Source organism: Allobosea sp. 10N428, assembly GCF_056394545.1.
The window spans coordinates 1-82,504 of record NZ_JBFTIC010000012.1; the positions used below are offsets into that span (position 1 = coordinate 1).

The 82,504-nt window shown below is 63.7% G+C and carries 80 protein-coding genes and 6 pseudogenes; 47 read left to right on the forward strand and 39 right to left on the reverse strand.

Translation table 11 applies throughout. The features are described 5' to 3' along the window. Positions 1-135 precede the first annotated feature (135 nt). The 5 genes and pseudogenes from AC1DDA_RS24500 (at position 136) to paoC (ending at position 5,096) form a co-directional block, all read left to right on the forward strand. Positions 136-225, forward strand: coding sequence for a DUF1236 domain-containing protein (locus AC1DDA_RS24500; RefSeq protein ID WP_441514213.1), 90 nt, complete (start codon positions 136-138; stop codon positions 223-225). A 479-nt stretch (positions 226-704) separates the two neighbouring features. Next, positions 705-968, forward strand: coding sequence for a DUF763 domain-containing protein (locus tag AC1DDA_RS24505; RefSeq protein WP_441514183.1), 264 nt, complete (start codon positions 705-707; stop codon positions 966-968). Positions 969-1,443: 475 nt separating this feature from the next. Then, positions 1,444-1,941: pseudogene (gene paoA / locus AC1DDA_RS24510) on the forward strand (aldehyde dehydrogenase iron-sulfur subunit PaoA); the annotation flags it as partial. Further along, entirely contained in the window at positions 1,938-2,885 is a 948-nt protein-coding gene (locus AC1DDA_RS24515; protein WP_441514181.1) for an FAD binding domain-containing protein, read from the forward strand. The pseudogene paoA and the gene AC1DDA_RS24515, both read left to right, overlap by 4 nt. 3 nt (positions 2,886-2,888) lie before the next feature. Then, positions 2,889-5,096, forward strand: coding sequence for an aldehyde oxidoreductase molybdenum-binding subunit PaoC (gene paoC, locus AC1DDA_RS24520; RefSeq protein WP_476797773.1), 2,208 nt, complete (start codon positions 2,889-2,891; stop codon positions 5,094-5,096). 69 nt (positions 5,097-5,165) lie between these two features. Here the strand turns inward: paoC and AC1DDA_RS24525 are convergent, their stop codons facing one another. The 3 genes and pseudogenes from AC1DDA_RS24525 to AC1DDA_RS24535 form a co-directional block, all read right to left on the reverse strand. Continuing rightward, the gene (locus AC1DDA_RS24525; protein ID WP_441514179.1) at positions 5,166-5,459 is read right to left on the reverse strand and encodes a hypothetical protein; all 294 of its coding nucleotides are present in this window, start codon (positions 5,457-5,459) and stop codon (positions 5,166-5,168) included. Positions 5,460-5,860: 401 nt separating this feature from the next. Beyond that, complete coding sequence (locus AC1DDA_RS24530) at positions 5,861-7,870, reverse strand: glycosyltransferase family 2 protein (protein ID WP_441514178.1); 2,010 nt, start codon at positions 7,868-7,870, stop codon at positions 5,861-5,863. A 1-nt stretch (position 7,871) separates the two neighbouring features. Further along, positions 7,872-8,195, reverse strand: a pseudogene (locus AC1DDA_RS24535) (hypothetical protein); the annotation flags it as partial. A gap of 992 nt (positions 8,196-9,187) precedes the next feature. Between AC1DDA_RS24535 and AC1DDA_RS24540 the strand changes: the two are divergent. Beyond that, positions 9,188-9,439, forward strand: coding sequence for a hypothetical protein (locus tag AC1DDA_RS24540; RefSeq protein WP_441514174.1), 252 nt, complete (start codon positions 9,188-9,190; stop codon positions 9,437-9,439). 86 nt (positions 9,440-9,525) lie between these two features. Then, positions 9,526-9,945, forward strand: a complete 420-nt coding sequence (locus AC1DDA_RS24545) for a DUF1236 domain-containing protein (RefSeq protein WP_441514173.1) — start codon at positions 9,526-9,528, stop codon at positions 9,943-9,945. Positions 9,946-10,050: 105 nt separating this feature from the next. Here AC1DDA_RS24545 and AC1DDA_RS24550 read toward each other — a convergent pair whose 3' ends face one another. Beyond that, complete coding sequence (locus AC1DDA_RS24550) at positions 10,051-10,206, reverse strand: hypothetical protein (protein ID WP_441514172.1); 156 nt, start codon at positions 10,204-10,206, stop codon at positions 10,051-10,053. A 377-nt stretch (positions 10,207-10,583) separates the two neighbouring features. Here AC1DDA_RS24550 and AC1DDA_RS24555 point away from each other — a divergent pair, with 377 nt between their 5' ends. The 4 genes from AC1DDA_RS24555 (at position 10,584) to AC1DDA_RS24570 (ending at position 16,210) form a co-directional block, all read left to right on the forward strand. After that, a complete protein-coding gene (locus AC1DDA_RS24555; protein WP_476797774.1) occupies positions 10,584-12,662 on the forward strand; it encodes a transglycosylase domain-containing protein in 2,079 nt (692 codons plus the stop codon). Between the two features lie 252 nt (positions 12,663-12,914). Beyond that, positions 12,915-14,519, forward strand: coding sequence for an OpgD/OpgG family glucan biosynthesis protein (locus AC1DDA_RS24560; RefSeq protein ID WP_441514170.1), 1,605 nt, complete (start codon positions 12,915-12,917; stop codon positions 14,517-14,519). Between the two features lie 23 nt (positions 14,520-14,542). Further along, on the forward strand, positions 14,543-15,829 hold the full coding sequence (locus AC1DDA_RS24565; RefSeq protein ID WP_476797775.1) for a phospholipase D-like domain-containing protein: 1,287 nt from the start codon (positions 14,543-14,545) through the stop codon (positions 15,827-15,829). Between the two features lie 174 nt (positions 15,830-16,003). Next, complete coding sequence (locus tag AC1DDA_RS24570; protein ID WP_441514168.1) at positions 16,004-16,210, forward strand: hypothetical protein; 207 nt, start codon at positions 16,004-16,006, stop codon at positions 16,208-16,210. 518 nt (positions 16,211-16,728) lie between these two features. Here AC1DDA_RS24570 and AC1DDA_RS24575 read toward each other — a convergent pair. After that, positions 16,729-17,277, reverse strand: coding sequence for a DNA-3-methyladenine glycosylase (locus AC1DDA_RS24575; RefSeq protein ID WP_441514166.1), 549 nt, complete (start codon positions 17,275-17,277; stop codon positions 16,729-16,731). 202 nt (positions 17,278-17,479) lie between these two features. On the opposite strand from AC1DDA_RS24575, the gene AC1DDA_RS24580 reads away from it, so the two are divergent. Next, positions 17,480-17,872 carry a hypothetical protein gene (locus AC1DDA_RS24580; protein WP_441514165.1) on the forward strand — a complete coding sequence of 131 codons (393 nt, stop codon included), beginning with the start codon at positions 17,480-17,482 and terminating at the stop codon, positions 17,870-17,872. A 37-nt stretch (positions 17,873-17,909) separates the two neighbouring features. Here AC1DDA_RS24580 and AC1DDA_RS24585 read toward each other — a convergent pair whose 3' ends face one another. The 3 genes and pseudogenes from AC1DDA_RS24585 to AC1DDA_RS24595 form a co-directional block, all read right to left on the reverse strand. Beyond that, positions 17,910-20,006 (reverse strand): catalase, encoded by a 2,097-nt coding sequence (locus AC1DDA_RS24585; RefSeq protein ID WP_441514164.1) that lies wholly within the window; start codon positions 20,004-20,006, stop codon positions 17,910-17,912. A gap of 256 nt (positions 20,007-20,262) precedes the next feature. Beyond that, on the reverse strand, positions 20,263-20,475 hold the full coding sequence (locus tag AC1DDA_RS24590) for a hypothetical protein (protein ID WP_476797776.1): 213 nt from the start codon (positions 20,473-20,475) through the stop codon (positions 20,263-20,265). A gap of 192 nt (positions 20,476-20,667) precedes the next feature. After that, positions 20,668-21,151, reverse strand: a pseudogene (locus tag AC1DDA_RS24595) (YciE/YciF ferroxidase family protein). 554 nt (positions 21,152-21,705) lie between these two features. Here AC1DDA_RS24595 and AC1DDA_RS24600 point away from each other — a divergent pair. Beyond that, positions 21,706-21,948, forward strand: coding sequence for a cysteine hydrolase family protein (locus AC1DDA_RS24600; RefSeq protein WP_476797793.1), 243 nt, complete (start codon positions 21,706-21,708; stop codon positions 21,946-21,948). Positions 21,949-22,173: 225 nt separating this feature from the next. On the opposite strand, the gene AC1DDA_RS24605 is transcribed toward AC1DDA_RS24600, so the two are convergent. Beyond that, positions 22,174-23,487 carry an Nramp family divalent metal transporter gene (locus AC1DDA_RS24605; protein WP_441514162.1) on the reverse strand — a complete coding sequence of 438 codons (1,314 nt, stop codon included), beginning with the start codon at positions 23,485-23,487 and terminating at the stop codon, positions 22,174-22,176. 144 nt (positions 23,488-23,631) lie between these two features. Here AC1DDA_RS24605 and AC1DDA_RS24610 point away from each other — a divergent pair, with 144 nt between their 5' ends. The 6 genes from AC1DDA_RS24610 (at position 23,632) to AC1DDA_RS24635 (ending at position 28,633) form a co-directional block, all read left to right on the forward strand. Beyond that, positions 23,632-23,934, forward strand: a complete 303-nt coding sequence (locus tag AC1DDA_RS24610) for a PepSY domain-containing protein (protein WP_441514161.1) — start codon at positions 23,632-23,634, stop codon at positions 23,932-23,934. 18 nt (positions 23,935-23,952) lie between these two features. Continuing rightward, positions 23,953-24,489: a hypothetical protein gene (locus tag AC1DDA_RS24615; protein WP_441514160.1), complete on the forward strand. Its 537-nt coding sequence runs from the start codon at positions 23,953-23,955 to the stop codon at positions 24,487-24,489. Between the two features lie 140 nt (positions 24,490-24,629). Further along, on the forward strand, positions 24,630-24,881 hold the full coding sequence (locus tag AC1DDA_RS24620) for a DUF6894 family protein (protein WP_441514159.1): 252 nt from the start codon (positions 24,630-24,632) through the stop codon (positions 24,879-24,881). 162 nt (positions 24,882-25,043) lie between these two features. After that, the gene (locus tag AC1DDA_RS24625; RefSeq protein WP_441514158.1) at positions 25,044-26,114 is read left to right on the forward strand and encodes an ROK family protein; all 1,071 of its coding nucleotides are present in this window, start codon (positions 25,044-25,046) and stop codon (positions 26,112-26,114) included. A 186-nt stretch (positions 26,115-26,300) separates the two neighbouring features. Then, on the forward strand, positions 26,301-27,581 hold the full coding sequence (locus AC1DDA_RS24630; RefSeq protein WP_441514157.1) for a DUF763 domain-containing protein: 1,281 nt from the start codon (positions 26,301-26,303) through the stop codon (positions 27,579-27,581). A gap of 107 nt (positions 27,582-27,688) precedes the next feature. After that, positions 27,689-28,633, forward strand: coding sequence for a cation diffusion facilitator family transporter (locus AC1DDA_RS24635; protein WP_441514156.1), 945 nt, complete (start codon positions 27,689-27,691; stop codon positions 28,631-28,633). A gap of 48 nt (positions 28,634-28,681) precedes the next feature. On the opposite strand, the pseudogene AC1DDA_RS24640 reads toward AC1DDA_RS24635, so the two are convergent. Continuing rightward, positions 28,682-28,969 (reverse strand): annotated as a pseudogene (locus AC1DDA_RS24640) (flavodoxin family protein); the annotation flags it as partial. A 245-nt stretch (positions 28,970-29,214) separates the two neighbouring features. Between AC1DDA_RS24640 and AC1DDA_RS24645 the strand changes: the two are divergent. The 3 genes and pseudogenes from AC1DDA_RS24645 (at position 29,215) to xth (ending at position 30,878) form a co-directional block, all read left to right on the forward strand. After that, positions 29,215-29,454 (forward strand): DUF2171 domain-containing protein, encoded by a 240-nt coding sequence (locus AC1DDA_RS24645; protein ID WP_441514155.1) that lies wholly within the window; start codon positions 29,215-29,217, stop codon positions 29,452-29,454. Between the two features lie 238 nt (positions 29,455-29,692). Continuing rightward, positions 29,693-30,025: pseudogene (locus AC1DDA_RS24650) on the forward strand (dienelactone hydrolase family protein); the annotation flags it as partial. Positions 30,026-30,107: 82 nt separating this feature from the next. Then, positions 30,108-30,878 carry an exodeoxyribonuclease III gene (gene xth / locus AC1DDA_RS24655; protein WP_441514154.1) on the forward strand — a complete coding sequence of 257 codons (771 nt, stop codon included), beginning with the start codon at positions 30,108-30,110 and terminating at the stop codon, positions 30,876-30,878. A gap of 30 nt (positions 30,879-30,908) precedes the next feature. On the opposite strand, the gene AC1DDA_RS24660 is transcribed toward xth, so the two are convergent. The 4 genes from AC1DDA_RS24660 to AC1DDA_RS24675 form a co-directional block, all read right to left on the reverse strand. Continuing rightward, positions 30,909-31,205, reverse strand: a complete 297-nt coding sequence (locus AC1DDA_RS24660; protein ID WP_441514153.1) for a SemiSWEET family sugar transporter — start codon at positions 31,203-31,205, stop codon at positions 30,909-30,911. A 553-nt stretch (positions 31,206-31,758) separates the two neighbouring features. Next, entirely contained in the window at positions 31,759-31,944 is a 186-nt protein-coding gene (locus AC1DDA_RS24665; RefSeq protein WP_476797777.1) for a hypothetical protein, read from the reverse strand. Between the two features lie 269 nt (positions 31,945-32,213). After that, positions 32,214-33,929: a M28 family peptidase gene (locus AC1DDA_RS24670; RefSeq protein ID WP_441514152.1), complete on the reverse strand. Its 1,716-nt coding sequence runs from the start codon at positions 33,927-33,929 to the stop codon at positions 32,214-32,216. A gap of 49 nt (positions 33,930-33,978) precedes the next feature. Then, a complete protein-coding gene (locus tag AC1DDA_RS24675; protein ID WP_441514151.1) occupies positions 33,979-34,767 on the reverse strand; it encodes an IclR family transcriptional regulator in 789 nt (262 codons plus the stop codon). A gap of 215 nt (positions 34,768-34,982) precedes the next feature. On the opposite strand from AC1DDA_RS24675, the gene AC1DDA_RS24680 reads away from it, so the two are divergent. The 7 genes from AC1DDA_RS24680 to AC1DDA_RS24710 all read left to right on the forward strand — a co-directional run bounded on the left by AC1DDA_RS24680 (position 34,983) and on the right by AC1DDA_RS24710 (position 43,430). Further along, positions 34,983-35,807: a polysaccharide deacetylase family protein gene (locus tag AC1DDA_RS24680; protein ID WP_441514150.1), complete on the forward strand. Its 825-nt coding sequence runs from the start codon at positions 34,983-34,985 to the stop codon at positions 35,805-35,807. Then, complete coding sequence (locus AC1DDA_RS24685; protein WP_441514149.1) at positions 35,804-36,601, forward strand: polysaccharide deacetylase family protein; 798 nt, start codon at positions 35,804-35,806, stop codon at positions 36,599-36,601. The genes AC1DDA_RS24680 and AC1DDA_RS24685 overlap by 4 nt, the downstream gene beginning before the upstream one ends. A 1-nt stretch (position 36,602) precedes the next feature. Next, on the forward strand, positions 36,603-38,153 hold the full coding sequence (locus tag AC1DDA_RS24690; protein WP_441514148.1) for an ABC transporter substrate-binding protein: 1,551 nt from the start codon (positions 36,603-36,605) through the stop codon (positions 38,151-38,153). Positions 38,154-38,224: 71 nt separating this feature from the next. Further along, positions 38,225-39,916, forward strand: coding sequence for a M20/M25/M40 family metallo-hydrolase (locus AC1DDA_RS24695; protein WP_441514147.1), 1,692 nt, complete (start codon positions 38,225-38,227; stop codon positions 39,914-39,916). 64 nt (positions 39,917-39,980) lie between these two features. Then, positions 39,981-41,573, forward strand: coding sequence for an ABC transporter substrate-binding protein (locus AC1DDA_RS24700; RefSeq protein WP_441514146.1), 1,593 nt, complete (start codon positions 39,981-39,983; stop codon positions 41,571-41,573). 34 nt (positions 41,574-41,607) lie between these two features. Next, positions 41,608-42,549, forward strand: coding sequence for an ABC transporter permease (locus AC1DDA_RS24705; RefSeq protein ID WP_441514145.1), 942 nt, complete (start codon positions 41,608-41,610; stop codon positions 42,547-42,549). Further along, positions 42,546-43,430 carry an ABC transporter permease gene (locus AC1DDA_RS24710; protein ID WP_441514144.1) on the forward strand — a complete coding sequence of 295 codons (885 nt, stop codon included), beginning with the start codon at positions 42,546-42,548 and terminating at the stop codon, positions 43,428-43,430. Before AC1DDA_RS24705 ends, AC1DDA_RS24710 begins: the two co-directional genes overlap by 4 nt. Positions 43,431-43,488: 58 nt before the next feature. Here the strand turns inward: AC1DDA_RS24710 and AC1DDA_RS24715 are convergent, their stop codons facing one another. After that, a complete protein-coding gene (locus AC1DDA_RS24715) occupies positions 43,489-43,905 on the reverse strand; it encodes a LysR substrate-binding domain-containing protein (RefSeq protein ID WP_476797794.1) in 417 nt (138 codons plus the stop codon). A 131-nt stretch (positions 43,906-44,036) separates the two neighbouring features. On the opposite strand from AC1DDA_RS24715, the gene AC1DDA_RS24720 reads away from it, so the two are divergent. The 3 genes from AC1DDA_RS24720 to AC1DDA_RS24730 all read left to right on the forward strand — a co-directional run bounded on the left by AC1DDA_RS24720 (position 44,037) and on the right by AC1DDA_RS24730 (position 46,317). Beyond that, complete coding sequence (locus AC1DDA_RS24720) at positions 44,037-44,333, forward strand: hypothetical protein (protein WP_476780957.1); 297 nt, start codon at positions 44,037-44,039, stop codon at positions 44,331-44,333. A gap of 32 nt (positions 44,334-44,365) precedes the next feature. Further along, positions 44,366-45,388, forward strand: coding sequence for a PAS domain S-box protein (locus AC1DDA_RS24725; RefSeq protein ID WP_441514143.1), 1,023 nt, complete (start codon positions 44,366-44,368; stop codon positions 45,386-45,388). Between the two features lie 761 nt (positions 45,389-46,149). Further along, positions 46,150-46,317 (forward strand): hypothetical protein, encoded by a 168-nt coding sequence (locus AC1DDA_RS24730; RefSeq protein ID WP_441514142.1) that lies wholly within the window; start codon positions 46,150-46,152, stop codon positions 46,315-46,317. A gap of 48 nt (positions 46,318-46,365) precedes the next feature. Here AC1DDA_RS24730 and solA read toward each other — a convergent pair whose 3' ends face one another. From solA to AC1DDA_RS24775, 9 genes are all read right to left on the reverse strand, one after another. After that, positions 46,366-47,553: an N-methyl-L-tryptophan oxidase gene (solA, locus tag AC1DDA_RS24735; RefSeq protein WP_441514141.1), complete on the reverse strand. Its 1,188-nt coding sequence runs from the start codon at positions 47,551-47,553 to the stop codon at positions 46,366-46,368. A 39-nt stretch (positions 47,554-47,592) separates the two neighbouring features. After that, positions 47,593-48,612: an LLM class flavin-dependent oxidoreductase gene (locus AC1DDA_RS24740; RefSeq protein ID WP_476797778.1), complete on the reverse strand. Its 1,020-nt coding sequence runs from the start codon at positions 48,610-48,612 to the stop codon at positions 47,593-47,595. A gap of 7 nt (positions 48,613-48,619) precedes the next feature. Beyond that, a complete protein-coding gene (locus AC1DDA_RS24745; RefSeq protein WP_441514139.1) occupies positions 48,620-49,540 on the reverse strand; it encodes an ABC transporter substrate-binding protein in 921 nt (306 codons plus the stop codon). Between the two features lie 77 nt (positions 49,541-49,617). Further along, a complete protein-coding gene (locus AC1DDA_RS24750; RefSeq protein WP_441514138.1) occupies positions 49,618-50,559 on the reverse strand; it encodes an ABC transporter substrate-binding protein in 942 nt (313 codons plus the stop codon). A gap of 43 nt (positions 50,560-50,602) precedes the next feature. Next, positions 50,603-52,372 (reverse strand): amino acid ABC transporter permease/ATP-binding protein, encoded by a 1,770-nt coding sequence (locus tag AC1DDA_RS24755; protein WP_441514137.1) that lies wholly within the window; start codon positions 52,370-52,372, stop codon positions 50,603-50,605. A 27-nt stretch (positions 52,373-52,399) separates the two neighbouring features. Next, complete coding sequence (locus AC1DDA_RS24760; RefSeq protein ID WP_441514136.1) at positions 52,400-52,927, reverse strand: GNAT family N-acetyltransferase; 528 nt, start codon at positions 52,925-52,927, stop codon at positions 52,400-52,402. Between the two features lie 14 nt (positions 52,928-52,941). Then, positions 52,942-54,120, reverse strand: coding sequence for a M20 aminoacylase family protein (locus AC1DDA_RS24765; protein WP_441514135.1), 1,179 nt, complete (start codon positions 54,118-54,120; stop codon positions 52,942-52,944). After that, positions 54,117-55,469, reverse strand: a complete 1,353-nt coding sequence (locus tag AC1DDA_RS24770) for an LLM class flavin-dependent oxidoreductase (RefSeq protein ID WP_441514134.1) — start codon at positions 55,467-55,469, stop codon at positions 54,117-54,119. Before AC1DDA_RS24770 ends, AC1DDA_RS24765 begins: the two co-directional genes overlap by 4 nt. A 34-nt stretch (positions 55,470-55,503) precedes the next feature. Beyond that, positions 55,504-56,475, reverse strand: coding sequence for an MsnO8 family LLM class oxidoreductase (locus tag AC1DDA_RS24775; RefSeq protein ID WP_441514133.1), 972 nt, complete (start codon positions 56,473-56,475; stop codon positions 55,504-55,506). Positions 56,476-56,900: 425 nt separating this feature from the next. Here AC1DDA_RS24775 and AC1DDA_RS24780 point away from each other — a divergent pair, with 425 nt between their 5' ends. From AC1DDA_RS24780 to AC1DDA_RS24810, 7 genes are all read left to right on the forward strand, one after another. Further along, a complete protein-coding gene (locus AC1DDA_RS24780; protein WP_441514132.1) occupies positions 56,901-57,827 on the forward strand; it encodes a LysR substrate-binding domain-containing protein in 927 nt (308 codons plus the stop codon). A gap of 102 nt (positions 57,828-57,929) precedes the next feature. After that, positions 57,930-58,280: a DUF3088 domain-containing protein gene (locus AC1DDA_RS24785; RefSeq protein ID WP_441514131.1), complete on the forward strand. Its 351-nt coding sequence runs from the start codon at positions 57,930-57,932 to the stop codon at positions 58,278-58,280. A gap of 387 nt (positions 58,281-58,667) precedes the next feature. Continuing rightward, entirely contained in the window at positions 58,668-59,294 is a 627-nt protein-coding gene (locus tag AC1DDA_RS24790; protein ID WP_441514130.1) for a GNAT family N-acetyltransferase, read from the forward strand. 20 nt (positions 59,295-59,314) lie between these two features. Further along, a complete protein-coding gene (locus tag AC1DDA_RS24795; protein ID WP_476797779.1) occupies positions 59,315-60,286 on the forward strand; it encodes an LLM class flavin-dependent oxidoreductase in 972 nt (323 codons plus the stop codon). Between the two features lie 17 nt (positions 60,287-60,303). Next, positions 60,304-61,566 (forward strand): LLM class flavin-dependent oxidoreductase, encoded by a 1,263-nt coding sequence (locus tag AC1DDA_RS24800; protein ID WP_441514128.1) that lies wholly within the window; start codon positions 60,304-60,306, stop codon positions 61,564-61,566. A gap of 41 nt (positions 61,567-61,607) precedes the next feature. After that, on the forward strand, positions 61,608-62,714 hold the full coding sequence (locus AC1DDA_RS24805) for an LLM class flavin-dependent oxidoreductase (RefSeq protein WP_476797780.1): 1,107 nt from the start codon (positions 61,608-61,610) through the stop codon (positions 62,712-62,714). Further along, positions 62,711-63,253 carry a flavin reductase family protein gene (locus AC1DDA_RS24810; protein ID WP_441514126.1) on the forward strand — a complete coding sequence of 181 codons (543 nt, stop codon included), beginning with the start codon at positions 62,711-62,713 and terminating at the stop codon, positions 63,251-63,253. The genes AC1DDA_RS24805 and AC1DDA_RS24810 overlap by 4 nt, the downstream gene beginning before the upstream one ends. Before the next feature lie 110 nt (positions 63,254-63,363). Here the strand turns inward: AC1DDA_RS24810 and AC1DDA_RS24815 are convergent, their stop codons facing one another. From AC1DDA_RS24815 to AC1DDA_RS24850, 8 genes are all read right to left on the reverse strand, one after another. Continuing rightward, positions 63,364-63,789 (reverse strand): hypothetical protein, encoded by a 426-nt coding sequence (locus AC1DDA_RS24815; RefSeq protein ID WP_476797781.1) that lies wholly within the window; start codon positions 63,787-63,789, stop codon positions 63,364-63,366. A gap of 58 nt (positions 63,790-63,847) precedes the next feature. Continuing rightward, the gene (locus AC1DDA_RS24820; RefSeq protein ID WP_476797795.1) at positions 63,848-64,243 is read right to left on the reverse strand and encodes an ABC transporter substrate-binding protein; all 396 of its coding nucleotides are present in this window, start codon (positions 64,241-64,243) and stop codon (positions 63,848-63,850) included. Beyond that, positions 64,225-64,407 (reverse strand): PhnD/SsuA/transferrin family substrate-binding protein, encoded by a 183-nt coding sequence (locus tag AC1DDA_RS24825; protein ID WP_441514124.1) that lies wholly within the window; start codon positions 64,405-64,407, stop codon positions 64,225-64,227. The genes AC1DDA_RS24820 and AC1DDA_RS24825 overlap by 19 nt, the downstream gene beginning before the upstream one ends. Before the next feature lie 160 nt (positions 64,408-64,567). Next, a complete protein-coding gene (locus AC1DDA_RS24830) occupies positions 64,568-65,917 on the reverse strand; it encodes an LLM class flavin-dependent oxidoreductase (RefSeq protein ID WP_441514123.1) in 1,350 nt (449 codons plus the stop codon). Positions 65,918-65,941: 24 nt separating this feature from the next. Then, on the reverse strand, positions 65,942-66,688 hold the full coding sequence (locus AC1DDA_RS24835; protein WP_441514122.1) for an ABC transporter ATP-binding protein: 747 nt from the start codon (positions 66,686-66,688) through the stop codon (positions 65,942-65,944). Then, positions 66,685-67,542 (reverse strand): ABC transporter permease, encoded by an 858-nt coding sequence (locus tag AC1DDA_RS24840; protein WP_476797782.1) that lies wholly within the window; start codon positions 67,540-67,542, stop codon positions 66,685-66,687. The genes AC1DDA_RS24835 and AC1DDA_RS24840 overlap by 4 nt, the downstream gene beginning before the upstream one ends. Before the next feature lie 26 nt (positions 67,543-67,568). Beyond that, positions 67,569-68,615 (reverse strand): PhnD/SsuA/transferrin family substrate-binding protein, encoded by a 1,047-nt coding sequence (locus tag AC1DDA_RS24845; protein WP_476797783.1) that lies wholly within the window; start codon positions 68,613-68,615, stop codon positions 67,569-67,571. A 330-nt stretch (positions 68,616-68,945) separates the two neighbouring features. Next, on the reverse strand, positions 68,946-69,494 hold the full coding sequence (locus tag AC1DDA_RS24850) for an NUDIX hydrolase (RefSeq protein WP_476797784.1): 549 nt from the start codon (positions 69,492-69,494) through the stop codon (positions 68,946-68,948). 6 nt (positions 69,495-69,500) lie between these two features. Between AC1DDA_RS24850 and AC1DDA_RS24855 the strand changes: the two genes are divergently transcribed. Continuing rightward, positions 69,501-69,914 carry a M15 family metallopeptidase gene (locus AC1DDA_RS24855; RefSeq protein WP_476797785.1) on the forward strand — a complete coding sequence of 138 codons (414 nt, stop codon included), beginning with the start codon at positions 69,501-69,503 and terminating at the stop codon, positions 69,912-69,914. A gap of 276 nt (positions 69,915-70,190) precedes the next feature. Here AC1DDA_RS24855 and AC1DDA_RS24860 read toward each other — a convergent pair whose 3' ends face one another. Continuing rightward, the gene (locus AC1DDA_RS24860; RefSeq protein WP_476797786.1) at positions 70,191-71,087 is read right to left on the reverse strand and encodes a LysR family transcriptional regulator; all 897 of its coding nucleotides are present in this window, start codon (positions 71,085-71,087) and stop codon (positions 70,191-70,193) included. A gap of 195 nt (positions 71,088-71,282) precedes the next feature. Here AC1DDA_RS24860 and AC1DDA_RS24865 point away from each other — a divergent pair, with 195 nt between their 5' ends. Together AC1DDA_RS24865 and AC1DDA_RS24870 are read left to right on the forward strand one after the other, a co-directional pair. Next, the gene (locus tag AC1DDA_RS24865) at positions 71,283-72,017 is read left to right on the forward strand and encodes an SDR family NAD(P)-dependent oxidoreductase (RefSeq protein ID WP_441514116.1); all 735 of its coding nucleotides are present in this window, start codon (positions 71,283-71,285) and stop codon (positions 72,015-72,017) included. Positions 72,018-72,107: 90 nt separating this feature from the next. After that, a complete protein-coding gene (locus AC1DDA_RS24870; RefSeq protein WP_476797787.1) occupies positions 72,108-72,707 on the forward strand; it encodes an NADPH-dependent F420 reductase in 600 nt (199 codons plus the stop codon). A 508-nt stretch (positions 72,708-73,215) separates the two neighbouring features. Here AC1DDA_RS24870 and AC1DDA_RS24875 read toward each other — a convergent pair. The 4 genes and pseudogenes from AC1DDA_RS24875 to AC1DDA_RS24890 all read right to left on the reverse strand — a co-directional run. Then, positions 73,216-74,322: an extracellular catalytic domain type 1 short-chain-length polyhydroxyalkanoate depolymerase gene (locus tag AC1DDA_RS24875; protein WP_441514114.1), complete on the reverse strand. Its 1,107-nt coding sequence runs from the start codon at positions 74,320-74,322 to the stop codon at positions 73,216-73,218. Between the two features lie 13 nt (positions 74,323-74,335). Then, the gene (locus AC1DDA_RS24880) at positions 74,336-74,728 is read right to left on the reverse strand and encodes a CopG family transcriptional regulator (protein WP_441514113.1); all 393 of its coding nucleotides are present in this window, start codon (positions 74,726-74,728) and stop codon (positions 74,336-74,338) included. Between the two features lie 313 nt (positions 74,729-75,041). Beyond that, entirely contained in the window at positions 75,042-75,359 is a 318-nt protein-coding gene (locus AC1DDA_RS24885; RefSeq protein ID WP_476797788.1) for a YciE/YciF ferroxidase family protein, read from the reverse strand. Positions 75,360-75,373: 14 nt separating this feature from the next. Beyond that, positions 75,374-75,463: pseudogene (locus AC1DDA_RS24890) on the reverse strand (cold-shock protein); the annotation flags it as partial. A gap of 432 nt (positions 75,464-75,895) precedes the next feature. On the opposite strand from AC1DDA_RS24890, the gene AC1DDA_RS24895 reads away from it, so the two are divergent. The 4 genes from AC1DDA_RS24895 (at position 75,896) to AC1DDA_RS24910 (ending at position 80,601) form a co-directional block, all read left to right on the forward strand. Further along, a complete protein-coding gene (locus AC1DDA_RS24895; RefSeq protein WP_476797789.1) occupies positions 75,896-76,180 on the forward strand; it encodes a hypothetical protein in 285 nt (94 codons plus the stop codon). Between the two features lie 66 nt (positions 76,181-76,246). Beyond that, complete coding sequence (locus AC1DDA_RS24900; protein WP_441514110.1) at positions 76,247-76,507, forward strand: hypothetical protein; 261 nt, start codon at positions 76,247-76,249, stop codon at positions 76,505-76,507. 336 nt (positions 76,508-76,843) lie between these two features. After that, positions 76,844-77,968: a metallophosphoesterase family protein gene (locus AC1DDA_RS24905; protein ID WP_476797790.1), complete on the forward strand. Its 1,125-nt coding sequence runs from the start codon at positions 76,844-76,846 to the stop codon at positions 77,966-77,968. Then, complete coding sequence (locus tag AC1DDA_RS24910) at positions 77,965-80,601, forward strand: AAA family ATPase (RefSeq protein WP_476797791.1); 2,637 nt, start codon at positions 77,965-77,967, stop codon at positions 80,599-80,601. The genes AC1DDA_RS24905 and AC1DDA_RS24910 overlap by 4 nt, the downstream gene beginning before the upstream one ends. A 111-nt stretch (positions 80,602-80,712) precedes the next feature. Here the strand turns inward: AC1DDA_RS24910 and AC1DDA_RS24915 are convergent, their stop codons facing one another. After that, entirely contained in the window at positions 80,713-81,015 is a 303-nt protein-coding gene (locus tag AC1DDA_RS24915) for a HigA family addiction module antitoxin (RefSeq protein WP_441514107.1), read from the reverse strand. Next, the gene (locus tag AC1DDA_RS24920; RefSeq protein WP_441514106.1) at positions 81,015-81,302 is read right to left on the reverse strand and encodes a type II toxin-antitoxin system RelE/ParE family toxin; all 288 of its coding nucleotides are present in this window, start codon (positions 81,300-81,302) and stop codon (positions 81,015-81,017) included. The genes AC1DDA_RS24915 and AC1DDA_RS24920 overlap by 1 nt, the downstream gene beginning before the upstream one ends. Before the next feature lie 272 nt (positions 81,303-81,574). Here AC1DDA_RS24920 and AC1DDA_RS24925 point away from each other — a divergent pair, with 272 nt between their 5' ends. Beyond that, positions 81,575-82,039 carry a hypothetical protein gene (locus AC1DDA_RS24925; protein ID WP_476797792.1) on the forward strand — a complete coding sequence of 155 codons (465 nt, stop codon included), beginning with the start codon at positions 81,575-81,577 and terminating at the stop codon, positions 82,037-82,039. Positions 82,040-82,504 lie beyond the last annotated feature (465 nt).

Here is an 82,504-nt window from a genome sequence, read left to right on the forward strand (position 1 = left end):
GCCTGGTCGAACGGTCAAACCGAGGGCCAGATCACCCGGCTCAAGCTCGTCAAACGCCAAATGTACGGCCGCGGCAAGATCGATCTTCTCCAAGCCCGTCTGATCGGCGCGCAATGACCCAAAGCGTCAGCAGAACTGCGTCAGACCCACCGCTACACGCGCGTCAACGATCGGACGGTGATTGTCGAGCCGAGAACCCGCAAGATCATCCAGATTATCGAATAGGTCTGCTCTGACCCCGTGCTTACCGGCACGGGGTCAGAGCTCTCAAAAATAGAACGACCGCTAGTGGGCTTATTGCTCGTTTTAATCTACTGCCTCGATGGTGCAGGCGTCGCCTGTGCAATTTAGCCGAAAGGTGGTAACGTCGGCGTTTAAGCCGGACTTTTGGGCGGCTCCTTCGGACGGCTACCCGGAATGGCTAACACCCTCACCCTCTGACTTCGGCAGCACCGCCGCTACAGCAGTCATACATGCATAGCCGTCAACGAAGGCGCGGACATCCCGCCGCCATTCGTCGCTGGACTGCTCCCAAGTACACCGCCGCTTCTCGCCACGCCGGAAAGAAGCCCAAGGACGTTGCGCCGACGGCGACTCCCGAACAATGCCCATCCCAACTGACCCAACGAAAAAGGCCGATGCTGCCACGAAAGTGTTGCGCGAGGGCGTACTTCACCGGGACCAGGGCGCCGACAAGGCTATCGATGCATTACCCGATCGGACGCGCAGCACGGGTAAGTCGCAACGCTAGCGAAGTAACGCCCGGCTCAAGTCCCATTGGTACCGATCATCCCAACGCGATCATTCTGGAACCGGCGCGCGACTTTGCCGAGCTGCTGCTTGTCCTAGGCGTCGAAGCGCGCACCATTCGATCCCTTGCCATTGTGGCCGAGGTGATCCACGGCGCCCCCTGTCGCTTCACCGATCCCGCGCGGTTTTCCCTCGCCCACGGTTGCAAGGATCGTTAGACTTTAGCCGTTCCGATCAAGGTCTACATCAGACAATCTCCGTGCATTGGTCTGCCGTCGAGAAAGCCAAACTTGGACAGGACGACCGCTTGGCAGTGTTTGCGCGGCTGGATCAAGAGAGCCGAAGACTGGAACGGTCAGCCTCAGGGCTCACGCTGGGAGAATTCATCAGCGGGGAGAGACGACATTCGCAGTATGGCGCGCGCAGCGTCATTGGCTGGGGGCTGACACCGCTAACGGCGAGAAAAAACTCGTGAATGACTAATGAGGGCTCCAACAGCGCTCGGCATTTCCGGGTTTTGATGTTCTCAGAGAGGCTCTGACGCTCCGGCGTCCGCCCAGGATCCGCGATTGACGGATTGGGAGGAACCAATGCGCCAGGATTTTTGTTCTCTGCCGAACTGGGGGGTGTTCCAGCCGCTGCCGCGACAGCAAGGGACATCACATGCAAAGCCACAGTGATCACGCGATCAGGTCGATGGTCGTCAACGGCGAGATGCGTAAGCTGAGGCTGGATGTGCGCACCTCGCTGCTCGACGCGCTTCGCGAACATCTCCACCTCACCGGGACCAAGAAGGGCTGCGACCACGGCCAGTGCGGCGCCTGCACGGTGATTGTGGAGGGTCGCCGGATCAATTCCTGCCTGACGCTGGCGGTGATGCACGAGGGTGACCGCGTGACGACCATTGAGGGGCTGGGCACGCCGGAGAAGCTACATCCGATGCAGGCCGCCTTCGTGAAGCATGATGGCTACCAATGCGGTTATTGCACCCCCGGCCAGATCTGCTCGGCCGTGGCGGTGGTCGATGAGATCAATGCCGGAATTCCGAGCCATGTCAGCGCGGATCTGATGGCGCAGCCGCAGCTGACTGCAATGGAGCTCCGGGAGCGCATGAGCGGCAACATCTGCCGCTGCGCTGCCTATCCCAACATCATCGATGCCATCAGCGAGGTGGCGGGGAGGAAGGCATGAGGTCCTTCACCTACGAACGTGCAGATTCGCCAGCCGAAGCTGTGGCCGCGGCCCAAACGGAGGGCGCCAGATTCATAGCTGGCGGCACCAACCTGCTCGATCTCATGAAGCTCGAGATTGAAACGCCCGCGCATCTCATTGACGTGAACCGCCTCGACTTCGACAGGATCGAAGCGACGCCAGACGGCGGCTTGCGGATCGGTGCGCTGGTCAGAAACACCGATCTTGCGGCGGATGAGCGTGTGCGGCGCGACTATCCGCTGCTCTCTCGCGCCCTTCTCGCCGGCGCCTCGGGCCAATTGCGCAACAAGGCGACAACCGCAGGCAACCTGCTCCAGCGCACGCGCTGCCCCTATTTCTACGACACCAACCAGCCCTGCAACAAACGCCAGCCCGGCAGCGGCTGCTCCGCCATGGGCGGCTTCACGCGCAATCACGCGATCCTGGGTGCCAGCGACGCCTGCATCGCGACCCATCCGAGCGACATGGCCGTGGCCATGCGCGCGCTCGACGCGACGGTGGAGACGCTGCGCGGGGACGGCGGGACGCGGAGCATTCCGATCGCAGAGTTCTACCGGTTACCCGGCGACACGCCACAGATCGAGACCGCCCTTTTGCCCGGAGAACTGATCACGGCGGTGACATTGCCGAAGCCAGTCGGCGGCCAGCAGATCTATCGAAAGGTTCGCGATCGCGCCTCCTATGCCTTCGCGCTGGTTTCGGTCGGCGCGATTGTCCAAAGGGACGGAAGTGGGCGCGTGGCCCTTGGCGGCGTGGCGCATAAGCCTTGGCGCGTCGAGGTCGCGGAAGCCGCGTTGCCGCGCGGCGCGAAAGCTGCCGCCGCGCAGCTTCTCGCCGGCGCTAACCCGACCCAGCAGAACGCATTCAAGCTACCGCTGATTGAGCGCACCCTCGGTGCGGTTCTCTCAGAGGCGAGAGGATGAGCCATGAGGTTCGATAGCCCCGCGACCACCAACCCGATCGACCAACTCAAGGTGATTGGCCAGCCGACCAGCCGGATCGACGGCCCGCTCAAGACCACCGGCACGGCGCCCTACGCCTATGAACGCCACGATGTCGTGCCGAACCAAGCCTATGGCTATGTCGTGGGCGCAGCGATCGCGAAAGGGCGGATCGCCGCGATCGACCTCGAGAAGGCGCAGGCCGCGCCCGGCGTGCTCGCGATCGTCACGGCGGAGAATTCGGTCAAGCTCGGCAAGGGCGGTCGGAACACCGCGGCCCTGCTCGGCGGCCCCGCCATCGAACATTACCACCAGGCGGTTGCCCTGGTCGTCGCGGAGACATTCGAACAGGCGCGCGCCGCCGCCGGCCTCGTCCAGGTGGACTATGCGCGGACCGATGGCGCCTTCGATCTCGCGGCGGTCAAGAATTCGGCCGGGACGCCCAAAGCGGGCTTCGGCGGACCGCCTGATACCTGCGTCGGCGATTTTTCCGGTGCGTTTGCCGCGGCGCCCATCCAGCTCGATGAAATCTACACGACGCCCGATCAATCGCACGCGATGATGGAGCCTCATGCATCGATCGCGGCCTGGGACGGGGACAAGCTCACCGTTTGGACGTCCAATCAGATGATCGCTTGGGCGGCCGGCGATCTCGCGAAGACGCTCGGCATTGCCAGAGACAAAGTCCGTGTCATGTCGCCGTTCATCGGCGGTGGCTTCGGCGGCAAGTTGTTCCTGCGCGCCGATGTGTTGCTCGCGGCCCTCGGTGCCCGCGCGGCCGGACGACCGGTTAAGGTCGCCCTGACACGCCCGCTCTTGGCCAACAATACGACGCACCGGCCGGCGACGATCCAGCGCATCCGGATCGGCACGACGCGCGAGGGCAAGATCACCGCGATCAGCCATGAGAGCTGGTCCGGCGACCTGCCGGATGGCGGCCCTGAAGAAGCCGTGAACCAGACGCGCCTGCTGTATGCCGGGGCTAATCGCATAACTTCGACACGGCTGGCCGTGCTCGACCTCCCTGAGGGAAACGCGATGCGTGCGCCGGGCGAGGCTTCGGGCATGATGGCATTGGAAATCGCGATCGACGAAATGGCAGAGAAGCTGGGGTTGGACCCGGTGGAGTTCCGCATCCTCAACGACACGCAGGTCGATCCGGAACACCCGAAGCGCCCGTTCTCGCAGCGCCACTTGGTGGAATGCCTGCGCACCGGCGTCGAGCGCTTCGGCTGGAGCAAGCGTCAGGCGCAGCCCGGACGTCAGCGCGATGGTCGACTTCTGGTCGGAATGGGCGTCGCCGCCGCGTTTCGCAACAACCTGCTGACGAAGTCGGCGGCACGCGTCCGGCTCGACGGTCGCGGTACCGTGACGGTCGAGACCGACATGACGGATATCGGCACCGGCAGCTACACCATCATCGCCCAGACCGCGGCCGAGATGATGGGTTTGCCCATCGAGCAGGTGACAGTCCACCTCGGCGACTCGACCTTCCCGGTCTCCTGCGGCTCGGGCGGTCAATGGGGCGGCAACAATTCGACCGCCGGCGTCTATGCCGCCTGCCTCAAGCTGCGCGAAGCGGTGGCCCAGAAACTCGGCTTCAACTCCGCCGAAGCCGCTTTCATCGACGGTGAGGTCCGCTCCGGCAATCGCAGCGTGTCGCTTGGCGAGGCGGCCGGCGCAGACGGGCTCGTTGCCGAGGACGGCATCGAATATGGTGATCTCGACAAGAAGTACCAGCAATCGACCTTCGGCGCGCATTTCGTCGAGATCGGCGTCGATGCCGCGACCGGGGAGACCCGAGTTCGACGCATGCTCGCGGTCTGTGCCTGCGGCCGCATCCTGAACCCGAAGACCGCGCGCAGTCAGTTGATCGGCGCGATGACCATGGGCGTCGGCGCCGCCCTCACGGAAGAGCTGGTCGTCGACAAGCGCGCCGGCTTTTTCGTCAACCACGACCTAGCAAGCTACGAGGTTCCCGTCCATGCCGACATTCCGCACCAGGAGGTGATCTTCGTCGACGAAGCGGACCCGATCTCGTCACCGATGAAGGCCAAGGGCGTTGCCGAGCTGGGGATCTGTGGAGTCGCGGCGGCGGTCGCAAATGGGATCTACAATGCCACGGGCGTGCGTGTGCGGGACTATCCTATCACGCTGGACAAGCTCATCGATCGGCTACCGGCGATGCCGTGAACGCGTGGATGGGTTGTCGATCGGCTCCCCCGAACCATCTCAGTTCAGCTTCGTTCATGCTGCGTGAGGTCAGTTGGGCGCTATGAAGCGTTTGCGTCTTTCGGCTTTCGGATTTGATCGGCTGATAGCGAAGCTCATTGCCAGGAACAGTTCGCCGCGGGTCCAGCGGCCGTTGCAAATGTCGACCCGCGTTGCGGATGAGAACTTCTTGGTTCCGGCCGTCTCGACGACGATCGACAAATAGTCCGCATCGAAGGAAAGCCTCGGCAGCACGATGCTCCTGGCGAGGGCCAGCCAGTCGACCTTTACGACGAACAGTGTTGCGACATATGCCAAGAGGACCAGCGACAGCCATTTCAGCACCGCAACGCTTGGCCGATGCAAAGCCGATCCCGGTCGCGCCGCCCGTTATGACTGCCGTCTTGCCGTCAAGCCCGCTCATTTGGTCATCCTCTCGTCGAACTGCACCCGCGGCGGCTTCAGTTCGTGACGAACGACAGAATGTCCGGGTTCAGCACTCGGGGCTCAATTGCGCCAGAACCGAACCTTGGCTCTTGCCCGAAAGCGGACTTACCAGCGCAGAGCGACAGCCAACTGCCGCTTTCGTTCAGCGCCAGTAGCGGAAGTTGGCACCCCTCCAGGAAGCAGACATTGCGCGCTGGAGGGGGCCGGTGACTCATAATCCCTAGAAGGAGTCGCATGGCATAAGCTTCCGCCACCACCGCAAGCAGCACGGGTGCTCCCCACTCAGCCATATGATGGAATCACGCTTGAGCGCGCTGCCTGGAACGGAGAGGCGCTCCCATTCCAAAGGACCGCCTGAACAACGCTGTAAAGGCGCCACCGAAGCTTGCCCGATCCGCAATGCGGTGACGGCTTGAGACGGAGAAGAGCTTGATCAGCATTCTTATGCGTTCTGCATCGGGCAATTCGAACGAGATGATTGCGGCTTGATCCGATACAGCCTCGACCTTTGCGCTCACGAAACCGACATCGGCGATCAGGATCGTCATCGCCCTGGACGCGCATATTTTGGCGGCGTTAGCCAGGTCAAACGCCGCTGAATTTAACGACAAGTCGGTCAGACGGCAATTCCAGGGAAGATTGTCGTCGGCGAGAACGACCGCGCTTTCGTTCACGTCGAAACGCTCCTCCCGCCGCGGCCGCTCGAAACAGACGACAAAGGCGACGAATGTCATCGTCATCGCTACGCTGGCCCAGAGCAGATTGAACAGGTCGAGCGAAGAGACTTCCGATGAGGCTTCCGGCGAGATCAGGTACCAAACGATGCCCCCGGCCGAGAGCAGGCTGATCGAGCCGAAGGTCAGCGCCATCTTGAAACGCAGCTGGGACGAGGACCGGTCTCCACCTTTATCCGTAACCTTGAACGGGCGGCCGAAGGGGCGGATGAGCGCCGATAACAGCGTCAGCGTGACCGCTGGCGCCGGCAACAGGTGTGTCACCTCCATGAACAGAGGCAGTGTCCTTCGCGCCGAGATCCAGCCGCCATGGATCCAGAGAGCCAGCAGCGCCGGGAGGCCATAACGCAGAAAGCCCAGATAGTCCGCATAATAGGCCGGTAGGCCGAAAAGCCAGTATAGTGAGGGCGCGATCAGCATCAGGACCAGGAACGGCTTGCAGAGCCAGTTTAGGATGCCGTGGACGTAGTGCAAGCGCTGCACGAACGAATAGCCCCGGCCGCGAAGCGGCCCGTCCGGAAGCAGCGCAACCTGCATCGTGCCAAGGCACCATCGCGTTCGCTGTGTGATATATTCAGGAAGCCCCTCAGCGGAGAGGCCGATGCTCAGCAGCTCGTTGAGCCAATGCGTCTCGTAGCCACGACGCATCAGTGTATATGTGAGATTGATATCCTCGCAGATCGCGCTGTCCGGGAATCCCCCGATTTCGTTCAGGAGGTCCCGGCGAACGACGAAAGAGGTTCCGACGCAGAAGGCGGCGCCCCATGCGTCCTTGGCCGGCTGAAATACATCGAAGAAGATGCGCTGGTCGTCGACCCAACTATCCGCCGCCATGAGGTTATGCTGGATCGGATCGGCATTGTAGAAGAACTGCGGGGTCTGAACGATGCCTGTTCTGGGATTGCCGAAAAGGCCGACCATCCGGCGCAGAATATTGCGTTTCGGCGCGAAATCGGCGTCCAGCACGAGGATTAGCGGAGCGTTGGTCTCTGAGGCCGTGTGACCCAGCGCGTTGTTGAGATTGCCGGCCTTGGCGCCCTTGTTGTCGGCGCGCGTGATGTAGCGGGCGCCGACCTTCTCGCAATACTCCTTCAGCCAGGCGCGCCGGGTGTCGTCGAGAACCCAGACAGCAAAGTTGGGATAGTCGATGGCCAATGCCGGAATGATGGATTTTTCCAGCACGTCGAGCGGCTCGTTGTAGGTGCAGATGAAAACATCGACCTTGGGCCAGCAATTTCGGTCCGCGAGAATGCTCTCGCAGAGATCCGCATCGCCGGAACGGTCGCGCCAGCGCAGGAGAATGATGATCGACAAAAGGGTGTAGGTGATAGCGACAGCCTCGAAGCCGAAGAACACATGTGTCCAGAGGCTGCCGATACTCCACTCGAACGGCGGGAGCGTTTCCTGCCAACGCCAAGCTGCGTAGCAGATGATGATTGCTGCGGCGCAGGCGCCGAAAAGCGCCCGCCCCATTGCGCTCTCGCGTGACAACAGCCGCGACAGCAGGAGCAGGGTCACGAATATCCCCATGTCGAAGGCGAGAACGGTGCTGAGATCCTGAGGTTGCGGAAACATGCTAATCCACCTTCTTCCCGGTGAAGGGATTGAGGCCGGTCCGCGCGAGGATGGCCCAAGCCGTTGCTCCGAGATGCGGGCGATGAAAATAGAAGAAATCGGCTTCCTTACTCGTGTCGCCGATCGCGAGGCCGGTTGAAATCCGCGCTCGATCAGTCGCGTAGAGCAGGCCGGAAGGCGCTCGGAAACGTTCGATCACCGCGAGCAGGCGATCGGCCTCCGGACGATTGCCTGCGCGGCGTTCGACCAGAGCCGCTTGAGCGGTTCCTTCCGTCCACAAGCCGTCCTGATCGCCGTTGAAATCGTAGCCACCCGCCACAGCGAGGACGCCAGCCGCGCCGCGTTCCGATTGGGCGCGTCCTTGAAGATCGCGACCGGGGCGGTGGCGAGCGGCATGCCTTCGCTGGGATAAACCCAGACGATCCCCGCCTTTACCGCATCGGGGTCGAAGGCGCGGAAGTGGTCGACGGTGGCGCCGACCAGCGCCTCACCGCGCACCAACATGTCGATAAGCTGGGCCCGCGGTGGAGACGATGAAGGGCTCCTGCTGGCCCCAGCGCCGCATGAAGTCGGCGCCGAGCCGCTTCTCCAGCAGGTACATCTGGTTGAAGCTCGTGCCTGCCGCCGAATCCTGGATGCGAGCTTGCGGCTTGAGTTCCCGGTTGAGCAGGTCGGCACAGGCCTTGGGCGCCTTCTCCGGGGGAGAATGTTGCGGTTATAGGCCCTGATGACGCCAACGATCCGGCGATCGCCCATTGGTCGCGATCGGAGGCTTCCGGCGGAGCCACCAAGACGAGAGCCATATGGGACGGTCGCCAAGTTCGAGGATCTCTATGGCAACATCTGGGACCTCATCGAACCGGGCGTATCTGACTGATCCGAGACGTCGACATAAAGTGGACCCTCCGTCGGCTTCCAGCCCGCTGCGGACGAGTTGCGCCAATTGCCGTTGGCGTTCGGCAGGAACTGGCGCTCTGATCTTAGGTGCTGCCGGGCGTCGACTCTCGACCCATAGCTGACGCCGGCGTTAGACCAGCTGTAGACCGACGCCTTATCCGCATCTCTCGCAGGCCCTTGAACGAGGCATGCCGCAGCTTGCCGTCCGTCCAGGCACGGAAGGCTACTCCGCTATTAACTCGATCTTGAGCCAAACGGCTTTCTTCATTCGCGCGGTCTCCGTCGCGGCCGGCTCGTCGGTGACGAGCTAAGCCACATGATTATGCAGGCCGCACCACCTGCTGCGGTTCCCTGCTTTTTGGAACCGTTCGAAGAAAAGTTGGTTTTGTGAGCGCTGTCTCATCCAACCTTCGGACGACCATGATCGCGAAATCATTCATCATCAGCCTGACGGCACTAGGAGCCAGCATTGGCGCGGCGCAGGCGACCCACATCGACAACAAAGCGCTCACGCCGGTGGCAGGGCTAGAATTGGGCGAGCGGCTCAGTAAATCCAGAGCACCGGCGGATGTGGTGGTGGCTCCGCAAGCCGAAGCAATGACGGCTGACGCGGATGCCCAACCCGTGCGCGCCGAGCGCAAGGTCCGCGTTGTTTACCCGCTTCCCCGCTGAGTGCTGCCTCGTAAGTACTTATTGGAACTAATAGCGTTCCAACCTGTTGTGAGCGCGGTGACACTCTCTTCTTTATGGAGATTCTAATGTTCAAGCGTCTTGCCATCGTCTCCGTTCTTGCCATCGCTCCGACGCTCGCTCTCGCCCAGTCCAACTCCGGCGCCGCCGGCGGTGCGGTTTCGGGCGGCGCCACCGGCGCCGTTGGCGGAGCCATTGTGGGTGGCCCGGTCGGCGCCGCCGTGGGTGGCGTGGTCGGCGCCACCGCTGGTGCCATCATCGGTGACGCCGCCACGCCGAAGTTCCGCACGTACGTGACCGAACAACGCGTTCCCTCCTACAGCTACAAGGAGGAGGTCGCCGTTGGAGTAGCGCTGCCGGAGGAAGGCGTGGTCTATCGCGAGGTTCCGGCTGAATACGGTGCCCGCGAGTACCGCTACACCGTGGTCAACGGAAAGACCGTCCTGGTCGAGCCGAAAACCCGCAAGATTGTCCAGATTATCAATTGATACGATCGGGGGCCGAATATCTCGGCCTCCTTTTTCGAATCCATTTTCAAGGGGCAATCCTGGCAGATGGATCCGGATCGGGAGCCACCGACCTTCTAGGCATTATCATTGGTTACTTGTTATCGGCATCGGCTTCTTTTTCTTCAGCGGCGGCTTCGGCGGTGGAAAACGCATCGATGTGAATGTGAAGACGCCAGCCGTCGCGACGAAGTGACTCATCATCGTCATCAGCGAAGCCGGCCGTTGGGCCGGCTTCTGCATGTCGGGCGCCTCTTAGCGGCCGCTTCCGAAAGCCGGCGACCGACCCGTTGCAGACATTGACGCTCCGGTGAACGATGGTCCGCGAGACGGGTAATCGCTGGTCGTCATTCCATCAAATGACATAGACATTGCCTGGGCCATGGCGCCTTTATGTGACTGCAGTTATCTCCATGCCGCTTTTGGAAATGACCGCTGGCGGCGCGCATTGACGCCGCGCGGATGAGCCGGCAGCCCCCCTTTCGAGGATGAAGCGCCGTCGCCCTCCGGATCTCCAGCGTGACATGCATGCATGTCCGCCCCTGGTCTTAGTTGTGCCAAGAGCCGATGCCAGAAGCGCCCGATTGCACCGGCTGCACGGAATGGGGGGCTGACCACAGGTGGCGAACGAAGGTGACCGGCGCGAGCCGGCTGTCGACGCGCTGGCGACGTCAGCGCAGGAGCTGGCTTCTCGCCCCGCCACCGAGGATCGCAAGGGCGGTGCCTCGGCTCACGGGCCGGCCTCTGAAACCAGCGATGACGCGTCTCGCCAACCCGGGACGGCCCGGCCTGCGGGTGCCGGCTCGTTCCTGAGGAGGTTGGCATATGCCGGGCTGGCGCTCTGCCCGGCTGGCCTCATCGGCCTTTGCGGCGTCGTCGCCTACTACGCCTTGCAGCTGCCTCCGCTCAGTCAGCTCACGGTGCCGAAAAGGCCCCCGAACATCGCCATCCTGGCGCATGACGGCTCGTTTCTGGCCAATCGCGGCGAGACGGGCGGCCGCGAGGTCTCCCTCGGAGAGCTGCCGCCCTCCCTGCCCAAGGCTTTTGTCGCGATCGAGGACCGGCGCTTCTACGATCATTGGGGCATCGACCTGATGGGCCTCCTCCGTGCAGCCCACCGCAACCTGACCCATGACGGCGGCCTCCAGGGCGGCTCGACGCTGACCCAACAGCTCGCGAAAAACCTGTTCCTGACCCAGGAGCGCACGGTCTCGCGCAAGATCCAGGAAGCGATCCTGTCGCTCTGGCTGGAGCGTAGCTACAGCAAGGACCAGATTCTCGAACTCTATCTCAACCGGGTCTATTTCGGGGCCGGTGCCTATGGTGTCGAGGCCGCGGCCCAGCGCTACTTCGGCAAGTCGGCCCGCAACGTGTCGTTGTCGGAAGCCGTCCTGCTGGCTGGCCTCGTCCAGTCGCCGTCGCGCCTGGCCCCCAGCCGCAACCGCGAGGCCGCTCAGGCCCGCGCCGAACGCGTGATCGCGGCGATGAAGGAGCTCGGCTTCATCACGCCCAACATGGCCCTGACGGCCCTTGGTGCACCGGCCGAGCTCATGCGTCCAAAAGGAGCCGGCTCCGCCAATTATGCAGCTGACTACGTGATGGATGTGATCGACGACGTCGTCGGCACCATCGACACCGACGTCGTGGTCTCGACCACTCTCGAGCCATCCTTGCAGGCGGCGGCCGAGCGGGTGCTGGTCGACGAGCTCAACGCCAAGGGCCAAAAGTTCAATGTGAGCCAGGGCGCCTTCGTGGCGATGCGGCCGGACGGGGCCGTGACAGCGCTCGTGGGTGGCCGCGACTACGAGGCGAGCCAATTCAATCGGGCAACCTCCGCCCGCCGCCAGCCGGGCTCGTCCTTCAAGCCTTTTGTCTATCTGACGGCCCTTGAACGAGGGCTGCGCCCCGACACCGTGCGCTCGGATTCACCGGTCAGCATCAATGGCTGGAAGCCGGAAAATTATGACCGGGGCTATCGGGGGCCAATAACCTTACGCAAGGCTCTCGCGCTTTCCCTCAACACGGTGGCGGTAAAGCTCAATATGGAGGTCGGTCCCAAGGCGGTCGTCCAAACGGCGCAGCGCCTCGGCATCACCTCGCCGCTCCAGGCCGCCCCCTCGATCGCGCTCGGCACCTCCGAAGTCACGCCGCTCGAGCTCGTCGGCGCCTATGCCACCTTCGCCAACGGGGGCTTCGCGGCTGTGCCCTACGTGATCACCGAGGTGAAGACCGCGGATGGCAAACTCGTCTTCAGCCGCCCGGCTTCTGGCGATCTGGAGCAAATCATCGATCCAAGCACTGATGCCATGATGAACGAGATGATGCATAACATTTTCGTCATCGGCACGGCCCAAAGGGCGCGGATGCCGGGCTGGCCGATGGCTGGGAAGACCGGCACCACCAACGACTACAAGGACGCGTGGTTCGTGGGTTATACCGGCAATCTGGTTGCCGGCGTCTGGTTGGGCAACGACGACAGCACGCCCACCAAGGGCGTATCTGGCGGCAACCTGCCGACCGACATCTGGCACAATTTCATGAAGATCGCCCTCAAGGACCAGAAGCCGGTCACCCTGGCGGGCGTGGCCGGTGCCGGACAGGATCCGCGCTACGCCAATGCCGGCGAAAGCGGCCGGGGCCAACCGCGGCAGCGCGCCAAGCGCCAGAAGAACTTCTTCGAGAGGCTGTTCGGGCTCTGAGGCTCAGTCATCCAGCCCAGAGCCAAGCTCATTGTTTTCCCGGGCCGCGTCTAGATCATCCATGAGCCAGCTCTGAGGCCCAGACCGTGTCCCTGGACGTTCACCAAAGCGGCCTCGCTACGCTTGGAGATGGCGGGGCGCGTTTTCCGTGATGAGGCCTCGGCAGCGAGTTGCGCGGGAACCGGCGCAGCTTGGTGGTGTTCTAAGGTCGCTTGCCTATCGCGGCCGGCCGCCATTCCGGGGGATTCAGCCTTGTCCGCACCGTCTCGCCGCGCGCTTCTCGCTCTGCTCTCCAGCGCGGGCCTGCTGGCGCACCGCTCCGTATGGGCGCAGGCGCCGGCGGGGCCTGCAAAGAGCTTCGGCTACGGCGACGTCGTGGAGCGCGCGACGGCGCTGGCTAAACAGCCCTTCGATGCCGAAAGCGCCAAGATCCCGGACGAACTGTCGAGGCTGACCTATGACAGCTATCGGGAAATCCGGTTTCGGCGCGACAAGGCCTTCTGGCGCGACGGCGGATCGGATTTCCGTCTCCTGCCGTTCCATCTCGGCTTTCTGCACAACAAGCCGGTCCAGGTTCACATCATCAACCACGGCAACGCGATCCCGATCCCGTTCACGACCGGCCTGTTCGAATACGGCAAGGTCCCCATTCCCAAGGGGCTCTCGCCGGCGCTGGGTTTCGCGGGTTTCGCCGTGACCACCAACCTGAACGACCCCAAGGTGCAGGACGAGGTCATCTCCTTCCTGGGCGCTAGCTATTTCCGGTTGATCGGGCGGGGCCACCGCTACGGGCTTTCGGCGCGCTCGCTGGCCTTGGATGTCGGAGGCAACGGCCCCGAGGAATTCCCTTTCATGCGCGCGCTCTGGGTGGAGGAGCCATCGCGCGAGACGACCGAGCTCGTCATTTACGCCCTGCTCGATTCCCCGTCCGTCGCGGGAGCCTATCGCTATGTCGTCAGCCCGGGCCGCGAAACCTATATGGACGTCACCGCGACGATCATCCCGCGCCGGGAAATCGAGCGGATCGGCATCGCGCCGCTGACGTCGATGTTCCAGGCCGGCGAAGGCGATCTTGGCCAGCGGACCGATTTCCGCCCCGAAATTCATGATTCCGACGGGCTGATGATGGTGTCCGGCAATGGAGAATGGATCTGGCGCCCGATCCGCAACCCGAAGGCGCTTCGCATATCGAGCTTCGGCGACAAGAACCCGCGCGGCTTCGGCCTTATGCAGCGGGACCGCGACTTCGGCAGCTATCAGGACCTTGAAGCGCGCTACGATGCGCGGCCCGGCTATTGGGTCCAGCCCCAGGGCGATTGGGGCGAAGGCCGGATCGACTTGATCGAGATCCCGACCGTGAACGAAGCATTCGACAACATCGTCGCCTGCTGGACGCCCCACACGCCCCTGCCAAGCGGACAGGCCAGCGAGTTCCGCTACCGCATATCGGCGGTATCGACGACCTGGCACCTGCACCCCTATGCACAGGCACAGCACACCTTCAACGGCTCGGATATCGAGGATGGCGTCGCCGAGGGCAGCGGAACGAAACGCTTCATAGTCGATTTCGCCGGGGGCGACCTCGCCTATTACCAAAGCCAGCCTGACCGCGTGGAGTTGGTCGCCACCACGACGGCCGGTACGATCACGTCCAAGATCCTGGCCTTCCATGCGCCGCTTAAAGGCGTGCGCGCCATCGTCGATGCGACACTACCCGACGGCCAATCGGCCGAGCTTCGCATGTTCCTGAAGTCACGCAATCGCACCTTGAGCGAGACCTGGACGGCAACATGGTCTGTGCCGACCGGCGATTCCGCAAAGCCAGCGCCTTCGAAGGATGAGTCAGCGCGCAAGTGACGCCTCTCTCACTGCAGTCCCGCATGCCCATGAAGCTCCGAAGACATCCTCTCCTGATCGCTCTCCTCTCGGCAACCACGGGAGTCCTGGGGTGCCTCCTGATCGGCAACCTGCTGCCCGAGCCGCACGAACTCAAGCAGCCGATTCCGCATCATCTTGCCTCGTCGGATCGCCAGCTTAGGACGTCGATGGGCGCCCTGTTCGGGTCAAATTTCATTCCCGGGAACAGGATCGAGACGCTCGCCAACGGCAATCAGATCTTTCCGGCGATGCTGCGCGCCATCCGCGGGGCGCGGCAGACGATCAGCTTCGAGACCTATATCTACTGGCGAGGCGCCATAGCCGAGGAGTTCGCCGATGCGCTTTCGGCGAAGGCCCGGGAGGGTCTGAGCGTGAAAGTGCTGCTCGACTGGATCGGCAGTCTGCCGATGGACGAGCAACTTATCGAGCGGATGCAGGCTTCGGGGGTCGAAGTCGTGCGCTTCCGCCCGGTCACCTGGTACACGATCGACCGGGTCAATAACCGCACACATCGGAAGCTGCTGATCGTCGACGGGCGCGTGGGCTTTACCGGCGGCGTCGGCATCGCGGATGAATGGATCGGCGATGCTCGCACGCCTAACGAGTGGCGCGACAACCATTATCGGGTCGAGGGACCGGCCGCGGCGGAATTTCAGTCAGCTTTCGCCGAGCACTGGATCGAGGCGACGGGCGAACTGCTGCTTGGCGACCGCTTCTTCCCGGAGATCGCCCCGGCCGGTGACCATGCCGCGCAGGTGGTCGTCAGCTCGACCCATCAGCGCAATGTTATGCATCTCATGCTGATGACCGCGATCGCCGCTGCGCAGAAGAGCATCCGCATCGCGACGCCCTATTTCGTGCCCGACGAACTGACCCGCCAGCAGCTTCTCGAGGCCCGCAAGCGCGGCGTCGACATACGGATCATCGTGCCCGGGCCGCGGACCGATGCACGCATCGTCCGGAAGGCATCGCGGCACTTGTGGGGCGATTTGCTTCAGGCCGGCGTGAGGATCAGCGAGTACCAGCCGACCTTCTTCCACTGCAAGTTGGTGATCATCGACGACATCTGGACCTCGGTCGGCTCGACGAATATCGACGACCGCGCCTTGCGCCTTAACGACGAAGCCAACATCAATCTCTTCGATCAGCAATTCGCCGGCGCCCAGACAGCCTTGTTCGACAAGGATGCTGCGGTCTCGAAGCCCTACACCTTTGCGGATTGGCAAAGCCGAACGGCCAGCGAAAAGATTTCGGACTGGGTTTCCAGCCTCGCACGATCGCAGATTTGACATCACCCAAGAGAATCTCAGCGATGAAAATTCTCCGGCCCTTCAGGCATCGAGCAAGCTCGACCATGAAGTTGCGCAGGATTTGTCGAGTGATCGGGGCTTGGCGATCGAGGGGTTGATTGATCGCAGCATGTTAAGGCCTAATGCCGCCGGTCCACAGCACAGGAGAACCCGATGCGATTGGCACTCGCCATCCTCACCCTGGCCCTGACCGGCTGCAACAGCACGCCTGAGGCCACCCATCCGACGCGTGATTACACTGTCGGCACCGCTCAATGTTCGAAATTCAAATTCGGCACGTCCGAGATGGCGCAATGCCTCGATCGCGCTGCAGAGAGCCAGGCCGCAACGGTCGCCGGCGGAAGCGGCACCAACGGTTAAGCCGGGAACATAGCGTTGCAAGGCGGCGTTTGCTCCCGATCACCCGGAGTCGCCCATGAAACGTCAATTCATCGCCGCCGCGGCAGCGCTTTTCAGCGCGCCCGAGCCCATGATGCCGATGAGGCGTGGGAGGCGGTCATGATCGGTGGCGTGAAGAATGTACCGGTGACGATCGCGCAGGAAGGGCGGGACGAAGACGCCTCGGCGTTCGGCTACGGGCTCTCGCTCGCGCGTCAAGCGGACGCCCATCTCACGATCCAGGCACCTGCGGGTCGGTTCCACATCCTCTATGCGAGAACCGATCCTTCGGAAACATGGAAGGCAGAGGCCCAGCGTTTGGCCGCGGCGGGCTCATTGTTTCGCCGGGACACTTTAGAGTGGGTAGCCGGTCGCCCTACCGGCTACCCAGACAGGTGCGAATTCCTCCGAATTCGTCACATACGGTGGGATGAAGAACGCGTAGTAGGCCGCAATCCGCATGTCCCATCTCACACTGCGAAACTGCTCCGCGGCGGCGCTTATTTTACCGCCTTGGGAAATGCCCGACTCAGGAAACGTGAACCTGCTAGGCCATATCGCCAGGGCCGCTCGGCAGCTTTCGAAATTCCAACGCGTGTGCTGCAGACGATCTCGGGAGCATATGATCGGTCAACGATCGAGAACGGGTGGCGCTCCAAACTTAGCCCATCATGAGCGCTTGTTATCCCGAGCGCCTGGGCCAACCGTCCCGGTCCATTACATAGGTTGACCGTGGCACCGCGACGCGCCCGCATTTCAACCAGCCCGACTGTTGGCTCGATGGCCCTGATCAAGACCGCGCCCGCGCCTTCAGCGACGATATTCAAACACCAGTGAAGCCCATAGGATCGATAGACATACGCGTGCCAGGAAGGCCCGAACATCGCCGCATTCCGCAGTGTCGGACCGCGGAAGCTGTGCGATGCAGGATCGTCGGCGAGATAGGCCTCTGTTTCGACGATTATCCCTCCTATCCGATCAACAAGGAGCGCGACGCCAATCAGGCGCGGAGCAAGCTCCAGCGCGTTCAAAGCCTTCAGCTCGGTCAAGCTTCTCAGCTTTTCTCGAATTGTGGTAAAGCGAAGCGTCACTGTTCAGCTTCGAAAAACTCGTGCAGCACTGCAGCCAGCTCAGATTGCACTTCTTCAGCCATATGGTGGCCAGTCCGGATTGACGCACCGCGAATGCGCATAGCCTCTTTTCCACTCGTCGACGATCAGGCGCTCGTCAATTTCCGAGCACACAGCAAGGATGGGAGAGGACTCCCGTTTTCATAGCGAACAGGAGCCGAACCGGCGCTTCGTCTTCCTCGGCAAGGCCGCGATCTATTCGGCCGGCGCGACCTTCATGAACTTCTTCGCTCGCTCAAACCGCTATCTGACCCGCGGCACGCGGCTTATGATCCACGAGCGAAAGTTGCAGCCCAATGTAATCATCGACGGGCCGTTGACCGCTTGCATCGCTAACCTCAATGCCAAACTGAACGAGATCAAGCATTCGATCCCGATTCAGAACGAGGGGCTCCAGAATCTCGTCGCGGGATCGTCCGTGACGATGGAGCAAGTTCTCAAGCTCGCTCCTGAAAATTGGTACATTGAAGCCAATGAGGCACAAAATCTCTGGCTTATCGAGGGGGTGATTTAAGCGCCCCTGGCCCCCCGTACCGTTGCGCCGTTTCGTGTCACGCAAGCATGCGAACTTTCGGTTCACGGTCCCACTGCCGCGTGCGGGCGACGGCGACGAAGTCGCCGTCCCGCGCAGCCAGATCGACGACTCCCGCATCCGCCGTAACGCCCGCCTTGTCGAGGAGAGGTTTCGCCGCAGATGTAAAGCCGATTGCCTTGAGGTGAACGAATGCGTTGGTGACAAAATCGACGGCCGCGCTTTCATTCAAGAGGACTTCACAACCTTCCTCCGATAGCACGAGAGCAACCGCATCGAAGATCACAGAAGGGGAACCAGCGAGTTGGCAATCCGCCTTTAACTTCCCGCCACCCTTCACCGTCACGCCACCGATCTTGGGCGCGACGATCTTGATCGTCCCTCCATCAGCCTCCACAGCGCTCCTGATTACTCCGACCATCGCCTCGTCAGCGCCTTCAGAGACCAGAATGCCCACGACGCGTCCCTTGAGGGTCTCGGGGTATTTTCCGACAATACGGAGGGCGGGCGACGGCTCCATATCCTGTGGCATGATGGCAGGCTTCGAGGGCTGTGGCAGCTCGACGTTCAGTCCCACGGCGACTCGCTGGGCCAGTTCCTCGTCCACATTCCCCAGGTTCGCCAGAATGCGGTTGCGAACGTGGTCGAGCGTCACCTTGGAAAGCTCGAACACCAGTGCGCTGGCGAGATGGGCTTGCTCGATTTCGGTTTGCGACCGATAGAAGAGTCGCGCGTGGCTGTAGTGATCAGCGAAGCTCTCTGAGCGCAGGCGAACCTTATCGCCCGCGAGAGGAACTCTCGCGCTTCTGAAGCCGCCCGCGGGGTCTTCGCGCGGACCGCCGGCCTCACCCGCCTCAGCGAGGCTGTTCGGCTCGTAATTCGCCCGTCCGCTAAACACCTGGGTCTGCATCTGACCGTCGCGCTGGAGGTTCTGGAAGGGGCAGCCTTTCGGCCGGTTGATCGGAATCTGGTGGAAGTTCACCGTGCCGAGTCGCGAGAGCTGGGTGTCCTGGTAGGAAAACAACCTGCCCTGGAGCAGTGGGTCGTCCGAGACGTCGATTCCCGGAGGCATGTTCGTCGGAAGGAAGGCTGCCTGTTCGGTTTCAGCGAAGAAGTTGTCCGGGTTCCGATTCAGTACCATCCGGCCGATTACCCGGATCGGAATCATCTCCTCGGGGATAACTTTCGTGGCATCGAGAATGTCGAACGGCAGGGCATCCGCTTCGTCCTGGCTGAGCAATTGCACACCGAATTCCCACTCCGGGAAATCGCCGTTGGTGATGGCCTCGTGCAGATCGCGGCGGTGATAGTCCGGATCCGCACCCGCGATCTTCACCGCCTCGTCCCAGCAGGTCGACTGCGTGCCGAGCTTGGGCCGCCAGTGGAATTTGACGAAGGTCGGCTCGTCGCGGTCATTGAGTAAACGGAACGTATTGACGCCGAAACCCTCGATCATCCTGAGCGAACGCGGGATGGCTCGATCCGACATCACCCACATGATCATGTGGGTGGATTCTGGCATGAGGCCGACGAAATCCCAGAAGGTGTCGTGCGCGCTCGCAGCTTGCGGATAGCCGCGGTCGGCCTCCATTTTCACTGCGTGGATGAGGTCCGGAAACTTGATGGCATCCTGGATGAAGAAGACTGGGATGTTGTTGCCAACGAGATCCCAGTTGCCTTCCTTCGTGTAGAACTTGACTGCGAACCCCCGGACATCCCGTGGCGTATCGACGGACCCCGCGCCGCCCGCAACCGTCGAAAAGCGGGCGAAGACCTCCGTCTTCTCTCCAACCTCCGTGAGCACCTTCGCCCGTGTGAACTCGGCCAGGGAATCCGTGAGCTCGAAGAAGCCGTGCGCCGCCGATCCGCGAGCATGGACGATACGCTCGGGAATGCGCTCGTGATCGAAGTGCTGGATTTTTTCGCGTAGGACGAAGTCCTCCAGCAGGGTCGGGCCGCGTGGACCGCCTCTCAGAGAATTCTGATTGTCGCTGATCGGCACGCCATGGTTGGTAGTGATACGCGTATCCGGAGCGCTTGTGGTTTGGTGGAGCTCTCCGCCCTCACCGTGTCGAATGTTAGCGCCTGCGGTGTGCCGTCCCTTTGAATTCGCCATAACCGTCTCCTGACCGAACACGTCGGCGGTTTGCCAGACTTGTCCGTCGTTCAACTCGACGGCCGTGCCACCGTTCCGAACGTTTCCAATTCAAAAGCAGGCGAATTTCGCGCGGCCGGGCCTTTCGGGTTCGAACAGCGCCAGCATCCCGGCCTCGGTCCTACGTCATCGAGAATGGGGCATACGGCGAAAGGAGTCCGGGTGATCTTGGCGAGCCCAAACTCATCGATTTCCCGGTCCGCAACAAAGCCCAGGATCAACCCTTCGTGCCGGCAACGTCGGCCCGGGTGACGGCAACCGTAATGTGGACAGCCGCGCAGAGGGAGGAAAGCGCCGTCGATCTAGGGGGCAGCGGCCCATAAGCGACGCTGATCGGCATGCTTTCGGCCACCTCGATGTTCAATGTCTTGATCGGCAGCCTGTTCGTCGCGAGCATCATTCCGATGTCGACATCAAGGCACTTACACAATTTAGGGGGTTCGCTCGGATCTTAAGATTTTCCGTCGAGCGATGAAAGTGCTGTGCCTCGGTGACGCCTTCGCTCAGCAACCACTCGGCGCCCAATCTTCGGATCACAAACGTTGCCGCATATTGCTCTCCGAACGCCTCCCGGAACGGCCCGATCGCGCGGGATCTGTTGGATCGGGCTATCCGGGAGGCGTTAATGGACTGACACCGAGATCAGGCGGCTTTCTTGTTCGCCGAGCCGATGCCGATTTTGGACAGGAGCTGGTCCATCTTGGTTCTTCGGCGCCTGGTTGAGCAGCCCCAGTTCCCCGGCCCAGGTCTTCAGCGTGCCGTAGCGGGCAATCTCGTAGTGCTCGACCGCCTGGGCGGCGGCGACCAGGCCAGCATCGATCGCAGGGCTGCCCTCGAACTCCTCGATGATGCCAAGCATGGCGTCGCAGGTCTTGCCACTGGGGGCCTTGCCGAGAATCTCGAAAACCTCGGTGAGCCGCTCGATATGGGTTTCGGTTTCGTCGCGATGGGTTTCGAACGCTTTCTTGACCTCAGGTGAATTCGCTGCGCGCCATCTTGGGCAGTGCCTACAGGATCTGCTTTTCTGCGTAGTAGATGTCCTTGAGCGTATCGAGAAAAAGGTTCAGGACCGGGAAGCGCTGGTTTCTCCACTCGCACAGGGCCATGCTTCAGCGCCGGCGAACTTTCATACGCCTCAGCGGCCTGGCCAGCCGGGAGAGGAGGCTCAGCGGCGGCCGGGGCCCAATCCGCGGTCGAGGAATGCAACGGGACCGCATGCTCCCTTCCAGCTGGATGATGGCGATGGCTTAGCTGCCGAGATGCACCGAACTCGCGATTGCTTTGTCTGAAGGAGACGAGCGATGGCCGCGCACGGCCTGGTCAACGGCCCCTCGGCGAGAACTGCATCCACCTGTGCGTAGATATGCAGCGGCTCTTTGGCCCGGGATATCCATGGGCCTTTCCTTGGCTCGAAAGGGTTCTGCCATCGATCGAGCTGATAACCCGCTCGCACCCCGAACGTACGCCGTTCACTCGCTTCATACCGGCTCCGCGGCCGGGAGACGGTATCGGTTCGTGGCGCCGGCATTAAGAACGTTGGGCGGAGGTAACCCTTGACAATCTCGGTCTCGATGCTGTTCGCCTTCACGCGGTACTTGAGCGCTTCGTCTCGCCCGCCATCGTCCTAGACAAGAGGGTTTATTCTCCCTGGACAGCGGCCCTGGATCGGTTCGTCTCCGAGAAGCACGTATCATCATCCGGCGGCGAGACCGACGTTTGCGTCCTGGCAACCGTCCTGGGTGCCATCGATCGAGGCCTTCGCGTTGTTCTCGTGACCGATGCGCTTTGTAGTTCTGCCGATTCCACCCATGACGCCTTGATGGAACTCTACCTCAACCGCTTCAGCGAGCAGATCGAAGCCAGTACCACGGCGGAGGGTGGTGGCACAGTGGCGGTGAAATGATTCAGCGGGGAAGTGGAGCATCAATGTGCTCGTCGCCCGATACCCCGACCACTTGGCGAACCAGCATGCCGACTTCCAGTGTGTAGGACGTTGTCGAAATGCCCGGGAGTTCCGCCAGACTGACGTAGTGGCTGCCGTCGTCGTCTTGGCACTGTTCCCGGTAGAGTTCGCGCCGGACGGTTGAGCCTTCCGCGCCGGACCTCTGCTTGCGCGGGCTGGCCCCGATCAGTGGAAGACAGCCATCGATGCGGCCGCCGCCGCCATAACGATGGTCGCTCCCCAACCAAAAATGCGGACCGTACCGTTCGTAACGAAGCGGCCCATGTTATCGCGCTGCGAACCAACCCACATCATCGCTGCCATCACGGGGACCGCAACGAAGCCGTTCACGACGGCGCTCCAAAACAACGCCTTCATCGGATCGATCGGCGTAAAGCCGAGACCCACGCCGAGGAGGGTGGCTGCTGCTATGACCGAGTAGAAGCCGACGGCTTCCCAAGGCTTGTTTTCCAGGCCGCATTTCCAGCCCTGCGCTTCACCGAATGCATACGCGACCGAGCCTGCGAGTACCGGCAATGAGAGCAAGCCCGTGCCGATGATGCCGAGGCTGAAGAGCTCGAAGGCGAAATCACCGGCGATCGGCCGAAGCGCTTCTGCCGCGTCGGCCGCGCTTCCGATCTCGGTCTTCCCGCTGGCATGCAGCGTCGCCGCCGTGCTGATGATGATGGCGATCGCGACGAGGTTCGACACCGCCATCCCGACAAATGTGTCCAGACGGATCCGTTGAAACTGACGATCCGCTTGCTCAGGTGCTTTCTTCAGGGGCTTGTCCTCATCCTTGCGGTCGATCTCCTCGACCTCCTGGCTGCTTTGCCAGAACAGGAGGTAGGGGCTGATGGTCGTGCCGAAGATCGCGACCACCATCGTCACGGTGTCTCCGGACAGCGTCAGCTTGGGCATGACGAAGCCTGCCCCGACCGCGGGCCAGTCGATCTTCACGATAAAGATCACGGCGACGTAGGCGAGCAGCACCAGCGTCAGCCATTTGAGGTAATTGGCGTAGGTCTCGTAGGAAATGAAGAGCTGCAATGTGAGCGAAATGCTGGCCAGCACGACGGTGTAAAGCGCGCTCGGGCCGCCAATGGCGAGCGAGCCGGCCGCACCCATGGCGGCCAAGTTCGCGCCGATGTTGATGGTGTTAGCGATGAAAAGCAGGCCGACCAGGCCGAGCACCGCCCATTTCGGCATGACCTTCTTGAGGTTCTGCGCCAGGCCGCAGCCGGTGACGCGACCTATCTGGGCGCTAACGAGCTGCACGGCAGACATCAGGGGATAGGTCAACGCCATCGTCCAGAGCATGTTGTAGCCGAACTGCGCTCCGGCTTGCGAATAGGTCGCGATCCCCGAGGGGTCATCGTCGGCCGCACCGGTTATGAGTCCGGGCCCGAGCTGCTTGAAGACAGCAGCGCCTCGCCATCCTTTCCATGAAATCGACCGCTTCGCGGGAGGCGGGGACGGCATTTCGGAGAGACTGGTCATGGCGTTGTTCCCGGAGAGCGCGGGAACAACAGCCTGCTGCCGGCTTCGTTCCGCCGCACAATGCGCTCGGGAACAGAAACGACGGCCCAGCGGTTCGAGAGGCATCCTGCGGCCTAGGCCGCGTCCAGTTAGGGGGCTTCTCCAATGAGAAAGCAGCTGATCATACTCACCATCCTGGCGGCGACGGCGCCGTTCGGCGCGTATGCCCAGACCTCGACCACCTCGCCCATGCCGGCACCGAAGGCGGATGCCGACAAGAATGCGCCGCTGCCGGGAGCCAACAGCTTCACCGAAGGCCAGGCCAAGAGCCGCCTCGAGGCGAATGGCTACACCAACATCAGCGAACTCAAGAAGGACGACAACGGCGTCTGGAAGGGCAGCGCGACCCATAGCGGCGCCACGGTCAGTGTCTCGGTCGACTATCGCGGCAATATCACCCGCAACTAATCATAGGAGAAACGAATCATGACCCAGACCCTGACCCGTTCCTATGACAGCTACGAGGCCGCTCGCGCCGTCGTCGGCCAGCTCGAAGCCGCCGGTGTGAACTCCTCAGACATCAGCCTCATCGGCCGCCATCAAAAGGCCGACGATAGCAATGCTGGCGAAGGCGCAGGCATCGGTGCCGTGCTGGGTGGCGCCGCAGGCCTGCTTGCAGGTATCGGGCTGCTCGCCATTCCCGGCATCGGGCCGGTGGTCGCGGCTGGYTGGCTGGCGTCTACCGCTGCGGGCGCGGCCGTCGGCGGCGCCGCCGGCGGCATCGTCGGCGCACTGACGAGCGCCGGCCACAGCGAAGAGGAAGCGAACTATTACGCCGAGACCGTCCGCCGCGGCGGATCGGTCGTGTCTGTTCGCGCCGCCGAGGAACAGGTGCCTGCGATTGAGGCGATTCTAGATGGTGCCACGCCGATCAATCGTGATGAGCGCCTAGCCGAGTATCGCGCTGGCGGCTGGAGCCGCTTCGACGAGACCGCAGATCCCTATCAGCGTCCCGTGATCTGAAAACGGTGCACAGTAGAACGTCAGGCAGGTCGGCTATCCGCCGGCCTGCATCGCTTCGGTTCTCTTGTCCAGGTTGTCATTTTGGGGAACCAGGGCCGGGCCGCTGCGATTGGAGGAGTGACTTCCTCAGGATTCTTCCCATGCCTATGTACCGTTTCATCACGAATAGCGGTGGATCGCACTTCGTCGATTTGGATCTTCCGGACGACAAGGCTGCTCGGCAGGAAGCTCGGACGGCGTTCGCTGAAGCTGCCCACGATGCGCTGACCGAAACCGACAATTGCGAAATAACGATGTTGGTCCAGGCGGGTGAGCGCCCCGTCTATCGCGGTCGGATTTCATTCGAATCCGCAGACGTCACAGATTCGGCCCGTACCCGATCAGGAACGTGACGGTGCTTCTCGTGAGCACCCAGCGTACATGTGCCCGATCGGGTTCATGCCGCGGGAAAGGGGCCGACCCTGATCCCGAATGTGTTCACTATGGGGCGGCCGATCTGCGTTGGAACCCCGCTCCTCCTGACGGGTTGAGTTTGTCTCACCGACGAGGCTCTCATGGCAAAAAGTACGAAGTCGACCCCGGCGGACGGTCGCAACGGGGCCGCTCAGCTGCCCTCGGTCATTGTCACAAGCTACAATCTGGAAGCCCGTGACGAGGACGGCTTCGTCGGAGACAAGGCAAGGCGCGGAGCGATCTTTGAGCATCTCGAGGAGTTACGAGCGGCATTCCGGGAGACCGGCGAGGACCCGATCGATAAGCCGAGTGATGAGCTAAAGAAGAAGGATCTCGACGCGATCCTGGCGGGCGACGATGCCGAGGCGGCAGCGCTGGTTCACAGTGCGATCGAGAAGTACGCGGAGGCCCTGGCATCGGTCGTCCGTCGCTTCTGTCGCTTCAAGGCTTGGTCGGCAGTTGAGCGCATCGTCGTAGGGGGAGGCTTTCGCCAGAGCCGCGTCGGCGAGCTGGCCATAGGACGGGCCGGGATCATCCTGCGCACGGAGCAGCATCCGGTTGAGTTGGTGCCGATCCGTCACGACCCGGATGAGGCGGGTCTACTGGGCAATGCTCATATCGCTCCAAAATGGATGTTCGAGGCCTTCGACAGCCTGGTGGCGGTCGACATCGGAGGATCGAACATTCGGGCCGGGATCGTCGAGCTTCGACAGACGAAGGCGATAGATCTCAGCAAAGCGAAGGTTGCGACCTTTGAGTTGTGGCGGCACGCCGACGACACGACCAATCGCGACGAGGCGGTCGAGCGCCTTGGCGAGATGATTAGAAGTCAAATCGAGGCCGCGGAGAAAGCAGCCCTCAAGGTCGCACCCTTTATCGGCATTGGGTGTCCCGGCATCATCCAGCCCGACGGCAGCATCGACCGCGGGGCGCAGAACTTGCCAGGCAACTGGGAAAGCAGTCGTTTCAACCTAATCGACAGCGTTCGCGAAACGGTGCCGACCATTGGCGAGCACGAAACGATGGTCACCATGCATAACGACGCGGTCATTCAAGGCCTGAGCGAAATGCCATTCATGCAGGACGTCAAAAACTGGGGCGTAGTCACGATCGGAACGGGGCTGGGGAACGCCAGCTACGAGAACCGCGCCAAATCCTCAAAACGGAGCTGAAGGCTCGGGGATGTCGCACCCGCGAATCCTAGGAGGATTTCCGAGGGTCGAGCGGCTTTCCGCGCCCTCGGGGTGCTCGCTTGAACGAAGTGAACCGCTCTAAGTTCCAACGCCGTTCGCTCGGTATGGTCAACGATCACGGGTCGATGTACATATCGAAATGTTCTTATTTCGTTCCCGTGAGTTATGACAAAGCGATCTGGCAGTGCCGATCTTCCCCTACATTACGGGCGTGTGCCGCTCTGGCTCGGCGAGCGCATGGCCCGGCTGGGTAGTGTGATCTGTGAAGCCATCATCCAGCAATACGGGCGCGATGAGCTACTGCAGCGACTGGCGCATCCCTTCTGGTTCCAGTCATTCGGCGCGATCATGGGCATGGATTGGCACTCGTCCGGCATTACGACCAGCGTCATCGGGGCGTTGAAACGGGGTCTTAAGCCGCCAGCTGGTGAGTTGGGGCTGCATGTCTGCGGCGGGCGAGGGAATCATTCCCGTCGGACACCCGCCGAGCTCGAACAGATTGGCGCGAAGGTAGGGTTCGACGGGACAGCCTTGGCGCAGGCAAGCCGGCTCGTCGCCAAGGTCGACAGCGCAGCGGTGCAGGACGGCTTCGACCTTTATCTGCACGGATTCTTCGTGGCCGATGACGGCCATTGGACAGTCGTGCAGCAGGGCATGAACGGCGACGGCGGTCTGGCGCGGAGGTATCATTGGCATTCCGAGGGCCTTGGCAGCTTCGTCGAAACACCGCATTCCGCAATAGAGGGGCGCAGCGCCGGCAACATCGTCAACCTGACCGATGCGCGCGCTGACTGCGCCCGCGAAGCGCAGGTCACGATGCTGCGCGATCAGGGACCGGACAGGATCGTCAGGGAATTGGCGGCGCTGCAGCCGGCGCGCGCCATCCCTGATCAAAACGCCCCGCAGCTGTTCCTCCCGCATCTCGTGATGCCCGCCCACCACGATGTCAGGCCCGAGGACATCGTGACACGACGCCTCCATGGGGCATTGGCTGCCGCGGCAGATCGGGGGCCAGAAGACTTTTCCGAGCTGCTGCTTGTACCCGGCATCGGCGCGCGCACGGTGCGGTCCCTGGCGATGGTCGCGGAAGTACTGCATGGCGCGCCCTGCCGTTTCAGTGATCCAGCGCGCTTCTCTCTCGCCCATGGCGGCAAGGACCGGCAGCCCTTCGCTGTGCCGACAAAGGTCTACGACCAGACCATCGCTGTCCTGCGCTCGGCCGTCGATCGGGCGAAGCTCGGCCAGGACGATCGCCTTGCCGCCATTGCGCGGCTGGACGGTGAGAGCCGTCGGCTAGAGCGTAGTACGACCGGGCCGACGCTCGTCGAATATGTCGCTGAGGAGCGCCGCCGATCTGCGGAATACGGCGGCCGGAGTGTCTTTGGCTGGGAAACGCCCGGGACTGCACAAGGCGAAAACGTCAGAGCAATGCGTCGGCAGCTCTAGGCCAAGGGCTCCCCGCCCTTATCATTTGCCTTCGTGGGATACATTTCACGCGTCGGGTCAAGGGAACAGCCACCGCTGCAGCTTGTTGCGCTGAGGCGGGGAGCTAGATGGCGACACATTCGGGATCACGGAAAGTCATCTATGCAGCGCTGGCAGGAAATCTGCTGATCGCGACGACGAAATTCGTCGCGGCAGCCTGGACCGGCAGCTCGGCGATGCTGTCGGAGGGCGTTCACTCCCTGGTCGATACCGGCAATGGCGCACTCTTGCTCTACGGCCTCAACCGGGCCGCGCGGCCGCCCGATCTCACGCATCCCTTCGGCCACGGCCGCGAGCTCTATTTTTGGAGCTTCGTTGTTGCGCTCCTAGTCTTCGCGGTCGGGGCCGGCGTATCGCTCTACGAGGGAGTGGCCCATGTTATCGCCCCGCATCCGGCGACGAACCTGACCGCGAACTATCTCGTGCTCGTTTTCTCGGCCCTGTTCGAAGGCTATTCCTGGCGGGTTGCGTTGAAGGAATTCAAGATCGCCAAGGGCTCGCTGAGCTACTTCGCCGCGGTCCGACAAAGCAAGGATCCGAGCGTCTTCACGGTGCTGTTCGAAGATACCGCAGCCTTGCTCGGCTTGTTCATCGCCTTCATCGGCATCACGGCAGCGGCCTATTTCGAGCGACCCGAGCTCGACGGCGTGGCGTCGATCTTGATCGGCGTCATTCTGGCGATGACGGCAATGCTTCTGGCGCGCGAGAGTAAGGCGCTGCTGATCGGGGAAGCGGCTTTGCCCCACGTCCAGGAAGAGATCAGGGCGGCGGTCGACGGAGATCCAGATGTCGAGCGTGTCAACGGCATGACGACAGTCCATCTGGGCCCAGATCAGATCGTCGTGGCGCTGAGCCTTGAATTCAAGGACGATCGATCGACCGTTGACATCGAGGATTGCGTGGAGCGCATCGAAGCGAGGCTCAGGAAGCGCCGCTCCGACATCGTCTCGGTATTTGTGAAGCCGCAGACTTCCACCACGTGGCGAAAGCGGCGCGCCAAGCTGGTCGAGTAAAAATTTAGATCGCCGACGGCGGTGCTACCATAGGCAGCGCGGGTTGCCTCAATACCCCGGATAGGAATGCCGCTTCAGCAGTCCAGCGAGGTGGGCCGCATTCCGAGCGAGCATCCGGTTTGTCATGGCGGTCGTTTCTGAAATCTCGTCGAGATCGATGAAATTCATGCTGCCCCTGGCTTCGCCGACCCAATATGTCGGCCCGCCGGCCGCGATGGTGAACCCGACATCAAACAATGCCTGAGCGATTTCAGCGGAGACGTGATGGGCTCCATCCTCGTTGCCCACGACGGCGACGGCAGCGACCTTGCCATAGGCACCACGGGATCCCGAATCTGGAATGTTTCACGCAGGTCACGCGACGTTCCCCCTCCGCGATCCGAAAAGCACGATCGATCAGGTGAGGCACTTGGGCATCGCTCGCGGGGCCGCACAACCGAAGGTTCAGTAGCGATAGGAGCGCCGCAATCGACACACCGGAATCCTTCCGCATCCACGATGACGGTTCCGATACGTGTGTTGGAACCTCGGTGCCCAATGCTCCGTTGCCGTTCGGAGAGGTCGAGCCAGGAGACCAAGCGATGCTGTTCGTTGAGCAAATCAAGGAAGGCCAGGGGGTGATTGGATCCGATGGAGAGCATGTCGGAACCGTCGACGCCCTTAGCGGCCAGCTCATCAAGCTGAAGAAGAATGATCCGGGGTCGGGCGGAGCCCACCACTATCTCGACCTGGCGCTCGTCGTTGCCCTCGAGCACGATACGATCAAGCTGATCGTCCCGGCGGCGGAAGCCAAGGAGAGATGGTCTGAGGCGACCGAGTAATGGACCGACGCCATTTTGTTGCTGGAGTCGGCGCGACCATCGTCGCTGGGCCAGCCCAGGTGAGCGTCGCGGTTGACCGCTTTGGCCCAAGTGCCTCTGGAGGCACCGTCATTCTCCTTTATGGCTCAGACGGCCTGACGAATAGCGGCCGATATGAGTTTGCCGCAAACATGATCGCGGGGGCCGGCTACAACGTCCTGCTCCCGCGGTACTTCGAGGCCACCGGCGATCGGCCCGCTACGGTGAAATCAAGAGCAAGTTCCCGGTGTGGCTGGAAGCGATCGAGTCAATCACCGGCGATCACCAGGCCCGTCTCGCCGTTGTCGGCTTCTCGCTGGGCGGTGCATTGGTCCTGGCTCTGGCGGCACGCGATCGCAGGGTTAAAGCTGTCGTCGACTTCTTCGGATTCCTGCCGCCGGGCTTGGAGCGAGCCTCGCAGCCCCCTACGCTCATCCTGCATGGGGAAGCGGACCGAGTGGTGCCTGTGTCTAACCGCCGGGGCCATCGAGAGATTGGTCAAAAGCAGCGGGGGAACGGTTCAACGCCAATGGACATGGTTTCTCACTGGTGAGTTGGATGCAATATTGAGGACACACGCGTTCCTGCGCGAGAACCTTTGACGATTGCCGGTTTCGCGTGTGGGAGAGCCGTCGGTGAAGATCGCAACCTACAATGTGAACGGCATCAACGGTCGGTTGTCCGTTCTTCTCCAGTGGCTCAAGCAGGACCGCCCCGACGTCGTGTGCCTGCAAGAGCTTAAATGCTCAGACGATCGCTTTCCCGAGCACGAATTGCAGCAAGCCGGCTACGCGGCGGTTTGGCACGGCCAGAAGAGCTGGAATGGTGTAGCTATCCTCGCGAAGGGGTCATCCCCGGTTCTCACGCGCCGGGGGCTACCGGGAGATCCTGATGACAGCCATAGCCGGTACATCGAGGCGGCGGTCAACGGGGTACTGATCGGGTGTCTCTATCTCCCCAACGGGAATCCTTCCCCCGGCCCCAAGTTCGAATATAAACTGCGCTGGTTTGGGCGACTGCATGCCTACGCCCAGGAGCTGCTCTCCCTGGAGGTACCGGTCGCGCTCGTAGGCGATTTTAATGTCATGCCGACGGAGCTCGATGTTTACGCACCCGGGCGATGGCGAGATGACGCGCTCTTTCGACCCCAGGTGAGGACGGCATATACTAAGCTCCTCGAACAGGGTTGGACGGACGCCGTCAGGCACCTTCATCCGAGAGAGCGCATCTACACGTTCTGGAAGTACTGGCGGAACTCGTTCGAACGCGACGCAGGGCTGCGGATTGACCATCTCCTGCTAAGCCCTGCTTTGGCTGCAACACTCAAGCGTGCCGAGGTTCGACGGTCGCCGCGCGGCTGGGAACATACTAGCGACCATGCCCCGGTCATGATCGAACTTGGATGACATGCTGGCCGAGCAGCGAGCCCATCTGCGTTAGGAAGCCGGATCGACCGTGTCGGCCACCGCCTCCTTTTTAGCCTGAGGCAGCAGCGTCATCATCAGGATGAACGCCGACAGCACAAAGCATATGCTGTTCGTGACGATAAGTGGCCATTCGCCCAGACCGATTCCATATGCCGTCCAGAGAGCGAAGCCAGTCACAGTCAGGCTATATGTCACGGTAGAGATTGCCCCCGTGTCGCGTGTCCGGACAATACGCCAAGCCTGCGGGACAAAGCTGATGGTAGAACACAGCGCTGCGAGGGTGCCGGCCACGGCGATCCAATTCACGTCGAAAACCTACCTCTACAGTCGCCGAACATTCGCCCGGACCTTTCGTCGATAGCCGCAAGCAATTCCAACAGCACCAGTTCCGGTAGCGGCCTTCAACACGGCATTCTGTGCGGCGCAGGTCTTTTCCGACTGATCTCGCGCTGGCAGCACGACCACCTGAGGCGATCTTCATGCTCCGGAACCAGATGGCCTGCTGCGCCTCGAATGCCAGCATCGACATTTCCAGAAACAACTTAAACATCGGCAGCCTCTTCAGGTGAGGGCTTCCGAGGCCGCCGCATTCCCTTCCGCGCTTGGCTTGTGCGAGATTTTGCGCCCTGCCCGGCCGCCGACCGGGCCGGGCGTTCCGGCTGCTCTTCCTCCGCCACCCTCGCCCGCGTCTCCTGACTCATGCGATACCAGGCGTAGCCAATCGCGCCCGCGAGGATCAGGGGCGTGGGAAGCCGTGTCGCCAGTAGCGTTATCGGAACCGCAAGGCGCTCGGGGATTTCGCCCCTTCCCACCTTCCCGGCAACCCAGGCACCAGCCAGGCTGAAGACCGCTGCCCGGATCATTTCTCCTCCTCCGCGGCGCCCGGTGTCGTGGGCACCTGCTGGGCCACAGGGTCGCTCGCGGGAAAGGTGTCTTTGAGGGCCTGTTCGAGCTTCTGATCGGAGGTGAGCGCCCGCTCTGCTTTCTTTTGAGACTTTTGCTCCTGCCGGAGACTCTCGACTGCCGGGCTCTGTGGATCTGCCATGGGTGCCTACGTCAACTGTCAGTGCGAAGGTTGAACGCTGCTAAGCCTGTACCGTTCCTTCCCGGAGAAGATCTCGGTCCGCGACCTTGTGGGAACCAGAGCAGCGCTTATCTCTCTGTCCGCGCAGCGCCACATGGTGCCTGCTTGCTCTCCGGTTGGATGCCTCGCCGGATGTAGATAGATGTCGGTGGCGAGCTGTATGCCGTTTCGCATCGTGCCCGTCCCAGTGCAGCCGGGGCTCACCGGTCGAAACCCCCGCATTCGTGCTGTCAGACTCCGGCCGGATCGGTTGGCGGATCCGAGGCGGCCGCCAGCAGGCGCGATGCTTCGGTAAGGCTGTGGGTCAAGTGATTTAGCGCACGCACCGCATCGACTTCCGCAAACCGGGCCTCGTCTCCAGCCGCGCAGGAAGCAAGTCGCCGGAGCGGATCGAGAACCGGCCAGGATGACAGCGAAAGCGCGGCATCGTGTACGAAGCGATTCCCCCGGGTGTAGTCGAGCGGAACGATAATGCGGCTGAGCCGCATGACCGCGCGATCATGCACCGAAGCGTCGAGCGCCAGGATATCGAAGCCCGCGAGATCCAGGGCCAGAGCTCTCGCATTGCCGATGGCCTTGCGGAGATGCGGCGGGATCTCAGGGCGATCCCCGAAGCGATCCAGTTCGCCGGCGAGATCGGCCAGCTGGTTGGTATAGTCGATCGGCAGCCGCTCTCGCGTCAGGAGGTCCAGCACGACGCGCAGCACGATCCGCGCGTCCCGTACCAGCAGATCGGGATCCACCTTGTCGAGCTGGTCGTGTTCGGTATGCCACCACCAGCCGAGATCGTTGCGCATTTTCAGCGCGCCCGGCTCCTGCAGGCTGAGGCTCCCGAAAACGGAGGGGATGCCGATTCCCGGGAAAGAATCGTCGGCCGAGCGCGCCTTGCGGCGCCCGGCCAGCTTTTGCCCGGTCTCCTCCGCGATAGCGGCCTCTGCGATGCCAAAAAGCCCACCGGCCGCTCCCGTCCGGGTCAGATCTTTCGCTCCGATTCCTCCGGGGCTGTCGAGATTCACATGGGCCGCGCAGCGTGCGTCGAGCTCCGCCCAATGATTGTCGGCATACCAGGCCGATCCGGAATAGCGCCCCTGGGAATGCCCGGACCAGAAGCAGATACGAATGCCCCGGCGCCAAGCCTCCCGATGCTCCAGGCACAGCCGCAGGACCTCAAGCATCACGATATTCGCGGAGCCGTTGTCCATCACGCCCTTGAACCAAGTATCGACATGGCATGAGAGCAGGATGAAAGGTCCTGGCGGATCCTCGGCTAGCGGCAGATCGCCGACGAGAAGCGGGGTTTTGCGCCAGCCGGTATCCACCTCCGCATGAAGCGTGACCTCCACCGCAGCATCCTGCAGAGCTTTCCGGAGGGCTTCGCCATCCGCATTTCCGATCGTCAGCACGACGACACTCGGCAGGGCTGAACGCGTATCGATCGACGGATTGCCCCAGATCGGCGAGATGCACATCTCGTGCAGCAGATGGTGGGGGCTGATCTGCACAACGCCCGCCGCACCCGCCTGCGAGGCCAGCAGGGCTATACCGGGGCTTGCGATCCCATCGACCAGAACGATCCGCCCGCGGACATCCCGTTCGGCAAAGGCTGCACGCGAGCCGTCGCCGAGATCGATGAGCGCCCCCACCAGCCCATCGCCCGGCGAAGGCAGCGACATCGAATGCGTGATTGCCGGTATCGTTCGTCCATCGACGACGAGCCGGGCCGGCCCGGGAATGCTGATATAGGCGTCATGCTGGATGAGCTCGGTTCGCAGGCCGAGCCCGTCCAGCTGCTCCTTGATCCACGAAAAGCTGGCCGCCTCCCCGGCTGTTCCGGCCAGTTTCGACCACTGAGCCAGGGTTCCAAGCCCAGACATCATGCGGGCCGCAGACACCGCGCCGACAAGCGCCGGTTCCGGGCCACCTTCGGCTTGCATTGCTATGGCCATGGCGATGGCATCCTTGTCTCTTGCATCTGCGTGAAAGGGGCCGACACGTTCAGCCGGCGCTTCGAGAGGCCGCGAGCAGCGCCGAAAGCTCACGCGCCGCGCTGCGAACGGTCTCGACGAGGGTGGGAAGGAGGCTCTCGCTCACCCGGCCTGTCGGCGCACCGATATGGATCGTCGCGATGATCTTGCCGTCGGGACCCATCACCGGCGCGGAGATCGAGATCAGGTCGGGGCTAACCTCGCCATGGCTGACATAGAAGCCCTGGCCGCGAACATGCGCGAGCACCTGCCGAAGCCGATCGGGATCGACGCAGGTCCGGTCCGTGAACGCCTTCAGCGGCTCACTGAGCAGCGCCTCCCGAAAGGCCTCGTCCTGAAAGGCGAGAAGGACGACGCCCGAGCCGGCATGCATGGGCCTGCTTCCGCCTATGCCCGCCAGCACCTTCACTGCTCGCTCCGGTTCCCAACCTGCCACACAGAGGCTGTTGCGGCCGTCGCGAACGCGAAGCTGGACCGTTTCGCCCGTGCCGCTGCCGAGCTTCGCGATGATCGGCCCGGCAATCCTCGCGATATCGATCTGCCGCTCCGCCGCATTGCCGATCGCCAGCGCGGCCAGCCCCAGCCGATAAGTGCGCCGCTCGGGTGTCGAGCTGATGAAATTGCTGGCCTCGAGGCTGCACAGCAGCCGGTACACCCTCGCCTTGCTCTGCCCTGAACGCCGCGTGATCTCAGAGAGGCCGAGATCGGGCGTTTCCGCAATGAGCTGCAGAACGCCGAGCGCGGCGTCGACGGCATCGACCCGGTACTTCTCGATCTCTTTGGGCGGGGACGCACTCATCGTTGGCGCTCTCCTTCTGCTCGGCCCCCAAGATGGCGGGGCCGCCCTCTTGTGAAGTTCGCCACTACCACAATGTCGTTTGGTTCGCTAGATGAACCATCGGTTCAATAATTTGACATCGACGCAAGTCCGACGCAAGCTCCTCCGAAATCGACCTTTGGCAGCGCTCCTCCAACAACGGCTGCGTCATCGAGATCGCAGGGAACGAAAAACCGATGGCTTCAGACGCGAAAGTCCGCTTCGGCCGGATCCGCTGGCCCGGTGACGCCAGGGCCGTCGTCTGCGTCACGATCCATGTCGATGGCCCCGCCGTCGAAGCCGGCCGCGGCCAGAACGCGCTCGGCATCCACGGCCGCGGCAGTTACGCGCTGCGGCGCGGCATCCACCGCTATCTGGAGATGCTCGACCGTCACGACGTGAAAGCGACCTTCTTCTGCTGCGGCTATGACGCCGAGCACTGGCCGGAGCCCTTTTTCGATATCAGCAAAGCAGGCCACGAAATCGCAGCCCATGGCTATCAGCATGAAGGCTTCGACCTCGGCGAGAGGGAGCCGGAGCTGCTCGAAAAGACCCATCGGATTCTCGAAGGCTTCGGTGCGGCGCCGGTCGGCTGGTGCTCGCCATCCGGGCGCAAGAGCCGGCTGACGCTGCCGACCCTGCGGCGCCTCGGCTATATCTACGACGCGAGCGAGAAGGACGAGGACATCCCCTACCTGCTGGAGGATGGCTTCATGATCCTGCCGAACAACACCGTCTCTCTCGACGATTTCCCGATGTATTTCACGGGCGGCGCCTCGGCAGCGGAGGTGGAGCGCAACTTCGTGCAGGAGTTCGACGCCGCGCTCGATCGCGACGGCTATGTCCACCTCACCGTGCATCCCCGAGCGGGTGGCGGCTCGGGCACCCCGGCGCGGGCGGCGGCGGTCGACCGTTTCCTGGCTCACGCGAGGGCGACGCCCGGCATCCGCTTCATGACCTGCCGCGAACTCGCGGAATACTGCCTGAGCGAGCCCTCCCGCTGGCAGGAGACACGGGCATGACCGGCTCCCTTCTCATCACCGTGAACGTGCACGGCATTGGCCCGGAGGCCGCAAGCACTCCGGAAGCGGAGCTGTTCGGCCGTGATGCCCATGGCCGCTACACCTATCGCATCGGCCTTGCCCGCCTGCTCGACGCCCTGCGCGAAGGCGGGCTTCCAGCGACGTTCTTCTGGCCGGCGACGGAAGCTGAAAAGCTGCCTCACCTCGTCGAGCGCTGCCTGCGGGACGGCCACGAGATTGCCAATCACGGCCGAGCATTCGAAGACCACCCCGCGCTCGGCCGCGAGGCGGAAGCCGCAGCCATCGGCGAAGCGCACGAGACGTTGCTTCGCCTGAGCGGAGCGTCGCCGCGCGGCTTTCGATCTCCGACGGGTACCCTGTCCCCGGATACGATCCCGATCCTTCAGAGCCTCGGCTATCTCTACGATTCCAGTTTCCTCGACGACGACTGTCCCTACGCATTGGGCGGGCATGGCGGCGATGGCATGGTCGAGTTGCCGATCTCGGAGGGGCTGACCGACGCCACGCATTTCCGCCGGCGTGTCACCCAGGACCGGGCCGAGGAACTGATGAGCGAGGAGCTCTCGGCTCTGCTCGCGGTCGACAGCTACGCCTGCCTCACCTTCCATCCCCGCGCCGACATTGGCGTCGGGCGCGCCGCGCGCCTGCCCTTGGTCCAGCGCCTCGTCGGGCTGGCCGAGGCGCGGGGAGCCGAGCCCCTGCTCTGCGCCGAAGTGGCGGAGCGCTTTCGAACAGCCGGCATCGCGCCGACATCTGACACGACCGGAGATTGAGATGCGTGCTCTTGCAGCCCTCGCCCTCGGATTGACCGCGTTTGCGGCGGCCGGAAGTCCTGCCTCGGCCCAGACTCTGCGGACGATGCTCACATCCGATATCCGGGGTGTGATGCCCGGCCGCAGCCCCGACACAGCAACGGGCAGCGTCCTTCAGAACATCTACGAGGGCCTGGTCGCATGGCGCGCCGACGGAAGCGTCGCTCCCATGCTGGCCGAGAAGATCGACACCTCCGCCGATGGCAAGACCTATGTCTTCACCCTCCGCGACGGCATCAAGTTTCACAACGGCGCGCCTTTGACCGCGAAGGAGGTGGTCTGGACCTGGGAGCACTTCCTCGATCCCAAATCCGCGTGGCCCTGTCGCGGCGCCTTCAATGGCACGAACGCGACGAAGATCGAGTCGGTCAAGGCGCTCGACGATCGCCGGGTGGAATTCCAGCTCGCTGAGCGGAGCGGCTCCTTCCTCAGCGCCATGGCCCGCGGCGATTGCGATTCCGCCGGCATCGCCCATCCCGATGCGGTCGATGCCAACGGCAACTGGGTCGCGGCGATCGGCACCGGCCCCTTCAAGATGACCGACTGGCGCAAGGGCCAATTCATCGAGCTCACGAGGTTCGCAGACTATAGATCGCGGACGGAACCTTCGGACGGGCTTTCCGGCGCGAAGGAAGCGAAAGTCGAGAAGGTTAGGATCAATCTCGTCCCGGACGCCCAGGTCGCCAAGCTCGGCATCCTGCAGGGCCAGCTCGATCTTTGGACCGACGTCGATGCAGCCTCAATCAATGATTTCGCCAACGATAAGAACGTCACGGTCGTCACGACGCCGGTCGCCGGCATCTACACGATCCCGCTGCAATCTCGCGATCCGGTGCTGGCCGATCCGCGCATCCGCCAGGCGATCAGCCATGCGATCGATCGCGCGAGCCTCGCCAAGGCAGTGCTGGACGATGACAGCATCGCCTCTCCGTCGCTGATCCCGCTGACGAGTAAATTCTACGGCAAGGTCCAGCGCAGCGGCGCAGAATACGACCCCGACAAGGCGCGCGCCCTGATCAAGGCCTCCGGCTACAAGGGCGAGCGGATTGCTCTGATCACCAGCAAGGCATCTCCTGTGATGGGCGATACAGCGATCTACCTCCAGTCCATGCTGCAGGCCGTCGGCCTCAATGTCGATGTCGAAATACTGGAATTCGCTACGCAGTTCGAGCGCTTCTACAGCGGGCGCTACCAGATGATGGTCTGGAATCTCACACCCTATCTCGATCCGCTCTTCATCGTCGAGCGCTTCACCGGCGACAAGGCGCGCCAGGCCGACAAGGTCTGGGACAGCCCCGCCTCGAAGGAGCTCCTCAAGAAGCTCGTTCTTGCCGATGACGGCCAGGACAAGCAGGCGCTCTACGATGAGCTGCATCGCCTGCAGATGGCGGAAGCGCCGCTCGTCGTATGGGGCACGCGCGCCACGACGGTCGCCTTCCGGAAGAACGTCACCGGCTTCCAGTCCTGGCCCGGCCAGAAGCCGCGCTACTGGAATGTTTCGGTCGCTCCCTGACCTCCGCTGCCCGGAGCGATCGCCATGCCGTCGCTCCGCAAATCCCACTTTTCATGACGGCCGAGGGCCAGATGACGCTTGCGATACTCACTGATCCGAAAGCTGCCGGCATCTCCGCGGTGAGGTTGCAGGCGACGGTGGCCACCCTGTCCGCGCTCGGCCGAAAGCTGCCGGGATCGGACAGCGCCGCAACCGCCTGTCGCTTCATATGCGAACAGTTGACGTCCTGCGGCGTTGCCAATCAGATCCTCGAACTCGACGCCTTCATCAGTTGGCCCGTCAAGGCGTCTCTCGCTGTCAATGGCACTGTGCTGCCGGCCAATGGCTCCGCCTTCACGGCCTCTGCCGACAAGCTGAGCGGCCGCGTCACCCGCTCTTTGGAATCGGCCGACCTGAACGGCGCCTTTCTGGTGATCGATGGACTACCGCGCTACGACTCCTGCATCAGTGCGCAGAAGGCCGGCGCGCTCGGCGTCATCGCCATCTCGCATGGGCCGCAGCGCCATTACGTACAGGCTTCGCCGCTGTGGGGCGCGCCGACAGGCCCGGCCGATCTCGCCCTGCTGCCGAGCGTGCCCGCGATACAGGTTTCGCGCGACGCCGCCGCCGTTCTGGCGCAAGCCATCGCAAGCGGCTCGCAGATCACCATGACCAGCGAAATCCGCACGGAATGGCGTGCCGCCCAGCAGCCCGTCGGCGAGATCGAGGGGCGGGAGCCGGGCTATGTCCTGCTCGGCGCGCATTACTGCACATGGGGGGACGGTGCGACCGACAACACGGCCGGCGTCGCCCTACTGATCGAGCTCGCGCGGCTGCTCAAGCAGCAGCCCAAGCCCCGCTACGGCATCAAGTTCGCCTTCTGGACCGGGCACGAACAGGGCGGCTACGCCGGCTCATCCTGGTATGCCGACGCATTTCGTGCCTCGCTCTACCGGGACGCCATCGCCTATCTCAATGTCGATATTGTCGGCAGCCGCGGCGGCACCACCAAGGCCCTGCGGAACACGACCGCTGAATTGGTCGACTACGTCAGGCAGGTGCTTGACGGAACGGTCGGCAAGCAGACGCAAGAGGAAGAGGATTTCGTCGACCGCTCGGTCAAGCGGCTCGATCCCTATATCGATCCCCGGCGCTCGGCACGTAACTCCGACCAGAGCTTCAGCGGAATCGGGCTCGCCACGGCTCAGGTTAGCGCCTTCCTCCCGGCTGCCAGCCCGGAACATCTACACGGCAGCGGCCTGGCCTGGTGGTGGCACACAGATCAGGACACGATCGAGCATATGGACGCCGCAGTCCTGGCCGTCGACACGCTAATTTATCGAAACCTCGTCGCGGGATTGATCGACGCCCGCGCCCTGCCCTTCAAGCCCGCAGCCATGGCGGGCGACGTGCTCGCAGGCCTGCGCGTCTATCGTGACGCCGCCCCGGCGCTCGACGATATCGCGCGCCTGACCTGCCTTGCCGAGAGACTTGCCGATGCGCTCGCCGGCTGGGCGCCGACCGCATCCGACGACCGGCTCCTTCTGCGCCTCGGCCGCCATCTCAACCCGGTTCTTTATCACGCGCGCAGCGCCTTCGAGTTCGACCTCGGCCGGGCCAGCAGGATCCTGCCCGGGCTGGCGGCGGCTCTGACGCTCAATCGCCTCGATGCCGATGCCACCCGGATGGCGGGGGTGCACTTGCGCCAGCGCGCCAACCGCATCGCGCATGGTCTTTCGCAAGCCATCGAGCTGGTCGAGGCCGCGCGCAACGGCACGCCCTGACCCAGTCCGGCTTTCGACCAATCGCTGCGGCTTTCACAGCCGCACAATCCAACAGGGGATCACCATGGACCGTCGCAGCTTCATCAAAGCCGGCGCCGCCGCCGCACTCGCCGGCATCAGTGCTCCGGCTCTTTCGCAATCAGCCCGGCAGAAAGTGCTTCGGTTCGTGCCTTATACGGACCTGACGATTTTCGACCCGATGTGGTCGACGGTCGATATCACCCGCGACTACGGCTACATGATCTACGATACGCTGTTCGGGCTGGATGCGAATTTCCAGCCGCAGCCGCAGCTTGCCGAAGGCCTGCTCTGGGGCGATGACGGGCGTAGCTGCACCATCACGCTGCGAAGCAACATCACCTTCCATGACGGCGAGCCGATCCGCGCCCGCGATTGCGTCGCCAGCCTGAAGCGCTGGTCGCAGGCCGCGCCGATGGGCGCGACGCTGTTCGCGCTGACGGACGAACTCGTCGCGGTCGACGACCGGACGCTGCGCTTCCGCCTCAAGCGCCCCTTCCCGATCCTGCCCGCCGTACTGGGGCAACTCAGCGCTCCCGTGCCTCTCATCATGCCCGAGCGGGTCGCCCAGACAGATGTGAAGACGCAGATCACCGATCGGACCGGCTCGGGCCCGTTCAAGTTCAAGGCCGACGAGTTCCAGCTTGGCAATCTTGCGGTGTTCGAGAAGTTCCAGGGCTATCAGCCTACGCCCAGCACCGCGCGCGGCCTGACGGCAGGCCCGAAGATGGTCCATTTCGATCGTGTCGAATGGCGCCGCATTCCCGACGCCGCAACGGCCGCCGCGGCGCTCCAGACTGGTGATGTCGATTGGATCGGCGGACCGACGTCAGAAACGGTCGAGCTGCTGGCCGGCTTCAAGGATATCGACCTGCCGCGCCTCGAGGACATCCCCTCGATGGCGATGATGCGGATCAATGCCCTGCATGCCCCGTTCAACAACAAGAAGATTCGCCAAGCATTGCTCCCCGCAATCGACCAGGCGGAGTTCTGCATGTCCGTCGCCGGCACCAACCCGCAGAACTTCGCGACCGGCAGCGGGTTCTTCCCACCCGGCACGGCGCTCGCCAGCGATGCCGGCCTCGACCCGCTGAAAGGTCCCCGCAGCATCGAGAAGGCCCGGCAGCTCCTGAAGGAGGCTGGCTATGCCAACGAGCGGGTTCGCCTGCTTGGCGCCGCTGACAGCCCGGCTTCGACCACGCCGCTGGCCCAGGTCGCGGCGGACATGCTCGGCAAGCTCGGCCTGAATCTGGATATCGCGCTTCTCGACAATGCTTCCGTCGCCCAGCGCCGCCGCTCCGAAGAGCCGATCGACAAGGGCGGCTGGTCGTTGAGCTGCTGGCTCTTCCCCGGCACCTGGTTCGTTGATCCCGGCACCAACATCATGCTGCGCGGCAATGGGCGCAACGCCTGGTTCGGCTGGCCGACCGTTCCGAAGCTCGAAGAACTCCGCGACGCCTGGCTCAACTCGCCATCCGTCGACGACCGCAAGCGCATCGCGCAGGAGATGCAGGTCGTCGGGATGGATGAGCTCCCGGCCCTTCCGCTCGGCGCCATCTACCGCCAGACCGCGCTCAAAAAACACCTGGTCGATCGTGTGCCGACTGCGACGGTGTTCTGGAACATCCGTCGTGGCTGATTTCGCCCTCCCTGCGGCATGAGGAGACCGCTCCATGCTCGCCTACATCCTGAAACGCATCCTCGCGACGATACCGGTCATGCTGGTCGTCGCGCTGACCGTGTTCTCGCTGCTGTTCCTCGCACCCGGCGATCCCGCAACGATGATCGCGGGGGACCAGGCTTCAACGGCGGATATCGAGCGGATCAGGCAGAGCCTCGGCTTGGACCAGCCCTTCCTCGTGCAATTCGGCAACTGGCTGTGGCGGCTGGTCCATTTCGATCTTGGCAACTCCGTCTTCACGGGCCAGCCGGTGACGGCGCTGATGGCGGAGCGGGTTGGGCCGACTGTTTCGGTCATGCTGCTGACGCTCCTGCTCTCGGTCTGCATCGCCGTCCCGCTCGGCGTGGTTGCGGCCTGGAAGAGCGGCAGCTGGATCGACCGGACGATCATGAGCGTCTCGGTGGTCGGTTTCTCGGTACCGCTCTTCGTCGTCGGCTACATCCTGGCATGGGCCTTCGCCTTGAAGCTGCAATGGCTACCGCCGCAGGGCTACTCGCCGCTGTCGGAAGGGCTCTGGCCGTGGCTGCAACGCCTCATTCTGCCCGCCGTCACGCTCGGTTTCGTCTACATCGTCCTGATCGCCCGGATCACGCGCGCATCGATGCTGGAGGTCCTGCAGCAGGACTATGTCCGGACCGCGCGCGCCAAGGGCCTGGGCCCTCACTCCGTCCTGTTCCTGCACGCGCTCAAGAACGGTGCTGTGCCGGTCATCACGGTTATCGGCATCGGTTTCGCCGCGCTGATCGGCGGCACGGTCGTCACTGAAACCGTCTTCACGATACCTGGCATGGGGCGGCTGACCGTCGATGCCATCCTGCGCCGCGACTACCCCGTCATCCAAGGGCTCGTGCTGATTTTTTCGTTCGTCTACGTGCTCGTCAACCTGGCCGTGGACCTTATCTACACGCTCGTCGATCCGAGGATCCGCTATTGAACTCCTCCCTGCTCCACGCCGGCACCGTTGGCAGGTCTTCCGAAGGCTCCCGCCTTGCCGAGGCGCTCAAGCTGATGCGGCGGCATCCGACGATCCCGTTCGGATCGGCCGTCCTGATCGCAATGGTCGCGATCGCCATACTGGCCCCGATGCTGGGCACGATTGACCCGACGGCGACGTCGCTGGCGCGCCGGCTGCGCGAGCCTTCCGCCCAGTTCTTCTTCGGCACCGACATGCTCGGGCGCGACCTGTATTCCCGCGTCCTGTATGGCGCCCGCATCTCGCTGCTGGTCGGGTTTTCGGTCGCGATCCTCTCGTCGGCCGGCGGCCTGCTGATCGGCCTGATAGCGGGCTTCATCAAGCGCGTCGACGTCGTCGTCATGCGCATCATGGACGGGCTGATGTCGATCCCGTCGATGCTACTGGCGATCGCGCTGATGGCTCTCACGAAGGGCTCGGTCATCAACGTGATCGTCGCCCTGACGATCGTCGAGATCCCGCGCGTGACGCGCCTGGTCCGCTCGACGGTTCTCTCCCTACGCGAGCAGCCCTATGTCGAGGCCGCCACGGCCGCCGGTGCGAGTACGCCCCGGATCATCGTCCGCCACATCCTGCCGAACTCGCTTTCTCCCCTGATTGTGCAGGCGACCTATATCAGCGCGGCGGCGATGGTCACCGAAGCCGTGCTGTCCTTCATCGGCGCAGGGACGCCGCCGATTACACCGTCCTGGGGAAACATCATGGCGGAGGGCAGGACGCTCTGGCAGCTCAAGTTCTATATCGTGCTGATCCCGGCAGCTTTCCTTTCGGCCACAGTGCTTGCCGTCAATCTCCTCGGGGATGGGCTGCGAGATGCCCTCGACCCGCGTAGAATCTATTGAACCAACATGTCACACAGCCTGTAATCTTGATAAAGCGATCGCTCGTCCGATCGCTCCATTAACGAAGCGCAGTGTATTGGCTCGCGTCAGTCTTATAGTCGAGCCCGTATGCGCTGACAGCATTGAAGACCAGCGGCCCATCGACGCGCGCGCGGACCTCTCGCTCATCCTGGACGAGTCGCCAAGCATTGACCGTGCCTGGCGTCGGCAGGCGCAGATTGATGCCGCGGTGGCCCACGAGGTCCTGCGGCATGGCCGGAGCGGGCTGAGCTGGGGGGTAGCCGGGCGTCCCGACGATCGCCATAGGGATGTCGGGCCCGAGCCGAACCGCGACCATGTCCTTGGCGACGTGCTCGCCCAGCCTGACGGCGGCGTCGAACGCCTCGGCGACGACGTCCGAGAGCTCATAGGTCGTGACGATCTCGATAATGATATCGCGATAGTCGGCGAGAACCTTCGTTACGGCCGGCAGCAGGCAAAAGAATTGATCCTATCGCCCGTTCAACCGCAGCCCCCTAAAGGCCAGCGGCTATGCTTCCTCCCAGGGAAATGCGCGGGAACCTTTGTAAATTTGGGGCGTTTACAGACCTGCTTTGGAACACGCGAATGCAGAAGCTTCTAGTTTGCCGCGTCGGCCCGGTGTGGGCCTACCGCGATGTTACGGGGGCGACCTATGGCCACTCGCCCCATATCCAAGAGGCGGTGCAAGCTGCTCGAACCACGGCCGAACGACGAGGCGGCGAGGTGAAGTTCAGTGTTGAAGCAGAGCAACAGTATCGCTCCCTTACCAGTGTGCAACTTGACAAGGTAGCGTCAGATAAGGCCAATCGTCAAAATAGTGTTCGCGTCTGGATTCACCGGATAGCGCGCGCGGCGAAGCAAAGCAGCGATTTCATGCGGTAGCGTTGCCTTTGTACAATATGGCGGAGGCTAGATTGTCGAATAGCATGGTAGTTTCGGCAGTTCTGCGGCCAGAATTAGACGACAGCGCGAGTACGCCAGATCCTAGAGACTGGCTGGCAGCGATCATCGACGGATCGGATGATGCGATTGTCAGCAAGAACTTGAACGGAATTATCCAGAGCTGGAATGGCGGCGCGACGCGGCTGTTCGGCTACCCGCCCGAAGAAGTAATAGGCCGATCCGTCACCATCTTAATTCCGCCCGACAGGCTGAATGAAGAGCCGATGATTCTGTCGGAGATCCAGAAGGGCAACCGCGTTGATCATTTCGAGACCCAACGTCGACGCAAGGACGGCTCACTGATCGACATCTCGCTGACAATTTCGCCCATCCGTAATGAAGCTGGTAAAATCGTCGGCGCTTCTAAAATTGCCCGTGACATCACCGAACGCCTGAGAGCTCAGCAGCAACAGCAGCTGCTGATCGGCGAGATGCATCATCGCATCAAAAACCTGTTCGCCCTGGCAACGGCAATCGTCTCTATCAGCGCCCGCTCGAAGGGTAATCAAGCCGAGGTTATCGATGGGCTGCAGGCCAGACTATCTTCGTTGGCTCGGGCCCACGAACTGATCCTCGCGGACCGTTCCCACGGGCCCGATTCCGGGCACTTGACGCTTCGTTCGCTCGTCCAAGTCATCCTGGAACCCTACGCCCTCGATGACCGGATCGAGGTCTGCGGCGACGATTGTGAAATAGGGGGAAAGGCCGTCACCAATTTGGCTCTGTTGCTCCACGAATGGGCTACGAACGCCGCAAAACATGGATCATTGTCCAGGGATGCCGGCCGTCTCATGATCGAGATTTCTCGTTCCGATGATGACCTCATACTGACCTGGAAGGAGATGGGCGGACCTGCCCCCGTCCTACGAGCTGCAGGTTTCGGTAGCAGGTTGGAGCAAGGATTGGCTGGCGCATTACACGCTACCGTCGAGCGAGATTGGCAGGAGTCAGGTCTGGCCCTTTCGCTCTCTATTCCGAAAACGTCCCTAGCTTGATGGGCCTCAATCGGCTTGCAACACCGCCCTACGTTTGGCGACTATCCAGCGCCCCCTGGACTGCTTCGACCGCGTCATCGGTGGACACGTCGTCTGCGGCCGCCGCTCCTTGAGCTTACTCGGCCGTCTCGCCCCTGAATTTTAAAGTTGCACGGTAAACGGGCTGACCATCATGTTTCTCGACAGACGCGCTGAGATCCAGCGCCGGACCGTCAGGAGCTCCTCTTTGGCCATGTCGGCCAAAGCTTCCTGAGCGGCGTGCGCGGCGGCTTTGTCATCGGGGTAGACCAAAGCCTCGTCGCCTTGTCCACCTCCCGTTGTCGGTGGTGAAACGATATCCAGGCATAGGGTGATCCCATTATTTATGGCCAAACGCCAAGCTCTCTGGCGGGGTCCGTTCGCACAAAAAAGGCCCCGACAGCCGAGGCTGACGGCGCCAGGTGAGGATTCGAGGTGTCTCGAAGGCGGAACGCGCGACCGCATCCTTCGTTCCTATCCGCCGTGCGGCTTAGGTGGCGGCAGCGTCGGCGGACCGTCGCGCCAACGCCACGCCCAGCGGATCGGCGTCTGGCAGCCGGCAAGCGACAGCGATCCCAAGGCGAGAAGCATGATACGGTTCATGGACGTGTTTTGGAGGAAAGCGTGGGCCCGGCCGTGCGGGCCATCCTTCGCGGGAAGGATGCAACTGTTCTGGGCAACTGGGGTTCTTGGGCTGCGGCGTCAGAGAGGGCTCACATGAAGCACGAGCGCAGGCTAAGCGAATGCAGGAGCGCGAGCGGGACAGAGAGGCGAAGCATCGGCCGCCGAAACTCTTTTCGGATCGGGCCGCTGCCGCGCTGACGCTGGCTGCCAGGCCCGAGAATGCCGGCAAGACCATCGTGGTGATCTTCCCCGACAGCGGCGAACGCTATCTCTCCTACGTGGAATGAACCGGCGCGGCGGCCACCCCATCCGGGGGGCAGCGTCGCGCCACCGGCTCATCTGGAGATCGGCAGTTCGGTGCGATCGCGGAACCGGGCCAACCCGAAACTCGACAGATCGATGCCGCTCGCGCCATCGAAAATCGTCTGGGCGACCGCCTCGCCGATTGCTGCCGAATGCTTGAAGCCGTGCCCCGAGCAGGGGGACACCACGAGCACGCGCTCGCTGTCCGGCCAGCGATCGATGATGAAGCCGTTGTCGGGCGAGACTGTATAGAGGCAGGTCTTGCGCCGCGTCTCGCCGATCCGCAGCCCTTTCAGCCGACCTTCTGCCGCACGCGAATAGAAGGCTCTGGATTCTCCATCCTCGCTCGAGCGGTCGAAATCGTCGGGATCGACGCCGTGCGTTTTCTCACCGTGAGCGAGCTTCACCGCGCCGTCCCGCGCTGGGAAGCCGTAGAAGCCGTCCTCCGGGCGCGGGCCGTAGGACCAGATGTAGACCGGGGCCTCGTCCCAGCCCGCCGGCACCGAGGGATCGACCCGATACCAGTGCAGGATCTCGCGGGTTGGCCGTAGCAGGCTCGCGATGCGGGGGCCGAGCAGGCGGCCGGCCCAGGCACCCGCGCTGACCACGACTTGGCCAGCCGCGATCGTGCCACGCCCCGTTCGCAGCTCGACATGATCGCCATGCGGCACGATCTCGCTTACGCGCGTGTCGAAAGCCGCGCGCGCGCCCGATGCCTCGGCGAGACGGAGCTGGACTGCGATGCAGCGCTCCGGGCTGAGATACCCGCCCTCCGGTTCGTAATAGACGCGGTCGCTTTCGGACAGGCTCAGCCAGGGATAGCGGCGACCTGCTTCGTCCGCGCCGATCAGTTCATGGCGCGTGCCAGTTGCACGCGCGACGGCAAGCGTGCGCTCGACGAAATCGGCCGGGCTCGGCCGTGGCACCTCGCTCGATATGGCGAGAAATCCGACGCGCCCGAACAGGCTCTCCCCGCTGCGCTCTTCGAGCTCCGCCCAGATCTCGTGTGACCGACGCACGAGTGGGGCCAGCGCCGATCCTTCTGCGACAGCCAGGCGCGTAATGCGCGTCTCTCCGTGGCTCGAGCCCAGCTCGTGCGGTGGCCGGAACTGGTCGACGCCGAGGACGTCCGCTCCCCGTGCGGCGAGCTGGAAAAGGCTGGCGGCGCCCATGGCGCCGAGGCCGAGTACGACGATGTCCGCCGTCAGACGGTTGTTCATGGGAGGCGACCTTGCAGTGGCACGACACGAACTGGCCGCTCAGGCGGCTACGGCCGGCCGCCGCCAGCCCAGCTCCGGAGCGACGCGGCGCAGCACGTCGTCCAGGATCTGCTGGTATTCGGCGAGCTCGAAATCATAGGGCAGCTCCAGCCTGAAGGCCGTCGCATGAGGCAGGACCGGATCGCTGCGCAGCTGCGACAGAATCTGGTCGGTGCTGCCGACGAGATCGGGGGCGAAAAGCGTACGCTTCGGTCCTTGCGGGTCCAGAGTGCGGGCCGTCCGGCCTTGCGCATAATCCGCGTAGCGGCGGCGCGAGGCGACATCGGCGCCATCCGTCGGAACGATGACCCGCCCCAGCGCAATCTGCGGCGGACGTGCGCCGGACCAGGCGTCGAGGAAGGTTTCGACGATGTGCTGCTGGGCCTCAAAGAAGCGATCCGTCGTCTCGCCCTGGACGATGTTGCCGGTCAGCAGATCAAAGCCGTTGTGCCCGGCCCAGGCGGCCGAGCGCAACGAGCCGCCGCCGTACCATAGGCGCTCGTCGAGTCCGGGCGCGACAGGATGCAGGCGCGGCCGCTGCGGCCCGGCGGGCGAGGCGATCACCGCATGCTCGTCGCCCAGCAGCGGGCTGCGCAGGTTCTCGCGCAGGCGCAGCGCCCGTTCGTAACCGTAGTCGGCGGCCTTGGGAACGCCGTCGAAGAAATGCGCGCCGAGATAGTCGGAATGGGCGGGCGCGCCGACGCTGATCCCAATTTGCAGGCGCCCGTGGGACAGAGCGTCGACCGTGGCGAGATCCTCGGCGAGGCGGAACGGATTCTCGTAGCCGAGCTGGATGACCGCCGTACCGAGCTCGATCCGGCGCGTGCGCTGGCTTGCGGCGGCGAGAAAGGTCGCGGCCGAGGAGACGCCGCGCTCGAGATGCCGTTGCCGGACCCAAGCCGAATCGTAGCCGAGGCGCTCACCCAGCGCGAACAACTCGAGCCCTCGCTCGAGGCCGGCGGCGGGATCGTCCAGGGTAAAGGTGCCGGGTGTCAGGAAGCCGAGCGAGGCAATAACCATCGCGCCCTCAATATTTCGGCAGGCCGGGAGGATTGGTCTGCGGCTTGTCGAGGCGCTCCTCTTCGACGCCCCAGCGCTTCAGAGCGGCGTCGAAGCGGCCGTCGCGATACACGCCGTCCAGCGCGATCGTGATCGCCTCGGCGAGGCCGGCCCCCTTCCGGGTCGCGACAGCGACGTCCGAGCGCTCGGGCCAGCCGGCGCTGAGCACGCCGACGCGCCTGATGTTCCGGTCGCGCTGCTGGATGAAGAGAAGCTGCGCATGGGGCTGGACGATGACGTCGGCGCGCCCGGAGGACAGGGCCAGCAGGCGATTGGCCTCGTCGTCGAAGGCGATGAGCTCAATCGGCCTGAGCCCGCCGGCGACGTTCTGCTTGCTCCATTCAAGCAGGATGCGTTCCTGGTTGGTGCCGGCGCCGAGCACGACGCGCAGGCCTGCCAGATCCTTCGGCTCGGCGATCTTCTCGACCTTGCTGTCGGCCTTGACGAAGAAGCCATGCAGCCCGAGCCGGTAGCTGGAGAAATCGAACTTCTCCTTGCGCTGCTCCGTCACGCCGATATTCGAGATCGCCGCGTCGTATTTGCCGGAGATCACGCCGAGCGGCCAGTCGGCCCAGGGTGTCGGTACGAGCTTGAGCTTGAGGCCGAGGCTGTCGGCGATGAGCTGGGCGACATCCGGATCCGCACCCACCAGCGTATTGGAGTCGGTCGCATAGGTTGCAAGGGGCGGCGTGCTGGCGTTGGTCGCCACCGTGAACACGCCGGGCTCCACGAACTTGAAGTCCTTCGAGATTGCCGTGATGGCGGCCGGGTTGGGCTGCACGCGCGGCCGGCCTGGCTGTTCGGGATTGAGGTCGTAGACCGACTGGGCGAGGGCAGGCGCCGCGAGCGAGAATACGGCGGCGGCGATGGCCGCTCTGCGGGTGATCATGGCGGGTCTCCGAGCGAAGGGGGCGCCCACCGGCGCCCCGTAGATCGAGGGGAAGAAAGCTGGCGAAGACGCGCAGGTCAGCTCTTGGGCAGACCCGCCGGATTGGCCCGGGAGAGTTCTATCGCCTCTGCCGCGAGGCCCCAGCGCGCCAGCGACTTCTGGTAGTTGCCGTTCTTGATCTGAGCGTTGATGACGGCGGCGATCGCATCCGCGAAGCCCGCGCCCTTCTTCGTCGTCACGGCGATCTCGGCGGTCTCCGGCCAGCCGCCCGAGAAGGAGCCTACCAGCCGGGTGGTGCCGGTCTGCGCGGACTTGAAGCCGAGGATGCCGTTCGGCCCGAAATAGACGTCGGCCCGGCCGGAATCGAGCGCGAGATAGAGCACGACATCGTCGTCGTAATACTGCACCTCGGTGGTCTTGAGGCCCTTGGCCTCATTGGCCTTGATCCAGCGCAGCAGGATCTGCTCCTGGTTGGTGCCCGACGAGACGATGACCTTAAGCCCTGCGATATCTTCCGGCTTGGTGATTTCCTTGATGCCGCTCTTGGCGCCGGCATACAGGCCTAGCTGGTCCTTGCGGTAGGTCGAGAAGTCGAACTTCTCCTTACGCTGCTCGGTGACCGTGATGTTCGAGATCGCCGCGTCGTATTTGCCGGACGTGACGCCCAGCGGCCAGTCGGCCCAGGCCACCTGCACCAGTTCGAGCTTCAGGCCGAGGCCGTCGGCGACGAGCCGGGCGATGTCGGGCTCGGAGCCGACGATGACCTTCTGGTCGTCGGTCGCGTTGATGCCGAAGGGTAAGCGAGTGCCGGTGGTGGCGATGGTGAGTGTGCCCGGCTTTGCGAGCTTCACATCCTTCAAGAGCTTGATCGCCTCGGGGACCGCCTCGGCGCGTTGCTGACCCTTCTGCGCCGCGGTCAGGTCGAAGCTCTGCTGCGCCAAGGCGAGCGAGGGGAATAGCGCGGCTCCGGCGAGGAGGCCGAGCAAGGCGCGGCGGGAAAATGCGTTCGACGAGGTCATGGTCGGGCCTTTCGGTCGAGAGGGGGATGGAGGCGGTGGGGCTTCACAGCACCTTGGCGAGGAATTCCGCGGTGCGCGGCTGTTCGGGCGCGTCGAGCACCCGCTCTGGTGGGCCGGCCTCGACGATGCGGCCGCCATCCATGAAGACGACCTGGTCGGCAACCTCGCGGGCGAAGCCGATCTCGTGGGTGACGATGACGAGGGTCGCGCCGGAACGGGCCAGCTCCTTGATGACGGCCAGCACCTCGCCGACCAGTTCGGGGTCGAGCGCCGAGGTGGGCTCGTCGAAGAGCAGCGCCTTGGGCTTCAGCGCCAGCGCGCGGGCGATCGCGACGCGCTGCTGCTGCCCGCCCGAGAGCTGGCGCGGATAGGCATTGGCCTTGTCGGAGAGGCCGACGCGGGCGAGAAGTTCGCGGGCCGCGGCCTCGGCTTCGGCACGGGTCGTGCGGCGCGCATGGATTGGCGCCTCGACGATGTTCTCCAGCGCCGTCAGATGCGGAAACAGGTTGAAGTTCTGGAACACCATGCCGACATCGACTCGCCGGCTAAGTACCTCGCGCTCCTTCAGCTCGTAGAGGAGCTCGCCCTGCTGCCGATAGCCGATGAGCTGGCCGTCGAGCGTGATCGCGCCGCGATCGAGGCGTTCGAGATGGTTGATCGAGCGCAGCAGCGTCGACTTGCCCGAGCCGGACGGGCCGATGATCGCGGTGACCGAGCCCGAAGGCAGAGTCAGCGAGACGTCGTCGAGCACCTTGAGCTCACCGAAACTCTTGGAGACGCTTCGGATGGTGATCTCGCCGCCGCGGCGATGGGCGAGCGGGGCCTGTGCGACAGGCTCGCCCGGCACGGTGGGCGTCGCCGCGGCCGAGGCGCTGCCGCGCGCGAAGCGCCGCAGCAGCGGGTCGAAGATCGAGGGCGGGCGCTGGCGTAACGCGCCGCGGGCGTAATAGCGCTCGATCTGGGACTGGACCACCGACAGCGCGGTCAGGATGACGAGATACCAGACCGTCGCCACCATCAGCAGCGGGATCACCTCCAGATTGCGGCGATAGATGACCTGGACGGTGTAGAACAGCTCCGGCAACGCCAGGATGTAGACGTTGGAGGTGCCCTTCGCGAGGCCGATGATGTCGTTGAAGGCGGTCGGCGTGATCGAGCGCATCGCCTGCGGCAGCACAATGCGGAAGAACTGGCGCCGCTTCGGCAGGCCCAGCGCGGCCGCGGCCTCGTGCTGGCCCTGGTCGACGGCAAGCAGGCCGCCGCGGATGAACTCGGCCGAGAACGCGGCCTGGTTGAGCGTCAGGCCGAGCACCGCCGCCATGAAGGGACTGATGAGCTGTGTCGTCGGGTAGGAGAACAGCGTCCAGCCGGTGAAGGGCACGCCGAGCGAGACGGTCTCGTAGAGATAGCCGAGATTGTTGAGGATCAGCAGGAGGACGATCAACGGGATCGAGCGGAAGATCCAGACGAAGGTCCAGGACACCGCCGCCAGCGGGGCCGAGCCAGAGAGCCGCGCCAGCGCCAGAAGCGCCCCGAAGGTGAAGCCGAGCAGAGCGCCGAGCAGCGTCAGAAGCAGCGTCCGGCCGAGACCGACCAGCACGGGTTCCGCGAAGAACCACTCGGCGAACACGTCCCAGCCCCAGCGCGGATTGCCCAGCACCGAATTGAGCACGGCGACGACGACGATGATTGCGAAAGCGCCGCCGGCGATGCGCCAGGGATTACGGGCCGGAACGATCCGGAGCCCGGCGCGTCCCGCATGCACGGACGTCGGGGGAACGGTCGCGGCGTTGCCGTCGAGGGCGAGGGTCATGGCTGGATCCTGTGACGGGATGGGGGCTCAGGCCGAAACGGCGAAGGCCTCAAAGGGCAGGTCGATCGACGCGACGAGGCGTTTGCGGAAGGGCAGATGGCTGAACTTGCCGGCGTCGACGTTCAGGTCGAAATGCGGCTCGTAGCCGAGCGATCGATAGAGCTCGACAGCCTCCGGCTGGCGGCTGCCGGTCGTCAGGTAGAAGCGGCGGTAGCCCTGTTCCAGCGCCAAACGCTCCAGTTCGCGCACGACCCGGGCGGCCAGCCCCTGGCGGCGCAGATCGGAGCGCGCCCAAACACGCTTGACCTCGGCCGTCTCGGGCTCCGCATGAGGCATGAAGGCGCCGCCGGCGATAGGCTCCCGGCCTCGCAACAACAGCAGGAAATGGCCGCGCGGCGGCAGGAACAGCTCGGGCGGGTAGCGATGGAGCTCGACGACAGCCGGGTCGCGGCCGGGGACATCGCCATAGCGGCCGTCATATTCTCGGATCAGATCCTGAATCAGGGGCTGCGCCAGCGGATCTTCCGGGCTGGTCGAGACAAACAAATCCGTCATCGGATTCTCCGTCATCAGGCGAGGAAGCGCTCGGCGAGGCGCGTCCAGTAGGGCGCGGCCGGCGCGATCAGCGCGTCGTTGAAGTCGTATTGGGGAGAGTGCAGCGGCGGCCCCTTGCCCGCTCCGACGAAGAGGAAGGCGCCGGGCCGCTCCTCGAGGAAGTAGGCGAAATCCTCGCTCGCCGTCCGCGGCGCCAGATTCGGCTCCACCCCGGCGGCGCCGAAGACGGCGAGCCCCGTCTCGCGCGCGAACTGCGATGGGCCCGCATGGTTGACCACGGCCGGCATTCCCAGCCGGTATTCGACGTCCGCCGTCGCGCCAAAGGCCTCGGCCTGCGCCTTCACCAGGGCCGGCAGGCGCTCGGAGAGGAGCCGGCGCACCTCGGGAGAGAAGCTGCGGATCGTCGCCTGGAGCTCGACCGAATCCGGAATGACGTTGGAAGCCGTGCCGCCATGGATCGAGCCGACCGTGACGACGGCTGCCTCCAGCGGGGGAACGTTGCGGGAGACCAGGCTCTGCAGCGCCGTCACCACATGGGCAGCGGCGAGCACGGGATCGACCGTCTCATGCGGCGCGGCGCCGTGACAGCCGTGGCCGACGATCCTGATGACGGCCTTGTCCACCGCCGCCATGGCCGGGCCGTCCACGAATCCGAACACGCCCTCGGGCACCCCCGGCCAGTTGTGCAGGCCGAAGATCGCATCGACCGGGAAGCGCTCGAAGAGGCCGTCGCGGATCATGCTTCTGGCGCCGACGGAGATCTCCTCGGCCGGCTGGTAGATCAGCCGCAGCGTGCCGTCGAAGCGCTTGCGCCGGGCGAGCGCCCGGGCGGCGGCGAGCAGGATCGCGGTATGCCCGTCATGGCCGCAGGCGTGCATCACGCCGGCATTCCGGCTCGCATGCGGCAGGTTCGTCGCCTCGGCGATCGGCAGCGCGTCGAAGTCGGCACGGATGCCCAGCGCCCTCGTGCCGGTTCCGACACGCAGCGTGCCGACGACGCCCTCGCCGCCGATCCCGGTCTCGACGTCGTAGCCCCACTCGCCCAGCAACTCGGCGATATGCCGGGCCGTCTCCTTCTCCTGCGTCGAGAGCTCCGGATTCTGGTGGAAATGACGGCGCAGCGCGATGAAGCGATCGAGTTCTTCCGCGACCTCGGGAAGGACAGGCGACGGATTGCGGACCGGCGCGTTCATCCGGCCACCGCCAGCGCCTGAGCGGGCTGCGCCTGCGCATAGCGGCTCACCTTGAACGGCAAGCCGAGATGGTCGCGCAAGGTTTCGCCCGCGAGATCGCGGCTATAGCGGCCGCGCGCTTCCAGCTCGGGCACGACCAGCTCGACGAAATCGGCGAACCCCTCGGCCGTCACCGGGAAGCCGAGGATGAAGCCGTCCGCCGCCCCAGCGTCGATCCAGCGAATGATCTCCCCGGCGACATGCGCGCCGGTGCCGATGAAATTGGGCTTGGGTGTCGCGGCCGCAAGCGCCGCTTCGCGCAAGGTCTGATTCTGCTCCCGCGCAGTCTTCTTGATGCGGTCGGTCGTCGAGCGGAAGCTGTTCTTGCCGATGTCGCCGAGCTCGGGAAACGGCGCATCGAGCGGGTATTGCGTGAAGTCGTGATGATCGAAATAGCGGCCGAGATAGGCCAGCGCGTCGTCGATCGAGATCAGGTTGCGGATGACCTCGTATTTCGCCTGCGCCTCCTCGGCCGTGCGCCCGACGATCGGCCCGATGCCGGGGAAGACCTTGACGTCGTCGGCGCTGCGGCCATGGGCGACGGCGGCGACGCGCACCTGGTCGCGGAAGGCCTTCGTCTCTTCGAGCGAGGGCGAATGGGTGAAGACGGCGTCGGCATATTTGCCTGCGAGCTTGATGCCTGCGTCCGACGAGCCAGCCTGGAAGATCACCGGCTGGCCCTGCTTCGACCGGCCGATATTGAGCGGCCCCTCGACCTGGAAGAAGCGGCCCTTGTGGTCGAGCCGGTGCAGCTTGGCCGGATCGAAGAAACGGCCGCTCTTACGATCCCTGACGACCGCGTCCTCATCCCAGGAATCCCAGAGGCCCTGTGTCACCTCGAGATATTCGTCGGCGATCTCGTAGCGCAGCGCGTGCTCGGGATGCGGTCTGCTGTAGTTCGTCGCCGAGCCTTCCAACGGGGTCGTAACGACGTTCCAGCCGGCGCGGCCCTTCGAGATTTGATCGAGCGAGGCGAATTGCCGGGCGACGGTGAACGGATCCGAATAGGAGGTCGAGACCGTGCCGGCGAGCCCGATCTTCGTCGTCGCGACCGCCAGCGCCGAAAGGATCGTCAGCGGCTCGAAACGATTGAGGAAATGCGGGATCGACTTCTCGTTGATGTAGAGCCCGTCCGCCACGAAGGCGAAGGCGATGCCGGCGGCTTCCGCCCTGCGGGCGGTCTCGACGTAGAAGTCGAGATTGACGCTGGCGTCCGCTGGGCCGGACGGGTGACGCCAGGAATTCATATGCCCGCCGGCGCCTTGAAGCATGATGCCAAAGGAGACGGGTTTCGCGGCGTTCGCGCTCATGGGGGGCCTCGTCGGGTTGGAGAGGGATGCAGGATCAGGCTGCGGCCCGCTGGGCGCCGGCGGCGATCAGCTCGATGGAGTGCCGGCGCGCGGCCGCGTCGCGGACCGGGTTGTCGAGCACGACCTCCGCCACGCCGAAGCGCGTCGCCAGGGCATCGAGCTCGGCGCGCACCTCCTCGCCGGTGCCGGCGATGACGTGGGGATGGGTCTCGCGGACGGTGAAGTTTGCGTCGCCCGCCTCGCGCGCGAAGCTCTCTGCCTGCTCGCGGCTGCGCAGATTCACCGCGCGACCATCCGAGAGCGTCACGCGGAAGATGCGCGTCTCCCGCACTGCCTCCCGTGCCGCCGCCGAGGACGATGCCGCGAAGGCATGAACCGCCAGCGCCGGCGCTTGGCCGCCCCCGGCTCGATAGGCCCCGAGGCTGGCTTCGATGAGCGCGGCATCACCGTTGAAATGACCGGCAAAGACGAATTCCCAGCCGAGCCGCGCGGCGAGAGCGCCGCTCTCCGGCGAGCCGCCAAGCAGAATGCGCCGCGGTGTAGCGCGGGCGAGCGGCCGGGCGAGATCGTCATTTAAATAGCCCTCGAGCGCCTCGACCAGAGCAGTGAAATCCGGCGGCACTGAGCGGTCCAGACGGGACTGGAGAGCCTGCGTCGCCAGAGGAAGCCCGCCCGGCGCCCGGCCGATGCCGAGATCGACGCGGCCGGGTGCAAGGGCGGAGAGCAGTTTGAAGCTCTCAGCGACCTTGAACGGGCTGTAATGCTGCAGCATCACCCCGCCGGAGCCGACGCGGATGCGATCGGTCGAAGCGAGGATCCAGGCCGCCAGAATCTCCGGCGCGACGCCTGCAACCTCGCCGTTGCCGTGGTGCTCGGCCAGCCAGAAGCGATGGTAGCCCAGCCGCTCGGCGTGGCGGGCATAGGCGACGGAATCGGCAAGCGCCTGCTCGGGATCCGAGCCGTCCGCGATCGGACTCTTGTCTAGCAGGCTCAGCGCGTAAATCATGTTTCGCTCCGCAGGCCCATCGAGGGCGAGAGGCGGCGATTGTCACGGCGCGCGACCGTCCGGCGAAATAAGGATTGAGAATTTTCTTATCGTCAGCGTCGATAACACTCGGAATCCGAACGCTTGCTTCTCCTCTAAATCGCGATCGGAGAGAACTTCTTCTCTGCCGCAACCAAAATTCGCGATAAGGCCCTAGCTCCTCGGGGGCGTCCGGCAAAAGGGCGCGGCCATCCGGGCCGTCTGCTCAGCCACAGCCCGCGGCCATCGCAACGAGAGACCCGCAGAAGAGCGCATTCGCCAGCCCCGCATCATGGCGGAAGTCCTCCTCCGGGTGGGGTCGACTTCGGAAAGACCCCCTCGCGCTCACCCCTTATGATCGCGGTCTTCGCCCACGCGTCCGGATCGCCAACTTCCCTTCCTGATCGATGAATCTCCAGCAGTTCCGCATTGTTCAGGAGGCCGTCCGCAGCGGCTTCAACTTCACCGAGGCCGCGGCCGCGCTGAACACGTCGCAATCCGGTGTCTCGAAGCACATCAAGGATCTCGAGCTCGAACTCGGCGTCGCGTTGTTCGAACGGCGCGGCAAGCGCATGCTGGGCCTCACCGAGGCCGGGCGCGCCGTGCTCGGCTATGTCGAGCGCATTCTCGCCGACGCGACGAGCATCAAGCGCGTGACCGGCCATCTCCGCGACCCGTCGGCGGGCGAGTTCGTGATCGCCACGACCCACACCCAGGCGCGCTACGCCCTGCCCGAAATCGTCAAGCGCTTCCGGTCGGAGTTTCCGCAGGTCAGGCTCTCGATCAGCCAGGGCGATCCCGGCGACATCGTCACCCGCCTGCGCGAGGGTTCAGCCCATATCGGCATCGCGACCGAAAGCCTCACGAGCGCCGCCGAACTCGCGACCTTTCCCTACTACACTTGGCGCCACATCGTCATCGCCGACCGCTCAGACCCCCTCGCCGGTCGAACCGGGCTCGACCTCGCGACGATCGCGCAGCGGCCGATCGTGACCTACGGCCTCGGCTTCACCGGTCGGCCGCTGATCGACGCGGCGTTCCGGGAACAAGGCCTGACACCGGACATCGTCGTCGACGCCATCGATACGGACGTGATCAAGTCCTATGTGGCTCTCGGGCTGGGGCTCGGCATCGTCACTGAGATCGCCTTCGATCCGAAACGGGACGAGGATCTTGTCAAGATCGCCGACGATCTGTTTCCCGAGGCGACCTCCTACATCGCCGTGCCGCGCGGGCGTTTCCTGCCCGGCTACGCCCAGCGCTTCATCGAACTCTGCCGGCCGGAGCTGACAGCCGCGACGGTGCGCGCCGCGGTCGGCTCTGAGCCGCGATGAGTCCAGCCGGTCACACGCGTCCAGCAGGTCATCGACCTGCGACGCGTGTGGTCTTCTTCGACGGCCGATCGGCCGTTTCCTCCGCAACGGAGCCGTCACATCATGAGCACGCCGCGCGACACCATCTTCCTGATCGAACCCGGCTTCGCCGACCCCAAGCTGCCGGGCAAGCTCTGGTTCTGCCCGTTCTGCAATCAAATCGAAGGTGTGCTGGCGAGCTTTCCCGCCTTGAAGGACGCCGTCGAAGTCCGGCGCGTGCCCTTCGCTCGCCCGCGCGAGGCGGTCATCGCCGCGCTGGACGAAGCCCATCAAGGCCTGCCGGTCCTCGTTTTCGCCGACGCATCCACCGCTCCGCCCGATGCCCTTGAGAGCGACGGCCGCCGCTTTCTCAACGACACGCGCCGCATTCTCGAAGTTTTGGCCGAACGGCACGGCACGCCCTGGCCGCACTGAGGCCGGCACGCCCGGCGCGAGCGGAACGGACATGCTGGCGGCATCTCCCAGGCAGGGGCTTCAGTGAATGCTTTCGAGAAAAAGGCAAGCGCCATGCCTCGCTGCGATAGAATAATTTCAATGCGTTACAGCAATGCATCGGAAGTGCATTCTCGGTATCCGCCATTATTATTATCGAGAAGAAGCATATGCGATCATTGAATTTGACAGATCAGCCGCGCGAGCCATTGAATTGCATCGTCTGCCTTCTTCCAGGGCATTGATCTGTCCAGCATAGGCACCGGCAACGATCGCGCACCAGCGACCGGCCGGCCGATGGTGGAAAGGCTGTCCTGCCGCGCCGATGCCACCGCGCGTCGCGAAAAGGCCGTTCACGGAGATCTCACCATGACTGACGTCTTCATCCGGTCGTCGCATCACGACGATCCGGCACACCCCCTCGTCGAGGGGCTGATCCGGGAATATGACGGCCGCTACGGCGCCAACAGCCGGCCGGGCGGCGCCCGCTCGGAACTGTTCCGCTATCCGTCCGAGGCCTTCCAGCCCCCGTTAGGCGATTTCATCCTCCTGCAGCGCGATGGCCGCACGATCGCCGGCGGCGCCTTCATGAGCCATGACGACGAGACCGCCGAGCTCAAGCGCATCTGGACGGATGGCGACGTTCGCCGCCAGGGGCTCGCCGAGCGCGTCGTCGCGGAGCTCGAGGTGCGCGCCGCAGCGCTCGGCTATACGCGCGCCTACCTGACGACCGGATTCCGCCAACCCGAAGCGACCGCGCTCTATCTCAAGCTGGGTTATCGGCCGCTCTTCGACGTTGCGGCCGATCCGGCTCTCTATCGCTCCCTGCCCTTCGAGAAGCAGATCGGCCGCGCGGCCGCGCGCCCGGACGCCTCGCCGGTCAAGCCGCCGGCCGAGTCGCTCGAGGCCGCGACCGCACGCGTGGCCGTGATTAAGCAAGAGCAGGAAGCCCGCATCCTGGCGCGCCTTACCCATCACGGCGTGCTGGCCGCCTGATCCCTCTCCGGACCAACGACATGAACCCGATCGAACCGCTCATCCTCGGCGTTACAGTGGATCTCGGCGGCCGCGCCCACGGCCTTGCGACGAACTGGCGGCAACGCTGGGCGCGTTTGATCACGACGCTCGACGGCGTGGCCGAATTCGCGGTTCTGGAGGACGGCTTCGGCCGCCCGGACGGTGACGGCCCGGACGCCACCCTGCTCGCCAACTGGTTGGCGCCCCTGGCGCCGCGGATAGGCCTCATCGCGGGAGCGGCGCTCAACCTTGCCGAGCCTTTCCATGTCTCGACCGCGATCGCGACGCTCGACCATGTCAGCGAAGGCCGGGCCGGCCTGCTCGTGCAACGTTTGCGGAGTGAACGAAACGCGGCGGCATTCGCGGCGATCGGCCGTCTCAACGGCTTTCCCGATGCCGGAAGCGAAAAGGCGCTCGACCGTGATCTCGCCGACGCCATCGACGTCGTCCGGCGCCTCTGGGACAGTTGGGAGGACGACGCGGTCATCCGGGACACCCGCACGCAGCGCTATCTCGACGGTGGCAAGCTGCACTACGTCGACTTCGCAGGAGAGGCCTTCAAGGTTCTCGGTCCCTCGATCACCCCGCGCCCGCCGCAGGGGCAGCCGGTCGTCGCCGCGCGCTGGGCCCCCGGCGATGACGATACGACGGCCGTCCAGGCTGACCTCACCGTCCTGGGGATCGCGCACATCGCCGCCTTCAGGGAGCGCCCCGGCGCGAAGCAGACGCTGATCGTGGCCGAGCTCGGCGAGAGCGATACCCTGTTCGCGGCTTTGCGGCGGGCCGCCGCGGCCGGTGCGCGCGCGGTGAGCCTCACATTGTCGGGCGCGCCGGAGGAGGCTGAAGCCTTCGCGACCCATACCGCGCCGGCACTGCGCGCAGCCGGTCTCGTGCGGCCGGCGGCCGGAGGATCGCTGCGGCGGCGCTTCGGCCTGCCGGCGACGCCCAGCCGCTACGCATCCGCGGCCTGAAGACGAGGGTTGATGTCATGAGCAGGAAACAGGTCATCCTCGGCGCGCAGTTTCCCGGCGTGAATAATTTCACCGTCTGGAGCGACCCTCAGGCCGGCAGCCAGATCGCCTTCTCGTCCTTCCACCGCCTTGCCGAGACGGTGGAGCGCGGCAAATTCGACTTCATTTTCCTTGCCGAAGGCCTGCGCATCCGGGAGCAGAAGGGCCGTTTCCACGAGCTTGACGTGGCAGGTCGCCCCAACACCTTGGCCATCCTGACCGCGCTTTCCTCGGTTACCCACCATGTCGGTCTCATCGGCACACTGACCACGACCTTCAACGAGCCCTATCCGCTGGCGCGCCAGCTCGCCACGCTGGACATCCTCTCCGAAGGCCGCTCGGGCTGGAACGTCGTGACCTCTCCCGGGGCATTCACCGGCGCCAATTTCCGGCGCGGCGACCATCTGCCCTTCGCCCAGCGCTATGAACGCGCCCGCGATTTCATCGAGACCGCGCGCAAGATATGGGGCGGCGGTGCATTCGAAGCCCATGGAGCGCATTTCGACATTGCCGGGACGACCGACGCCGCGCCCTTGCCGCAGGGCAGGCCGGTCATCGCGCAGGCCGGCGATTCCGACGCCGGACGCGAGCTCGCAGCAAGCCATGCCGACCTGATCTATTCGCGCCACGGCACGCTCGATGAGGGGCAGGCTTTCTATGCCGACGCCAAGGACCGCCTCGCCCGGTACGGCCGCAGCCGCGATTCGCTGAAAATCCTGCCCGGGGCCAATTTCGTTCTCGGCGACACTCCGGAGGAGGCGAAGGCGCGCCACCGCGCCATCCGGCTCCAGCAGGTCAGCCCCAAGGGCGCGATCGTTTTTCTGGAGCAGGTCTGGAATCGCGATCTCTCCGCCTGCGATCCCGACGGCCCCTTGCCGGAGATCGAGCCGGATGTTTCTGCCCAACTCGCTCAAGGCCGCGCGAACCGCTACGATGACAGGCTCGAAACCGCCAAGGCCTGGCGCGAACTGGCCGAAGACGAGGGGCTCAGCATCCGCGACCTCATCATCCGCGTGACCGAGCGCAAGCAGTTCATCGGCACGCCGCATCAGATCGCAGAAGAGATCGACCGCCATGTGCAGGAGGACGCGGCCGATGGCTTCGTCTTCGCCCCGCATCTTACGCCGGGCGGTTTCGACGAATTCGTCGAGAAGGTCATCCCGGTGCTGCAGGATCGCGGCGTATTCCGCCGCGACTATCAGCACACGTCGCTGCGCGACCATCTCGGCCTCGCGGCCTGACGCCGCGGCCGAAGGCGGCGATGAATGAACGGATCGGCCTCATGAGCGCCACGACGGAGCATCTCTGTTACATCCCCAACGCCGTCGATTTCGGGCATCGCGGCGACACCGTCAGCGCCGACCACAACAGCCTGGAGACGCTGACGCGCCATGCCAGGGCGCTGGAGGAAAACGGCTGGGCCGGCGCGCTGATCGGCACGGGTTGGGGACGGCCCGACACCTTCACGCTCGCGACCGCGCTCGCCGTTCGCACGACGCGGTTCCAGCCACTGATTGCGATCCGCCCGGGCTACTGGCGCCCGGCTCATCTTGCCGCGGCCGGCGCGACGCTGGACCGTCTCAGCGACGGCCGGGTCCGTTTCAACATCGTTTCCGGCAAGGACGACCTTGCCGCCTATGGCGACAGCGAGGGCGACCAGGCCCACCGCTACGAGCGGACGCGGGAGTTCATGCGTCTCATCCGCCGCCTGTGGACGAAGGAGAATGTGACCTTCGAAGGCGCGTATTTTCGGGTCACGGATTCGACGGCCCAACCCCGCATCCGCGTCAGCGGCGATAGGCGGCATCCGCCGCTCTATTTCGGCGGTGCCTCGGAGGCGGCCGAGCGCGTCGCAGCGGTGGAGGCGGACGTTCAGCTCTTCTGGGGCGAGCCGCTTGACGACATCCGTCAGCGGATCGAGCGTCTCAAGGCGCTCTCCAGGCGGCTGGACCGCGATCTGCCTCCTCTGGAATTCGGCTTACGGATCACCACGCTCGTGCGCGACAGTTCTTCCGAGGCCTGGGCTGCGGCCGAGGCCAAGGTCGCGGAAATGGCGACGGGCAGCGGTGCGAGCTGGAATGATCACCGGCGCGGCGTCGCAGTCGGCCAACAGCGCCTCTTCGACCTGCAGGCCCGCGGTGGGGTGCTCGACAGCGCTCTCTACACCACGCCCGGAAAGTTCGGTGGTGGCGGCGCGGGGACGACTTGGCTGGTCGGCTCGGCGGAAGAAGTCGCGCAGTCCCTGCTCAAATACCGCGATCTGGGCATCACCAAGTTCATCCTGTCGGACACACCCTATCTACGCGAGATCGAACGGCAGGGCCGGACCTTGCTGCCCCTGTTGCATAACGGCCAGAGAGCCCGATCGGCCGATCGAGGAGCGACATGAACTACTTGCCCACCCGCCTCACGGCGGACGACATCGCGACGGATGCCTTCAAATCCGTGATGCGGAATGTGGCCGGCGCGGTGAGCATCGTCACCGCTTGCCATGGCGGCGGCAGGGCGGGCCTGACCGCGACCTCCGTCACCGCGCTATCCGCAGAGCCGCCGACGGTGATCGTCTGCGTCAACCGCACAGCCTCGGCCTGGCCTGTGATCGAGGCGGCCGGCCATTTCGCGATCAACGTGCTCGGCGCCCGGCACAGACCGATCGCCGACCACTTCGCGGGGCGTGGCGGCTTCAAAGGAGAGGCCCGCTTCGCCGGTGCGGACTGGGGGACGCTCGTGACCGGGGCCCCGACGCTCGACGGCGCCCTTGCCGTCATCGATTGCGACACGGAAGAGGCGCTCGAGCGTCACTCCCACACGATCCTCATCGGGCGCATCAAGGCGATCAGCCACGCCCAGAACGAGGGCGCGCTGCTCTATTGGCGCGGCGTCTACGGCCAGCTCGACGACGAATTGCAGGCCGGCGCCGGCATTTAGTGAAGGATGGCCGCAAGACACAGTGGTGCAAGTTCGGGCTCTTAGCCGGGCTGACGGCCACGGCAGGACATGTCGCAGTCTCCTGGCTCTGCGATGGCGACCGCATGGTGTCAGTGGTGGATCGAAGAGCCGTCGAACGGGCTGGCTCGAATGCGCGACAGTTCGGCCGCGACGAGTTCCGGCGAGGCGTCATCCTCGGTCCGGAAGGCGCGTCGTAGCCAGCCATTGGCGTCGACCAGAACCTGCGCTGGCGGCACAGGGCCGCCGGTGAGCGCGGCCAAGGCCACCGCCCAAGGCGCTGGATCCTCAACGGAGCAGCGCTCGGTGGCTCCGTCGACCTGAGCGAGCACGGTTTCACTCTCGCCGCCGCTCACTAGCAGCCACATCGGCTTGCCGTTTCCTGGCGAAAGCAGTGTTCCGTCGGCACAGCGGGCGTCGAAGCCCGGCACGCGCGCCGCGCCGGACCAGCTCATCTCGGCAGGCGAGAAAATGCGGGCGCGGGCGGTCGAATGCGGGTGCGGACCCGGTCTGTTCAAACGGGGACATTGGGGAGGATCTTCTGCGCAAAGGCCTTGGCGTCGGTGTTCTTGCGAATCACGTTGACGAGCTTGAGAACAGGGCGACGTCGTCGCGAAACGCCGCGCCGGTGGAATGATGGTCATGGGTGTGGCTGCGCAGGATCGCGGCTACCGTCTCGGGCGTGACCTTGGCCGGAACGAAGGGCGCGAAGATCTCGGCCCTCTCGTCGGGATTGGCCGCCGTCCAGGCCTGTGCCTCGACGATGGCGCGCGAGATCGCTCCGGCGACCTCGGGCTGGTTGCGGATCAGGGCGCCGCGCAGGCCGAGCACGCAGCAGGTCGATTTCGCGTACTGGCCTTCGAGATTAGTGGCGAGCTCGACGAGCTTGTCGCGTTCCCGGATCAGGTAGAGATGCGGATCGTCGCCGGCGAGCGCCTGGACTTCGCCCTTCTTCAGCGCTTCGCCGAACAGGTCCTGGGGAAGCTCACGTCCTTCTCGGGATCGAGCCCGATCTCGGCGAGGCGGATGGCGAAGAAATTCCGCACCGGGCTCGCCGGATCGGTCACGGCGACCGACTTGCCCTTGAGATCCTTGAGGCTACGGATGTTGGCGGTTTCGGGCACCAGCAGCCGCATCCATCATCTCACGCTCGCTTCCGCGCAACCTCGGCCCGAGGCAGATGGGCCTTATCCCACGGCAGGAGAGGTCTTTGCTTCCAAAGCGCGGCGACGAGGGAAGAACGAATCCACCGTGAGAGCAGTCGGCTGGTCTTTCCAGTTGGGTCCGCGCCGACGCTCAGGCCGAACGCTTGGCTGGCTCGGGCGGATCGAAGCGGCTGGGAACCGGGGCGAGACCGAGCCGGTCGCGCAGCGTTCCATCGCGATAGTCGCTCCTGAACAGGCCGCGCTTGCGCAGCAGCGGCACCACCTCATCCGCAAAGACCTCGAACTGTGCCGGCAGGATCGGCGGCATGACGTTGAAGCCGTCCGAGGCGCCCGAGGTGAACCAGTCCTCGATGATGTCGGCGATCTGTTCCGGCGTCCCCGTCGCGGTAAAATGCCCCCTCGCGCCGGCGAGGCTGTGGAGCAGGCCGCGCAATGTCGGGCGCTCGCGTGCGACCAGTGCGGTGATTGACTGGGACCGGCTGCGAGAAGCCTGAACCTGCGACGGGTCGGGGAAATCCGCCACCGACAGGACGTCGTCGAGATTGAGATGCGAGAAGTCATGGCCACCGAAGCGGCTCGACAGCCTGGCCAGTCCAACGCTCGGATGAGACAGCTCGTTCAGCTCCCCCCACACCCGCTTCGCCTCCGCCTCGGTCGAGCCGATAGCGGCGCTGAGACCAGGGAGGATGACGATTTGGTCGGAGCTTCGGCCGCGCGCGCGGGCCTGCGTCTTGATGTCGGCATAGAATTCAACGGCGCTTTCCTTGGTGAGATGTGCCGTGAAAATCGCCTCGGCGTAGCGCGCCGCGAAGGCGCGCCCGTCCTTTGACGCTCCAGCCTGAACGAAGACCGGCCGCCCCTGAGGGGAGCGCGGAATGTTGAGCGCTCCAGCGACGCTGAAATGGCTGCCGCGGTGCTCGGCGCGCCCGACCCGCTCGGGCAGGGCGTAGGTCCCACCCGCACGGTCATCGACGATCGCGTCCCGGGCCCAACTGTCCCAGAGCTTGGACACCGCCTCGACGAAATCGTGGGCGCGCGCATAGCGCTGGTCGAGGCCGACCTGAGAGTCCTGACCGAAATTGACGGCAGCGCCCGGCGCCCATGAGGTGACGATGTTCCAGCCAACGCGCCCGCCGCTGATATGGTCCAAAGAAGCGAACTGGCGAGCGAGATTATAGGGCTCGTTATAGGTGGTCGACGCGGTGGCAATCAGCCCGATACGGCTCGTCGCGGCGGCAAGCGCCCCCAGCAGCGTGATCGGCTCCAGCTCGCCCCGCGCCGCATGGGCAAGCTCGTCACCGAGCGCGAGCTGGTCGGCGAAGAAGATCGAGTCGAGCTTGGCCGCTTCCGCCGCCAGCGCGAGGTCGCGATAATAGGAGAGATCGCTCAACGCCTTCTTGGTCGAGGCGGGATGGCGCCAGGCGGTTTCGTGATGGCCCCGGCCGTTGATGAAGAGATTGAGGTGGAGTTCGCGTGCCATGACGGTCGATCCTCTGGGTGGCGGCTAGACGGCGTCGGTGACGCCGAGCGCTGCGAGCAGTTCGCCGCGCAAGGTTTCGAAATCGGGATCCTTCAGGCGTGGATGCGCCAGGGCGACCGGGCGGTCGACGACGATGCGGCCGTCCTCCATCACCAGAACGCGGTCGGCGAGTTTGATCGCCTCGTCGACATCATGTGTGACCAGCAGCACGGTCGGCTGATGCTGGCGGATCAGGCGGAAGAGCAGATCGTGCATCCTGATGCGCGTCAGGGCATCGAGGGCGCCGAAGGGCTCGTCGGCCAGGAGCAGGCGTGGCTGACGCACTAGCGAGCGCGCCAGCGCGACTCGCTGTTGCTCGCCGCCCGAGAGAGCGTTCGGCCACGCGTCCTCGCGTCCGCCGAGCCCGACATCGGCAAGAGCCGTGCGGCCACGCTCGTCCGCATCCGCCCTGCGCAGGCCGAAGACGACATTCTGCAGCGCATTCTTCCAGGGCAGCAGCCGGGAATCCTGAAAGAGAACCGAACGGTCGGCGGGCACGCTGATCCGGCCTTCGCCTTCGACGCCGTCGTCGAGACCGGCCAGGGCCCGCAGCAAGGTGCTCTTGCCCGAGCCGCTCTTGCCGATCAGCGCGACGAACTGGCCGGGAGCGAAATCGAGCGAGACGTCGCTGAGCACGCTGCGCCCGGAAAAGCGACGGGTGACACCACGCAGGCTGACGGCGGCGGGACCATGGCCCTGTGGCAGGTTGAGCGGATGGGCGGACGCATTCATGAGGCGAGCGCCTTGCGGTAGGACAGCGCACGCCGCGCCCAAAACCTCACCGCGAAATCCGAGCCCAGACCGAGGATGGCATAGATGGCGAGGCCGACGACGATGACATCGGTCTGGCCATAGTCGCGGGCGCGGTTCATCAGATAGCCGATGCCCTCTGTGGTGTTGATCTGCTCCAGCACGACGAGCGCCGTCCAGCAGGTGGTGACGGCCAGTCTCAGGCCCGTGAAGAAGCCGGGCAGCGCGCCCGGCAGCGCAACCTCGCGCAGGAAGGCGCTACGCGAAAGCCCGACGCTGCGGGCGAGCTCGACATGGCGGATGTCGATGCCTCGCAGCGCCGCATGCGTGTTGATGTAGATCGGCACCAGCACACTAGAGGCGATCAGCGCGATCTTCATCGCCTCGCCGATACCGAGCCAGAGAATGGCGAGCGGGATCAGAGCCAGCGTCGGCACGGCGCGCTTGATCTGGACGAGCCCGTCGAGAGAGGCCTCGCCGATGCGGCTAAGCCCGGCCGCGAGTGCCATCGTGAGCCCTATCGCGACGCCGATGCCGAGGCCGAGATAGGCCCGCTTCGCCGAGGCGAGGAAATGGTCGGCCAGCGTACCGTTGCTCAGGAGTTCGAAGCCGGTCAGGACCGCCGTCGACGGCGCTGCCAGGAATTTCGGCGAGAGCCAGCCGAGGCTCGACGCCAGCTCCCAGATGACGACCAGCGCAATCGGGCCGAACAGGATTCCGCCGGGGGGAAGTCGCGAGGGCGCGAGCTGCGGCGGCCGCGGCTCCTGCGTTCCGGCGGAGCGCTCCCAGGCGTTCGCGTCGGCCTGGAAGCCTGTGGCATAGGTTATCAGGCTCATGGCATCCATCCGTTCCGAGCAGGGCTTCAGTTGATCTTGGTGCCGATGACCTCATCGAAGCGCAGGTCGAATTCCTCCCGCGCATCGAGGCGCTTCGGCAGGTCGCCGGCTTCGTGGATCACGTCGATCAGCGATTGCTGCTTGGCGATCAGGCTGGCGAGCCGCGGAAACTGGAACTCGCCCTCGGATTCCACGATCTTGCGGCCATCGGTCGGCTTCAGGTTCTGGCGCTTGACGTAATAGGCATCCACCCAGGCATCGACATTCTGGTGCGACCAGCGGCTGGCGTCGATCCAGCCTGCCACGAATTCGCGGATTGCCGCCGCCTTCGCCGGGTCGTCGAGGGCTTTCTGGCTGGCGTAGAGATAGGTCAGGCTCTTGGGCAGGCGGTCGTTCTGCGCCTTGGGCAGGGCGCTGGCGCCGCGATCGGCGAAATCGGCGAGGTAGCGCGAGAAATGCGGCTCGTTGAGTGCGGCGACATCGACCTGCCCGGTCCGGATAGCATCTGGAAAGTCTGCAGCCCTGAGGGGCACGAGCTTCACGTCCTTGCGCGTCAGGCCCGCGAGCTTCAGCGCGTTGAGCACGAAGGGCTGGCGCCCCGTGCCTTCGCCATAGGCGATACTCTTGCCCTTCAGCTCCTCGAGGCTGCCGATCTTCAGGCCGGCGCGGACCGCGAGGAAATAGTCGGTCTCGGAAGAGACGCGCGCGGCGACGATCGGGATCTTCTCGCTGGCGGCATGGGCCTGTATCGGCGGCGTGTTCCCGACGGTGGCGAGGTCGAGCGCTCCGGCGCGGAAGGCTTCGAGGATCGCCGGACCGCCGAGAAAATTGGCGTAGGTCACGTCGCTCGACAGCTTCGCCTGCACGCCCGAGGCGCGGATCAGTGTCTGCAAAGCCTCGTTCTGATCGGCCACAACCAGTTTCGTCCCGGCAGGGATGTGTTGGGGAAGAAGTGCCCCCTGAGCCGCTGCGCCAGCGATGGCGTGGGAGACGAAAGGGAGAAGCAGCGACGCCTTCAGCAGCGCACGGCGGCCGGCTTGGACATGCTTGGACCACCCAGTCGCATCTGCCATGGTCGTCCCCTTTGCAGATTGGTTGCGTCGGCGATCACCGCTGACCTCACCAAATCCTGCAAAAGAATCGTTTGTTTAGTCAAACGAATGTTCTTTTTAAGATACGATATAAATCCGAAGAACCTTCCAAGCCTCTTATGGGATTCAGGAAGGAATGGGTCGTTCAGCCTGATGCGCGTCCTGCGAGCTATCCGATCTGCAGTCGCGTCGCCCACTGTTGGGGTGATCTCGCGCCAGTAGCGGACTTCGAGATTCTGCCAGAATGCGGACGTGCCCCGGTTGGGCCGCCGGCATGGATTTTCGTCTTTGGTCCAGATCCTAGTCTGAAGCTTAGCGCTCCGGCTTCAACGTTGCGAGAACCTTCCGAAGGCCAGGCTCTTCGACCAGATCCGATGCGTCCTCCAAGCTGAACCAATGTCGAAGGCGCTGCGCTTCCTCCGGCCAATGGGCTAGCTGTTGTGTCACGTGCATTGGGTAAAGCCGAACCTTGCAGAGGCTGAAGCTCGCCTGCAGCCGCTTCCAGTAAAGAAATCGCCCCACTGGCTTTCTCTTGACGGGCCCAACGACACCAGCCTCCTCCAGAGCCTCTCTGCCGGCGGCCTCATGAGCCTTGAGCTTCTTGATCGGCCACCCTTTCGGAACGGTCCAACGCTTAGTGGAGCGCGTCGTCACGAGCAATATTTCCCATTGTCCCGCCGCATTTCTACGCAGCGGCAGCGCACCCACCTGCAGCTTCGCTTTGCCTTGGAGCTTCTTCATGAGCGGGTCGTTTTCATCGAGCGTCGCCGAGGCCAGAATGTCCTTGCCGATCCGCCGCGGTACGGGCCGGCCGGCATCTACGCGACAATTCCCCCTCGGGATGAATTCGGGCGAGATCAACTCGCGATGTTCCGCGCATGGAATTCAAATCCACTGGCAAACCACGAGGCGAATCTTCGGGCCATCCGACCAATCCTCGCCAAAGTCGTGCGGAAGGCGCAAGCCGATAATCCAGGGCTGCGCTTCGTGATCGGCTCCGGGAGACGTGACCGCAAACAGCAACGCATGGCGGTTGCCTGGGGCTGGTCATTGACTAGTGCCAGCTCGCACCGGTCGGGCAAGGCAGTGGACCTATGGCCGCTCGATCAGACGGGACAGATCGTCTTTGATCCGGAAATTCAGAATCGGATTGCTGACGCGCTGGCGCAGGCCGGACGTGAATTGGGCGTATCGCTCCGATGGGGTGGTCATTTCCACGGCTACAAGCATATGGACCGCTCGCATTTCGAGCTTGTCTCGCCGAACGCCCGCAAGCGGTGATCTGAGCAGCCGTCGCCGCTGCCAAATCCCGGCAGCGCGCCGAGCACCACAAGCTTTTTCCAGAAGCAGTTCGGGCTCCGTGGTAAAGTAATTCAGCCCAGAGCCAAGCTCATTGTTTCCATCGGCCGTGTCTAAGCTGCGCCAATAGCTGAACTCAGCTGCGCGGTATAAACCGGACATTCAGCGCGATGCGTTGTCTCCCATTTAGTTCCAACGCGACAACGGGGTGCCTCCAAGGTGTCGTATGCTCCACAGTGTCGCGGAAGACTTGCCGTGTCAGTTGCTCGATACGGACAGTCCCGCAAGCAACGGTGCGTAGACAGCGAACCTGTGGGAAGCGAATTCCATGAACAGCCGAACGCGCTTGGTTTTGCGGGTCTCGCCATGGGTGAGGAGCCAGAGCACGCCGTTGCGCTGCGGCAGGATACCTGGCGCTCGGGTCAGCTGGGGATCGGAGTCGCCGACAAAGCACGGCAGCCTCGTCAAGCCGATCCCTTGGCGAACCGCGGCTATTTGCGCCTCGGCGTCCGGGGTCCTGAAAGGTACCTCGGCAGTTCGGATCTCGCCCGCGCGAGCCCAGTCCGGGATGCCGTGATCGTTAATGACGATCGGCCGGATGGGCCTCTGCGCGCCCGCCCGCCACTTCGCCAGCAGGTCGCGGGACAGGTAGACCCCGCTGGCCAGTTCCGGTCCCATCAGGCCGTGGAGATTGAGCGGGAGGGTCTTGCGGTCGACGACGAAGCGGATCGCCACATCGGCCTCTCGATTGGTCAGGTTCGCGACCTCCCCGGTCGACATGATTTCGATCTCGATTTCGGGGTGCAGGCGCGCGAAATCAGAGAGGTCCGGCATGAACAGATGCGTCGCGAGGAAAGGCGGCAGCGTCAGCCGCAAGAGGCCGCGCGCGCTCCGGTCGCGCCCGAACACGCGCGCCTCCAGTTGGTGTGACGAGGTCTCCATCTGCTCGGCGAACTCCAAAACCTCCTCTCCCGCCGTCGTCAGGCGGTAGCCCGTCGGCAATTTCTCGAACACTCCCGCCCCGAGCCGCTGCTCCAGTTTAGCGACGCGCCGCAGCACGGTCGCGTGGTTCACGGCGAGGCGCTCGGCGGCGGCCCGCACTGAGCCGGCGCGCGCGACGGCCAGAAAATAGCGAACATCGTCCCAATCGATCATAGCATAATCCTGCACCGGAAAGGTGCCTCTTCAAAGCTCGGGCGCAGTGATCCGATGTTGCCATCCAATTCACCCGGTTAGTTTTCGCACCACCGATGTTCACGCCTCCGCACTCACCGTCGCGTGCCGCCAGGGCCATCTCGGGGCTCTCGGGTCGTCCTCTCACGGCCACGAAGGAACCCAAAGGAGACGATCATGGGTAAGCTGGACGGTAAGGTCGCGGTCATCACGGGCGGGTCGAGCGGCATGGCGCTGGCGAGTGCCAAGCGGTTTGTCGACGAAGGCGCCTATGTCTTCATCACCGGTCGGCGGCAAGAGGCGCTTGACGAGGCCGTCAAGCAGATCGGCCGTAACGTCACCGCCGTTCAAGGCGACATGGCCAATCTCGACGACCTCGATCGGTTGTTCGACACGGTGAAGCAGGAGAAGGGCAGGATCGACGTCCTCTACGCCAGCGCCGGCATCGGCGAGGCGGCGCCGCTGGGCGAGATCACGCAAGAGCTCTTCGACAAGACCTTTGGCCTCAACGCGCGCGGCACGCTGTTCACGGTGCAGAAGGCGCTGCCGCTGTTCAACGACGGCGGGTCGATCTTCATGACTGGCTCGGTGGCCTCACTGAAGGGCTTTCCCGGCTACAGCGTCTACGCGGCGAGCAAGGCGACGCTGCACGCCTTCGCGCGAGGATGGCTCAACGAGCTGAAGGGCAGAAACATCCGGGTGAACGTGCTGCACCCGGGACCGATCGCCACCCCGATGCAGGACGAGGTTCTGACCGAGGAGGCGAAGAAGATGTTCGAGTCCCTGATCCCGCGAGGGACGATGGGCCTTCCCGAGGAGATAGCGGGAGCCGCGCTGTTTCTGGCGTCCAACGACTCCAGCTTCGTCAACGGCATGGAGCTGTCCGTCGACGGCGGCTTCTCGGCCATCTGAGGCGCTGCCCGAAAATCCCCGCCCGACAGAGACCAGATGGCTGCGCCGTTGATGGCCGGGCCATCCCTCCCTCCTATATCGGAGACCATCATGAGCTACGCGATCATCGGCTTCGGCAAGATCGGCCAGGCCCTGGCCCACGCCTTCGCCCGCAGGAACTTCGAGGTGGCCGTCGCCAGCCGCCGCCCGCCCGAGGCCCTAGCTCTGCAGGCCCGGGCGATCGGCCCCAAGGTCGTCGCCAAGTCCCGGCAAGAGGCCCTCAAGGCCGATACGATCTTCCTGGCGATCAGGTCCGACTCGCATCCGGACCTCGCCAAGGCTTTGCCAAGCTGGGAACACAAGACCCTCGTCGATGCGACCAACTCCCAGGCTCCGCTGGAGGACATGGACGGCCTGCTGTCTTCCGCCTTCGTGGCGAAGCTCTATGCCGGCGCCAAGGTCGTCAAGGGGTTCAACCACCTGGGCGCAGCGGCTCTTGCAATGGACCCGGTCGTGGCGGGCGGCCATCGGGTCGTGTTCCTGTCGAGCGACGACGAGGACGCGGCCGCATCCGTGGCAGCCCTGGCCAGGCAGCTCGGCTTCGCCCCCGTCAATCTGGGGCGGTTCGACGAGGGCGGCGCGCTGGTTCACGCCAGCGGCTCCGTCTGGGGCGCGCTGATCTTCCAGAACATGTTCAAGAAGGAGCAGTAGAGGATTGGCTGGCAGTTCGTGCGAGGGGTGTATCCTCCGCCCCTTCCCTTGATCATGTGGCTGGAACGCGCCCAACCTAACCTTCCGCGCTGAGTTCAGGCAGGCAACCTGAAGATGGCCCCTGTGAACGTTGGCAATAAGCTCGCCCTCCCCCTGCAGGGGCTGGTGTCGGCGTTGCCGACCGGCTTGCCAGCTGGCAAACATTCCCAAGGGTGGAAGCGGGCCAGAAGCGCCGGATTCTGGTCGGACCAGATGCGCCAAATGCCGACATTGCGCAGTCGCTTGGGAGCACACATTCTCGCGGCCCTTAGGGACCGCGTTTGCCACGTCCTCGATCACTGCGGCCAGTGCACAAATAACGTCTTTCCTCAGGCCCGGATCAGATTCCGCCGCCGCTGTGCCTTCCTGCTTCTTTGTAACGGGTGAGCTTCATCGGTATCGAGGCACTTTGGGGCAATCTATTTTCTGTTAGCGAAAGAAAATGGGTCTCATCTGCAGACCGAGTCCGTCAGTGGCCGAGGAAGAACCGGATCATTTCCCGCGAGGCGTCGGGCCCCTTCGCGTCTACGAAGCTTCCGGTCCGGTCTCCACCCGACCAGGCGTGCCCGGCACCCTCCACCACCCAATACTCCGCGGTGGCCGATCCGGTCTCGGGCCCGACCACCCTGCGGACGACCTCTCTGCCGTTGACGACGGTGCCGGTGATCAACTCGGGCGAACGACCGGATTGTACTCCTGCCTTTTGGAACAGCGCCTCACCATTTGAGGGGTGAACAGTGGCATCCGCCGTGCCGTGGAAGATGATCTGCCTGATGGCGCCAGCTTTCGCTCGAGGTGCTGTCTTCGCGTTGCCCTTCATCGCGGCAAACGCCGACATGACGTCGTTGGCGGCGCCGTGTGGCAAGCCGGAATGGATGCCGGCGGCCGAGAAGACGTCGGGATAAGTGGAGGACAGCACATCCGCCATGGCGCCGCCCGCAGACAGGCCTGCAACAAAGACTCGTTCCCGATCGAGGCCGAATTCCGCGCTCAAGTCCTGCGCCAGCCCGGCCAGAACGGCGGGCTCACCGGCCCCGCGCCGCTGATGACGAACGTCGAACCAGTTCCAGCAACCCTGGGAATTGGCCGAACGCAGTTGATGAGGGTAAGCGACGACGATGCCGAATTCTTCGGCTAGCGCATTCATCCGAGTGCCCCGCGCAAAATCATCGGGGTCCTGGGTGCAGCCATGCAGCATCACGAGCAGAGCGAGTTTCCGCTCGGCATGACCCTCTGGCACGTAGAGCTTGTAATTCAGGGAGCCGGCTCCGTTGCGGTAGCTGCGCGTGCGAAAGCGACCGTCATCGTCTCCGGCCTCGGCCGGGTGACGGCGCGTGCCGGTCCGTTCGGCGAATTGGGTCCGTACGGCCCCGAGGGATTTGAGGGTCTCTCCCAGGCCCCACGTTCCATGAGCCTTGAAACCGGCCGATTCCGCTTGTCCCTCTTTGCGGCGTGTCCATGTCTGGGGCGGAGTTCCGGTTAGCGCGCGCTGGATGGTGGCGGTCGCGCCGACGAGATCGGCCGTCTTGAGACGTGACATGGCTTCGCCGAGGGCGGAGCGGATGCGCGTGTTCATGGGGTGTCCTTTTTCAGCTCAGTCGGTCGGCCAGAGCCGCCTTGATTTCGGGAGCGGCATGCAGCGCGCCTAGCACGGTGAGAGAGGCGATCGTCTCCCGGGCAAGCTCAGGGGAGACATCCGCCTCAATGACGGCCAGACCCAGGACGCGAATCTCCAGTCGTTCGCCGGCGGCCTTGACCGCCTCAAGATCGCGCCGGGTGAATGTCCTCAGGCCGAGTTCGAGAGACAGCCGCGTCGTGGCCTGCGCCGCGACATCGGCATGGCTAGAAAGCTGGTTTCGGATCGCCGTGCGAATGAAGTCGGACCGATTCGAGTAGAAGCCGTCCCTGACCAGCAGGTCGATGCGGCCGAGATCGACGAAGCCGAGATTGAGAGTCAGTTTCTCGCTATCGGGGGTTTTCATCAGGCATCCATATACCATCCACATGGATGGTATATGGATGCTTGGCGCCGAAGCGCAAGACCGCTGGCGCAGCTCAGGATGCGGAGACCAGCGAGCCCCCACATTATGCTGACTGCCAGACCGCCGGTGTGTGCGGATGCACATCATGGCATCACGCCTTCAACAAGGACCCGTCGACGGCGAGATGACTGGACCAGTTGTCGCGATGGCCGGCGAGCGACCTCAAGGCGGCTTCGAACATGACGACAAATTATCCCGAGCGCAAAAATGACCCCGATGGCAAATGCCGTCGGGGTCTGATGCAGCGGCGTGATCAGGCGGCCTTGGCGACAGCCGCCGAGTTCGCAGGCGCGCCGAGCTGGGTCAGGGTCTTGTCCGTCTTGGTTTCCTCGGCGAGGACGTCGCAGGTCTTGCCTCGCGGTGCCTTGCCGATGATCTCGAAGACCTGGCCGAGACGCGCGACATGTCCGTCGGTTTTGTCGCGATGGGTCTCGAAGGCCTTCTTCAGCTCGGGCGCCTTGGCGACCTTGGCCATCTTGGGCAGCGCCTTAAGAATCTGCTTCTCGGCGTAATAGACGTCCTTGAGCATGTGGAGGAACATCTCATCCAGCGGCTTCGGGGTCGTGGCCATGGGTGGTCCCCGGATTGTTCGGGCTCCCGCAGGTCACGCATGCCAGCCCGCTCGATGGCAGAAATATGGACGAAGACGGCCTGGCTGCCGTCATCCGGCTGGATGAAACCGAAGCAGCCCTTGGTGGAATTGAACCATTAACGTTGCCGTTGTCCTGAAAACCCTCTTTGTGACGAACTCTGTCGCTCGCCGACAGGATGTCGAGCGAGTTCAGAACGATCTCGAAGAGGGGTCATCATCGATGCCGAGCCGAAGCGCGAGAAAAACAAAAAAAGCCATCCAGGCAATCTCGATATAGCGATATCCATCTGCTAAATTTTTGGGACACAAATAAAAATACCATAGTTGTGGGTTCTTCAAAATCGGAATTCTTGTTTTCCGCACGAATTCGGCACGGTATTACAATATTCTTTTATCAGATATATTTTCAAGATCGTACGGTTTGCGCGAAATCGACGTCGATGAGGCGAACAGACTGAATAAATCCCCACAGATGGGCAAGGCATGGTAGGATACATCTCAGCTCCAGAAGCTGCGTGCATCAAGGAGTCATCATGCCCCATCGATATGTGATCGGCGACGAAGTTTCCCTCGCCTTCGGCTTTTTCGACCGAGACGCTGCCGGCACCTACGACGTCACCAGGCTCCTCCCGACTTCGCTGAACGGCGAGCCACAATATCGGATCAAGGGCAAAGACGATCGTGAGCGAGTGATCGGAGAGGGGCAGATCATGGGCAATGGGCACCTCAGAAATGCCAAGCCGCGGAGCAGCCATAATCCCATTACGGCGATGTTCGACCGCCTGGACCGCGCGAAGTAGCGTCTTGCCGAGCAGCGAAATCGTATGCCGCTGGCAGCTAATTCGCGCGCAGGAGAACGGAACATCATGAGCGAACGACGCGAACTCTACCGCGGTCCAAATGGCGAAAGCTGGTATCTGGGGAGAGAACCGGCCACCGGAAATGCCTTCGTTATACACCAGCCAAACGGGCCTTCGGGAGGTCAACTCAGTCATATCGCGCTAGGAGCGTTTCTCGAAGAAGGAACCAAGGAGCGGCCAGAGCAACGCGCGTTGCTGCGCCTAATTGCGACATTGGTAGACGTCCCTCCATTCGGAACGCGCGGTGTGCCGCCGGAGAATGACTGACGCCTTCGAGGCTCCGCGACGAGCGAGCCACCCAAGGGACGGCTGGCAACTTATGTCAGCTTCCCCGAATTCAACGAACAGCAAGGTCAGATGAAAAAGCACAACGAGCAGGCTGTGTGGGCGATCCGCGGGTGGGACTGGAATCGTACGTCAGAAAGCGTCGTGTTGAACAGAGGCCAACAAACGAGGGGGAGGCCCTACCTCCGGAGGTCGCATCCATAGATCCGCGTGTAAGTGATCGAGCGCCTCGCTTAGACGTCGTGGGCGCGTCGGTGAGGCGCGCCCGCGACATAAAATGTCTGGAAGAGCTGTCAGCATGCGCTCTATAGGTTTGACATGTTTCGCTTCCTGCACAGCGCCGATCTGCACTTGGGCAAGCCGTTCGGCTCCATGCCAGAGGAGTTGAGAGGCCGGTTGCGTGACGCAAGGCATACGGTCCTTGATCGCCTCGCGGCCAAGGCCCGATCAGGCGGTGCCGAGACCGTATTGCTGGCCGGGGACACATTCCACACGGAAACCCCCAGTCCTGCGATTCTTCGCCAAGCGCTCGCGGCCATGGCCGGCCACCGTGATCTGCGTTGGTTTATTCTCCCAGGTAACCATGACTCCTTGGCAGCCGATGAGCTCTGGTCTTCGGCGAGTGCGGGACTTCCGGCCAATGTCCATCTCGCGCTTGCCCCCACCCCAACGGCGCTCGCCGACGATGTAGTCCTGTTGTCGGCCCCCTGCACAACACGACGCCCCGGCCGCGATCTGACGGAATGGATGAGCTCGGCCGCGACAACAGATGGCACCATCCGCATCGGGCTGGCACATGGTGCGGTTCAAAGCTTTTCCGAAGAGGAAGCTGCGACCGACATCATTGCGCCTGATCGAGCCGCCCGCGCACGTCTGGACTATCTCGCGCTAGGCGATTGGCACGGCCAACTGAGCGTTGGAACGCGAACCTGGTACTCTGGCACGCCCGAACCCGACCGATTCAAACACGATGAACCTGGGCGAGCACTGCTCGTGGCGGTGGCAGCACATGGTGCAGAACCAGCGATCGAAGCCGTACAAACGTCGCTGTTTGATTGGCGAACGATCCAGCTCGACTGCCTTCCCGGCGAAGCTGGGGCGGGCAATCTGCTCAGCAGATGTCCCGATGGACCAGCACGTCGACAAACCCTGCTGCGCATCCTCGCCGCGGGGCGGGCAGGGCCGCAAGCAAGATTGGAACTCGACGCCGCTGTTGCAGCGATCGCGCCCGAATTTGCTCTCATGCAGTTCGATGCAGAAGCTTTGGTGACCGAATGCGAAGTCGGGGATCTCGATCTCATCGACCGTGTCGGAGCGCTGCGACGAGCAGCCGAGCATCTTCTTTCTGAATGTCATGACGATACTCGGTCAGCGGGGGAGCGGGAAGTCTCCCGACAGGCGCTGACCCGCTTGTTTTCCTATTGCGCGGGTGTGCTGGCATGAAGCTGACGCCGCTGCGCCTGCACAACGTTCGCCGCTTCGGCGGGAGGGGCGTCCGGATTGAAAACATCGGCGAAGGTGTCAACGTTCTCTGCGCCGCAAATGAATATGGGAAATCGACCTGCTTCGATGCGTTGCACGCCCTGTTCTTCCAAGCTCATACTGGAACGCCTAGTGCGGTGCAGGCTCTCCGGCCGTATAGCGGGGGCAGCCCCCTCGTCGAGGCTGACCTTCTGACAGCTGACGGCGCATTCCGGCTGACAAAGCAGTTTTACAGCGGGCGGCGAGCACAAGTCCGCGAACGCGATAGCGGGCGCTTGATCGCGCAAGCGGATGAAGCAGAACGCTTCATGTCGAACTTGGTGCGTGGCGGTACTGGCGGTCCCGCGGGGCTCCTCTGGGTTCGTCAAGGAACGACCGGTATCGAAAAGCGCGCCAAGTCGGATGATGAAACCGAGAGAAGGGCCCGAGAGACGGTCCTGACATCCGTTCAAGGCGAAGTTGAAGCTTTGACTGGTGGCCGACGGATGTCGCATGCGCTCGCCGCCTGCGAAGCCGAATTGACACGACTTGTCACGACCACAGGTAAGGCAAAAACAGGCGGTCCCTACGCGGTCGCGTTGGAAGAGCAACAGCGGCTCAGGGAGTTGGAGGCTCGCCTCGGCGGTGAAGTCGTCGAGTTGCGCGCGGCTCTGGACCACCGCCGATCTGTGCGGGGGCGGCTGGCAGAGATCGACACTCCAGAGCAGGAGCGTGATCGTCATGCTGCTCTGGCCGATGGCGAGGCGATTCTAGCGTTGGCCAAAGCCCATCGCTCGGGGCTCGACGCAGCTCGGAGCGGCGAGGCTCTCGCCCGCAACGAACTGGAAGCGGCGCGTTTTGCTCTGTCGACCTTTCAACAGTCTCTGGCGCGCCATAACGAACTCGTCGATTTGCTGATGGCCGCCGAAGCTGATCGGGATGCGCATCGCACGCAACACCACGAAGCGAAGTCGGCGGCTACGCAGGCTTCTGCCAATGTTATTGCCGCCGAGCAGAACGAACGAGAACAGCGGGATTATGTGGCGGCACTCGAAAAGTCCGTTCGCGCCACGTCAGCAGCCAGCCGACTGGCGCTCGTTCGGAAGGCGCGAGACGACGCCGACGCAGCGCGCAAAGATGTCGAAGTCATCCAAGCATCGATCAAGAACCTGACCTTACCGCCCAAAAAGCTCGCGGAACTCGGAGAAATCGAGGAACATCTCGCTGGACAACGGGCAGCCGAGCGAGCCCAGGCACCGCTCCTACGTGTGGAATATTCAACTGGGGTCGATGCGGCAGTCTCGATCGATTCTGCCATATTGCAGCATGGCGAAGAACGACCACTGCTGGGTACCACCCTCATCGACATCGTGAACGTCGGCCGGCTGTCGCTATCGGTGCCTCGATCGGAAAAGACTGAGCGTGACATCGTCGCGCTGAAGGCTCGCCAGAGTGCTTTGCTGGCGGAAATGGGCATCGAGAGCCTGGCCGCAGGTCGACAGAGAGAGGCGCAACTGCGAGACCTAAGCAACCAGTTAGCCCTCGCTCGTCAACGCTTCGACCTCCTCGCGCCAACGGGGTGGGGCGCGCTTGACGAAGAGATTGTCCGGTTAGAAGCCGAAGTCGCGGACTCCAGCCAAGTCACCGGCGACCTCGGCGTGGCACGAGCAGCCGCGCGTGAGGCGGAAGCTCTTATGCGATCGACAAGAGAGGCCGCTACAGCGGCCCGAGCGCGGGCGGAGCTGCTCGCGACGAGCATGGTCGAAGCCGAGCGGCGGGTGGCGGCCCTCGCTTCTTCGCTCGCCGCCATCCGTGAAACTCTGGGTGCGACGGTTGAGTGGTCGGAGCGAGAGGAGGACCTCAAGCGCGCCGAGAAGGAAGCGTCAGCCAAATTCCAGCGGATCGCCGAACATGCTGCTGAAATGGCGGCGCGCAATAGCGACTTGCCCGCGGCCGAGGCCAGATATGCGCGGATGCGTTCATTGGTAGAGGCGGCCAGGAGCGAGATCGTCCGGCTGCGGGAGGAAGCTGCAGGCCTCAACGGCCGTATTCAAACCCGTGCGGAATCCGCCATCGAGGAAGCCTGGCAGGAAGCGCGTGACAAACTCTCAGAGGCGGACCGGAAGGTCGCTGTTCTGAGCCGCGAGGTCGCAATTCTAACTCGTCTGCGAAGCGCTCTAGAAGGCGCCCGCTCGGAGGCGCGGGATCATTATTTTGCTCCCGTACTTCAGGAGCTGCGCCCCTTGCTCGGCCTACTCTTCGACGACGCCGACGTGACGTTCGATGAGGACACGTTGCTGCCGCGAGCAGTCGAACGCAACGGCCTCGAGGAAGAGGTTGGGTTTCTCAGCGGCGGCATGCGTGAGCAGTTGGCTATCCTCACGCGTCTCGCTTTCGCGCGGCTGCTCGCCAAGGACGGACAGATCACACCCGTAATCCTGGACGATGCGCTGGTCTATTCCGATGACGACCGCATCGAAAAGATGTTCGACGCTCTCCATCGGCAGGCTCAAAGCCAACAGATCGTCGTGTTTTCGTGTCGCCAGCGCGCCTTCGCCCGACTGGGCGGGAATGTGTTGCACACGGTTCCCTGGGACCCTGTCGCAGCTTCCTAATCGAGGAGCCACCGGAATATATCCCGGCCTCAGTGCTTCCGGCGCCCGCCGTCTGGCTTGGGTTTGCAGAGCGGCGAACCGTACTGCGGAACTGGTCCGCATACCTGATGGCTACGCAGCTTTCGCAACCCGTTCCACGATGATCTCCTTTTCATGCCCGCGAGCCTGAGCGAGATCGTACACAGCCTGCATCCGCAGCAAGGTATCCGCGCGAACGCCAAAGGCTTTTTCGAAGCGGATTGCCATCTCTGCCGACAATCCGGCTTTACTGTTCAGCAGGTTGCTCATGGCCTGGCGAGTGACCTTGAGCTTCTCGGCCGCGACGGTGACATTCAGCCCATAGGGCTCGACCAGTTCGCTTCTAAGCCACTCTCCAGGGTGAACAGCAAAACTTGCGTGAAGCTTGATCCCCATCAGTGATAATCCTCCAAATCTATGTCCTCGATCGCACCTGCCTGATTGACGCGAAACGTTATCCGCCAGTTCTTCGTAACTGTGAGCGACCAAACGCCAGCTCGGTCGCCGGTCAGCAGATGTGCACCAAAGTTTGGCGGGGTGTACAGTTCTTCGGCAGACTCGATCGCCGCCAGAAACGCCAGCATGTTCCGAAGTCGTCCCACGAGATCGCCAGGCAATCCTTTGGATCTGCCTGTCTCCGCGAACCTCCGGAGTGCCTTATCCTTGATACTCTCGATGTCCACGTGAACACGCTAGCGTCCGGCCTGCATAGTGTCAACCGTCAATTGACACCAGACACCGGCTGCCGCTTATGCGCCCGATATGACGAAGAAGGACGGCCCACTCAGTCATACCATCCTGCGCAAGTCCGTCCCGCGCGCATTGGCGGCAGCGGCAACGCAACACCCCCGGTGGGCGCGGTCCCTATCGTGGTTTTGATGGATTGCGAAAGCTGGTTGATGTGACTTGCAAGGTCTCGTCGTACGATTCCTTAGTTCACAGAGGAATCGACACCATGCGTTTGAAATCGATCATTGATGATGCTTTCGGCGAAGCGCTCGTAGAGACGGCGCGCGGCGTCAGCCTTTACATGCTGGCAAACGAAGTCAGCTCAGATTGTCCCGGCGCGGAAGCTCCTTCTGACTTCGAGAATGGGCTCACGATCGCGCAGGAGTTGGAAGGGCTCAAGAGCGATCTATCGCGTCTAGAGACGGGTTGGAATCCCAGTCGTGACGACCTGACGGATTCGGCCCCGCTTCAGGGCTGGGGTATCTGGGACAGTGGAGAAGTGCTGCCGCGCATCGTCGGCTTTTGCGCAGGCGCCTCGAAAATCGGCTCCTTCTACGAAGAAGGTGAGCAGGTCGTCACACTCCAAATTCTGGCGATTGACCATCGCTTCGCTTGGGTCCGTGATCGTCGGGGCTTCTACCGGCTTGCCGACTGCCAACTACCTCGTCGGGCCATTCTCGGCTCCCAATAGTCGAAACATTTTAATCTAAGCGTGAGGCAAAACATACGAGCAAACGATAGACATCGTGGACCCGCCGGGCAGATTACCGAAAGGTCGGTCGCATTCCCGCGACCCGGGCAGTGTCTTAGATCTGTAGAAGAAGCATGAATCGTGAGACCGTTCATCCGGCTTTGGAAGGCCTGGAAACCAACGCGGACATAATCCAGCGCTCGCGTTGGCAGGCATTTTCAGAGCTGAAATCGTCGAGAGACTTGCGCCCAATTGAGTTCGATAATGTTAATCTGTCAAACGGCCTGCAAAGTTGCCCCCCGATCGGCGTCCAATGTTGGGTCTGACTCAGTTTCGCTGCAGGTTGGGGCTGTTCTGACGCTGGTTTCCAGAAGGAATCAGCATGATGAAGCAGCGATTTCGGCCAGCCAACCTGGTTCCTTCAGGATTGATGGTCGACGAGATCGCGATCGAAGGAGATCGTGT

Bases quoted from the DNA above. Each gene is read 5' to 3' on its own strand.
- AC1DDA_RS24760 (WP_441514136.1), bottom strand. From the start codon at position 52,927: ATGACGGATTTGTTTGTCTCGACCAGCCCGGAAGATCCGCTGGCGCAG.
- AC1DDA_RS24925 (WP_476797792.1), top strand. From the start codon at position 81,575: ATGCGTTTGAAATCGATCATTGATGATGCTTTCGGCGAAGCGCTCGTA.
- AC1DDA_RS24720 (WP_476780957.1), top strand. From the start codon at position 44,037: ATGCAGAAGCTTCTAGTTTGCCGCGTCGGCCCGGTGTGGGCCTACCGC.
- AC1DDA_RS24540 (WP_441514174.1), top strand. From the start codon at position 9,188: ATGATCGCGAAATCATTCATCATCAGCCTGACGGCACTAGGAGCCAGC.
- AC1DDA_RS24840 (WP_476797782.1), bottom strand. From the start codon at position 67,542: ATGAGCCTGATAACCTATGCCACAGGCTTCCAGGCCGACGCGAACGCC.
- AC1DDA_RS24705 (WP_441514145.1), top strand. From the start codon at position 41,608: ATGCTCGCCTACATCCTGAAACGCATCCTCGCGACGATACCGGTCATG.
- AC1DDA_RS24585 (WP_441514164.1), bottom strand. From the start codon at position 20,006: ATGGCGAATTCAAAGGGACGGCACACCGCAGGCGCTAACATTCGACAC.
- AC1DDA_RS24830 (WP_441514123.1), bottom strand. From the start codon at position 65,917: ATGGCACGCGAACTCCACCTCAATCTCTTCATCAACGGCCGGGGCCAT.
- AC1DDA_RS24620 (WP_441514159.1), top strand. From the start codon at position 24,630: ATGCCTATGTACCGTTTCATCACGAATAGCGGTGGATCGCACTTCGTC.
- AC1DDA_RS24910 (WP_476797791.1), top strand. From the start codon at position 77,965: ATGAAGCTGACGCCGCTGCGCCTGCACAACGTTCGCCGCTTCGGCGGG.
- AC1DDA_RS24670 (WP_441514152.1), bottom strand. From the start codon at position 33,929: ATGGCCATAGCAATGCAAGCCGAAGGTGGCCCGGAACCGGCGCTTGTC.
- AC1DDA_RS24570 (WP_441514168.1), top strand. From the start codon at position 16,004: ATGCGATTGGCACTCGCCATCCTCACCCTGGCCCTGACCGGCTGCAAC.
- AC1DDA_RS24505 (WP_441514183.1), top strand. From the start codon at position 705: ATGCATTACCCGATCGGACGCGCAGCACGGGTAAGTCGCAACGCTAGC.
- AC1DDA_RS24530 (WP_441514178.1), bottom strand. From the start codon at position 7,870: ATGTTTCCGCAACCTCAGGATCTCAGCACCGTTCTCGCCTTCGACATG.
- AC1DDA_RS24865 (WP_441514116.1), top strand. From the start codon at position 71,283: ATGGGTAAGCTGGACGGTAAGGTCGCGGTCATCACGGGCGGGTCGAGC.
- AC1DDA_RS24565 (WP_476797775.1), top strand. From the start codon at position 14,543: ATGCCCATGAAGCTCCGAAGACATCCTCTCCTGATCGCTCTCCTCTCG.
- AC1DDA_RS24825 (WP_441514124.1), bottom strand. From the start codon at position 64,407: ATGCGGCTGCTGGTGCCCGAAACCGCCAACATCCGTAGCCTCAAGGAT.
- solA (WP_441514141.1), bottom strand. From the start codon at position 47,553: ATGAACAACCGTCTGACGGCGGACATCGTCGTACTCGGCCTCGGCGCC.
- AC1DDA_RS24580 (WP_441514165.1), top strand. From the start codon at position 17,480: ATGGGAGAGGACTCCCGTTTTCATAGCGAACAGGAGCCGAACCGGCGC.
- AC1DDA_RS24915 (WP_441514107.1), bottom strand. From the start codon at position 81,015: ATGGGGATCAAGCTTCACGCAAGTTTTGCTGTTCACCCTGGAGAGTGG.
- AC1DDA_RS24835 (WP_441514122.1), bottom strand. From the start codon at position 66,688: ATGAATGCGTCCGCCCATCCGCTCAACCTGCCACAGGGCCATGGTCCC.
- AC1DDA_RS24860 (WP_476797786.1), bottom strand. From the start codon at position 71,087: ATGATCGATTGGGACGATGTTCGCTATTTTCTGGCCGTCGCGCGCGCC.
- AC1DDA_RS24630 (WP_441514157.1), top strand. From the start codon at position 26,301: ATGACAAAGCGATCTGGCAGTGCCGATCTTCCCCTACATTACGGGCGT.
- AC1DDA_RS24810 (WP_441514126.1), top strand. From the start codon at position 62,711: ATGAACTACTTGCCCACCCGCCTCACGGCGGACGACATCGCGACGGAT.
- AC1DDA_RS24805 (WP_476797780.1), top strand. From the start codon at position 61,608: ATGAGCGCCACGACGGAGCATCTCTGTTACATCCCCAACGCCGTCGAT.
- AC1DDA_RS24610 (WP_441514161.1), top strand. From the start codon at position 23,632: ATGAGAAAGCAGCTGATCATACTCACCATCCTGGCGGCGACGGCGCCG.
- AC1DDA_RS24765 (WP_441514135.1), bottom strand. From the start codon at position 54,120: ATGAACGCGCCGGTCCGCAATCCGTCGCCTGTCCTTCCCGAGGTCGCG.
- AC1DDA_RS24645 (WP_441514155.1), top strand. From the start codon at position 29,215: ATGCTGTTCGTTGAGCAAATCAAGGAAGGCCAGGGGGTGATTGGATCC.
- paoC (WP_476797773.1), top strand. From the start codon at position 2,889: ATGAGGTTCGATAGCCCCGCGACCACCAACCCGATCGACCAACTCAAG.
- AC1DDA_RS24870 (WP_476797787.1), top strand. From the start codon at position 72,108: ATGAGCTACGCGATCATCGGCTTCGGCAAGATCGGCCAGGCCCTGGCC.
- AC1DDA_RS24800 (WP_441514128.1), top strand. From the start codon at position 60,304: ATGAGCAGGAAACAGGTCATCCTCGGCGCGCAGTTTCCCGGCGTGAAT.
- AC1DDA_RS24635 (WP_441514156.1), top strand. From the start codon at position 27,689: ATGGCGACACATTCGGGATCACGGAAAGTCATCTATGCAGCGCTGGCA.
- AC1DDA_RS24545 (WP_441514173.1), top strand. From the start codon at position 9,526: ATGTTCAAGCGTCTTGCCATCGTCTCCGTTCTTGCCATCGCTCCGACG.
- AC1DDA_RS24675 (WP_441514151.1), bottom strand. From the start codon at position 34,767: ATGAGTGCGTCCCCGCCCAAAGAGATCGAGAAGTACCGGGTCGATGCC.
- AC1DDA_RS24685 (WP_441514149.1), top strand. From the start codon at position 35,804: ATGACCGGCTCCCTTCTCATCACCGTGAACGTGCACGGCATTGGCCCG.
- AC1DDA_RS24515 (WP_441514181.1), top strand. From the start codon at position 1,938: ATGAGGTCCTTCACCTACGAACGTGCAGATTCGCCAGCCGAAGCTGTG.
- AC1DDA_RS24795 (WP_476797779.1), top strand. From the start codon at position 59,315: ATGAACCCGATCGAACCGCTCATCCTCGGCGTTACAGTGGATCTCGGC.
- AC1DDA_RS24680 (WP_441514150.1), top strand. From the start codon at position 34,983: ATGGCTTCAGACGCGAAAGTCCGCTTCGGCCGGATCCGCTGGCCCGGT.
- AC1DDA_RS24905 (WP_476797790.1), top strand. From the start codon at position 76,844: ATGTTTCGCTTCCTGCACAGCGCCGATCTGCACTTGGGCAAGCCGTTC.
- AC1DDA_RS24605 (WP_441514162.1), bottom strand. From the start codon at position 23,487: ATGACCAGTCTCTCCGAAATGCCGTCCCCGCCTCCCGCGAAGCGGTCG.
- AC1DDA_RS24855 (WP_476797785.1), top strand. From the start codon at position 69,501: ATGTTCCGCGCATGGAATTCAAATCCACTGGCAAACCACGAGGCGAAT.
- AC1DDA_RS24690 (WP_441514148.1), top strand. From the start codon at position 36,603: ATGCGTGCTCTTGCAGCCCTCGCCCTCGGATTGACCGCGTTTGCGGCG.
- AC1DDA_RS24880 (WP_441514113.1), bottom strand. From the start codon at position 74,728: ATGAAAACCCCCGATAGCGAGAAACTGACTCTCAATCTCGGCTTCGTC.
- AC1DDA_RS24775 (WP_441514133.1), bottom strand. From the start codon at position 56,475: ATGATTTACGCGCTGAGCCTGCTAGACAAGAGTCCGATCGCGGACGGC.
- AC1DDA_RS24900 (WP_441514110.1), top strand. From the start codon at position 76,247: ATGAGCGAACGACGCGAACTCTACCGCGGTCCAAATGGCGAAAGCTGG.
- AC1DDA_RS24665 (WP_476797777.1), bottom strand. From the start codon at position 31,944: ATGGCAGATCCACAGAGCCCGGCAGTCGAGAGTCTCCGGCAGGAGCAA.
- AC1DDA_RS24780 (WP_441514132.1), top strand. From the start codon at position 56,901: ATGAATCTCCAGCAGTTCCGCATTGTTCAGGAGGCCGTCCGCAGCGGC.
- AC1DDA_RS24790 (WP_441514130.1), top strand. From the start codon at position 58,668: ATGACTGACGTCTTCATCCGGTCGTCGCATCACGACGATCCGGCACAC.
- AC1DDA_RS24845 (WP_476797783.1), bottom strand. From the start codon at position 68,615: ATGGCAGATGCGACTGGGTGGTCCAAGCATGTCCAAGCCGGCCGCCGT.
- AC1DDA_RS24885 (WP_476797788.1), bottom strand. From the start codon at position 75,359: ATGGCCACGACCCCGAAGCCGCTGGATGAGATGTTCCTCCACATGCTC.
- AC1DDA_RS24745 (WP_441514139.1), bottom strand. From the start codon at position 49,540: ATGATCACCCGCAGAGCGGCCATCGCCGCCGCCGTATTCTCGCTCGCG.
- AC1DDA_RS24695 (WP_441514147.1), top strand. From the start codon at position 38,225: ATGACGCTTGCGATACTCACTGATCCGAAAGCTGCCGGCATCTCCGCG.
- AC1DDA_RS24625 (WP_441514158.1), top strand. From the start codon at position 25,044: ATGGCAAAAAGTACGAAGTCGACCCCGGCGGACGGTCGCAACGGGGCC.
- AC1DDA_RS24785 (WP_441514131.1), top strand. From the start codon at position 57,930: ATGAGCACGCCGCGCGACACCATCTTCCTGATCGAACCCGGCTTCGCC.
- AC1DDA_RS24755 (WP_441514137.1), bottom strand. From the start codon at position 52,372: ATGACCCTCGCCCTCGACGGCAACGCCGCGACCGTTCCCCCGACGTCC.
- AC1DDA_RS24770 (WP_441514134.1), bottom strand. From the start codon at position 55,469: ATGAGCGCGAACGCCGCGAAACCCGTCTCCTTTGGCATCATGCTTCAA.
- AC1DDA_RS24730 (WP_441514142.1), top strand. From the start codon at position 46,150: ATGCAGGAGCGCGAGCGGGACAGAGAGGCGAAGCATCGGCCGCCGAAA.
- AC1DDA_RS24550 (WP_441514172.1), bottom strand. From the start codon at position 10,206: ATGCAGAAGCCGGCCCAACGGCCGGCTTCGCTGATGACGATGATGAGT.
- AC1DDA_RS24750 (WP_441514138.1), bottom strand. From the start codon at position 50,559: ATGACCTCGTCGAACGCATTTTCCCGCCGCGCCTTGCTCGGCCTCCTC.
- AC1DDA_RS24700 (WP_441514146.1), top strand. From the start codon at position 39,981: ATGGACCGTCGCAGCTTCATCAAAGCCGGCGCCGCCGCCGCACTCGCC.
- AC1DDA_RS24875 (WP_441514114.1), bottom strand. From the start codon at position 74,322: ATGAACACGCGCATCCGCTCCGCCCTCGGCGAAGCCATGTCACGTCTC.
- AC1DDA_RS24740 (WP_476797778.1), bottom strand. From the start codon at position 48,612: ATGGTTATTGCCTCGCTCGGCTTCCTGACACCCGGCACCTTTACCCTG.